98 protein-coding genes, 1 tRNA gene, 1 other RNA gene and 2 other annotated features (2 of these 102 only partly in view) are annotated in these 115,343 nt (G+C 36.5%); of the genes, 82 read left to right on the top strand and 18 right to left on the bottom strand.

Features of this window, described 5'->3' with window-relative positions; all coding sequences use genetic code 11:
- Nucleotides 1–852 carry the 3' portion of an FUSC family protein gene (locus IGL37_RS09100; RefSeq protein WP_033917884.1) on the top strand. The gene continues 261 nt to the left of window position 1, outside the view, so 852 of the gene's 1,113 nt are visible here — the last part of the coding sequence; its start codon lies beyond the left edge, outside the window; it ends in the stop codon at nucleotides 850–852.
- A gap of 43 nt (nucleotides 853–895) precedes the next feature.
- Here the strand turns inward: IGL37_RS09100 and IGL37_RS09095 are convergent, their stop codons facing one another.
- Both IGL37_RS09095 and gloA2 read right to left on the bottom strand, forming a co-directional pair.
- Entirely contained in the window at nucleotides 896–1,378 is a 483-nt protein-coding gene (locus tag IGL37_RS09095; RefSeq protein ID WP_002356863.1) for an SRPBCC family protein, read from the bottom strand.
- A gap of 21 nt (nucleotides 1,379–1,399) precedes the next feature.
- Nucleotides 1,400–1,780, bottom strand: a complete 381-nt coding sequence (gene gloA2, locus IGL37_RS09090; protein ID WP_002356864.1) for an SMU1112c/YaeR family gloxylase I-like metalloprotein — start codon at nucleotides 1,778–1,780, stop codon at nucleotides 1,400–1,402.
- A gap of 211 nt (nucleotides 1,781–1,991) precedes the next feature.
- Here gloA2 and treP point away from each other — a divergent pair, with 211 nt between their 5' ends.
- Both treP and IGL37_RS09080 read left to right on the top strand, forming a co-directional pair.
- A complete protein-coding gene (gene treP, locus IGL37_RS09085) occupies nucleotides 1,992–3,458 on the top strand; it encodes a PTS system trehalose-specific EIIBC component (RefSeq protein WP_002383776.1) in 1,467 nt (488 codons plus the stop codon).
- Between the two features lie 127 nt (nucleotides 3,459–3,585).
- Nucleotides 3,586–4,590 carry a nucleoid-associated protein gene (locus IGL37_RS09080; protein WP_002356866.1) on the top strand — a complete coding sequence of 335 codons (1,005 nt, stop codon included), beginning with the start codon at nucleotides 3,586–3,588 and terminating at the stop codon, nucleotides 4,588–4,590.
- Nucleotides 4,591–4,628: 38 nt separating this feature from the next.
- Here IGL37_RS09080 and IGL37_RS09075 read toward each other — a convergent pair whose 3' ends face one another.
- Entirely contained in the window at nucleotides 4,629–4,982 is a 354-nt protein-coding gene (locus IGL37_RS09075) for a YxeA family protein (protein ID WP_002387247.1), read from the bottom strand.
- Nucleotides 4,983–5,180: 198 nt separating this feature from the next.
- On the opposite strand from IGL37_RS09075, the gene IGL37_RS09070 reads away from it, so the two are divergent.
- Both IGL37_RS09070 and IGL37_RS09065 read left to right on the top strand, forming a co-directional pair.
- The gene (locus tag IGL37_RS09070) at nucleotides 5,181–5,885 is read left to right on the top strand and encodes a zinc metallopeptidase (protein WP_002384290.1); all 705 of its coding nucleotides are present in this window, start codon (nucleotides 5,181–5,183) and stop codon (nucleotides 5,883–5,885) included.
- An 83-nt stretch (nucleotides 5,886–5,968) separates the two neighbouring features.
- Entirely contained in the window at nucleotides 5,969–6,307 is a 339-nt protein-coding gene (locus tag IGL37_RS09065) for a hypothetical protein (RefSeq protein WP_002356871.1), read from the top strand.
- Between the two features lie 26 nt (nucleotides 6,308–6,333).
- Here the strand turns inward: IGL37_RS09065 and IGL37_RS09060 are convergent, their stop codons facing one another.
- Nucleotides 6,334–7,179 carry a PhzF family phenazine biosynthesis protein gene (locus tag IGL37_RS09060; RefSeq protein WP_010710597.1) on the bottom strand — a complete coding sequence of 282 codons (846 nt, stop codon included), beginning with the start codon at nucleotides 7,177–7,179 and terminating at the stop codon, nucleotides 6,334–6,336.
- Between the two features lie 56 nt (nucleotides 7,180–7,235).
- A complete protein-coding gene (locus tag IGL37_RS09055) occupies nucleotides 7,236–8,087 on the bottom strand; it encodes a PucR family transcriptional regulator (protein WP_002383772.1) in 852 nt (283 codons plus the stop codon).
- Between the two features lie 77 nt (nucleotides 8,088–8,164).
- Here IGL37_RS09055 and tadA point away from each other — a divergent pair, with 77 nt between their 5' ends.
- Nucleotides 8,165–8,686 (top strand): tRNA adenosine(34) deaminase TadA, encoded by a 522-nt coding sequence (tadA, locus tag IGL37_RS09050; RefSeq protein WP_002362126.1) that lies wholly within the window; start codon nucleotides 8,165–8,167, stop codon nucleotides 8,684–8,686.
- Between the two features lie 39 nt (nucleotides 8,687–8,725).
- Nucleotides 8,726–8,812, top strand: an RNA gene (gene ffs, locus IGL37_RS09045) — signal recognition particle sRNA small type.
- Between the two features lie 91 nt (nucleotides 8,813–8,903).
- On the opposite strand, the gene IGL37_RS09040 is transcribed toward ffs, so the two are convergent.
- Nucleotides 8,904–9,284 carry a PH domain-containing protein gene (locus IGL37_RS09040; RefSeq protein ID WP_002356881.1) on the bottom strand — a complete coding sequence of 127 codons (381 nt, stop codon included), beginning with the start codon at nucleotides 9,282–9,284 and terminating at the stop codon, nucleotides 8,904–8,906.
- A gap of 259 nt (nucleotides 9,285–9,543) precedes the next feature.
- Nucleotides 9,544–10,782, bottom strand: coding sequence for an aminopeptidase (locus tag IGL37_RS09035; RefSeq protein WP_002356882.1), 1,239 nt, complete (start codon nucleotides 10,780–10,782; stop codon nucleotides 9,544–9,546).
- 250 nt (nucleotides 10,783–11,032) lie between these two features.
- Here IGL37_RS09035 and IGL37_RS09030 point away from each other — a divergent pair, with 250 nt between their 5' ends.
- Together IGL37_RS09030 and IGL37_RS09025 are read left to right on the top strand one after the other, a co-directional pair.
- Nucleotides 11,033–11,605, top strand: coding sequence for a TetR/AcrR family transcriptional regulator (locus tag IGL37_RS09030; protein WP_002356883.1), 573 nt, complete (start codon nucleotides 11,033–11,035; stop codon nucleotides 11,603–11,605).
- Between the two features lie 157 nt (nucleotides 11,606–11,762).
- The gene (locus IGL37_RS09025; protein WP_002356884.1) at nucleotides 11,763–12,236 is read left to right on the top strand and encodes a TspO/MBR family protein; all 474 of its coding nucleotides are present in this window, start codon (nucleotides 11,763–11,765) and stop codon (nucleotides 12,234–12,236) included.
- A 73-nt stretch (nucleotides 12,237–12,309) separates the two neighbouring features.
- Here the strand turns inward: IGL37_RS09025 and IGL37_RS09020 are convergent, their stop codons facing one another.
- The gene (locus IGL37_RS09020) at nucleotides 12,310–12,753 is read right to left on the bottom strand and encodes a flavodoxin (RefSeq protein ID WP_002356885.1); all 444 of its coding nucleotides are present in this window, start codon (nucleotides 12,751–12,753) and stop codon (nucleotides 12,310–12,312) included.
- Nucleotides 12,754–12,927: 174 nt separating this feature from the next.
- Here IGL37_RS09020 and map point away from each other — a divergent pair, with 174 nt between their 5' ends.
- From map to IGL37_RS08955, 13 genes are all read left to right on the top strand, one after another.
- On the top strand, nucleotides 12,928–13,692 hold the full coding sequence (map, locus tag IGL37_RS09015) for a type I methionyl aminopeptidase (protein WP_033917885.1): 765 nt from the start codon (nucleotides 12,928–12,930) through the stop codon (nucleotides 13,690–13,692).
- 15 nt (nucleotides 13,693–13,707) lie between these two features.
- Complete coding sequence (locus tag IGL37_RS09010) at nucleotides 13,708–14,616, top strand: YihY/virulence factor BrkB family protein (RefSeq protein WP_002383768.1); 909 nt, start codon at nucleotides 13,708–13,710, stop codon at nucleotides 14,614–14,616.
- Nucleotides 14,617–14,726: 110 nt separating this feature from the next.
- Complete coding sequence (locus tag IGL37_RS09005) at nucleotides 14,727–15,863, top strand: MraY family glycosyltransferase (RefSeq protein WP_002366956.1); 1,137 nt, start codon at nucleotides 14,727–14,729, stop codon at nucleotides 15,861–15,863.
- 121 nt (nucleotides 15,864–15,984) lie between these two features.
- Entirely contained in the window at nucleotides 15,985–16,773 is a 789-nt protein-coding gene (locus tag IGL37_RS09000; RefSeq protein WP_080296895.1) for a glycosyltransferase family 2 protein, read from the top strand.
- Nucleotides 16,773–17,600, top strand: coding sequence for a glycosyltransferase (locus tag IGL37_RS08995; protein WP_002370382.1), 828 nt, complete (start codon nucleotides 16,773–16,775; stop codon nucleotides 17,598–17,600). Before IGL37_RS09000 ends, IGL37_RS08995 begins: the two co-directional genes overlap by 1 nt.
- A 3-nt stretch (nucleotides 17,601–17,603) precedes the next feature.
- The gene (locus IGL37_RS08990; protein WP_002362119.1) at nucleotides 17,604–18,317 is read left to right on the top strand and encodes a glycosyltransferase family 2 protein; all 714 of its coding nucleotides are present in this window, start codon (nucleotides 17,604–17,606) and stop codon (nucleotides 18,315–18,317) included.
- A 121-nt stretch (nucleotides 18,318–18,438) separates the two neighbouring features.
- Complete coding sequence (gene rfbA / locus IGL37_RS08985; RefSeq protein WP_002364387.1) at nucleotides 18,439–19,305, top strand: glucose-1-phosphate thymidylyltransferase RfbA; 867 nt, start codon at nucleotides 18,439–18,441, stop codon at nucleotides 19,303–19,305.
- A 12-nt stretch (nucleotides 19,306–19,317) separates the two neighbouring features.
- Nucleotides 19,318–19,890, top strand: coding sequence for a dTDP-4-dehydrorhamnose 3,5-epimerase (gene rfbC, locus IGL37_RS08980; protein WP_002356893.1), 573 nt, complete (start codon nucleotides 19,318–19,320; stop codon nucleotides 19,888–19,890).
- A 24-nt stretch (nucleotides 19,891–19,914) separates the two neighbouring features.
- Nucleotides 19,915–20,943, top strand: coding sequence for a dTDP-glucose 4,6-dehydratase (gene rfbB / locus IGL37_RS08975; protein ID WP_002359895.1), 1,029 nt, complete (start codon nucleotides 19,915–19,917; stop codon nucleotides 20,941–20,943).
- Nucleotides 20,944–21,035: 92 nt separating this feature from the next.
- On the top strand, nucleotides 21,036–21,878 hold the full coding sequence (gene rfbD / locus IGL37_RS08970) for a dTDP-4-dehydrorhamnose reductase (protein WP_002362114.1): 843 nt from the start codon (nucleotides 21,036–21,038) through the stop codon (nucleotides 21,876–21,878).
- A gap of 58 nt (nucleotides 21,879–21,936) precedes the next feature.
- Entirely contained in the window at nucleotides 21,937–22,662 is a 726-nt protein-coding gene (locus tag IGL37_RS08965) for a glycosyltransferase family 2 protein (RefSeq protein ID WP_002366952.1), read from the top strand.
- Nucleotides 22,662–23,027 carry a DUF2304 domain-containing protein gene (locus tag IGL37_RS08960; protein ID WP_002359899.1) on the top strand — a complete coding sequence of 122 codons (366 nt, stop codon included), beginning with the start codon at nucleotides 22,662–22,664 and terminating at the stop codon, nucleotides 23,025–23,027. The genes IGL37_RS08965 and IGL37_RS08960 overlap by 1 nt, the downstream gene beginning before the upstream one ends.
- Nucleotides 23,020–24,057 (top strand): acyltransferase family protein, encoded by a 1,038-nt coding sequence (locus IGL37_RS08955; protein WP_002379613.1) that lies wholly within the window; start codon nucleotides 23,020–23,022, stop codon nucleotides 24,055–24,057. The genes IGL37_RS08960 and IGL37_RS08955 overlap by 8 nt, the downstream gene beginning before the upstream one ends.
- Nucleotides 24,058–24,103: 46 nt before the next feature.
- Here IGL37_RS08955 and IGL37_RS08950 read toward each other — a convergent pair whose 3' ends face one another.
- Nucleotides 24,104–24,445: an EamA family transporter gene (locus tag IGL37_RS08950; protein WP_002356899.1), complete on the bottom strand. Its 342-nt coding sequence runs from the start codon at nucleotides 24,443–24,445 to the stop codon at nucleotides 24,104–24,106.
- 247 nt (nucleotides 24,446–24,692) lie between these two features.
- On the opposite strand from IGL37_RS08950, the gene IGL37_RS08945 reads away from it, so the two are divergent.
- The 34 genes from IGL37_RS08945 (at nucleotide 24,693) to IGL37_RS08780 (ending at nucleotide 72,980) form a co-directional block, all read left to right on the top strand.
- On the top strand, nucleotides 24,693–25,487 hold the full coding sequence (locus tag IGL37_RS08945; protein ID WP_002356900.1) for an ABC transporter permease: 795 nt from the start codon (nucleotides 24,693–24,695) through the stop codon (nucleotides 25,485–25,487).
- 12 nt (nucleotides 25,488–25,499) lie between these two features.
- Nucleotides 25,500–26,717: an ABC transporter ATP-binding protein gene (locus IGL37_RS08940; protein ID WP_033598744.1), complete on the top strand. Its 1,218-nt coding sequence runs from the start codon at nucleotides 25,500–25,502 to the stop codon at nucleotides 26,715–26,717.
- Complete coding sequence (locus IGL37_RS08935; protein ID WP_016627589.1) at nucleotides 26,707–29,850, top strand: glycosyltransferase; 3,144 nt, start codon at nucleotides 26,707–26,709, stop codon at nucleotides 29,848–29,850. Before IGL37_RS08940 ends, IGL37_RS08935 begins: the two co-directional genes overlap by 11 nt.
- An 11-nt stretch (nucleotides 29,851–29,861) precedes the next feature.
- On the top strand, nucleotides 29,862–32,003 hold the full coding sequence (locus IGL37_RS08930) for a glycosyltransferase family 2 protein (RefSeq protein WP_010709669.1): 2,142 nt from the start codon (nucleotides 29,862–29,864) through the stop codon (nucleotides 32,001–32,003).
- Nucleotides 32,004–34,007, top strand: a complete 2,004-nt coding sequence (locus IGL37_RS08925; RefSeq protein WP_174088284.1) for a DUF7657 domain-containing protein — start codon at nucleotides 32,004–32,006, stop codon at nucleotides 34,005–34,007.
- A gap of 28 nt (nucleotides 34,008–34,035) precedes the next feature.
- On the top strand, nucleotides 34,036–35,337 hold the full coding sequence (locus IGL37_RS08920; RefSeq protein WP_002378510.1) for an EpaQ family protein: 1,302 nt from the start codon (nucleotides 34,036–34,038) through the stop codon (nucleotides 35,335–35,337).
- 105 nt (nucleotides 35,338–35,442) lie between these two features.
- Nucleotides 35,443–36,840: a sugar transferase gene (locus IGL37_RS08915; RefSeq protein ID WP_002356909.1), complete on the top strand. Its 1,398-nt coding sequence runs from the start codon at nucleotides 35,443–35,445 to the stop codon at nucleotides 36,838–36,840.
- Between the two features lie 134 nt (nucleotides 36,841–36,974).
- Nucleotides 36,975–37,733, top strand: a complete 759-nt coding sequence (locus IGL37_RS08910) for a glycosyltransferase family 2 protein (RefSeq protein WP_002356910.1) — start codon at nucleotides 36,975–36,977, stop codon at nucleotides 37,731–37,733.
- 15 nt (nucleotides 37,734–37,748) lie between these two features.
- Nucleotides 37,749–38,597: a LicD family protein gene (locus tag IGL37_RS08905; protein WP_033917888.1), complete on the top strand. Its 849-nt coding sequence runs from the start codon at nucleotides 37,749–37,751 to the stop codon at nucleotides 38,595–38,597.
- Between the two features lie 242 nt (nucleotides 38,598–38,839).
- Entirely contained in the window at nucleotides 38,840–41,521 is a 2,682-nt protein-coding gene (locus tag IGL37_RS08900) for a DUF5776 domain-containing protein (protein ID WP_033917889.1), read from the top strand.
- A 461-nt stretch (nucleotides 41,522–41,982) separates the two neighbouring features.
- Nucleotides 41,983–42,687, top strand: coding sequence for an IspD/TarI family cytidylyltransferase (locus IGL37_RS08895; protein ID WP_002378508.1), 705 nt, complete (start codon nucleotides 41,983–41,985; stop codon nucleotides 42,685–42,687).
- Between the two features lie 13 nt (nucleotides 42,688–42,700).
- Nucleotides 42,701–43,759 (top strand): NAD-dependent epimerase/dehydratase family protein, encoded by a 1,059-nt coding sequence (locus IGL37_RS08890; protein WP_002378507.1) that lies wholly within the window; start codon nucleotides 42,701–42,703, stop codon nucleotides 43,757–43,759.
- Between the two features lies 1 nt (nucleotide 43,760).
- A complete protein-coding gene (locus tag IGL37_RS08885; RefSeq protein ID WP_010708829.1) occupies nucleotides 43,761–44,741 on the top strand; it encodes a glycosyltransferase family 2 protein in 981 nt (326 codons plus the stop codon).
- A gap of 32 nt (nucleotides 44,742–44,773) precedes the next feature.
- Nucleotides 44,774–46,180 (top strand): O-antigen ligase family protein, encoded by a 1,407-nt coding sequence (locus tag IGL37_RS08880; RefSeq protein WP_223302463.1) that lies wholly within the window; start codon nucleotides 44,774–44,776, stop codon nucleotides 46,178–46,180.
- Nucleotide 46,181: 1 nt separating this feature from the next.
- Complete coding sequence (locus tag IGL37_RS08875) at nucleotides 46,182–47,399, top strand: CDP-glycerol glycerophosphotransferase family protein (RefSeq protein WP_010709665.1); 1,218 nt, start codon at nucleotides 46,182–46,184, stop codon at nucleotides 47,397–47,399.
- Nucleotides 47,400–47,474: 75 nt separating this feature from the next.
- A complete protein-coding gene (locus IGL37_RS08870; protein WP_430598776.1) occupies nucleotides 47,475–48,890 on the top strand; it encodes a lipopolysaccharide biosynthesis protein in 1,416 nt (471 codons plus the stop codon).
- A 40-nt stretch (nucleotides 48,891–48,930) separates the two neighbouring features.
- Entirely contained in the window at nucleotides 48,931–49,896 is a 966-nt protein-coding gene (locus IGL37_RS08865) for a GDP-mannose 4,6-dehydratase (RefSeq protein ID WP_025193537.1), read from the top strand.
- Nucleotides 49,893–51,704, top strand: a complete 1,812-nt coding sequence (locus IGL37_RS08860; RefSeq protein WP_010709663.1) for a DUF3329 domain-containing protein — start codon at nucleotides 49,893–49,895, stop codon at nucleotides 51,702–51,704. Before IGL37_RS08865 ends, IGL37_RS08860 begins: the two co-directional genes overlap by 4 nt.
- A 108-nt stretch (nucleotides 51,705–51,812) precedes the next feature.
- Entirely contained in the window at nucleotides 51,813–52,559 is a 747-nt protein-coding gene (locus IGL37_RS08855) for a glycerophosphodiester phosphodiesterase (RefSeq protein ID WP_033917890.1), read from the top strand.
- Nucleotides 52,560–53,489 carry a tRNA (adenosine(37)-N6)-dimethylallyltransferase MiaA gene (gene miaA, locus IGL37_RS08850; RefSeq protein WP_002362093.1) on the top strand — a complete coding sequence of 310 codons (930 nt, stop codon included), beginning with the start codon at nucleotides 52,560–52,562 and terminating at the stop codon, nucleotides 53,487–53,489.
- Nucleotides 53,490–53,492: 3 nt separating this feature from the next.
- Nucleotides 53,493–54,734, top strand: coding sequence for a GTPase HflX (gene hflX / locus IGL37_RS08845; protein ID WP_002362092.1), 1,242 nt, complete (start codon nucleotides 53,493–53,495; stop codon nucleotides 54,732–54,734).
- A 202-nt stretch (nucleotides 54,735–54,936) separates the two neighbouring features.
- Entirely contained in the window at nucleotides 54,937–55,320 is a 384-nt protein-coding gene (locus tag IGL37_RS08840; RefSeq protein ID WP_002388239.1) for a MerR family transcriptional regulator, read from the top strand.
- Between the two features lie 42 nt (nucleotides 55,321–55,362).
- Nucleotides 55,363–56,703 carry a type I glutamate--ammonia ligase gene (gene glnA / locus IGL37_RS08835; protein WP_002356929.1) on the top strand — a complete coding sequence of 447 codons (1,341 nt, stop codon included), beginning with the start codon at nucleotides 55,363–55,365 and terminating at the stop codon, nucleotides 56,701–56,703.
- Between the two features lie 258 nt (nucleotides 56,704–56,961).
- Nucleotides 56,962–60,693, top strand: a complete 3,732-nt coding sequence (nifJ, locus tag IGL37_RS08830; protein ID WP_033917891.1) for a pyruvate:ferredoxin (flavodoxin) oxidoreductase — start codon at nucleotides 56,962–56,964, stop codon at nucleotides 60,691–60,693.
- A gap of 196 nt (nucleotides 60,694–60,889) precedes the next feature.
- Nucleotides 60,890–61,774, top strand: coding sequence for a diadenylate cyclase CdaA (cdaA, locus tag IGL37_RS08825; RefSeq protein ID WP_002389035.1), 885 nt, complete (start codon nucleotides 60,890–60,892; stop codon nucleotides 61,772–61,774).
- Nucleotides 61,771–62,934, top strand: a complete 1,164-nt coding sequence (locus tag IGL37_RS08820; RefSeq protein WP_002380508.1) for a CdaR family protein — start codon at nucleotides 61,771–61,773, stop codon at nucleotides 62,932–62,934. Before cdaA ends, IGL37_RS08820 begins: the two co-directional genes overlap by 4 nt.
- Nucleotides 62,927–64,282: a phosphoglucosamine mutase gene (gene glmM, locus IGL37_RS08815; protein WP_002356936.1), complete on the top strand. Its 1,356-nt coding sequence runs from the start codon at nucleotides 62,927–62,929 to the stop codon at nucleotides 64,280–64,282. The genes IGL37_RS08820 and glmM overlap by 8 nt, the downstream gene beginning before the upstream one ends.
- A gap of 229 nt (nucleotides 64,283–64,511) precedes the next feature.
- Complete coding sequence (locus IGL37_RS08810) at nucleotides 64,512–65,063, top strand: ECF-type riboflavin transporter substrate-binding protein (protein ID WP_002356937.1); 552 nt, start codon at nucleotides 64,512–64,514, stop codon at nucleotides 65,061–65,063.
- 100 nt (nucleotides 65,064–65,163) lie between these two features.
- Nucleotides 65,164–66,870 (top strand): ABC transporter ATP-binding protein, encoded by a 1,707-nt coding sequence (locus IGL37_RS08805; protein WP_002396597.1) that lies wholly within the window; start codon nucleotides 65,164–65,166, stop codon nucleotides 66,868–66,870.
- Nucleotides 66,867–67,700 (top strand): energy-coupling factor transporter transmembrane component T family protein, encoded by an 834-nt coding sequence (locus IGL37_RS08800; protein ID WP_002356939.1) that lies wholly within the window; start codon nucleotides 66,867–66,869, stop codon nucleotides 67,698–67,700. The genes IGL37_RS08805 and IGL37_RS08800 overlap by 4 nt, the downstream gene beginning before the upstream one ends.
- A gap of 443 nt (nucleotides 67,701–68,143) precedes the next feature.
- On the top strand, nucleotides 68,144–69,952 hold the full coding sequence (gene glmS, locus IGL37_RS08795; RefSeq protein WP_033917892.1) for a glutamine--fructose-6-phosphate transaminase (isomerizing): 1,809 nt from the start codon (nucleotides 68,144–68,146) through the stop codon (nucleotides 69,950–69,952).
- 310 nt (nucleotides 69,953–70,262) lie between these two features.
- Nucleotides 70,263–71,501 carry an aminoacyltransferase gene (locus IGL37_RS08790; RefSeq protein WP_033918011.1) on the top strand — a complete coding sequence of 413 codons (1,239 nt, stop codon included), beginning with the start codon at nucleotides 70,263–70,265 and terminating at the stop codon, nucleotides 71,499–71,501.
- Between the two features lie 47 nt (nucleotides 71,502–71,548).
- Nucleotides 71,549–71,839, top strand: coding sequence for a hypothetical protein (locus tag IGL37_RS08785; RefSeq protein WP_002356942.1), 291 nt, complete (start codon nucleotides 71,549–71,551; stop codon nucleotides 71,837–71,839).
- A 175-nt stretch (nucleotides 71,840–72,014) separates the two neighbouring features.
- On the top strand, nucleotides 72,015–72,980 hold the full coding sequence (locus IGL37_RS08780) for a hypothetical protein (RefSeq protein WP_033917893.1): 966 nt from the start codon (nucleotides 72,015–72,017) through the stop codon (nucleotides 72,978–72,980).
- An 87-nt stretch (nucleotides 72,981–73,067) separates the two neighbouring features.
- On the opposite strand, the gene IGL37_RS08775 is transcribed toward IGL37_RS08780, so the two are convergent.
- The 3 genes from IGL37_RS08775 to IGL37_RS08765 all read right to left on the bottom strand — a co-directional run bounded on the left by IGL37_RS08775 (nucleotide 73,068) and on the right by IGL37_RS08765 (nucleotide 75,181).
- Entirely contained in the window at nucleotides 73,068–73,247 is a 180-nt protein-coding gene (locus IGL37_RS08775) for a hypothetical protein (protein WP_002384325.1), read from the bottom strand.
- 213 nt (nucleotides 73,248–73,460) lie between these two features.
- Nucleotides 73,461–74,951, bottom strand: coding sequence for a glucosyltransferase domain-containing protein (locus IGL37_RS08770; protein WP_033626656.1), 1,491 nt, complete (start codon nucleotides 74,949–74,951; stop codon nucleotides 73,461–73,463).
- 157 nt (nucleotides 74,952–75,108) lie between these two features.
- Nucleotides 75,109–75,181 (bottom strand) — tRNA-Thr (locus IGL37_RS08765).
- Between the two features lie 263 nt (nucleotides 75,182–75,444).
- Nucleotides 75,445–75,690: a binding site (T-box leader), on the top strand.
- Between the two features lie 363 nt (nucleotides 75,691–76,053).
- Nucleotides 76,054–76,304, top strand: a binding site (T-box leader).
- Between the two features lie 85 nt (nucleotides 76,305–76,389).
- On the opposite strand from IGL37_RS08765, the gene IGL37_RS08760 reads away from it, so the two are divergent.
- From IGL37_RS08760 to IGL37_RS08740, 5 genes are all read left to right on the top strand, one after another.
- Nucleotides 76,390–77,460 carry a methionine ABC transporter ATP-binding protein gene (locus tag IGL37_RS08760; protein ID WP_033917894.1) on the top strand — a complete coding sequence of 357 codons (1,071 nt, stop codon included), beginning with the start codon at nucleotides 76,390–76,392 and terminating at the stop codon, nucleotides 77,458–77,460.
- An 18-nt stretch (nucleotides 77,461–77,478) separates the two neighbouring features.
- A complete protein-coding gene (locus tag IGL37_RS08755) occupies nucleotides 77,479–78,159 on the top strand; it encodes a methionine ABC transporter permease (RefSeq protein ID WP_002359998.1) in 681 nt (226 codons plus the stop codon).
- Nucleotides 78,160–78,178: 19 nt separating this feature from the next.
- Nucleotides 78,179–79,012 (top strand): MetQ/NlpA family ABC transporter substrate-binding protein, encoded by an 834-nt coding sequence (locus IGL37_RS08750; RefSeq protein WP_002366917.1) that lies wholly within the window; start codon nucleotides 78,179–78,181, stop codon nucleotides 79,010–79,012.
- 14 nt (nucleotides 79,013–79,026) lie between these two features.
- Nucleotides 79,027–80,220 (top strand): amidohydrolase, encoded by a 1,194-nt coding sequence (locus tag IGL37_RS08745; protein ID WP_033917895.1) that lies wholly within the window; start codon nucleotides 79,027–79,029, stop codon nucleotides 80,218–80,220.
- Nucleotides 80,221–80,589: 369 nt separating this feature from the next.
- Complete coding sequence (locus IGL37_RS08740) at nucleotides 80,590–82,128, top strand: ABC-F family ATP-binding cassette domain-containing protein (protein WP_002362078.1); 1,539 nt, start codon at nucleotides 80,590–80,592, stop codon at nucleotides 82,126–82,128.
- Nucleotides 82,129–82,182: 54 nt separating this feature from the next.
- Here the strand turns inward: IGL37_RS08740 and IGL37_RS08735 are convergent, their stop codons facing one another.
- From IGL37_RS08735 to IGL37_RS08725, 3 genes are read right to left on the bottom strand one after another with little or no spacing between them, the layout of a single operon-like run.
- Nucleotides 82,183–83,109 (bottom strand): metal ABC transporter substrate-binding protein, encoded by a 927-nt coding sequence (locus IGL37_RS08735; protein ID WP_002356954.1) that lies wholly within the window; start codon nucleotides 83,107–83,109, stop codon nucleotides 82,183–82,185.
- Nucleotides 83,096–83,965 carry a metal ABC transporter permease gene (locus tag IGL37_RS08730; RefSeq protein ID WP_002364373.1) on the bottom strand — a complete coding sequence of 290 codons (870 nt, stop codon included), beginning with the start codon at nucleotides 83,963–83,965 and terminating at the stop codon, nucleotides 83,096–83,098. Before IGL37_RS08730 ends, IGL37_RS08735 begins: the two co-directional genes overlap by 14 nt.
- On the bottom strand, nucleotides 83,962–84,711 hold the full coding sequence (locus IGL37_RS08725; protein WP_002360005.1) for a metal ABC transporter ATP-binding protein: 750 nt from the start codon (nucleotides 84,709–84,711) through the stop codon (nucleotides 83,962–83,964). Before IGL37_RS08725 ends, IGL37_RS08730 begins: the two co-directional genes overlap by 4 nt.
- Nucleotides 84,712–84,923: 212 nt before the next feature.
- On the opposite strand from IGL37_RS08725, the gene IGL37_RS08720 reads away from it, so the two are divergent.
- The 4 genes from IGL37_RS08720 (at nucleotide 84,924) to mnmA (ending at nucleotide 88,962) form a co-directional block, all read left to right on the top strand.
- Nucleotides 84,924–85,898, top strand: coding sequence for a ribose-phosphate diphosphokinase (locus IGL37_RS08720; RefSeq protein ID WP_002360006.1), 975 nt, complete (start codon nucleotides 84,924–84,926; stop codon nucleotides 85,896–85,898).
- Nucleotides 85,899–86,054: 156 nt separating this feature from the next.
- Nucleotides 86,055–87,200, top strand: a complete 1,146-nt coding sequence (locus tag IGL37_RS08715) for a cysteine desulfurase family protein (protein ID WP_002360007.1) — start codon at nucleotides 86,055–86,057, stop codon at nucleotides 87,198–87,200.
- Between the two features lie 67 nt (nucleotides 87,201–87,267).
- On the top strand, nucleotides 87,268–87,612 hold the full coding sequence (locus IGL37_RS08710) for a DUF1831 domain-containing protein (RefSeq protein WP_002356959.1): 345 nt from the start codon (nucleotides 87,268–87,270) through the stop codon (nucleotides 87,610–87,612).
- A gap of 225 nt (nucleotides 87,613–87,837) precedes the next feature.
- Nucleotides 87,838–88,962, top strand: a complete 1,125-nt coding sequence (gene mnmA / locus IGL37_RS08705) for a tRNA 2-thiouridine(34) synthase MnmA (RefSeq protein WP_002356960.1) — start codon at nucleotides 87,838–87,840, stop codon at nucleotides 88,960–88,962.
- A 179-nt stretch (nucleotides 88,963–89,141) separates the two neighbouring features.
- Here the strand turns inward: mnmA and IGL37_RS08700 are convergent, their stop codons facing one another.
- Together IGL37_RS08700 and IGL37_RS08695 are read right to left on the bottom strand one after the other, a co-directional pair.
- Nucleotides 89,142–90,380: a multidrug efflux MFS transporter gene (locus IGL37_RS08700; RefSeq protein WP_002362074.1), complete on the bottom strand. Its 1,239-nt coding sequence runs from the start codon at nucleotides 90,378–90,380 to the stop codon at nucleotides 89,142–89,144.
- Between the two features lie 16 nt (nucleotides 90,381–90,396).
- Nucleotides 90,397–90,912, bottom strand: coding sequence for a YbhB/YbcL family Raf kinase inhibitor-like protein (locus IGL37_RS08695; RefSeq protein WP_033917896.1), 516 nt, complete (start codon nucleotides 90,910–90,912; stop codon nucleotides 90,397–90,399).
- Nucleotides 90,913–91,044: 132 nt separating this feature from the next.
- Between IGL37_RS08695 and IGL37_RS08690 the strand changes: the two genes are divergently transcribed.
- From IGL37_RS08690 to cydC, 8 genes are all read left to right on the top strand, one after another.
- Nucleotides 91,045–91,614, top strand: coding sequence for a TetR/AcrR family transcriptional regulator (locus tag IGL37_RS08690; protein WP_002356965.1), 570 nt, complete (start codon nucleotides 91,045–91,047; stop codon nucleotides 91,612–91,614).
- A 97-nt stretch (nucleotides 91,615–91,711) separates the two neighbouring features.
- Nucleotides 91,712–92,077 carry a DUF1033 family protein gene (locus IGL37_RS08685; RefSeq protein WP_002356966.1) on the top strand — a complete coding sequence of 122 codons (366 nt, stop codon included), beginning with the start codon at nucleotides 91,712–91,714 and terminating at the stop codon, nucleotides 92,075–92,077.
- Between the two features lie 130 nt (nucleotides 92,078–92,207).
- Entirely contained in the window at nucleotides 92,208–94,289 is a 2,082-nt protein-coding gene (locus IGL37_RS08680) for a DNA topoisomerase III (RefSeq protein WP_002362072.1), read from the top strand.
- Between the two features lie 84 nt (nucleotides 94,290–94,373).
- The gene (locus tag IGL37_RS08675; RefSeq protein ID WP_002409797.1) at nucleotides 94,374–95,237 is read left to right on the top strand and encodes an AraC family transcriptional regulator; all 864 of its coding nucleotides are present in this window, start codon (nucleotides 94,374–94,376) and stop codon (nucleotides 95,235–95,237) included.
- A gap of 863 nt (nucleotides 95,238–96,100) precedes the next feature.
- A complete protein-coding gene (locus IGL37_RS08670) occupies nucleotides 96,101–97,519 on the top strand; it encodes a cytochrome ubiquinol oxidase subunit I (protein ID WP_002356974.1) in 1,419 nt (472 codons plus the stop codon).
- On the top strand, nucleotides 97,516–98,529 hold the full coding sequence (cydB, locus tag IGL37_RS08665; protein ID WP_430598773.1) for a cytochrome d ubiquinol oxidase subunit II: 1,014 nt from the start codon (nucleotides 97,516–97,518) through the stop codon (nucleotides 98,527–98,529). Before IGL37_RS08670 ends, cydB begins: the two co-directional genes overlap by 4 nt.
- 4 nt (nucleotides 98,530–98,533) lie before the next feature.
- The gene (cydD, locus tag IGL37_RS08660; RefSeq protein WP_002364369.1) at nucleotides 98,534–100,267 is read left to right on the top strand and encodes a thiol reductant ABC exporter subunit CydD; all 1,734 of its coding nucleotides are present in this window, start codon (nucleotides 98,534–98,536) and stop codon (nucleotides 100,265–100,267) included.
- Nucleotides 100,264–102,030, top strand: coding sequence for a thiol reductant ABC exporter subunit CydC (gene cydC, locus IGL37_RS08655; protein ID WP_002364246.1), 1,767 nt, complete (start codon nucleotides 100,264–100,266; stop codon nucleotides 102,028–102,030). Before cydD ends, cydC begins: the two co-directional genes overlap by 4 nt.
- A gap of 79 nt (nucleotides 102,031–102,109) precedes the next feature.
- On the opposite strand, the gene IGL37_RS08650 is transcribed toward cydC, so the two are convergent.
- Nucleotides 102,110–103,090, bottom strand: a complete 981-nt coding sequence (locus tag IGL37_RS08650; RefSeq protein ID WP_002360015.1) for a polyprenyl synthetase family protein — start codon at nucleotides 103,088–103,090, stop codon at nucleotides 102,110–102,112.
- Between the two features lie 121 nt (nucleotides 103,091–103,211).
- Here IGL37_RS08650 and IGL37_RS08645 point away from each other — a divergent pair, with 121 nt between their 5' ends.
- The 9 genes from IGL37_RS08645 to comGA all read left to right on the top strand — a co-directional run.
- Nucleotides 103,212–104,117, top strand: a complete 906-nt coding sequence (locus tag IGL37_RS08645) for a prenyltransferase (protein ID WP_002360016.1) — start codon at nucleotides 103,212–103,214, stop codon at nucleotides 104,115–104,117.
- 28 nt (nucleotides 104,118–104,145) lie between these two features.
- Nucleotides 104,146–105,357, top strand: coding sequence for an NAD(P)/FAD-dependent oxidoreductase (locus IGL37_RS08640; RefSeq protein WP_002378475.1), 1,212 nt, complete (start codon nucleotides 104,146–104,148; stop codon nucleotides 105,355–105,357).
- 313 nt (nucleotides 105,358–105,670) lie between these two features.
- Complete coding sequence (locus IGL37_RS08635; protein ID WP_002378474.1) at nucleotides 105,671–108,094, top strand: DNA translocase FtsK; 2,424 nt, start codon at nucleotides 105,671–105,673, stop codon at nucleotides 108,092–108,094.
- A gap of 130 nt (nucleotides 108,095–108,224) precedes the next feature.
- Nucleotides 108,225–108,926 carry a GntR family transcriptional regulator gene (locus tag IGL37_RS08630; protein ID WP_002364244.1) on the top strand — a complete coding sequence of 234 codons (702 nt, stop codon included), beginning with the start codon at nucleotides 108,225–108,227 and terminating at the stop codon, nucleotides 108,924–108,926.
- Nucleotides 108,927–109,043: 117 nt separating this feature from the next.
- Nucleotides 109,044–109,793 (top strand): ABC transporter ATP-binding protein, encoded by a 750-nt coding sequence (locus tag IGL37_RS08625; RefSeq protein WP_002381711.1) that lies wholly within the window; start codon nucleotides 109,044–109,046, stop codon nucleotides 109,791–109,793.
- The gene (locus IGL37_RS08620; protein ID WP_002401809.1) at nucleotides 109,783–111,612 is read left to right on the top strand and encodes an ABC transporter permease; all 1,830 of its coding nucleotides are present in this window, start codon (nucleotides 109,783–109,785) and stop codon (nucleotides 111,610–111,612) included. The genes IGL37_RS08625 and IGL37_RS08620 overlap by 11 nt, the downstream gene beginning before the upstream one ends.
- Nucleotides 111,613–111,737: 125 nt before the next feature.
- The gene (gene rlmN, locus IGL37_RS08615; RefSeq protein WP_002378471.1) at nucleotides 111,738–112,811 is read left to right on the top strand and encodes a 23S rRNA (adenine(2503)-C(2))-methyltransferase RlmN; all 1,074 of its coding nucleotides are present in this window, start codon (nucleotides 111,738–111,740) and stop codon (nucleotides 112,809–112,811) included.
- Nucleotides 112,812–113,100: 289 nt separating this feature from the next.
- Nucleotides 113,101–114,429, top strand: a complete 1,329-nt coding sequence (locus tag IGL37_RS08610; protein WP_002360022.1) for an APC family permease — start codon at nucleotides 113,101–113,103, stop codon at nucleotides 114,427–114,429.
- 240 nt (nucleotides 114,430–114,669) lie between these two features.
- Nucleotides 114,670–115,343: the 5' portion of a competence type IV pilus ATPase ComGA gene (gene comGA / locus IGL37_RS08605; protein WP_002364362.1), read on the top strand. Its footprint extends 295 nt past the window's final position; the window shows 674 of its 969 coding nt (coding positions 1–674); the start codon lies at nucleotides 114,670–114,672; its stop codon lies off the right edge, out of view.

Raw genomic sequence — 115,343 nt, 5'->3', positions numbered from 1 at the left:
TTTAGCTGGTCTATTATTTTAAATAGTAGTGTGACATTTTTAATTGTTTATTTATTTTATTCATCTGCGACACCGATGCGGTATCATAGTTATTTGATGATGTTTACGTTTTGTCAGTTAATCCAGGTTAAAGGAAATACATTTTTGATGCAATCTCAAGTTGTGACCTTTTTAATTGGTCTTTTTTTATTGGCTTTAACACTAAACGCTTGGTGGCAAACAGGATTAAGTCAGCTAACCAGCTTAAAGAGTAGAGGCCATGTTCGCTTTTTTAAAAGCATTCAATTAAATATGAAGCAACAAAAATTGGCGGTTATTAATTTCTGGCACGACTTACAACAGACTTTTTTTGGGATCACAAGTTTCAAACAATTTTTAGAAAGTCCTGACGAAAGGGTGCAACGATTTCGTTTAGCTATTCGTATGAGTTTCACCATTACGCTGAGTTTTATTTTAATGTGGAGTGTAGGAGGCATTAAAATAATTTGGATTCCGATGAATGTTTTTCTACTCTTGCATCCAGTGAAAGCAGAAATGAACACGCGTATTAAGACACGTTTTTGGGGGACTCTTTTAGGATGTTTCCTTAGTCTGTTTGTTGTCAATTGGCTTCAATTGCCACTGACACACCTCGTTGTTTCTAGTTTGATTGGCATTTTTGTTTATGCCCTAAAACCAGGAACCGTGTTACAAGTGACAATGGCAACGATTTTTGGGTTATGTTTGGCAACAATTAGTTTACGAGGGATGTATGCCGCAGAGTTGCGGGTCTCTTTTGTATTATTGGCAATTTTTGTTGTTTGCTTAATTGATTTAGGTTTATTTGTTTATCAGCGTATCTTGCGTTTTTAAAAAGTGTGGCACAGAGGGTTATTTACCCGTTGTGCCACACTTTTTAATTTTCTAAATTCGTTAATTTTTCCAAGTAATGATTTTCTATTTGCGGAAAATCTATTTTTTCTGGTGCTGCATCAGGGGTTTCAACTACTTGCTTCAAGCGGTTGAGAACAATTGACCAACCAGCGATATCTTTATGGCGAGGTGTTGTAAAATTTTCTGGGAGAGATTCTGAAAAGACTAACAGGGTCTGATGAGGTGCTTGTTCTTTTAAGTCAAAATAGATGATACCAGTATCCCAAGTCACGCCCAGATATTTTTCCTCTGCATAATCAGTGAAAGGCATTGTTTCTTCAAAATCGGGCAGAATAAACCGCCAAAACCCGTTAACACCTAATTCACCAATTTCTAATTCTGGAAACCATTGTTTTAGCTTGTCTGTCTCAGTTAAGTAGCGCCAAATCGTTTGAGGGCTGGCTGAAATTGCCCGTTCTGTACCAAAATAAATCGTCTGGTTTTCTAAGCGAAAGGTATCTTTCATGTTGTTTCTCTCCTTTATTTATTATTCGTGAAGTTCTAAAGGTAGTCCATCTGGATCAAAAAAGAAGGTCATTTTTTCACCCGTAAAATCATCTACTCGTAGCGGTTCTGTTTCAATTCCTTGCTCATTTAAAAAAGCAATCACTTCTTCAATATGTTCAACTTTAAAAGCTAAATGACGTAATCCTAAAGCTTCAGGATAAGAGGGGCGAGCGGGAAATTGATCAGAAATGAAAATTTCTAATTCTTGGCTGCCTAATTTTAAATCTAATTTAATATCGTTTTTTTCGGGACGATGATTTTCGCGAAGAACTTCAAAGCCCAGCTTTTCGACATAAAAATTTTTAGTTGCTTGATAATTTGAGGCATTGATTGCCACATGATGAATTTCTTTAAAAAACATTTTTCATACTCCTTTTCGTTTTTTCCCTCTGTAGTATAGCAATAAAGAAGCAGCTAAAAAAGCGTTCTGTTTGACTCTTTAAGAAAAGACAAGGGAATTTCAAAAAAATAAAATTATTTTTTTGAAAGAAAGCGCTTGCCAAAAAAAGAATAATCAAGTATGATGTATATACAACTTAATTGTATATACAAGTTTGAGAGGAGAATGTAAAATGGGTAAGTTTCAAAGCGATGCACAACAGTTGTTGAAAGCAGTAGGAGGCAAAGAAAATATTTCAGCTGTTTCTCATTGTGCAACTCGAATGCGTTTTGTATTAAAAGATCCAAAAAAAGCGGATGTACCTGTGATTGAAGATATTCCTTCTGTAAAAGGAACCTTTACAAATGCTGGACAGTTTCAAGTAATTATTGGGAATGAAGTCCCACAATTTTATAATGATTTTTCTGCAATTTCCGGTTTAGAAGGGGTTTCAAAAGAAGAAGGGAAAGCAGCTGCCAAAAGTAATTTGAGTCCTGTTCAACGAGTTGTTTCTGTTTTAGCTGAGATTTTTACACCATTGATTCCTGCACTTGTTATCGGGGGATTGATTTTAGGGTTCCGCAATATTTTGGAAGGGGTTCCATTTGGCTTTCTTGATGGTCAAACAATCGTGGAAGTTTCTCAATTTTGGAATGGAGTCAATTCATTCTTATGGTTAATCGGCGAAGCAATTTTCCACTTCTTGCCAGTTGGGATTACGTGGAGTATTACGAAGAAAATGGGAACCACACAAATTTTGGGGATTGTCCTAGGGATTACATTAGTCTCACCACAACTTCTGAATGCTTATTCAGTTGCGACGACTAAAGCAGCAGAAATTCCTTTCTGGGATTTTGGGTTTGCTCAAGTTAACATGATTGGTTATCAAGCGCAAGTTATCCCAGCTATGTTAGCCGGCTTCTTGCTTGCCTATCTTGAAATTTTCTTTAGAAAAGTGATTCCTCAAGCAATTTCAATGATTTTTGTCCCATTGTTTGCTTTAGTACCAACAGTATTGGCTGCACATGTCATTTTAGGACCAATCGGTTGGACGATTGGTAGTTGGGTTTCTGATATCGTAAACGCAGGATTAACGTCAACATTTAATTGGTTATTTGGCGCCGTCTTTGGCTTTATGTACGCACCATTAGTCATCACTGGGTTGCATCATATGAGTAATGCGATTGATTTACAGTTGATTGCTGACTTTCAGTCAACCAACTTATGGCCAATGATTGCTCTATCAAATATTGCACAAGGTTCAGCGGTTTTAGCAGTTATCTTTATGCATCGTGGAAACAAAAAAGAAGAACAAGTTTCGATTCCAGCGATGATTTCTTGTTACTTAGGTGTGACTGAACCAGCGATGTTTGGGATCAACTTAAAATATGTTTATCCATTTGTTGCGGGCATGATTGGTTCGGCAATGGCAGGAATGTTTGCCACTTTAATGGGCGTTCGTGCTACAAGTATCGGCGTCGGTGGCTTGCCAGGAATTTTATCTATTGTGCCACAATATTACTTGCCATTTTTAGGCGCAATGGTGATTGCCATTATCGTACCAATGGGCTTAACTTATATTTTCAGAAAGAAAGGCATTTTTAATAAAGTCGATCCAGTTGATGAAGCAACAGGGATGTTATACAGCGAAGAAGGGTAATCGCTTTTTGAAGTAAAGAAGAATTCGTAGACATTTGTCTACGAATTCTTCTTCTTTTTATAGAAACTATTGGCTTTTTTCTCTCTTTCAGTTAGACTAAAAAGGTTGAGAAAAGGAGAGCGTAAAAATGGATATTTATTTAAAAAAAGCAATTTTACACATTATTGATCGAGAAACTGGGACGCCGGTTTTTTCTGAAAAGGAACTAGATTTAACCACTGAGTATATTCGAACGTATTTAACTGCAAAAATTTCAAAACTTTCGACTGCACAAACAAAGACTGGAACATTGGCGGAAAATAGTTCCTTTGTTGACACGTTACGTGGGATTCCTAGTGATTTTGTGAAGAAAAGCCAAGAAGTTACCCAACATTGGTATGATGTTTATTCAGGAAGCGAAGATGCGCCTAGTGCTGATATTTTGTTCATTTTATATGAATTAGATACGGTGTTACATGTCGCAATGATTAAATTAAACTATAAAGAAAGTTACACGCATTACGTCGACTATGAAGAAGAATCCGTTTATAACAAACTGATTATCAATCGAGCAATTTTGTCTTCAAAATCACAAAAACCAGATGAAGGGATTACGGTTGACTTAGATACATTAGCGTTTGAATTACTAGAGAAAAGATATGAATTTTCAGGAGAAAAAATCTGGTATTTCTCTGAAAAAGTGATTGAGACGCAAGCGGCACCTTCCATGGAAGAAAATATCAAAGAAATTAAAAAAGCAGTCAAACGTATTGGAAAGAAATTTAACGAAGATGAGTTTGAACTAATGGCTTCTGTAAAAGAAGCGGTATATGATAGCATTGAGGAAACGGGAACGATTGACAATGAGCAAATTGCTGAGCAAGTGTTTAAAGAAAATGTATCAGCTAAATTAGCTTACCAAGAAGAAGTGAATGAGTCGAAGTTTGTCGACAAAACACCGCCAGTCAGAGAATCTCGCGAAATTTCTGAAAAGAAATTTGGCAAACAAAAGTTAAAAATGGATAACGGTATTGAATTAATTGTTCCGTTAGATGTTTACCGCAATGGCGATTTAATTGAATTTGTTAATAATCCAGATGGCACAGTGTCCATTATGCTAAAAAATATCGAAAAAATTAGTAATCAATTATAAAGAAAAAACCGTTGGTCGCTTGCCAACGGTTTTTTTCTTTATTTTAATTTTTCTAAAGCTTTTTCAGGGACTTCTTTTTCTGTCACTTCATTCCAGCTGATCACGCCTTTACGGGGATTAACTTTCAATTTTAGATAGGCTTTCATACGCAAAGGTTGATCACGGGATTCGTTTAATTCCACGGTTTTTTCTTCACCGTTTTTATTAAACGCAGGTTGTTGATAGTAATAAATGGTCATTGCTTCACCAGAATTTGTTTTTTCATCTTTCTTTTCACCAGATGTTGTGATTTGTGTATAATAGGCTTCTCCACCGTAATAGTAATTATAAACGCCCCAGCTACCACCGGCTAAAATGACTATGGGAATTAATATTTTTAGTAATGTTTTCATTTTCCTCACCTCAAGGAATAGTATGCCTTTTTTTTAGGAAATTTGCCATATTTTTTTCCGTTAATTGAGTGACAATTTTGTTAGTTTCGGCACTTTCTTGAAAAATTCATCATTTTTTTAAACAAAAGACAACGTTTGTCGCTCCCTTTTTTTCACTATCATGCTACAATAAAGAAAAAAAGATGGAGGTAGAGGACAATGATGCCCTTTTATTTTGGAATCGATCCAACCTATATATTGGTAATTATCGGAATTGCGATTTCTGGTGCGGCCTCCGCATATGTTAACAGTACCTTTCGTAAATATGATCAAGTACGAAGCAGTAAACATGTTACAGGCACGCAGGCAGCACAATATATTTTACAAAAAGAACAAATTAATGATGTTGGAGTTCAGCAAATTGCTGGTGATTTAACTGACAATTATAATTCTGGAAACAAAATGTTGAGCTTATCCGAAGCCACTGCTCAATCGACATCGGTCGCGGCTATTGGCGTGGCAGCTCATGAATGCGGACATGCGGTACAAGATCATACGAACTATGTGCCTTTACGTCTTCGTGCAGCTATTGTTCCAGTTGCCAACATCGGTTCAACCATTTCCTTTCCACTAATTTTGATTGGTGTTTTATTTAGTTGGAATCAAACATTAATCAACATTGGAATTTTGGCTTTTTCATTAGCCTTGATTTTTCAATTGGTGACTTTACCGGTGGAGTTTAATGCGTCTAGACGTGCATTAAGTATTCTTTCTGAAGGTGGGTTATTAACAGAAGAAGAAGTCCCAATGGCCAGAAAAGTTCTTTTTGCAGCTGCACTTACCTACGTAGCAGCGGCGCTTTCGACCTTTTTACAACTTTTACGTTTGGTTATTTTATTTGGTGGCAATAACCGACGAGACTAAGTGCTAGTAAAGGTCTTTCTATTACGCATAAAAGTAATAATATGTTATGATTAAAGTAGAAAATAACAGAGGAGCTGAAGGAAATGAAAGCATCAACAAAAATTGGTATCGGTTTAAGCATTGCTGCAGTTGCAAGTGTCTCTGTTGCAGTCATCGCTTCTGAAAAAATTATTAAGAAGGTATCTCATGTTTCCAATCGTTATAAAGTTAAAAAGTTTGTAGACGATAAATTTGATGGAAACCAAAAATTATTATCGATTGTCGATGATTTATCCGATGATGAATTAGATTCTGTTTTAAATGTTGTGGATCGTGTGAAAGATGGCGGTTCAAAATTAGCTGAATATGGCGAAAAAGTTAAAGACAATACAGATTCTTTAAAAGAACGCTTTTTCACATTTATTGAAGATGCAATGAAGTAAAAAAGATGGCCTAGGCCATCTTTTTTTTATAAAAATAATTCTTTTGTTTCAACATAATAGCCTCTGCCACCAACTAGAACTTGATCAATTGTCTTTTGGGATGTAGTGTTCAAACGCACTAAGACTTCTGAAGGAGCGTTTAAGGTATAACCTTGGGCAAAGGTGTAATTGGTTTTTTGTAAAATTTGGTGATGGTACAGATAACAAGCTAACGCACCATTTGATGTACCAGTAGCGGCTTCTTCATCGATGTCATAAAGAGGTGCAAAATTCCTACAAATGATATTTTCTTCAGACAAAGCAAAAAGATGCATCCCAATAACTCCATACTTTTGACTAAGTAACTTAATTTTTTCAAAGTTTGGTTGTAAATCCTGTAATAATTGCGCATTTTTAATGGGAACCAAAATATCTTTTAGGCCCGTTGACACAATCTGGATAGGAAAAGCAGTTGCCACTGCGTTTAAATCAAAGCAGCCGCTCAATTCTTCTAAAGTGAGCGTATCATAAAAAGTTGGGACAGTTTGTTCCATAAATAGTTGTTCACCGTTAGCCGTGATTGCGAGCAAACCGCTGTTCGTTTCGATTGTATATTCTGTTTGCAATAATTTATTTAAGTGCTTCATAATGGTGAAAGCGCCAATTGTCGCGTGGCCACATAAGTCGACTTCTTCTTTTGGTGTAAAATATTCAAGGCGGAAATCAGCAATCTTTGAGTCTGAAATAAAAGCAGTTTCTGCAAATCCTAGTTCTTTGGCGATGGCCATTTTTTGGGTTCTCGTTAAGGGCTGTGTCATAAAAACAACGCCTGCTTTGTTGCCACCTTCGTGGTTTTTACTAAATGCACTAGCGACATATGCGGTAATTTTCATTGGAACGCCTACTTTCTAATTGGGAATAAAAAACATACGAGTAAAAAATGGACGTGCTACTTTCTTAATAACAAATAACAAAAGATTAAATCATCCATTTTTTTTAAAGATAAGCCAGTTTGTTCAAAAAACTTTTCCAAACGATAGTGTAAAGTATTTCGATGCATAAATAAATCTTTTGCAGTGGAGCTGATATTGCCTTGATTTTTCCACAAAGCGCTGATGATTGGCTGAATATCGGTGTCTTTATTTAATAAACGACGATAATACTCAACAAGTACATTTTGGCTCATAGCTTCCTTGGTAAAATAGTGGAGGGCGACATCGGTTAAACTAAAAACAGTCGTCCGACTAGAGGAATTAAGTTCTTCTGAAAAAATACGTTGTTCTTCATGGAAACAACGCCGGAGAATGTCTTCAGAGGAATAAAAATTGCCAACAAATACAGCACTAGTGCAATCAAAGTCTGTATCTAATGTTAAAAAGATCCCTTGAATTTCTTCTTGTTGAAAGGTATTTTTTGACTGTTCTTCAACTAAAATATACATATTATTACTTGGACTGAAACAATCAACTGTATCTGGAAACATCTTTGTTAAATTAAATTGCCATTCAGCTTGTAATTCTTTTGTGACATTCGTTTGAATTTGCAACATACGAAAGGTCCCTTCGGCAGGTAATTTTGCCTGTTGAAATAAGTAACTGAACCAAGGATGGTTACCAGTAATTGTTGGGTTTTCAGAAATCGGGAAAAGCGCTTCCAACAAATGCTGTTCTTTAATACTTAAGAAAGCTTTATTCACAATGAAAAATTGGTCGTCAACAGGAATTGAATAGGTGGCTTCGGAACCAATTGTTTTTGATAAATAGCCTTTGGGATAAAGCTGAGATAAATTTTCAATAATCATAGACACACCTCACTGATTTATTGTACCATGAAGCAAGACAGAAGTTTAGTGGGAAAAAGCCGAAAGGTGGAAATTAATTGGGAAAAAAAGAAACAACGTTAACACAAGAAGAAAAAGAATTTTTTATGCGAGAAGCCATTGCAGAAGCGAAAAAAGCAGAAGGTTTGGCTGAGGTGCCTATTGGAGCTGTGATAGTTCGGCAAGGGGAAATTATTGGCCGCGGGCATAATCTGAGAGAAGCACGGCAAGAAGCAACGGCGCATGCAGAAATGTATGCAATCCAGGAAGCGTGTCGTGGGATAGAAAATTGGCGTCTAGAAGAAACCCAATTATTTGTAACTTTAGAACCTTGTCCAATGTGTAGTGGGGCGATGCTTTTGGCACGAATTCCAGAAGTTTATTATGGCGCAACCGATCCTAAAGCAGGCACTGCTGGGACTTTGATGAATTTATTAGAAGATGAACGCTTCAATCATGTGGCCTATGTCGAAGCAGGCGTTTTAGAAGAAGAGTGTCGCTTATTGCTAGTTCAGTTCTTTAAAAAGTTACGGGCAAAGAAAAAAGAAGAGAAACTTTTAAAAAATCAAAAGAAAGACTAGTCAAAAGAATAAAAATACGTTATACTAGGTTTTGCCGAAAGGCTAGGACAATGGCGGGCTAGTGAATTGTGTCAGATCCGGAAGGAAGCAGCACTAAGCAAGTGCCGCCATGTGTCTGATTGAATAAGGAACGTATCAAGGCTGAGAAGCCTTTTTTATTTTATCTAAAATTAAAAAGACAGGAAAGTTGGTCGCTTTCCTGTCTTTTTTTGTGGATTCAAGATAATACAGCAGCTGCTAAAGCTTGTTGAATAGCAACAATATCTTTATCTTTTCTAAATTGAAGACTTACTGAAGGTAACTCAGCACTTGAAATCCATATCTTTAGTTCTGCATCTAGGTCGAAATGTCCACTAGTTTCAACAGAAAAGCGTGAAATAGATTTGTAGGGAATCGATTTATAATCAACTTTTTTACCTGTAATTCCTTGTTTATCGACTAAAATTAAGCGTTTATCTGTAAAGACAATTAAATCTCTTACTAAAGTGAAGGCCATATCTACTTTTTCGTTAGGGATTAAAACATCCCGTAATTCTTTTTCAGCTGTTTCATTGTTATTTTGTGTTGCATTCCCTAATAATCCATCAAATAATCCCATGTTAATTCTCCAATTCTACTTTTTTGAAAAAAATTCTTTTATTTAAAAGTAAACTTATATCGTGTAAAAGAATCCGCTTTCAATTTAATTATAACGTTAAAGGTCCTTCGAATGCAATTGATTTTTTAGCATAAGAAAGTGAGGCCTAAATCGCTGCAACTTAGGCCTCACTTTCTAAATTTTAAAAGAACCTACTGAATAAAAGCAGTTTCTTCTTATTTCTTGGAGCTAAAAACTTTGGTTTCAACATTTGGTAGGACTATGCCCAATCGCCGTTTCTAAAAACTGGAACAATCGTCCCGTCTTCCTTAATGCCGTCAATATTCATTTTGTCAGATCCTACCATAAAGTCCACATGTGTTTGGCTACGATTTAAACCAGCTTCAGCTAATTCTTCTTCGCTCATCTCCGTGCCACCTTGTAAGTTGAAGGCATAGGCCGAACCAAAGGCTAAATGATTAGAGGCATTTTCATCAAACAATGTATTATAAAAAATCAAACCGGATTGTGAAATTGGTGAAGGGTCAGGTACTAAAGCAACTTCCCCTAGGTGTTTGGCACCTTCATCAATAGCTAAGAGATTTTTCAATGCTTCTTCGCCTTGTTCAGCTGAGAAGTCAACAACTTTTCCATCTTTAAATGTAAATTTCATTCCCGAAATGATTGTGCCAGCATAACTTAGTGGTTTTGTACTAGAAACATAACCATCAACGCGGCGACTATCTGGGGCGGTGAAAACTTCTTCTGTTGGCATATTAGCCATGAATTCTTCCCCACGAGCGTTATAACTACCAGCGCCTTCCCATAAATGGTTTTTAGGCAAACCAATCGTTAAATCTGTCCCAGGAGCTGTGTAGTGTAAAGCAGTAAATTGTTGTTCGTTTAATTCAGCCGCTTTTTCTTGTAATTTTTTATCATGGATATTCCAAGCAATGACTGGGTTTTCTTCATAAATTCGTGTTGTTTTGAAAATTTCATTCCAAAGTGCATCAACTTGTTCTTCACTTGTTGCTAATTCTGGAAAGACTTTAGCTGCCCAGCCTTCACTAGCAGCAGCTACAACAGTCCAACTTACTTTGTTGGCTTGCGTTGCTTTTCGTAGGTTGACCAATGCTTTCCCATTAGCCGCTTGGAAAGCTGCTACACGTTGTGCATCCACGCCAGCTAATGCATCAGGATTAGAAGAAACCACGCTAATTCGGCTTGCGCCTTTGGCAATCCAATCATCGGTTTGATCAATTTTATATTGAGGAACATTTTCAATACGATCAGTTGCAGCATGAGCTAAAAATTCACGTTGAATGGTTTCGTCGCTCCATTGAACAATTACTTCGGCCGCGCCTAAGCGATAAGCTTCTTCCGTAATTAAGCGGGCAAGGGGCGCTTGATCGACACTGATTTGTAAAACAACCGTATGATTGTCCTGAACATTGACACCCGTTTCAGCAATTAAACGTGCATATTTCTTTAGATTTTCATTAAAATTCTCTAAGGTCATTCGTGATTCCTCCTTCAATTTGATGGGTAATGACTGCTCATATCATAACACGGAAGAGCGGGGAACTCAACGAAATAAAGCCTTTATCAACTGTTATTTTAAGTTGGGGTAAAAGTTGTCGTGCTCCCGCTCAGTGAACTTTTGTACAAAGAGTTGTTCTAATTTTGCATAATAGAAAAATCGTGTTACAATAACCATAAGCATTTATTTGGAAGCGTTGTATATGAATGAATAAAGGGGATAGGGAATTATGGCAAGAAAAAAAACCATTACGAAAGAGCAGATTTTAACAGCTGCCTATGAAGTAGTCGCCACTGAAGGATTTTCGAAGTTCACTGCACGTAATATTGCTAATAAAATGAAATGTTCCACCCAACCGATTTATTTGGAATTTAAAAACATGGATGATTTACGCGATGCTTTATTCCAAAAAATTCATAAATACTTAGCGAAAGAAGTATTTCCAGTAAAACATACCGGGAATACAATTGTTGATTTGGCTTTAAACTATATTCATTTTGCGACAAGTGAAAGTAAGTTATACCGTGCGCTTTATTTAGAAGAATATGGTGGCGGCAAAAAAATGCAAGAATTCTCTTATCACTATTTTACTGAAGCGGTAAAAGCTGATCCTGAGTATGCTAATTTAAACGATGTTCAAATTGACTCTTTACACATGGGGACATGGGTGGTCGCTACTGGTGTGGCTGCATTGATGACTTCTGGAATTATCCATCCTTCAGAAGAACAAATCATTCATTTAATGAAAGATAGTATTGAAGCAATTCTTGAACGAGATGAACCAATTGATATTGACCTATAAAAATTAAAAAAAGTGTAACCTCATGCTGATAACTTCTGTGAGGTTACAGCAAAAGACTGTTTCTTAAAAGAACGGTCTTTTTTTGTTAAGTGTATTAATGGTAGATTATTCGCAACCATGCTACAGTAAAGAAGAGAAATAGAAAGGGGCAAAAAACATGAACCGAGTGAAAGATAAGCGTTTATGGCTAAGTATTGTAGGAATTACCGGACTAGGGCTCTTGTCGGGCTTATTTTCAGTAAATGCGAGAGAATATTATCAAGCGTTGAGATTACCAAGTTTTGCTCCGCCAGGCTGGTTATTTGGACCAGTGTGGTTGGTGTTGTATATTTTTATGGGCATTACTTTTTATTTCATCTTAGTTCATCCAAATAAACAACAGAAAAAACGGATGATTACGCTATTTATTTTACAATTTATTGCGAACTTTTTCTGGACATTTTTCTTTTTTTCTTTACAAAATAATTTATTATCTGTGATTGATATCTCATTGTTATGGCTATTATTAATAGTTCAACAGTGGGACTACTTGCGTTATAAATTAATAACGCGTGGCTGGTTGATGATTCCTTATATTCTTTGGGTTACTTTTGCGGCAGCATTAAATTACAGTATTTTATTTTTAAATTAGGAATATCAAAACACCAGAGAAAAATGGGAACTAGCCATTTTTTTCTGGTGTTTTTTTATTTATTTCAACGTAGTTATTCTGCGGCAGTTGCTAATTTTTTCGCAAATTCTTCTAAACGTTGGATGTCGTCTTCTTCAGCGGCTAAATCAACTTTAACGCTGTCGGCGCCTTTTTTTGCCCCAATTTGAGTAAAGACTGCTTCGAAGTCGTCCACCGATTTACAAAAATCATCATAAAACGTGTCTCCTGAACCACAAACGCCGAAGATTTTTCCTGATAAATCAATCTCTTGTAAGTCTTCATAAAAGTCGACAATTTCATCAGGTAAATCGCCATCGCCATACGTATATGTAGCTACTACACAGATATCGGCCTCTTCAAAATCAGCGGCATCGACTTGCGTACACTCATCAATTTCGACCTCTAATTCTAAATCTTCAAATGCTTCTGCAACAATGTCGGCAATTTCTTCTGTATTCCCAGTCATGCTTGCATACACAATTTTAGCTAACGTCATAAACTTTCTTCCCCCTCATACAATTCTGTCACTTATTATAGCAGATGCGCATTTCTTATAAAAGACTAGCGAGTGCTTTTATTAAGGGACTTTTTGAAAATTGGTGTTTGAACAATCTTTTTTGCAAAAAATGTGATAAAATAATTTGAATGAAACAAGTTTAGGAGAGATAGTATGATTACATTAAAATCACCACGAGAAATTGAAATGATGGATGAATCAGGGGAATTATTAGCGGATGTTCACCGTCATTTACGGACGTTTATTAAACCTGGCATTACAAGCTGGGATATTGAAGTATTTGTGAGAGACTTTATTGAAAGTCATGGTGGCGTGGCGGCTCAAATTGGCTATGAAGGTTACAAATATGCTACCTGTTGTAGTATCAACGACGAAATTTGCCACGGATTTCCTCGTAAAAAAGTATTAAAAGATGGCGACCTAATCAAAGTAGATATGTGTGTCGACTTAAAGGGCGCAATCTCTGATTCATGCTGGTCTTATGTCGTGGGTGAATCAACACCTGAAATTGATCGCTTGATGGAAGTAACCAAAAAAGCGCTATATCTTGGGATTGAACAAGCACAAGTAGGAAATAGAATTGGCGATATTGGTCATGCAATTCAAACGTATGTAGAAGGAGAAGGCTACGGGGTAGTTCGCGACTTTGTAGGTCATGGCATTGGCCCAACTATTCATGAAAGTCCAATGATCCCTCATTATGGTGAAGCAGGTAAAGGACTACGTTTAAAAGAGGGAATGGTTATTACCATTGAGCCAATGGTTAACACAGGAACTTGGCGCATGAAAATGGACCCAAATGGTTGGACTGCTTATACTGAAGATGGCGGTCTAAGTTGTCAATATGAACATTCATTAGCGATTACGAAAGAAGGTCCAAGAATCTTAACGTCACAAGGCGAAGAAATGACTTATTAATAAGGAGAGTGTGTGATGAAGTTTCTCGACAACATCAAAAAGAATCAATCTTTGATGCGTTTTATTGAGACAACGCAAAGTCACATGGTCACAGCCGAAATAGGCAACAGCTCAGTGGTTGTTGCCTATTATTTATTACTCTCGCTGTTTCCATTACTGATTGCGGTAGGTAATGTCTTACCTTATTTAAGAATCGACCCTAATTCTGTGTTGCCTTATATTGCAGAGGCGATTCCGAAAGATGTTTATAAGAACTTAGAACCAGCGATTCGTTCACTACTGACTCAACGTTCAGGCGGGTTGCTTTCTGTTTCCGCTTTAGCAGCATTTTGGAGTGCCAGTCAAAGTATTAATGCACTACAAAACGCGATGAATAAAGCTTTTGGTGTCGAACAAAGGAAAAATTTTATTCTCGTAAGAGTGGTCTCATTTTTAGTTATTTTGTTATTTATGGTAGCGATTGTTGGTGTAGTAGTAATTTTAGGTCTGGGTCAGTACATTATTGAATTACTGCAACCAATTTTCCATTACTCAACGTCTGTGATCGATACTTTCCAAGCGTTAAAATGGCCGTTAACGACCGTTGTTTTATTAGTGATTATGTGTTTGATTTATGCGGTCGTTCCTAATCGGAAATTATCGTTACGTTCTATTTTGCCAGGGGCTATTTTTTCGACAGTCGGTTGGATGCTATTATCACAAATTTTTGGTTTGTACGTAAAATATTTTAGTTCTAGAATCGCAAGTTATCAAATCATCGGGAGTTTTATCATCTTGATGTTATGGTTGAATTTTGCTGCCACGATTATTATTTTAGGAGCAATTGTCAACGCTGTCGTCGATGAATACTTATCTGGAGATAAAGAAAAAAAACAACCAAGTTTTGAACAACGCTTGTTTAGATGGTTTAAAAAGAAAAAATAAATGGATTTCTTTAAAAAAGTCTAAACCGTTGCCAGAACACATGTTTCAGCTTGTAAATGCTTCAGTTTACGGTATAATATACCCTGAACGAGAAGAAAGTGGGTTCGACTATGTCACTATTTATTTATGAAGTTTTGATACGTTTATTTATGACATTTATCTTATCTTTGCTATTAACACCACTTGTTAAGCTTCTAGCGTTTCGGATTGGCGCCTACGATGCACCAGGAGAGCGACGAATCAATACCAAAAATATGCCTACAGCAGGAGGACTTGCAATCTACATTGCTTTTGCTAGTTCATGTTTATTGATTTTTCGTTCGATTATCCCACAAGATTATATTTGGCCGATTATTTTGGCTGGTGGAATGGTTGTTTTGACAGGCCTCATTGATGATATTAAAGAGATTACTCCAATGAAAAAAACAATCGGTATTTTGTTAGCAGCATTAGTTATTTATTTTGTTGCTGGAATTCGGATAGATTTTGTGACGTTGCCAGTTGTTGGAATGATTGATTTGCGCTGGTTTAGTTTACCACTAACTTTATTGTGGATTTTAGCGATTACGAATGCAGTAAATTTAATTGATGGTTTGGATGGTTTAGCATCAGGCGTATCCATTATTGGATTAACCACGATTGGTATTACAGGGTATTTTTTCCTACATGCTAAAACGGTCTATATTCCAATTGTTATTTTTATTTTAGTTGCGAGCATTGCGGGATTTTTCCCATACAATTTTTATCCAGCTAAAATATTTCTAGGAGATACCGGGGCGTTATTCCTCGGGTTTATGATTGCAGTAATGTCGTTACAGGGCTTAAAAAATGCTACGTTTATCACGGTAATTACGCCAATGGTGATTTTAGGTGTGCCAATTACGGATACGGTTTATGCAATTATTCGACGGCTATTGAACAAGAAGCCCATTTCCTCAGCAGATAAAATGCATTTGCATCACCGCTTGTTATCTTTAGGTTTTACCCATAAAGGGGCGGTCATGACTATTTATGCATTAGCGTTAGTTTTTTCCTTTGTCTCTTTATTGTTCAGCTATTCAAGTACAGTAGCATCAATTTTATTAATTGTCTTTTGTTTAATTGGCTTAGAACTATTCATTGAACTAATCGGTCTAGTTGGCGAAGGACATCAACCGTTGATGTATTTGTTACGGATTTTAGGGAATCGTGAATATCGTCAGGAGCAAATGAAAAAGCGACTTGGCAAGCATTCTAAGAGAAAGTAAAGAAATCTTTAGGTTGCTTTGCGAGAGCGTAAACCTATGATATAATTCCATTAAACTTAAAAAAGTATATGTGTGAAACATATGCTTTTTTTTTAAGACGATGTTTCAGTAGTAAGGAGAAATGAGCATGCAAGAAATGGTAACAATCTCGATTGTCACTTATAATAGTCGTTACATTTTTAATGTACTAGACCAATTAAAAGCCGAACTGGGTACTGATAGTATCTATGATATTCATATCTATGACAATCATTCTGAAACAGCGTATCTTGAAAAATTAGCAACATATGAACCATTTATTACTATCCATCGCGCTGAAGAAAATCAAGGGTTTGGTCATGGTCATAATCAAGTGTTATTCAATGCTTCGACAAAGTATGCAATTATTTTTAATCCCGATGTTTTGGTTACTAAAGACGTGCTTGATCGTCTATTAGACCGTATCAAAATAGATAAGAACATTGCAGTCGTTAGCCCTAAAGTGCTAAATGAAGATGGCACGACGCAATATTTAGTTCGTCAAAAATTAGATGTTTTCGATTATATATTACGTTTTATTCCCTTTCAATTTGTAAAGAAAATTTTTGATAAACGTTTGAGTATTTATGAATGTCGCGATTTGTCGGATACAGAAACAACGGATATTAAAATGGGCTCAGGCTGTTTTATGTTGATTGATCGTGAAAAATTCGTTGAAATTGGTGGGTTCGATGAACGTTTCTTCATGTACTTTGAAGACAACGATTTATGTTTACGTTTTGGCAAAGCAGGCTATCGGATTCTCTATACGCCTTTTGAAACGGTTGTTCACATGTATGAAAAGGGCGCCCATAAAAGTCGAAAATTGTTTAAAATCTTTATGCAATCAATGGGGAAATTTTTTAACAAATGGGGCTGGAGGTTCTTTTAATGAGTCAAAGATTAGCGGTAGTCATCGTCTTATATCAAATGAAAATGGCTGATACGCCGAATTATTTGTTATTAAAAGAAGTGGTAGATCACCCCGAATTGCACTTATTTATTTATGACAACAGCCCACTTCCTCAAGAAGATGCATTATTTTTACAACAAAATGTTACTTATCGACATAATCCTGATAATCCAGGACTAGCGACCGCTTATAATGAAGCGATTGCTTTTAGTCAAACGAATCAATGTGAATTATTGTTGCTCCTTGACCAAGACACAGAAGTGCCAGCTTCTTATTTTGATACGTTGATCATCATGCCGTTAGATCCGACTGTGGCAGTCTATGTTCCAATTGTAGAAGCAAATGGACAACAAATTTCGCCAGTTTATAGTGATCAATATGTTGGACTTAAAGGAGCAAAGCCAACAGCAGGGATAGCCAACCAACCGTTGATGGCTATCAATTCTGGTACAGTCATTACGGCAGAAACACTGCGCTGGTTGGAAGGATTTTCGGAAGAATTTCCTTTGGACTATTTAGACCATTGGTTCTTTTATCAATTGAATCAAGCCAATAAAAAGATTGAAGTCTTACCAATCCACCTAAAACAAGAATTGTCTGTTTTAGATTATCGTACAATGAGTCCTCAACGTTATCGCTCTATTATTGAAGCAGAAACGTTATTTTATCGTCGATATGATCAAGAAAAGTTTTCCCATCATCGACGCCATTTATTTTTACGCAGTAGTAAGCAATTTTTAACTGTCAAAAATCGCCAAATTTGGCGGCAAACATTGGCAGAATTTCTCAAGTTAATGAAAGGATAATCTATGATCTCAGTTTGTATTGCGACATATAATGGAGAAAAATATCTCGCGGAACAATTAGATAGTATTCTTTTACAAGTCAGTGAAGAAGATGAACTAATTATTTCAGATGATGGTTCTACTGATCATACGTTGGAAATTTTGAGAACGTATGCAGCGAATTATCCCCAAATTCAATTGTTACAAGGTCCAGGGCAAGGAGTGATTGCTAATTTTGCATTTGCGCTTACGCATACGAAAGGCGAAGTAATATTTTTAGCAGATCAAGATGACGTTTGGTTGCCAAATAAAGTAACGACAGTGACAGAATATTTTGAAACGCACCCTGACATCCAAGTGGTTATTAGTGACTTGAAAATTGTTGATGCGGATTTACAAGTTACCAATCCCTCTTATTTTAAGTTTCGAAAAGTCAAACCAGGGTTTTGGCGAAATGCGATAAAAAGTGGCTATATTGGGGCAGGTATGGCCTTTCGTCAAGAGATGAAAAACGTCATTTTACCCATTCCGCCAGAAGTTCCTATGCACGATATGTGGATTGGCTTATTAGCTGCACGGAAAAAGCAAACGGGCCTCATTAAAGAACCATTAGTGCTTTACCGAAGACATGGAGCGAATGTCAGCCCTATTATTACCAAAACAAGTTTCCAACAAAAATTAAATTGGCGTGTGAATTTATTAAAAGCTTTACATCAGCGTTTAAAGGAACAACGCTAAACTTTTACAGATTTGTAAAATTTACGTAAAAAACATGACAAACCCTATGCTTAATGCGATAATAGGGAAGGATATTTGGTTTTATAGAAACTAAAAATAGAAGTATTTAAGGAGATTGTTCATGAAAGGAATTATTTTAGCAGGCGGAAGCGGGACACGCTTATATCCGTTAACAAAAGCAACATCAAAACAATTAATGCCAATTTACGACAAACCAATGATTTATTACCCAATGTCAACGTTAATGTTGGCGGGAATTAATGAAATTTTGATTATCTCTACACCAGAAGATACACCACGTTTTGAAAGCTTATTCGGCGATGGCCATGATTTAGGCATTCATATCGAATACGCGGTACAAGAAAGCCCAGATGGTTTGGCGCAAGCATTTATTATTGGTGAAGAATTTATTGGTGATGACAGTGTCTGCTTAGTTTTAGGGGACAATATTTATTATGGTGGCGGCTTATCAAAAATGTTGCAACGAGCGGCTTCTAAAGAGTCAGGGGCAACAGTCTTTGGTTACCATGTAAATGATCCAGAGCGTTTCGGCGTGGTAGAATTTGATGAAGAGATGCGGGCGCTTTCTATTGAAGAAAAACCAGCACAACCGAAGTCAAATTACGCAGTGACAGGTTTGTATTTTTACGACAATGAAGTGGTTGAAATTGCAAAAGGGATCAAACCGTCAGAACGTGGGGAATTAGAAATAACAGACGTTAATAAAGTCTACCTTGAAAAAAATAAACTTTCTGTTGAGGTAATGGGCCGTGGCTTTGCTTGGTTAGATACAGGCACACACGAATCCTTATTAGAAGCGTCAACATTTATTGAAACAATTGAAAAACGTCAAAATTTAAAAGTCGCTTGTTTGGAAGAAATTGCTTATCGAATGGGCTATATTACAAAAGAACAATTGGTAGAATTGGCACAACCATTGAAGAAAAATGGCTACGGCCAATACTTGCTACGTTTAGCAGCAGAATAGGAGCGAAGAAACGTGAAAGTTATTGATACAAAATTACAAGATGTCAAAATTATCGAAATGGATGTTTTCGGTGATCATCGTGGCTTTTTTACAGAAAGTTATTCCAAAGCTAAATTTGCAGAACATGGATTAGACTTTGATTTTGTCCAAGATAATCATTCATTATCAACAGAAGCAGGTGTCTTGCGTGGATTGCATTTTCAAAAAGGCGAAGCTGCGCAAACAAAACTAATTCGCGTTGTAACAGGTGCGGTATTAGATGTGATTGTTGATATTCGTAAAGGGAGTCCAACCTATGGCCAATGGGAAGGCTACATTTTATCAGAACATAATCACCGTCAGCTTTTAGTACCAAAAGGTTTTGCTCATGGTTTTGTCACTTTGACACCGAACGTGAACTTTATGTACAAATGTGACAATTACTACAATGCGGCAGCAGACGGCGGTATTGCTTTTAACGATCCAGCGTTAGCTATTGATTGGCCAATTGCGCCAGAAAAAGCGATTACGTCAGAAAAGGATCAAAAACATCCAACCTTAAAAGAATTTGAAGCGGAAAATCCGTTTATCTATGGCGAAATTTAAGAAAAAAGTAGGAGAGTTTCAATTATGAAAAAAATCATCGTAACAGGTGGAGCTGGTTTTATCGGCTCAAATTTTGTTCATTATGTTGTAAAGAATCATCCAGAAGTTCATGTAACTGTATTAGATAAATTAACGTATGCAGGAAATGAAAAAAATCTTGAAGGTCTACCAAGTGATCGCGTGGAATTAGTCGTAGGAGATATCGCTGATGCTGAATTAGTTAATCGTTTAGTCGCTGAAACAGATGCGGTCGTTCACTATGCTGCTGAATCGCATAACGACAACTCATTAAACGACCCATTCCCATTTGTACAAACCAATCTGATTGGGACGTACACATTGATCGAAGCTTGCCGTAAAAACAATGTTCGTTACCACCATGTATCGACTGATGAAGTTTATGGCGATTTACCTTTAAGAGAAGATTTACCAGGACATGGAGAAGGCGAAGGGGAAAAATTCACTGCCGAAACGCCTTACAATCCTTCAAGCCCTTATTCTTCAACAAAAGCAGGATCTGACTTGTTAGTCAAAGCGTGGGTTCGTTCTTTCAACTTACAAGCAACAATTTCAAACTGTTCAAATAACTATGGTCCATATCAACATATTGAAAAATTTATTCCTCGTCAAATTACCAATGTCTTAAGCGGTATTACACCAAAACTTTATGGTGCTGGTAAAAATGTTCGTGACTGGATTCATACAAACGACCATTCTTCGGCTGTTTGGGCAATTTTAACAAAAGGGCAAATTGGCGAAACATATTTAATCGGAGCCGATGGTGAAGAAGACAATAAAACAGTGATGGAATTAATTTTAGAATTAATGGGACAACCTGTTGATGCCTATGAGCATGTCAACGATCGTGCAGGACATGACTTACGTTATGCGATTGATTCAACCAGATTACGCGAAGAATTAGGTTGGGAACCAGAATTCACGAATTTCCGTGAAGGCTTGGCAGAAACAATCAAGTGGTATACAGAAAATGAAGACTGGTGGCGTGCAGATAAAGAAGCTGTTGAAGCAAAATATGCACAAAATGGTCAGTAATTTTTTCTGACATGTGAGATAACAGTCGAAAGGCGATGGCAAAGTACAAAAGCTACTTTGCCCTGCCTTTTTTTCAAGAAGGAGCGAAAATAATGATTTTAATTACTGGTGGAAATGGCCAATTGGGCACAGAATTACGTCACCTATTAGACGAACAAGGAATTGAGTATGTTTCAACGGATTCCACAGAATTAGATATTACTGATGCGGATAGTACGTTGGCAAAAGTGAAAGAAATTCAACCAAACGTCATTTATCATTGTGCTGCTTATACAGCTGTTGATAAAGCAGAAGACGAAGGCAAGGAATTAGATGAAAAAGTGAATGTAGATGGCACACGTCATGTTGCAGAAGCTGCTAAAGCAGTGGGGGCGACACTTGTTTACGTAAGTACAGATTATATTTTTGATGGAACTAAAAAAGAAGGCGTCTATGCGATTGATGATCAACCGAATCCTTTAAATGAGTATGGTCGGACGAAGTTATTAGGTGAACAAGCGGTACAAGAAATCCTGGACGACTATTATATTATTCGAACATCATGGGTATTTGGTCAATACGGTCATAACTTTGTCTTTACCATGCAAAAATTAGCGGAAACAAGAGACCAACTAACGGTAGTGGACGATCAGTTTGGCCGCCCAACTTGGACAAGAACGTTAGCCGAATTTATGGCATTTGTTATTGCAGAAAAAGCGCCATTTGGTGTTTATCATTTGTCTAATGAAAACAGCTGTAGCTGGTATCAGTTTGCTAAAGAAATTTTAAAAGATACTGAAGTGGAAGTACTGCCAGTGGATTCAACTCAATTTCCACAAAAGGCGCAAAGACCACAATATTCTGTCATGGATTTAAGTAAAACAGAAGCGTTAGGCTTTAAAATTCCTACTTGGCAAGAAGCCTTAGCACAAATGTTAGAAAATGTTCAACAATAAATTGTTTTGTGTAAGTGAGGGGTTTTGTTAGAGAAAAAGTGGAAAGGTGTTTCTCTTTATGAAGGTACTTTTAATCATTCCTGCTTACAATGAGGAAGAAAACATTTTGCGGACGATTGCTTCCATTGAAACATTTAAACAGGAAGTTACGCATTTTCAACATGAATTGGATTATGTGGTAATTAATGATGGCTCGACAGATGGAACCAAACAAATTTTAGAAGCCAACCAAATTAATGCCATTCATTTAGTGTTGAATTTAGGTATTGGCGGGGCGGTACAGACCGGCTATAAATATGCCTTAGAAAATGAGTATGATGTTGCGGTTCAGTTTGATGGTGATGGTCAACATGATATCAATAGTTTACCTATTTTACTGGAACCATTAGCAGAGGGTAAATGTGATTTTTCGATTGGCTCTCGTTTCATTCCTGGAAACGAAGCGGCTTTTCAAAGTACGAAAATGCGCCGTTTTGGTATTCGTTTGTTATCTTTTTGCATTCGAATGGCTTCTGGTAAAACAATTTATGATGTGACTTCAGGGTATCGAGCAGGAAATCGGAAAGTGATTGCTTTTTTTGCAAAGCGTTATCCGACAAATTATCCTGAGCCAGAATCGATTGTTCACTTAATTAAAAAACGTTTTGTGATTGTTGAAAGACCTGTCAATATGATGGAACGGCTTGGTGGTGTTTCTTCGATTCGTGCCTTGGCTTCTGTGAAGTATATGCTGGAAGTCGGCTCAGCAATTCTGATTGCTGCCTTTATGAAGGAGGGAGATTAATGCTACCAACCGTGTTATGGCTAGCTTTATTTTTATTTGCAATTGGCTTTTTCTTATACATTATTCGAGGAATTAATAAAAATATTTTTCTCCTAAAAAATGCTTTGATTTGGTTATTAATCTCAATTGTCTTAATTATTTTTGCTATTTTCCCGCATGTGGCAGAATGGTTAGCAATGGCCTTTGGGTTTGAAACAACATCAAACTTCTTATTATCAGCTGCGGTGATTGTCCTTTTAATCATGGAAATTAAAAATTCTGTGTTGATTTCAAAACACGAAAATCGCATTAAAACATTATTGCAAGAATTATCTATCATGAAATCTGAAGAAAAATGGGAGAATAGAGAGGGGAAAAATGACTAAAAACAATGATGTATTGGATGCCTTCAAATTTATTGCTGCATTAAGTGTAGTTGGAATTCATACCTTTCCCTCTAAATCTATTTTGGGTAGTGATTTGAAAATATTAGCCCGCTTTTCTGTTCCGTTTTTTTTCATAGTATCTGGATATTTTTTGTTTAAAAAAATTTCTTTTAGAGAAAAAGAAAAAGATAAAAAAATACTATTCAATTATATAAAAAGAATCTTAAAAGTATATCTTTCGTGGTTGATCTTTTACATTCCCTTCTTTATCGTATCTATTATGAATTTTGTTAAAGGGGAAATGGATTTAAGAGGAAAAATATCATTTATACTGAGCATATTATTAGGCTATGTCCCCAGAATAGGTGTTTCTTGGTATTTAATCGCATTAGTAATGAGTGTATTTATTATTTATTACATCCGAAGTTATTTTGGTGAGAAAGTATTATTAACAATTGGAATTGTTAGCTTTCTGATAGGAGTATTTACTTCTACTTATGGTAAGTGGTACTTTGACATTGAATGGATTAAACAAGTGCCTTTTTATGGTTCTATATCTTTTTCGATGATTTCTACGATTTGTTATGTGATTATAGGCTATTTTTTAGCAAACTATGTATTTGAAAAACCTTTAAATAATTTATTCTTAGTTTTAGGTATTGTTATTTTTTCTTATGTAGGACTAAAGGAAGTGAAATTTGCGCAACAATTAGGTGTTTTTTATGATGCACAAAATTATTTTACGTTACCAATAGTTGCTGTGTTAGTGGTTATTTTAAGTTTTAATTTAGAAAATATACGTATTCCTGGAAGTGACTTTTTAAGAAAATCTAGTATTATTATTTATTTAGCGCAAAATCCGATAAAATATTTACTATTTTATGCAGCTAGTCAATTAGGGATTCAAAAGTTAACGTACGATAACTTTAAAACATATGTTGTACAAGTTTTTTTGTTAATTGTTTTTAGTTATATTATCATTAAATTAAGTGAACTGAGACAGTTTTATTGGCTTAAAAATCTATATTAAATAAAACAACAAAGACCTTAAGTTGGAGTTTAAGGTCTTTGTTGTTTTATTTAAGATTCATAATCACAATGCCGACAATAATAACCACAGCACCAATAAGGGCATTCGTTGTGATTGTCTCTTTTAGAATAAGATTTGAAGCAATTAAAATAGCGATGTTTGTACAGGCAACGCCTAAAGGAACAATGTAAGAAACATCGGAACGACTAATAATTAACATCCATAAAATAAAACTAATTAAATAACAAAATAAACCCAATAAAGATATAAGTGAGATATTCATTGAAAAGATTGTTTGTTGGAGTTGGATGTTCAAACTGCTAGAACCTAGTTTAAATAAGACCAGACCAGCAGAAGACAGAAATACGTAAATAATAAAAAGAACCATAATTTCCCTTCTCTCAAAAATAGTTTCCGTGCAAAAAAATGCAAGACCTCCATTATTGTAGCATAATCTCCTAAAAATTGGACAAGATTTTTTAATATAGCGAAATCAGTTAAATTTTTCTTTATAAAAAGGGGTCTACTATTGAAAAGCTAGGCGTTTATCGATAAAATAGAAATGTTGTTTAAAATGGCATTTTTGTATCCAAAAATTTTAGATAAAAATAGTTTATTACGGAAGGAATAAGTATATGTTTAAAGAAACATTTTCAATTTTCAAGAATATTTTTCAGAACAAAAAATTGTTATTACAATTTTCATTTAATGATTTTAAGGCCAAGTATGCTGGTTCAGCACTAGGAATTGTCTGGGCGTTTTTAACGCCATTAGTAACTGTTTTGACGTATTGGTTTGTCTTTTCTGTAGGCCTTCGTTCTAGAGCTGGCGACAATATGCCATTCATTGTCTATTTAGTAACAGGGATGGTACCTTGGTTCTTCTTTTCAGATTCGTTATTATCAGCCACGAATGTGTTTCGTGAATATAGTTATTTAGTTAAAAAAGTCGTGTTTAATGTACAAATTTTACCAACATCTAAAATTTTATCGAACTTGTACACCCACTTGTTTTTCATTCTAATTGGTTTTGTAATTACTACAGCTAACGGTTATTACCCAAGTCTGTACAGTTTGCAATTAATTTACTACTTAGCTTGTTTATTAGTCTTTTTAACAGCAATTACGTGGATTACTGCTTCAACACAACCATTTTTACCTGATATTATGCAATTTATCAATATCATTATGCAAACAGTTATGTGGACATTACCAATTTTATGGCAACCAACTGGAATGATTGCGACAATCTTAAAAATCAATCCATTATATTATATTGTTCAAGGATACCGCGAATCTTATTTAGGCGGTGCATGGTTCTGGGAACATTGGCAATATAGCTTATATTTCTGGGGAGTTACTATTGTTTTACTATTAATTGGCTCAACCGTGTTTAGACGCTTAAAACCACATTTTTCAGATGTATTATAAGGAGAGAACGACATGTCAGAATATGCAATCGATATCCAACATATTACCAAAACATACAACATGTATAAAAAGCCGTCCGATCGGTTTAAAGAAGCGCTTAGTCCAACCAAAAAATCCTACCACGATTTGTTTTATGCGTTAGACGATGTCACGATGCAAATTAAAAAAGGCGAGATGATTGGCTTTGTCGGCGAAAATGGTTCTGGAAAATCAACCATGTTAAAAATTATTACAGGAGTATTAACGCCAACCTCCGGGTCCATGGTGATTAATGGGAAAATTTCAGCGTTGCTTGAATTAGGTTCAGGTTTTAACCCTGAATATTCAGGATATGAAAATATTTTCTTAAATGGAATGGTCTTGGGTTTTTCCCGAGAAGAGATGGAAGAGCGTGTCCAAGATGTCATTGATTTTGCTGACATCGGCGATCATTTGTATCAACCAGTTAAAACGTACTCTAGTGGTATGTTTGTCCGCTTGGCTTTTGCGGTAGCTATTAACGTGGATCCTGATATTTTAATTGTCGATGAAGCGTTGGCTGTCGGGGATTTAGAGTTTCAATTAAAATGTATGGAAAAATTTACGGAAATTAAAAATTCTGGTAAAACAATTTTATTTGTTTCTCACGATGTAAACTCCATCCGCCGTTTTTGTGATAGAACTTTTTGGTTGCAACACGGGAAAGTCGTTGAATATGGAGATACGATGGACGTGACGACCAACTACGAAAACTTTTTGAAAAAGAAATCAATTAAAACGGTTGACCGCGAAGCAACCGTGAAAGATGAAACCCCAACGCCAGATATTATTGAAGTGGATCATGCGGAACTTTTAAACGCGGATTATGAACCATTAGAAATGGTAACGCAAGATGAAAAAGTAATTGTAAAAATTGAATATACTGTCAAAAACGACCAAATTAAGAAGCCTGTTTGTGGGGTCGCTATTCGAACAGTGGACAATCATTATGTCTGTGGCTTAAATACGTTGTTAGATGGCGTGCAAATTCCTTGGAAAAAAGGACGGAATGTTTTTTATTTAGAATATGAAAAAATGTCATTATTAACAGGTGAATATTATTTTGATATTGCTTTCTTTGAGGAACATGCAACAGTCCCATTAGTCTACAAAACAAAATACGTGACGATGTTTATTACCGGTCGTTATGCCGGAGAAGGAATTGTCATCTTAGATCATAAATGGAAGGATACGACAAAAGATGAAGTATGATTTTGAAATGGAAACAGACGAGAGTACCAGTGTTGGGAAAATCGTAGCACAAATCAAAGAAAATAGTGATGTCTTGGAATTTGGTCCAGGTAATGGGCGAATGACTAGCTATTTGATGGAAGAAAAAAAGTGCCAGGTCTCAATTGTTGAATTAGACAAAGAACTTTATGATCATGTCAGTCAATTTTCAACAGATGCCTTTTATGGCAATATTGATGAAAATGATTGGGTCGAATACTTTGCTGGTAAGACGTTTGATTATATCGTTTTTGCAGATGTGTTGGAACATTTAATGAATCCTCAAAGCGCCTTAGCAAAAGTCAAACCGTTTTTAAAACCAGGCGGTCAAATCTTAATCACTTTCCCTAATTTGGCGCATAATTCTGTCTTAATTGATTTATTTAATAATCGTTTAACGTGGAATGAAACTGGGCTGTTGGATGCTACGCATAAATCATTCTATTTACAAGAAGGATTTGAAAAAGTTTTTGCAGAAGTTGGTTTATACATTGCCAAAGAAGATTTTACATTTAATCAAGTTGGCTACAACGAAATTCCTACGACGTATGAAGCGTTACCTGTAGAAGTACAAGCAGCTTTTAAAGCGCGTCCCTTTGGCGAAGTGTATCAGTACTTTTTTGCCTTGACTGCTGAACCAGTAGAACAGCCAGAGCGAGTGACACCAGTAAATTCATACAATGAAAAAAACGTTCATATTTTAATTAATTGCGGCGAAGAAAAAGAGACTGAGTTGGATCAACCAGTTGATTTACAAAAACCTGAAACAAAACAGTTCCAACTGAAGATACCAGAAGACGTCCAACTGATAAAATTATTCCCAAGTTTAACGGGGGCAATTATTAAATTATCCATGACGATAGACGGCGAGACAGTCCCAGTCGCAGCCACGAATGCTTTTCTGGTACAAGAGAATATCTATTATTTCTTAGATACGCAAGTACCTGTAATCGAAGTAACCGATGCACAAATGGCAGGCAAAGACCTGACAGTAGACATTGATTATTTCTTTGAAGGCAACTATTCAGAACGTGAAAATACCTTTATTCATGCACTGTTAGATGAAAGAAATCAATTTTTAGAAGAAATGAATAAACAGACGGAGACTGCCCCTATGCCTACTGGAAAATATAAACGAATCACGTTAACTAAATTTGATAAAATGATTAATTTAACCATCGATGATATTGCTCGCGATGTAGAAAATAACGTTTCTGTTATCAGAGGGTGGGCGTATGACAAACAAACAAATTATCCGCTAAGATTCAGCATTGCAGAAGCTAGTGAATCAGTCACTTATACGGTGGAAACAGAATACCGTCGTGATGTTATTGATATGTTTGAATTAGAAGGCGATCAAGATTATGGTTTTGTCATTACGATTAAAGATCCAGAAGATTTACCAGCCTACACGCTAAACATTGACACAAAATCAGGCCAGAAGGTTCAATACGTGGTGGAGCGTCCAAACATGGTTCAACCAGGCACAAAATTTGATCGAGCATGGCGTTCGATTCAGACACGTGGTTTGATGGGCTCAGTGAAGTGGTACTTTAAACGACAAGAAAAAGCAGAAGCCCCTGTTGACGTGGAGGCAGTTTTAGCGGAAATTAAAACGTTCCAATTTCAGCCTAAAATTTCTGTCGCTGTGCCTGTTTATAATGTCGAAGAAAAATGGCTTGCAGCGTGCGTTTCTTCTTTACAAAATCAGTACTATGAAAATTGGGAGTTATGTTTAGCAGATGATGCATCGCCAAGCGAACATATTAAGCCCATGCTAGAAAAATATAAAGAACTAGATCAACGAATCAAAGTTATTTATCGCGAAGAAAACGGACATATTTCAGAAGCAACTAACTCAGCTTTGTCAATTGCTACTGGCGATTTTGTTGGTTTCATGGATAACGATGATGAATTAGCGCCACAAGCATTATATGAAGTGGTCAAAGCTTTAAACACAGACCCAACGATTGATTTTCTTTATACTGATGAAGATAAAATTACAGAAAATGGTCGTCGCTTCAACGCGTTTTACAAATCGGACTGGAATCCAGAACTGATTTTAAACCATAATTACATTACACACTTTGTTGTTGTGAAACGTGATTTATTAGAAAAAGTAGGCGGATTGAACTCAGCATATAACGGCGCTCAAGACTATGATTTCGTATTACGAGCAACGGAACAAGCAACGAAAATCAAGCATATTCCTGGTATGATGTATCATTGGCGTGCCATTGAATCATCGACTGCTCTAAACCCTGAAAGCAAAGGTTACGCCTATGTAGCTGGTCAAAAAGCGGTCCAAGCGGCAACGGAACGCCGTGGCTTAAAAGCACAAGTAGAGATTGCCGAATTTTATGGTTCCTATAAAATTAACTATCTTTATGATCATGTGCCGATGGTATCATTGATTATTACGAATGATACAGAGAATATGAGTAGTTACTTACGTCAATTATTAGAAAAAACTGCCTATACAAATTATGAAATTCTATTGCCTGAACGCTTCGAGAATCAAATAAATATCCAAAATGACCGTCTTCGTTATGTTTCAACAGAAACTCGTCATGGCATGATTCAAGCTGCTAAGGGAGAATATGTGGCTTTATTAAATGCTGGATTGGTACCAACGAAAAATGATTGGTTAAAAGAGTTAATGAACATTGGTCAACAAGAGACCTCTGGTTTAGTGACTGGCCGCGTAGTTGACGCACGCTATCGCGTGGAAACGGTGGGAGTATCAGTTGATACAGACAAAGGTCGATTACTTTATCCTGAAAAAGGCACCCCTGGTAAAAGCTTAGGTTACTATTACAGAATTGCTTTACCAAGAAATATTCAAGCAGCAACTGAAGACTGCTTACTATTCAACAAACAACTTTACCTAAATTTAGAAGGAATTAACGAAAACTTAGGAAAAGAGTGGATGGGTGTCGATTTATCGTTACAATTTGCTAGCGCTGGTAAACGAAATGTATATGTGTCCTATGCAATTTTGAAAGCAGACGAAAAAATGCAAAACCATGATAAAAAAGGATCTTATAAAGAACTTGCGGAAAAATGGACCGCGGAAGCTTTAGTTGATCCCTACCGAAACCCGAAACATCTATAAGGAGAATGCACATGAATGAAGACATTAAGGTGATCTTTGATAGTATCTATCGCGACAAAACAACAAATAATTTAACCATTACAGGTTGGGCGTTGGATACAATCACTAAAGAAAGCCCAACTTTCACAATTAATAATGAAAACCAAGTGTCCGCTTATAACATTCAGCGCGTTTTACGTGAAGATGTTAATCAAATTTATCAAACAGAGCCTGCGATTGAAGCTGGCTTTGTTGTTACACTTGAAGGAATTAAACAAAAAAAAGTACTCCCTTTTCATTTTCAATCATCAGCACATGTTGTAACGGTGGATTTTCCCTTGAATAAAAAATATCCAGTGATTCCAGGGACAGAAGATAAAGTGACTCGTCTTTGGATAAAAGCCAAAAAAGGATTTAAGTATATGGCTAAAAATGGTATTTCTCATACCATTCAACGAGCGAAAATTGAGAAACTGAGAAATCAAGCTTCGTATCCTAACTGGTTAGCTAGAAATGAAGTACTAGACATAGAAGCGATGACACAAGAAATCGCAACATTTCATTACCAACCTAAAATTTCCATTGCGATGCCAGTGTATAATGTTGAAGAAAAATGGCTTCGGTTGTGCATTGATTCTATTTTGAATCAAGTCTATACTAATTGGGAATTATGTATGGCCGATGACGCCTCAACAGATCCCAATGTCAAAAAGATTTTAACAGAGTACCAACAATTGGATGAGCGAATTCGGGTCGTCTTTCGTGAACAAAATGGTCATATTTCCGAAGCGACCAACTCTGCTTTAGCGATTGCTACAGGAGAATTTGTCGCCTTACTAGACAACGATGATGAATTAGCAATCAATGCTTTTTATGAAGTGGTTAAAGTGCTGAATGAAAACCCAGAACTGGACTTAATTTATAGTGATGAAGATAAGATTGACATGGATGGAAATCGTTCTGATCCAGCCTTTAAACCAGATTGGTCACCTGATTTACTTTTAGGAACGAATTACATTTCGCATTTAGGCGTGTATCGTCGGAGTATTCTAGAAGAAATTGGCGGCTTTCGAAAAGGTTACGAAGGTTCTCAAGACTACGATTTAGTCTTAAGATTTACTGAAAAAACGACAAAAGAACGCATCAAACATATTCCAAAAGTTCTTTACTATTGGCGGATGCTGCCAACCTCAACAGCAGTGGATCAAGGCTCCAAAGGTTATGCTTTTGAAGCGGGGCTAAGAGCCGTGCAAGATGCGCTCGTTCGTCGAGGAATTAATGGTCATGCAACGCATGGGGCGGCGAATGGCTTATACGATGTTTATTATGACATTGAATCTGAAAAGTTAGTCTCAATTATTATTCCAACTAAAAATGGCTATAAAGACGTACAACGTTGTGTTTCATCGATTATTGAAAAAACAACCTACCAAAATTACGAGATTATTATGGCTGATAATGGAAGTACAGATCCAAAAATGCACGAATTATATGCAGAATTTGAACAACAATTACCTGGTCGCTTTTTCGTTGAATCAATCGATATTCCATTCAATTTCTCAACTATTAACAATCGTGCAGCGAAAAAAGCGCACGGAGAGTATCTATTATTTTTAAATAATGATACCGAAGTGATTACAGAGAATTGGTTAACCTTGATGGTTTCATTTGCTCAGCAAGAACGGATTGGCTGTGTAGGTGCGAAATTATTGTATCCAAATAATACGGTCCAACACGCAGGCGTTATTTTAGGATTAGGTGGTGTTGCTGGACATGGTCATTATGGTTATCCCCATGGTGACTTAGGCTATTTTGGTCGGTTAGCTATTAATGTTAATTATTCAGCAGTAACTGCCGCATGCTTACTTATGAAAAAAGCAGATTTTGATGCAGTTGGTGGTTTTGAAGAAGCGTTTACTGTAGCTTTCAATGATGTTGATTTATGCCTGAAAGTCCAAGCTTTAGGACGTGACAACGTCTGGCTTCATGAAGCAGAGCTTTATCATTTTGAATCTCAAACTCGTGGATATGATGATAAAGGCAAAAAGAAAAAACGTTTTGAACAAGAAAAAGTGATGATGGAAGAAAAATGGGGACCTTTAATTGAAAATGATCCATTTTATAATCCTAATCTGACAAGGGATATTCCCAACTTTTCATTACGAATTGACTAGATGCAATTGCGGATGACGAAATGGAGCGAAAAGATGGAACAACAACTAACTACAAGAAAAGAAAAACAACCATTACGCAACCAAGCTGAGCAGAGCGCTCGCTTGGTTGATCATTTGTTACGCTGGCGCTATCTGCTAGCGGCAGTCATTTTTATTTTACTGGTAGCCTTTAAAGTCCATGGTAGTTCATTAAACATGTGGGATGCGTATGTTTCTGAATATGCAGATGGTCAAAAAAGTTCATTAATTGCTGGTGAACCAAGAGGTGTTCGCTCGGATGAATGGCTCGTTCAAACCCCATTTAGCCTCTCACAAACACAAACAGGTTTGAAAACACATAATGATGTGATTACGTTAAATGGGCAAGACATGGTGGTAGGCTATAATTCACCAGCGTGGAATTTGGCCACGTTAGCGAAACCTTTTACGTGGGGCTATGTACTATTAGGCAAAGAATATGGCTTATCATGGTATTGGAATCTTAAATTAATTGGCTTAATTTTATTTTCTTTTGAAATTGGCTTGATCGTCACACGGCGGAATAAATATTTAGCTTTGTTAGCAAGTGTTTGGATTCCGTTTTCTTCGGCCCTTCAATGGTGGTTTGTCTCGCCAGTTGGAGATTTAGTATTTTTTGGCTTAGGTTTTTTAGTGGGAATTTATAATTATTTCTATTATCATAGTAGTGTTCGACGTCGTGTCATTTGTGCGATAACGGCTGTTATTATGGCCTCAGGATTTGTTTTAGTTATTTATCCTGCGTTACAAGTACCACTTGGTTATTTGATTTTATTATTTTTAATTTTATTCTTTTTAGAATTTCGTAAAAAAATTAAGTTGGATAAGTGGGATGGGGTCCTGATAGGTGGGGCACTCTTGATGACGGCGATTATTGTTGGCGGATCGCTATATGGCTCATTGGATTCCTTAAAAGCAGTAATGGATACCGCTTATCCAGGAAAACGGGTAAGTTTAGGTGGCGATATGCCTAAACGCGATATTTTGTTATTTTTAACAAATTGGAAAATGCCGTTTCAAGATGTTCCATATTCCAATAATTCGGAAATCAGTAGTTTTTATCAATTATTTTTTGTTATTTTGCCGCTCTCACCATTTATTTTTTATAAAAAAATCAAAGAAAACATTTACGGTTTTGTCTTATTCGTGTATTGTTTATTTAACTTAGTTTGGATGAGCGTGCAATTTCCAACAATTTTTGCTAAGTTGACATTGTGGTCTTATGTGCCAGAACAACGGGCGATGTTATCCTTCGGGTTTGCCGCTGTGTTGTTAAGTTTATGGTTCATCGATTATTTATGGAATCGCCAAGCAAAAATTCCAATGATGGTCTGGTTAGGGGCGCTAGGATTAAATGTTGTTCTGTATTTCTTTGTTTTATATACGGGCAATTTACGGTTATACGTTACACGAATGGACATCATTGGTGTCTTAGTTGTCGCTACCGTTTTAATTGTTGCTTTATTTAAACGTTGGCGCACGTTATTTGTCCTTGTCTTATTAGGAATCATTATGGTTTCTGGTGCCTTTGTTAATCCAATTTCTCGAGGCGTTTCTGCTGTCTATGGTAAAAAATTAGCGGTAGAAGTGGAAGAAATTAACAAAAAAGACCCCAACCAATTGTGGGTGGGCGAACGCTTGATGTATGGCTATTTGCCAATGTTAGGTGTGCATACATTTAACGGTGTTGCTTTTACACCTGACTTAGAGGCTTGGAAACCATTAGATCCAAAAGGAAAAGACACATTTATTTATAATCGCTATGCGCACATCAATGTTGAAGTAGGAAATCAGGCCCCTGTTTTAGAGTTGATGCAAAAAGATGCGATTATTGCTCGTTTATCTCCAGAAAAATTAAAAGAATATGGGATTAAATATGCGGTCGTTTATAAACCATTAGAACCGTTAGACACACCAACGATTCATTTTGAAAAATTATATGGACCTGATCAGAACGGGGCATATATTTATCGAATAAACGACTAGTGATTCATTCATGGAATGAGGTTTGAATATGGGAAAAGTATTGAATAGAATCGGTCGACTTATTTTATTAGTAACAATGATCGGCTCGTATACGATGTGGGTCGTAGGAATTGATGCGCCAGTCACAAAATATATGTATGCCAATAGTTCAATTTTATTATTAATAGCAGTAATACTTGTACTGCTATTAAATTGTACGAAATTAAAATTTATTGACTGGCTAACCGTTGCGTTGGCGTTAGCCACCTGGCTCTTGTTTCACTTTACGGAATCAATCCGTCATAGCACAATGCAAACAGATACAATGATTCCTTTAATTATTTTGTTGGTCCTTTGTTTTAAAGTTTGTGTCTTTGACCGTGTGGATCAAACGCTTTTATTAATTGTCTCTTTAGTTGCTTTGAGTGCGACTTTGTATCGGATGTCCGTGGAGTTGCCTCAGTTGATTCCAGCAGACGAAATTTTTAAAGAATCAAATAAACTAGAAAGTATTTGGATTAATACCAATACGATTGGTGCAACGTTGATGTTTTCAACAATGATGGCCAGTAGTTTGATCAAAGCATATAGAAATAAGGTTTTTAACCTGCTGCTTTTACCTGTATACATTGGTGGTGTTTTAGGTACATGGGTCAGTCAATCCAAAACCTCTTTTGCCATTTTAGTTGGTTTTATTCTGGTGGATAATCTTTTACCAAAACGTTTCTTGCAACGTTCGAAAGTTTGGCTATTTGGTTTTGTCGGAGTAGCTGCATTGGGACCATTGTTATTTTACTTATGTGCGGAATCGGATACTGTTGATTTATTTACAGGAAGAGAACGAATTTGGCATGAGTTTTTTGCTAAATGGTTATCTGATCCTCAACATATTAAAGTCGGTATGGAGCCTTTTGTGGCCTCATGGAAACCGCTGGGGACACATAATGCTTTTCTATTTACGTTAAGTAATTTTGGTGTCATTGGCTATCTGATTTTATTTGGTTTTTTAGTCAGTATGATTTTATTGATTGGTTTCCGCAAAAAAACATTGGATCGTTTGCAAGTTAGTTTACTTTTAGGCTTCCTTTTAATCTGGATTCATTCATTTATGGAAGATATTTTATTAGCGCCTCATTGGATGCCGATAGTTTATAGTTTCCTTGGGCTAGCCTTCTACTTCCGGCCAGAGAAAAAACGAGGAAGACATGAAAGACCAACGACACCTAAAAGAAGAAAACGAGTGAAACAAACAAGTCCTGTTAGCAATGAAGAGCGCCCGATAGCACCTGTTGACGAAGAGGGCTGGGACCAACCTGAAGAATTAAGTCGTGTCCAAAGACATCGCAGATAATTTTCATCCTATAGAACTTTCTTGTCCGCTGACATTATGGTAATATAGGGGTTGCATGTTATTACAAATAATGTAATTACTGGAAGTGAAGAGAGGAAGTTTTTAATGACATCAAAAAGTGAATGGAGTAATGCAAGACGGATTGTAATTATTTTAGCAGACGTTTTGCTCTATAATTTATCAATCATCTTAGGGTTTATGGTGAAATTTGGCCGAGAAATTCCTTCATTTAACTTTGTGGCTTATGAAAAATCTGCAATTTACATTTCAATCTTTTTTATCTTTTTGAATTTGTTGTTAGGTGCGTATATTTTTTATAATCGCAAAATTAGTGACATCATTTTTGTCACGGTGATTGGTCAAATTTTAATGACTTTAACGATTATGATTGTGACATTTGCCGGACGTTGGTTTACGTTCCCGCGTTCTGTTTTAGGATATTCCTTTATAATCGGAATTATTGTTCTAAGTCTTTGGCGAATTCTTGTTTATTATCTTTACTTAAAGGTCAGCAATGAGCGAAAAGTTGTTTTACTAGGTAAAGAAAATCAAGTCATGCGGTCAATTCAAAACTTTATGTCTGATAAAAATAACAAGCATAAAGTAACGAGCGTTGTTGTCAGCAATTACTATGAAAACTTAAAAAAAATTATCGATGAAATCGATATTGTTTATATTTCAAGTAATGTTGATGAGAACGAAAAAGTAAAATTGTATCAATTAATTGTCAAACACAAGAAAAAAATCTTTTTAGATACAAGTTTTGAAAATCTAATTATGTTAAAACCAAACATGATGAACTTTGAAGATGAAAGTATTATCGAAGTCTCAAATTTTGAAATTCAACCAGAAGAGAATTTTATTAAACGTTTATTCGATATTTTAGTCTCTGTTTGCCTATTTGTGATTACCTCACCCTTAATGCTTATTGCAGCGATTTTAGTCAAAGCAACCTCACCGGGACCAGTGATTTACAAACAAACTCGGATTACATTAGATCAACGTGAGTTCTCGATTTTAAAATTTAGAACGATGTCGGCAACAGCGGAAGCAAAATCAGGTCCAGTGTTATCTACAAGTAATGACAGTCGCGTCACTACAGTTGGTAAATACTTGCGCGCTTTACGTATTGATGAGTTGCCACAACTAATCAATGTTATTCGCGGGGATATGTCCATTGTCGGACCACGTCCTGAACGACCATTCTTTGTTGATCAATTTAATCAGGAAAACCCGAATTACTATTTACGTCACAATGTACGTGCGGGGATTACTGGCTATGCCCAAGTTTATGGGAAGTATGCTTCTGACTACAATAGTAAATTGAACTTTGATTTACTGTACATCAAGAATTATTCATTACTATTGGATATGAAAATTCTGCTTCAAACCATCAAAATTCTCTTTGATAAAGTATCATCAAGAGGATTGGATGAGTCTGAAGAACGTGAAGAATTGACGATGGATTATTGTAAAGAGAATGCTATTAGAATTTACCGTTAAAAGTTTGAGACATAAGTTATTTAAGCTTATGTCTCAAACTTTTTTTGGAAACAAGGAACGTTGAAATAATAAAAGAGCTATGCGATAATATAAACTGTTACATTCTTACATAAAATACAACGAGGAGTGAACAAATGGAAACAGCACTTGTTTCAATTATTATGCCCATGTACAATGCTGGCAAATTTTTATCAAAATCTATTGAAAGCGTTCTGGAACAAACCTACCAGAATTGGGAATTATTACTCATTGATGATGGAAGTAAAGATGATTCTATTGATATTGCACTTGCCTTTATGGAAAAAGATTCAAGAATCTTTTTACTGAAAAATGAACAAAACATGGGCATTGCAAAGACTAGAAATAAAGGAATTGAAGCTTCAAAGGGACAATATATTGCCTTTTTAGATAGTGATGATTTATGGCTTCCTAATAAATTAGAAGTTCAAATCAAGTGGATGGAAGAAAAAAAACTTTTATTTACATGTAGTTCTTATTTTGTATGTAATGAAAATGGCAACATTACTCATGAGCGTAATTTTAGTGAAGGACCACAAACCTATCAAGATCTTTTAAAAACAAATACTATCGGCTGCTTAACGGTCGTAGTCGAATCTAATCTGCTTAAACGCCATTTAATGCCGGATTTAAAACATGAAGACTATGCTACTTGGTTAAACATTTTGAAAGAAATAAATACGGTCTATTTTATTAACGAAAAATTAGCCATTTATCGTAAGCTAACCACCTCTACATCTTCTAACAAATGGAATACAATCAGTTGGGTTTGGAAAATTTTGCGCCAAAATGAACAATTTTCAGTTATTAAAAGTTCATTCTACTTAATGCGTTTTTTATTCTATACAACATTTAAATATGCAAAGAATGAATAGGGAGGAAAAGGAAAAGTGGAACAAACAACACAGACGCAATTAGTAGAAATTCAACAAGTCGTTTTACGCATGTCAAAATATTTTGTGGCTTTTTGTGAAGAACATAATCTAACCTGTTATTTTTGTGGAGGCGGTTGTATTGGAGCAATCCGCAGTCAAGGTTTTATTCCATGGGATGATGACTTAGATTTCTTTATGCCAAGACCAGATTATGAAAAATTAAAAGTGCTTTGGCCTAAACATGCGGATACAGAACGTTATCCATTGTTAGTTGCTTCAAAAACTTATAATGATCATAATTCATTTATGACAATTAGGGATGCACAGACAACGTTTATTAAAACCTATCAAGATGGATTAGCGATTCCTCATGGTATTCCTATCGATATTTTTCCTTTAGATGGTGCGCCAAAAGGAAATTTTCAAAGGAAGAAACAAAAAATTTGGGCATTAATTTATGCTTTATTCTGTTCACAAGTGGTACCAGAAAAACATGGTGGCATTTTAGCAACGGGGAGTCGGGTATTATTGAATATCTTTCCATCGAAAAAGGTTCGCTATCATATTTGGCGCTTTGCTGAAAAAAGAATGACTAAGTATTCCTTCGGCTCCACTCCTTATGTTACAGAATTATGTGTCGGACCACGCTACATGGGTAATATTTATCATTTGGAAGATTTTAAATCTGCTATTTTTGTTCCGTTTGAAGATACAAAAATGCCAATACCAGTGGGCTACAAGCGCTACTTAACACAGGTTTTTGGGGATTATATGCAATTGCCACCAGAGGAAGATCGCCAACCCCATCATGAAGCGCTAATTGTTGATACTAAAAAATCGTACACAGAATATCTTAAAAAATAAATAAAAGATGAAAACAATCGATTAAAGATCTGTTTTCATCTTTTTACCATTTAAAAGTAAAAAATTGATATAGGAATGTTAAAAAAGCGTAATTGAATTTGAAATAAAGGTATGAGATAATAATTGGTGTTAGTTTTAAAATGTGAAAACAATTAGTTGAAGGTTATAGGATACACATTTTCGAGAGCGAATGGCAAGTGTTTAAGAAAGATACATATTATTAAATATATAAGGAGAGTTTCATGAAAAAAATCATTTCAGGTATGTTAATTTGTACCGTATTATTAAATAGTTTTAGTGTGATTGCATCTGGAGAAGAGCTTGTAAAAACAGAAACAACGGGGGAGACTGGCTTGGTCACTCAAGCTACGTCAGAAACAACGACTAATTCAACGGAGGATACATCTTCTGTTACAGAAGAAAATACCTCTGAAAGAGATAGTTCTACTTCAAGCACAAAAGAAGAGTCTCTTGATTCTTCAACAAATAGTACAACGGAAGAACATTCTTCTGTTTCAGAAACAAACACAACAGATAGTAAAACAGAAGCCTCACAAAGCTCTGAAGTAGAAAAAAAGACCATTGACCAAGATGAAGCGGATTATCAAGAAGCAGCACGTGAAGGAACGAACCATAAAAAAGGAACATATGCTATGAAAAATGGCATTTCTTCTAGGGTAGCGCGAGCAACAGTTGCGAACGTCTATGCGAATGATCCTAATTTGCCTGGCAAGAATTTTATTGACGTTTCTAGTTGGAATGGAGACATTTCAGTAGCTGAATATCAAAAAATTAAAAGCTATGGTGTAACAGGTGTCTCGGTTAAATTGACAGAAGGAACTTGGTATGTTAATCCATATGCTGCGGGCCAAATTAGAAATGCCAAAGCTGCGGGCTTAAAAGTTTCAGCATATCACTATAGTATGTATGTCTCTGCTGCGACAGCACAAGATGAAGCAAGATATTTTGCTCAGGCGGCGGCTAACTCTGGCTTAGATAAAAATACCATAATGTTTAATGATGCGGAAGATCCAACGCTTACAAACAATGGGCGAAACGCCCATGCTAATTCTGTTGCGTTTAACAAGCAATTAAAGGCACTAGGGTATAAAAATGATGCGTTGTATGTTGGCAAATGGTGGTTAACAAATGGCTATATCGACACCTCCGCCTTCGGAAGAGACAGAGTATGGGTAGCGCAATATCCATATACTCCAGATAGTTCCATGCAGTGGAATAATGACCATGGTGCTTGGCAATGGTCTTCGCAAATGTATTTCCCTGGTTTAGCTAATTATGAAGGGCGTCCGTTTGATATTTCCATGACCTATAGTAATTTTTTAAATATGGGTAATAGTAGTGGGCCCGACTTAAGTAAGTATTACACAACTAATCCAGGTCGAGTGATCATGAAAAATGACGATACTTTTTACCAAGATGTGGCGTTTAGAACTCCTAGTTGGCGAGTTAAAAAAAATACACTAGTTACCATTAAGGGGATTGAATATAGTTCAGCAGGAATTCCTAGATTGGTTACAGATCAAGGTTATTTAACAGCAAATAAAGGTTATGTATTAGCAGCACAAAGCAATATTGATTTGTATTTTACGACAAATCCTAAAAAAGTTCGTTTGAAAAGCGATGATTATTTCTATGCTGATCCAGAATTTAAGCAAAGGTTGTCTAAGGTTTCGAAGGGAACAATAGTAGAAGTTGAAGATTTAGCTTATACTCAAAGCGGTATATTTCGATTGAAAACAGCGAAAGGATATTTGACTGCAAATAAAAATATAGTTGAACAATATAAAGGGTTAGAAGATATTTACTACACATCTAATCCTGGGCAAGTAATTACCAGAAACGAAGATACCTATTACAAAGATGTAGAATTCAAGACAAAAGCAAATAAAGTAACTGCAGGCAGTGTTTTAAAAGTAACTGCTATTGAGAAAACAAAATCAGGAATTCCTAGATTGAAGACGGCAAATGGGTATTATTTCACGGCTAACAAGAACTATGTAGTAGCTACTGGATCTTGGATTGCCAACTATCATACGGTTAATCCAGGGCAAATTATTATGAAAAATAGTGATAATTTTTATGGGGATCCAGACTTCTTATATAAAGGATCGGCTGTTTCCAAGGGAAGTTTAGTTCCTGTTGTGGGAATCGAATACCGTGAAAATCAAGTTCCTCGTTTGATTACCCAAAATGGTTATTTAACAGCGAATAAAAGTTATGCCCAAAAAGTTGTACCAAATATCAAAGATTATCTATATGATTATCCAGAGTATGTAGTTATGAAAACAAATGATTATTATTATCAAGATGTAAATTTCAGTAAAAAAGGTGAGTCTGTTTCCAAAGATACATTAATCAAAGTTTTAAGTGTTGATTATACTGAAAACGGATTGCCTAGATTAAAGACTGCAAAAGGCTATATAACTGCTAACAAAACATATGTTACAAAATTGGTATCAAATTCAGATAATTACTTTACTGAAAACCCGCACCAAATTATTATGCGAGTGTCAGATAAACTATATACTGATGTAGAGTTTAGTAATGCTAGCAGAACCTTATCCTCTGGGACTGTCGTTCCAGTTAAGGGCATTGAGTATTCCTCTAATGGTGTTCCTCGCTTGAAGACAGAAGAAGGCTATCTTACTGCAAATAAAAACTATGTGACAGCTGCTGGAAATACCAATAACAATTACTTTGTTACTAATCCAAAAAAAGTTAAGCTCTTAATTGATGATAGCTTCTACAATAATGTTGAGTTTACTAAAAAAGGACAGGCCGTTAAGAAGAATACGATTGTTGAAGTTGAAGCAATCGAATATACGAATAATGGTATACCAAGGTTAAAGACGAACCAAGGGTATTTAACTGCTAATAAGTGGTATGTAGCAAAAGTAGGTTAAGCTCTCCGTCAATAAACAGCCTAATTAATTAAAGTAAAGAGAATATTTGAAGGGTTAACTATATATTGACATCTTTGTTGAACTTATTTTTATACGAGTTCGACAAAGGTGTTTTTTTATAGAGAAAAAGATTTTATTGGTCAAAAATTTTCGCTATTTATAAAGGGGCTAAAAGTGTTGTTAAAATTGATGAAAAGCATAACAATCATCTTTTTATTCAATCAATATCTAAATAAAAAAAGAAATACGATAAAGCCTAAGACTATTAAAATATATAAAATAAAACACCGCCAATATTTACAGTTCGATTAAGGTCTACGATAAATTATTGAAACTTACTGATAGTTATGAGAAAATGTAAAAGATTGAATGCAGTTTTGGCTGTGTTGATGAATATATAAGTTAAACAAAATTGAAATAAAACTAGTTGTTGACTAGTTAGAGAAAGGATTTTGTATCAAATGATTACAGCTTTAATTATTGCCGGTGGGGTCGGTAAACGAATGGGGCAGGAGATTCCTAAACAATTTATTATGGTAGAGGAAAAGCCAATCATTATTTACACATTGGAATCTTTTCAAAAGCATCCACTCATTGATCGAATCTTAGTTGTGTGTAAAAAAGGTTGGGAACAAACACTAGATGCCTATGCAAAAGAGTACCATATTGACAAATTACAATGGATTATCCCAGGGGGAAATTCTGGTCAAGAATCAATTAACAATGGGGTTAATTTCTTAAAAGAACATTCAAACCCAGAAGATACTATTGTTATCCATGACGGAATTCGTCCATTAGTTGATGAATTAGTTTTATCTGATGTAATTGTTAAGTGTCAAGAATACGGCAATGCAGTGACTTCGTTGCCATATAATGAACAAATTTTTGTAAAAGAAACTGAGGAAACAACTCGACAATATATTAATCGTGAAACATTACGTCGCGTGTCAACGCCACAAGCCTATAAATTTGAAAAATTAACTTGGGCTTACGAAAAAGCATTCCGTGAGAATATTGGTATTTCTGAATCGTCATATACGAATACTATGATGGTGGATTTAGGCGAAACATTGTATTTTGCTTTAGGCTCAGATAAAAACATTAAGTTAACCACACAAGATGACTTACAGTTATTTAAAGGCTTCTTGAAAATGAAAGAAGAGTAGTGGAGGGGATACCATGTTATTTACAGACGATAATTATTTATCAGACGTTGAACGAGTTTTAGAGAAGACACCAGATTGGACGAAAGTAACTAATAAATCTGTTTTTATAACTGGTGCTTCAGGCATGATTGGGACCTTTTTAATTGATGTGCTTATGTACCAAAATAAAACGAGAAATGCGAATATTTCGATCTGGGCGATGGGACGAACATTGTCGCGTTTAGAAGAGCGATTTACTAGTTATCTAGAAGATCCGTTATTCCATATAGTTATCGGAGATGTCACAGAAGAAATTCAGATAGCAGAAGCTTGTGACTATGTGTTGCATTGTGCTAGTAATACACATCCTAAATCATATGCCAGTGATCCAATTGGAACGATTATGACCAATATTGCTGGTACGCAGCATATTTTAGATTATGCGGTCAAAGCGAATAGTGAAAAAGTGTTATTTTTATCAACTGTTGAAATCTATGGAGAAAATCGTGGAGATCTTGATAAATTTACGGAAGACTATTGCGGCTATATTGACTGTAACACGCTACGGGCCGGTTATCCCGAAGGAAAAAGAGCAAGTGAATCATTATGTCAAGCCTATATTCAGAAATATGGTATTGATGTTGTTATTCCAAGAATTAGTCGTACTTTCGGGCCTACGATGTTACTTTCGGATAGTAAAGCTTCTTCTCAATTTATTATGAATGCAGTCCATAAAGAAAACATTGTGTTAAAAAGTGCAGGGACCCAACTATATTCTTATGCATATGTTGCAGATATTGTATCTGCTCTTCTGTTTTTATTAGTTAAAGGGCAAAAAGGGGAAGCTTACAATGTTTCAAACGAACATTGCGATATTACGTTACGTACTTTTGCGGAAACATTAGCCAATGTGGCTGGAACAAAAGTGATTCATGGAGAAGCCACCGCCCAAGAAAAACAAGGGTTTTCTAAAGCAACAAAAGCACTACTAGACAATCAAAAAATCTATGCATTAGGTTGGCGGCCACTGTACGACAGTATGGAAGAACCATTAAAACATACAATTAAAATTTTAGAAGGTAGCGGAAATTGATATGCCCAAAATTAGTATTATTGTTCCTGTATACAATGTAGAAAAATATTTAGAAAAATGTGTACGCTCTATTTTAGCTCAAACGTTTACTGACTTTGAATTAATTCTGGTGGACGATGGCTCTCCAGACAGTTCTGGAGCAATGTGTGATCAGTTTGCTGAACAAGATCAACGGGTAAAAGTTATCCATAAAGAAAATGGTGGACTAAGCGATGCTCGCAATGCTGGAATTGAGATAGCGACAGGTGAGTATTTAGGTTTCGTAGATAGTGATGATTACATTGCGGATGATATGTATGAAACGTTGTATAATCAGATAGTAACTTATGAAGCAGAATTAGCTACTGTTGGGATGATTGATGTTTATGAAAACAGAGAATCTCGACTAACGGATAAAAAAGAGATAAAAATTTTGTCTCAAAATGAGGCAATTCAAGCAGTTCTTGATAGTACAGATGTATATGCTTATGCTGTTAATAAGCTATATAAAAAAGAACTTTTCAATAAAGTTAGATATCCAAAAGGAAAAATTGTGGAAGATGCATTTATCATTATAGAATTACTTTTACAATGCCAAAAAATTGTTACGAATACAGAACAAAAATACTATTACTATCGTAGAGCTGATAGTATTACTGGTTTGTCTTTTTCGGAGAAAAATTTTGATGTTATTGAAGCATGGGAACACAATGGAGTTTTAGTAGACAACAGTTATCCTGAACTAGCTGAGTCTGTTCATAGAAGGATTTGCTGGGCATATTTTGATGTCCTAGATAAGATGGCAATTAGTAATGAAAAGAATTTTAATGAGCAGAGAGAATCAATAAAGAGATTCTTATACTCAAATTTCACTTTCGTGATGAAAAATCACGTGTTCACTAAAGGTCGCAAATTATCAATGCTAGCATTAAGAGTCAATGATTCTTGTTACAATGCATTAGCAAAATTTAAATATAATCATTTAACTAAAAAAAATGATTAAACAATAGATACGTCAGGAGAAGAATGAATTTTATGGATACAAAAGAAAGCTATTTTCTTCAAAAAGGGAAAGATATTTTTATTATTGGTTTATTTTTGCTATTAATGGCTAGAGCTGTAGGAGCCTATAGTTTATTGCCTTCTAAAATTGATAATGTATTATTTTCAATGCTAGCTCTTTTCGGAGCCATTGTCTTAGCTGCTGATTTTTTCACAAGGATATTGAAAAAAAATCGTTGGACGTATGATCCATTGCTTCTTTTCTTCATGGTTATTATGCTTATATCCAGTATTGTCAATATAAAATATGGTATTTTTGGGAATTTAAAATTTATCATTTGGGAAGCTTTGTATTTCTTTATTATTTATGACAACGGAATTAGTGCAAGTAAGAAAAATACTGATACCTTATTATCAATAATAAGTAGTTTATTAATTACAGTATGGACAATGTTGGTAATTGTATCACTTGGGATGTTTCTAACACAGTATCATTATTCTATTCAGTTAAGTCGAGTGAATCCATTAAGGATAGGAATGTTAGAAGGAAGACTGTTCGGTGTCTTTTCAGATCCTAATTATGCTTCTGTCATGTGTGTCGTTACAATTTTTTTAAGTTTATATTATCTATTTAGCAAAAAATATACTAACAAGTGGTTACTATCGGGAATTATTTTGTCAATCTTTTTAAATGTGAGTTATATTATTTTGTCTGGTTCTAGAAATGGACTGATCACTTTATTAATGACGACATTTGTTTTTGTTTTCTTTGGGATGTATCAATACCAAATGAAAAAAGAAGTTAATCTATTTATTTCTGTATTGATTTCTATTTTTAGCGGCTTGGTAGTCATTGGAGCTGTATATTTAATAACAAAATTAATTAAAGCAGGTTGGTCTTATTTTCCACAGTTTTTTGACAAGAAAGAAGTATCTGGAAAGCTTGAAGGAAGAGTTGACTTGACCAGACCAGATGTTGCTAAGAGTACTGATGTTTCAAACTTGCGTTTTACAATATGGAAAAGTGCTATAGAGATATTTCAATCAAGTTGGTTATTCGGAACTTCACCGAAAAACATGATTGCTTACGCACAAGATATTTTACCTAATACGTATATTGCTCAACGAAATTTTTCAGTCCATAATGCTTATTTAAATACTTTAGCATCTACAGGAATTTTAGGAGGAATTACTTTTGTAGTATTTCTTTTAGGTAAAGTTGTTAGAGTAATAAAGTATTTATTTAAACCGATTACTAATTTCTTGTCTAGCAGAATTTTTTATTGTATTTGTGGTGTGTTCGCTCTAGCTTTTTCAGGCTTTTTCCATAATGAAATGATTTTGGTAAATATCTCAGGTGCCTTTTTATTCTGGTTTTTACTAGGTAAAATTTTAGGTGATTTTGATGAAGTAAATAAGATTGAAGACAAGAGGGAATAGTATGATTAATCAAGTTGAGTCAAAGCTATCTAGACTATTGTTTGTTTTCAAAAGTCTTTTTCTTAGAGTAGGAAGGTATGCAGTATTTTATTGCTGCTATCCTTTTTTGCTAATGAGACCAATTAATAAAAATAAAATAGTTGTCTCAAGTTACTTTGGAAAAGGATATGGAGATAACCCTAAATATATTTGTGAATATCTTTTATCAAAGCGTAGTGATTTAGAAATAGTCTGGTTATGTAAACCTGAAGTGCTGAAAACACAAGCTAATCTATTTCCAAAAGAAATTAGATTGGTGAAAAACAAATCTGTAAAAGCATTGATAGAACTCTTTACTGCAAAAATTTGGATAGATAACTCTAGAAAAAGTTTTTATCCGCCAAAAAGAAAAAATCAATTTTATTTGCAAACGTGGCATGCTGGTTTTGGATTAAAGAGAATTGAAAATAATGCTGCTGAAAAATTAAAACCAAGATATGTAAAATTAGCAAAAAAAGATTCTAAAATGTGTGATTTACTGGTATTTGAAAGTTCTAGTTTATTTAAAGATATTGGAAAGATGTTCTGGTATGATGGAGAAATATTCAGAGAGGGAGTTCCTAGAAATGACATTATCGTAAACAATGATCCAGCAATTATAAAAAAAGTATACAACTACTACGATTTATCAATGAAAAAACGTATTATATTATACGCGCCAACGTTCAGAGCGGGACAATTAGTGGAAGTTAATGCTTTATTTTTAGAAGAAATAAGAAAAACATTTTCAGAGAAGTTTAAAGAAGAATATGTGCTATTTGTTCGCCTGCATCCAAATGATACGGAAAATAAGGAATTGATATTAGGAAACCTGAAGAATCCTAATATTATTGATGCATCAAGCTATAATGATATGCAAGAGTTATTATGTGCAACGGATACGCTCGTAACAGATTATTCATCTACTATTGGTGAGGCTTTAGTTTCTAATAAGAAGTGTTTTATTTATGCTTATGATTATGAAAAATATAAAAAAAATCGTGGGTTAGTAATGGACTTAATAGATTTGCCGTTCCCAGTAACGTTTAATCAAGGTGGATTTATTGAAAGTGTCAAAACTTTCAACATGGATGATTATCTAACGAAAGTGACAGCGTTTAAAGATAGATTAGGTATTTCAGAATCTGGTCATGCAAGTCAATCATTGGGTGATCGATTATTGGAAGAGATGTCCAAGTAATAATATATGAGGTATAGTAAAAAATGATATATTTAAAAAGTTTAAATTCATTCCGAAAGGTCGTAGAGTACCGTTATGAGTAAATATAAAAAATTAGTAGGAAATTCATTTATATTTGCAGTGGGGAACCTAGGAAGTAAATTAATCTCTTTTGTTTTAGTACCATTGTACACTTACTATTTAACGACAAAAGAATATGGTCAAGTAGATTTAGTAACAACAACAGTTAGTTTAATGATTCCAATTGTTTCTGGTGGCATTTCTGTTGCAGTTTTGCGATTCGCTTTAGACAAGGAAGTAGATAAAAAATCTGTTGTTACTAATGCTACAGTTATTGCATTAATAGGAATTTTGCTGACTGCCGTATGCTATCCGTTGTTGGCAGCGACAAAGGCTTTTGACAAAATTTTATTGGCATTTTTGTTTTTATTGGCATTTCAAGTATTTACTCAAATTATTGCACAATTTGCTCGAGGTAATGGTCAAGTACGCGTATTTGCTTTTAATGGAATGATTAAAACTTTAGCGATTGGCTTGCTAAATATTTATTTTCTAGTTGTTTTAAAAATGGGACTAAATGGGTACTTGATTTCGCTTATTTTAGCTGAAATAGTTTCATTAATTTACTTGACTATAACGACTCCATATTTCAAGGATTTTTCTGTTAAGTTAATCAGTAAATCGTTCATGAAAGAAATGCTATGGTTTTCTATTCCGACAATTCCTAATGATGTATTATGGTGGTTTGTTAATAGTGCTAGCCGTTACTTTATCCTTTATTTCTTAGGGGTTAGTGCTAATGGTATTTATGCCGTTGCAAATAAAATACCTTCAATTATTTCGATGATGCAGTCTGTATTTTCTCAAGCTTGGCAAATCTCTTTAGTTGATGAACGAGATTCTGAAACACGAGGAGAATTTCATGCAAATATATTCAAGTATTATAGTTTTCTTCTGTTTCTTACGGCATCTTCAATTATGGTTATTTTAAAATGGTTATTAGCTAATTTAGTGCAGAGTTCATATTTTATTAGTTGGCAAGTTACCCCGTTTCTACTAGTTTCCGCTATCTATTCCGGATTCATTGGTTTCTATGGTCAGTTTTATATTGCCGAGAAAAAGACAAAAGGATTAATGAATACTTCAATTGTTTCAGGTGTTTTAAGTATCATTTTAAATTATATTTTTATCTCTCTTTTTGGGTTGATAGGTGTTGGTTTGGCTTCGATGATTAGCTTGTTTGTGGGGTGGATGATTCGAATTTATGATACAAGTAAGTTTATTACTGTAAAAATAAACTTTATGAATTTAATTGCTAATCATGTTGTTTTAAGTGTTCAAATTTTATTAATTTTCTTATTTAATGGATCAGTATTAATGGTTTTACAGGCCGTTTGTTTGTTTATTTTATTAGTTGTGAATTTAGAAATAGTCAAAGGTTTGTTTGAAACAATTAAAAAATTTATGTACTCTAAAAAGAAAAAAGATTAATAGTTAATTTATAAATGTTTGATTGAAAGTGGGGAGTAAAGTGGAAACATTCCTAATCACAGGCGGCGCCGGCTTTATCGGCTCAACCTTAGCAAATTATTATAGTAAAGACAATCAAGTTGTGGTCATTGATGATTTATCAATGGGCCAAACTGAAAATTTAAACGCATCTGAAAATATCACGTTTATTGAAGGTAGCGTGACTGATCAACAATTAATGGAAAAAGTACTGCGAGAGTATCAGTTCGATTACATTTTTCACTTAGCCGCGATTGCTAGCGTAGCAGATTCAGTAGCGCGTCCAGTGGAAACACACCAAGTGAATTTTGAGAGTGTGTTACAATTACTGGAATTAATTCGGAAATACCAGAAAGATTTAAAACGTTTGGTGTTTGCTTCTTCTGCAGCGGTTTACGGCGATGAGCCAACTTTACCAAAACAGGAAGAATCAGTAATTCGTCCATTAACACCTTATGCGGTGGATAAATTTGCTTCTGAAAAATATGTGTTAAACTATTGTCATTTATATGATGTTCCAACAAGCGCTGTTCGCTTCTTTAACGTTTATGGGCCAAACCAAAATCCTAATTCACCTTATTCTGGCGTTATTTCGATTGTGATGGACTCTTACAAACGCTTATTAGCCAATCAAGAAGTGACATTCAATATCTTTGGTGATGGAAAACAATCTCGTGATTTTGTCTTTGTTGAGGACGTGGTTCAAGCGTTGAATCTTGTCGCTCATTCTGACCAATCACTTGGGGAAGTATATAATGTCGGAACAGGGAAAGCAACCGATTTAAATGAGTTAATATCTTCTTTAAATGATATTATGAAAGTCACTTTGCCAGTTGAATACAAAGAAGCACGAGCTGGGGACATCAAAGATTCCTTAGCGGATATATCTAAATTACGTACCATTGGTTATGAACCGAAATATAGTATTCAATCTGGTTTGGATAAATATGTTAATTATGAATTAAAAGCGGAAGGTAAGCAGAGATGAAAGTTAAATTAAATAAAAAGAAGATATTTATATGCTCAATTATTATTACATTTTTGGTGATGCTTACTTTAAATAATTTAACACCATTACTTGCAGATGACTACGAATACCTTTATAAAACGAAAAGTTGGATGACAATACTGATAGATGAATACAATCAATACATGACATGGACCGGACGTTCAGTGGTCCATATAATTGCAAGAATATTTTTATTGTTACCAAAAGGAATTTTTAATGTTTTTAACGCTTTGGCATACACAATAGTAACATATTTAGTTTATAGACTTACTTTACAAAAGCAAGATGAAAAGTATAATTCATTTAGATTTATTATTATTCAAGTGCTATTTTGGTTGTTTACCCCAGCCTTTGGAGAAGTGTTTTTGTGGGAGACAGGCTCAGCTAATTATCTTTGGGGAAGTTTAATTATTCTTTCGTTCCTTTATGTGTATCATAGAGAAATCATTGAAGAACACGTCTTTACGAAAACAAAATTAATGATTTTTTTGATGTTTGCTTTAGGAATTTTGGCTGGTTGGTGTAATGAAAATACCTCTGGAGGAGCTTTGCTTATCGTTTTAGGGTATCTTGGCTGGCAGTTTTATACAAAACGAAAGCTTTCTTTATGGATGTTCACGGGTGTTGCTGGTAATGCTATAGGTTTGGCGTTAATGGCTTTAGCACCAGGAAATAAGATTCGCGCTACTTATTTTGCTAGAAGTACTTGGTCTTTACCAAGAAAGGCCATGACAGGAATCATTACAATATTTGAACAAATGAAAGAAAATTTATCATTATTTTTAGTTATACTGATTTTGTTGCTTGTTTTATATACTTATATTAGTCAAGATAAAAAAAGAGTATACCTAAGTGTTGTTTATTTTGTTTCTGGAATGGCTACTATGCTAGTTTTAGCCATCTCTCCAACGGCATTAACTTATGGACGTTCATACTATGGGGCTGTATTATTCTTGATTATCGCTTTTTCTATGTCACTGCCAAATTATAAAGTAAATATCAGGTTTTCTCCAATTTACAGTGTTTTGTATGTGATTTTGGCATGTACATTCTTCATGAACGTAATGGTTGGTGTAAGTGATATATTCTTGTCAAAATTGGATTTGACAAAACAATATAGTTATTTAGTTGAGCAAGAGAAAAAAGGAAATATCAATCCTGTGTTTCCAGATATATCATATAGTAATACAACAAAATATTCAGCTTATTCTAATCATTTATCGCATGTAAAAACTAATTCAGATGCACAAGTTAATCGTTCTGTTGCAAAATATTATGGCTTGGAGTCTGTGCGAAGTGTTTCAGAAAAAGATTGGGACAATATATATAGAAATGGAAACCCAGAGTTGATGAATATTTTTAATCTTAATGATTATTTACAAAAATTAATTGATACGCAATATACTATTTTATTAAGTGGTTATGGTAATCAAGTCTATCTTTCACAAGCGGAAGAGTCGCTTTTAAAAGACTTGGGGCTAGGCGTAAAATTCGAAGGTAACAATGCATGGACTTTAAGTGCAGTGATTTCAAAAGACAATAAAACAGTTGAAACAAATGCAGAATTATCGAGACTATCTGGTAAATTTGAAGCTTTAAATTATGATGTATTCTCAAGTTATACTAATTATGAAAATCAAACATTCGCTTCTGTAAAAATAAATGATACAGAAATGTCTAGAAATAAAAAAGGTTTGAACTTTGTGATTATTGATAATAATACTAACAAAGTTATTGATTCGGTAAATTTTGATATTACAGAAAAAAATGCTCCAGGAATGCGTTAGTTGTTATATATTAAAAAGAAGCCACTCATTTGTGAGAGGCTTCTTTTTTCTACATTATTTGAACCCACCTCACTCCAATGGTACAATAAACAAGATTGGAGTGAGAGCATGACAGATATTATTGCACATCGAGGAAGTAAAGGCACCCATCCTGAAAATACGTGTATTGCTTTCAGAGAGGCTGTTCGTGTTGGTGCTGAAGGAATTGAATTAGATGTTCACCTTTCTAAAGATGGTTATTTAATCGTTATGCACGATGAAACGGTGGATCGTACGACAGATGGTCATGGTGAAATCCAACAGTTAACATTAAACGAATTAAAACAACTAGATGCTGGAAGCTGGTTTCAGAAAAATCCTTCTGTTCAATGTGTTCCAACATTGGAAGATGTTTTAAATTGTCTTGAAGAAGAACAATTCAATGGTTTTTTGAATATTGAACTTAAAACGGATATTATCCATTATGAAGGAATTGAGAAAAAAGTCGTCCAACAAATGAAGCAAAAAAACTGGCCGTTTCGTTATTTATATTCCAGTTTTTATTTTCCAAGTTTAGTTAAATTAAAAAAAGCTGATCCTAAGACAGAAATTGCCTTTATTTATGAATCTGCAGAGGATTTAAGTCAAGCGGGACCGGCATTCGCGCTTGTCGATAGTTTACATCCAAAAATGTCTTGGGTGTTGGCTCATGAAAAAGAACTTATCGCAATTGGCAAACCGCTGCGGCCGTGGACTGTTAATCGGATGGAAGAAATGGAAAATTGTTTTCAGCTAAAATTGGCAGGCGTTCATACAGATTTTCCTGAGGAAGCAAAATTTGCTCGTCAAAATTGGCAAGAAGAAGGAGAAACATAATTGGAGAAAGTATTAGTTATTGTAGGACCCACTGCGGTGGGGAAAACAGCATTAAGTATTGCTTTAGCAAAAAAATTTAATGGTGAAATTATTAGCGGTGACTCCATGCAAGTTTATCGCTCGTTAGACATTGGCACCGCTAAAGTCACAGAAACAGAAAAAGAAGGAATTCCTCACTATTTAATTGATTGCCGTGAAGTCAGCGAAACATATTCTGCCGCTGATTTTCAGAAAGAGGGTCGTCAAAAAATCAAAGAAATTACTGAAAAAGGGAAACTACCAATTATCGTTGGAGGAACAGGTTTGTATATTCAATCACTCCTTTATGATTTTCAACTAGGAAGTCGTGAGATAGATGACTCGCCTGAAATTAGAGAAACGTATAATTTATTTGCGGAAGAAAAAGGGAATCAAGCCTTATGGCAGTTATTACAACAAAAGGATCCTCTAGCGGCTGACAGCATCCATTTTAATAATCGCAAAAAAGTCATTCGTGCGTTAGAGGTCTTTGATAAAACCGGTTATAGTATTTTGACCCCGAAGGAAAAACCAGCTCGTCTCTATGATTATTATTTATTAGGTTTGGAAACAGATCGCGCTTTATTGTATGAGCGTATTAATCAGCGGGTGGATCAAATGATGACAGAAGGACTGTTGGAAGAAGCAAAACAGATGTTTCAGCAACCACATGCACAAGCAGCTCAAGGTATTGGCTATAAAGAATTTTTCCCGTATTTTTCCGGTGAACAATCATTAGAGATGGCGGTTGAAACAGTCAAACAGCAATCGCGGCGATATGCCAAACGTCAATTGACTTGGTTTAGAAATCGAATGGCTGCGCATTGGTGGGATTTGGTTCAGCAGCCAACAGATTTGCCCAAGTTGGAAAAAGAAGTAGCGGAATGGCTACAACAGAAGGAGAGTGAGTAGGCGATGACCACTCATGAAAAAGTGATTCTAGTAGGAGTTGAGACGGAAAAAAATTATCAGACATTTTCTGCATCAATGGAAGAACTGGCGAATTTAACGGAAACCGCTAATGGAGAAGTGGTGTTTGTTTTAACGCAAAAACGACCACAAGTTGATCGACAAACCGTAATCGGTAAGGGGAAATTGGAAGAATTAATTCAATTAACAGATGCCTATGAAGCGGATCTTGTGATTTTTAATCATGAGCTCACACCGCGTCAAAATCAACTGTTATCTGAAGCGTTAGCTGTGCGAGTAATTGATCGTGTACAATTAATTTTGGATATCTTTGCTTTGCGTGCGCGCTCCAAAGAAGGAAAGTTACAAGTTGAATTAGCACAATTGGATTATTTATTGCCTCGCTTGGCTGGGCAAGGAAAACAGTTGTCACGACTTGGAGGAGGTATTGGGACACGCGGGCCTGGTGAAACGAAATTAGAGTCGGACCGCCGACACATTCGGAATAAAATCTTAGGCATCCGTCGTGAGTTAAAAGAAGTCACTGCTCATCGTGAACGAAGCCGCCAGAAAAGACAAAATTCAGAACTATTTCAAATTGGCTTGATTGGTTATACCAATGCTGGCAAATCAACCATTCTCAACATGTTGACAACAGCAGGAACTTATTCAGAGGATCAATTGTTTGCAACGTTAGATCCTTTAACTAAAAAATGGCAATTGCCTCAAGGCATGGAAGTTACTCTGACAGATACGGTTGGCTTCATTCAAGATTTACCAACACAGCTGATTGAAGCCTTTCAGTCGACATTGGAAGAAAGCCGGACGATGGATTTACTGCTCCATGTGGTGGATGCAAGTGCGCCAGATCGGTTACAACATGAACGCACAGTTCAAACATTGATGAAAGAATTAGCGTTGGAAAATATTCCGTGCTTGACGGTTTATAATAAAAGAGATCAAGTGGACAGCAAAGAATTTGTCCCAACCTTATTTCCCAATGTATTGATCTCAACTAAAATTTCTGAAGATAAAGAACGACTGGTTCAAGCTATCCGTGCCCAAATGATGGAATTACTCGAGCCTTATCAATTAGAAATTAGCCCAACTGATGGACAACTATTAAGTGAACTTCGCCGGATGACACTAATGATTTCAGAAGAATATGCTGAAAATGAAAATCGGTATATCGTGAAAGGCTTTGCGAAAAAAGAGTCTAAATGGTTGGCTGAATCCGAAAAAGAATAAAAAATGGTAAGTTGATTAGAAATGATTTGTAAAAACAAATCATTTCTATTTTTTTGGTTAGCAGGAGAAAATCAGCCATGAAAAGATGGGGAAGTCCATATTTATCAGGTTTTTTGTTTTATGTCAGAAAATCTAACATAAGTTCTTGACAATTTGTCATTCTATTGTTATTCTAAGAAATAACTAAGAGAGGAGGATGGAGATGAGAGAAAAAGAGTTACGCCGTTCCATGTCTGTTTTTCCAATTGGTACAGTTATGAAACTAACGGATTTGACCGCTCGACAAATTCGCTACTATGAAGAACAGGGATTGATTCATCCAGAACGTAGTGAGGGCAACCGACGCATGTATTCTTTAAATGATATTGATGTTTTGTTAGAAATTAAAGATTATTTATCTGATGGATTGAACATGGCAGGGATTAAGCGTGTGTATGAAATGAAATTAGAGGAACAAAAAAACACCGCCGAGGCAACTCGTCCGTTAACCGATGCAGATGTTCGTCAGATTTTATACGACGAAATCCTTTCGCAAGGAGGACTTACTCAGCAAAATCCGTTCCAATCGAATGTACCAAGGCTTTAACGTTTCAGCAGCCAATAAAAATGAAGGATGGGGATCAGACCGATGACAAGAAAAGCCAAAACGGCAGAAGAGATTAAACATATTGCAGAAGAGGAAAACGTACGTTTTTTACGACTAATGTTTACCGACATTATGGGAACAATTAAAAATGTTGAAGTTCCTGTGAGTCAGCTAGATAAAGTATTAGATAATAAAATGATGTTTGATGGGTCATCCATCGAAGGATTCGTTCGTATCGAAGAAAGTGACATGTATTTATACCCTGATCTATCTACATGGATGATTTTTCCGTGGGAAAGCGACCATGGAAAAGTTGCGCGCTTAATTTGTGATATTTACAATCCTGATGGTACCCCTTTTGCCGGAGATCCCCGCGGTAATTTAAAACGCGCCTTAGCAGATATGAAAGAATTAGGCTTTACTTCTTTTAACTTAGGACCAGAACCAGAATTTTTCCTATTTAAATTAGATGAGAATGGTGAAATTACCACTGATTTGAATGATAAAGGTGGCTATTTTGATTTTGCGCCAACCGATTTAGGTGAAAATTGTCGCCGTGATATTGTTTTAGAGTTAGAAAGTTTAGGCTTTGAAGTGGAAGCTTCGCATCATGAAGTAGCACCTGGTCAACATGAAATTGACTTTAAATATGCTGATGTAGTTGATGCTTGTGACAATATTCAAACATTCAAATTAGTTGTGAAAACTATTGCGCGCAAACATGGCTTGCATGCAACATTTATGCCAAAACCTTTGTTTGGAATTAATGGTTCTGGCATGCACTGCAATATGTCATTATTTAATGAAGAAGGTAATGTTTTTTATGACGAGTCAGGAGAGATGGGCTTAAGCCAAACTGCGTATCATTTCTTAGGTGGTTTATTAAAACATGCCCGTGCCTATACTGCGGTATGTAACCCAACAGTGAACTCTTATAAACGCTTGGTCCCAGGTTATGAAGCACCTGTTTATGTAGCTTGGAGCGGCAGAAATCGTTCACCACTCATTCGAGTTCCTGAATCTCGTGGTTTATCGACTCGTTTAGAGTTACGTTCTGTCGATCCTTCAGCGAATCCGTATTTAACAATGGCTGTCTTATTACAAGCAGGTTTGGATGGTATTCGTAATGAACTTACACCACCGCCAGCAGTTGATCGTAACATTTATGTGATGAATGAGGAAGAACGTCAACATGCACAAATTGAAGATTTGCCATCAACCTTACACAATGCCATCAAAGAATTACGTAAAGATCAAGTAATGATTGATGCATTAGGTCGTCATATTTTTGCCAATTTTGTAGAAGCGAAACGAATGGAATGGGCAGCCTTCCGTCAAACCGTTTCTGAATGGGAAAGAGAACAATATTTGGAGTTGTACTAAAAGCCGTTACTTTTAATAATCTTAATGTTTAGAAAGAGGAAGATAAGTCGAAACGCTTATCTTCCTCTTTCGTTCTTTAGTTTGTGAATGAATAGATAATTTCTATTTCACAAAATAAAGTAATTTTAATTCAGTGAAATAGTTTGTTTATAGGGGATAAAGTGGTTTTTCTCTCAATTTCTCTTTTATTTTTAAGCAAAAAAATTGACAAAATCTTTCATAATTTGTGAAATTCCGCTATAATAAACAAGAATATGCGTGCAACTATTCTATTTTTTAGATATAAAGGATGAGAAAAACATGCGAAAAATGAAAACAATGGACGGGAATGCTGCAGCAGCTTATATTTCCTATGCTTTTACAGAATTAGCAGCCATTTATCCAATAACACCAAGTTCAACAATGGCTGAGCTTGTTGATCAGTGGTCGGCCGAAGGTAAGAAAAATATCTTTGGTCAACCTGTGAAAGTAGTCGAAATGCAATCGGAAGCTGGTGCTGCTGGCGTGGTCCATGGCTCTTTAAAAACAGGCGCGCTTACCACGACCTATACGGCTTCACAAGGGTTACTTTTAATGATTCCTAATATGTACAAAATAGCTGGAGAACTATTACCATCTGTTTTTCATGTGGCGAGCCGAGCTTTAACCACGAATGCTTTAAATATTTTTGGTGATCAAGGAGACGTAATGGCCGCGCGCCAAACAGGCTTTGCTATGTTGTCAGAAAGCAGTGTGCAAGAAGTGATGGATTTGGCACCAGTGGCTCACTTAGCTTCGATTGAAGCGAGTGTTCCATTTATGAACTTTTTTGATGGCTTTAGAACAAGTCATGAAATTCAAAAAGTGGCAGTTCTTGACTATGAAGAATTAGCACCCTTAGTAAACCAAGAGAAATTAGCCGAATTTCGTCGTCGGAGCATGAATCCGAATCACCCTTCCGTTAGTGGAATGAACCAAAATCCAGATATTCACTTTCAACAACGAGAAACAATAAATCCTTATTATGAAAAATTACCTGGTATTGTTCAAAAATATATGACAGAAATTAACCGGTTACGGGGAACCAATTATGATTTGGTGACGTATTATGGCGCAGAAGATGCAGAAGAAGTGATCGTCACGATGGGTTCAGTTGCACAAACAATTGAACAGACGGTTGATTATTTACAAGAACAAGGAAGAAAAGTTGGCTTCCTTAATGTCCATCTTTATCGACCATTTCCAGTTGAAACATTTCTTGAAAAAATACCACAATCAGTTAAAGCAATTGCTGTCTTGGATCGGACGAAAGAGCCCGGTGCTGGTGGTGAACCGTTATTATTGGATGTCCAAAGTGCGATGTATGAAACGGATATTCGCCCAACGATTATTGGTGGGCGCTATGGTTTAGGTTCTAAAGATGTATTGCCAAATCAAATTGTTGCGGTTTTTGATGAATTAATGAAAGAACGTTCTGCCATGAAGAAGCGTTTTACAATTGGGATTGATGATGATTTAACTTATACTTCATTAGAAGTTGGCAAACCACTTGATTTGACGAATCCGAAAACCTATCAAGCTAAATTTTGGGGCTTTGGTTCTGATGGGACAGTAGGGGCGAACAAGTCAGCAATTAAGATTATCGGTGATCATACAGACAAGTATGCTCAAGGCTTTTTCTATTATGATTCAAAAAAATCAGGCGGGTTGACCGTTTCTCATTTACGTTTTGGCGAGACGCCTATTCGTTCAACGTACCTCATTGAACATTCTGATTTTGTGGCTTGTCATACAGCCGCTTATTTGCATACCTATGATTTAGTAAAAGGGTTAAAAAAAGGTGGTACTTTCCTCTTAAATACCATTTGGAATGATGAACAACTAGCACGATTTTTACCCAATCAATTAAAACGGTATCTAGCTGAAAATGAGATTCAGTTTTATACAATCAATGCAGTGAAATTAGCTAGTGAAGTCGGACTAGGCGGGCGAATTAATACCGCGATGGAAACAGCTTTCTTCAAATTAGCGCAAATTATGCCTTTTGAGCAAGTGTTGCCAATTTTAAAAGAAGAAGCACTGAAAAGTTATGGTCATAAGTCCATGAAAGTTGTCGAAAAAAATATTCAAGCAATCGATAAGACCGTTGAATTGTTGCATCAGGTACCTGTTCCAGCAGAGTGGAGAACGCTTGAAGTTCAACCGCGAAAACGTTCAGAAAATGTTAGTGATTTTGTTCATGAAATTGTTGAACCGATTAATCGTCAAGAAGGGAATGCGTTATCTGTTGCGACACTAGCGAAAAATGGGATGACAGATGGGCGGATGCCTTTGGGAACTGCGGCAGTTGAAAAACGTGGAGTTGCATTAGAAGTACCTGAGTGGATTAGCAATCGATGTACTATGTGTAATGAGTGTGCCTTTGTATGTCCCCATGCGGCGATACGACCATTCTTAGCCGATGAAGAAGAAATGACTGAAGCGCCAGAAGGATTCATTGTGCGTGATTTACGTGGTGCCGACGGCTTGAAGTATCGTATCCAAGTCTCAGTCAAAGATTGTACTGGCTGTGGTCTTTGTGTTGAAGCCTGTCCAGCTAAAGGGAAAGCTTTAGTAATGAAACCTTATGAAGAAGAAAAAGAGCAGGCTATGAACTGGGCGTTTGCTATGACGTTACGTCAAAAGGAAAACCCAGCAAAACCGAATACTGTTTTAGGTTCGCAATTTAATAAACCTTTATTAGAGTTTTCTGGTGCTTGTTCTGGTTGCGGCGAAACGCCTTATGTTAAATTATTGACGCAAATGTTTGGTGACCGAATGCTGATTGCTAATGCAACAGGTTGCTCATCGATTTGGGGTGCTGCAGCGGGTGTGACACCTTACACTACGAATGAACAAGGACAAGGTCCAGCTTGGTCAAATTCTCTTTTAGAGGATAATGCCGAGTTTGGTTACGGCATGTTGTTAGCAACGCAAGCGCGTCGCGAACGTTTAGCTAGTAAAATGACCAAAGCTTTTTCTGTAGCCAGTGATTCTTTACGTTTATTGATGGAAGATTGGATAGCACATCTGTCCGAAAGTGAAGGTACGCAACAACGTGCAGCTAAATTACGTGCAGCTTTGCTTGAAGAAAAAACGAATCAACCTTTATTGGAAGCAATTTATGACGATCAAGATCTTTTTGTTAAACCAAGTCAGTGGATGATTGGTGGAGACGGCTGGGCTTACGATATTGGCTACGGCGGTATTGACCACGTGTTAGCTAGTGGCGCGGATGTAAATATGTTAGTTCTAGATAATGAAGTCTATTCCAATACAGGTGGCCAAACTTCCAAAGCAACTCCGGCATCAGCGATTGCGAAATTTGCTGCCAGTGGGAAGTATGCCTCTAAAAAAGATTTAGGGATGATGGCAATGACTTATGAAAATGTCTATGTCGCTCAAATTGCCTCAGGTGCAAACCAAATGCAGACGATTAAAGCTTTTGAAGAAGCAGAAAAATTCCCTGGACCATCAATTATTATTGCTTATACACCATGTATTACACATGGTTTAGCAGGTGGGATGAGTCAAACGTTGAAAGAAGCGAAAGACGCGGTTCATTCAGGTTACTGGTCTTTATATCGCTATAATCCATTATTGCGAGAAAAAGGCAAAGAACCAATGATATTGGATTTCAAAAAACCAGATTTTTCATTAATGAAAGAGTTTATGCGCCAACAAGTTCGCTTTGCGTCCTTAGAATCCAGTCAACCAGATACAGCGGAATTGTTATTTAATAAAACAATTAATGATGCTAAGAGACGGTTCTATAATTATGCTCGTTTAGCTGGTCAAGAAGAAAAAATTCGAGCAAAACTAGAAAAACAAAGTGAACCAGAAATAACTGCGCCAGAGAACGAGAAGCCACGAGTGAAAAAAGAACGCGTAGTTGATCCGGAAGCGGAAGCAAGAAGGGATGCCCGTCGCGCTGAACGAGCAGCCAAGAGAAAACAACGTGGGCAAGATTAAATAGAAATCAAAAAAACGTGTCTGAGCTTTTTGCTTAGACACGTTTTTTAGTTAGAAATGCGATTTTTTGATGAAAAATTTCAAGTTATTTGAAAAAGTTCCTAAATTTTTTTGATGTTTCCGCTTGCGTTCTGTGATGAAAGAAAATAATGTGGTATACTTGTTAGGAAATCTTGAGAGAGAAGTGAGGGGTATGATGTCGTTTCAATTGAATCAATTATTAGATTTGAATTATTGGCAGCAAGTCATCTCAACGGATTTCTTATCTAAGGATTTTGTTATCAATATCATAGATATCCTAGTCGTATGGTACCTCGTTTACAAATTAATCATGCTTGTTCGTGGAACAAAAGCAGTCCAACTATTAAAAGGTGTCGCTGTTTTTATCATTATCCGCATTCTAAGTGAGATAATTGGTCTACATACATTATCTTGGTTAATGAATCAAGTCATCATGTATGGTGTAATCGCAGCGGTTGTTATTTTTCAACCAGAAGTGCGAAGAGGGCTGGAACATCTAGGGAGAAGTTCGTTTTTCCGCCCGAATAAAGGTGCGCAACAAGAAGATGAGCGTATTATTCAGGCCTTTGACAAAGCCATTCAGTACATGTCAAAACGGAAAATTGGTGCTTTGATAACCATTGAACGCAATACCGGTTTAGATGAATACATTGAGACAGGTATTGATTTGGATGCCGATATTACTGGTGAATTACTGATTAATATTTTCATTCCAAATACACCACTACATGATGGTGCAGTGATTATCAAAAATGAAAAAATTGCTGTTGCTAGTGCGTATTTACCGCTATCAGAAAGCAATTTAATTCCAAAAGAATTTGGAACGCGCCATAGAGCCGCAGTCGGTATCAGTGAAGTCAGTGACGCCATTACGATTGTTGTTTCTGAAGAAACTGGTGACGTTAGTTTGACATTGAACAATGAATTAATTCCTGGTCTAACGCAAGAAGAGTATTTAACAATTTTGCGTAAGGAGTTAATTTCGGAATCATCGGAAGATAAAAAAAGTGCTTTGCAGCATTTTATCGATGATGTAACAAAGGGGGTTAAACGCAAATGAGAAAAGCCTCCCAAAAAAGCTGGTTTAATGGTTTGCTTTCATTGCTGTTTGCATTGTTGTTATTTTTTAATGCCAATGCAACAGGCAATAATCCCTCCAATTCAGGTTCAAGCCAAACGTATAGTGAGACATTGAATAATATTCCTGTCCAAGTCCAATACGATAAAGACAAATATTATGTCTCTGGATTTGAAGAGAGTGTAAATGTTCATTTACGTAGTGCGAACCGCATTCAATTAAACATGGAATCAAATGCTGACACACGAAATTTCCAAGTGGTCGCAGACTTAACCAAATTGCCATTAGGAACTTCGGAAGTGCCTTTGACAGTTCGGGGACTAAGTTCTGCTGTTACAGCTGAAATTGAACCGAAAACAGTGACTGTAACGATTGAAAAGAGAGTAACAAAAAAATTCGATGTAGAAGCACAACTTTCTGATAACATTGAAAAAGAAGGCTACAAAGTAAAAAATATTTCTGTAGATCCAAAAACTGTAGAAGTAACAACTGGAGAAGAAACAGCGAAAGCAATTGAGAAAGTGATTGCGCCAGTCTCAAGTGCCAAACAAACAATTGATACGATTAAACAAACGGTAAATGTTCAAGCGCTAGATGCTAAAGGTCAAGTCCTAAGTATCGAAAATCCAGCACCACAAGTCAAAGTAACAGTAGGCTTAACCGCGCCAACGAAAGATGTACCACTGAATGTTAGTATGACAGGTACGCCACCTGCTGGGATCGCTCATTACAATTATAGTTTATCAACGTACCAAGTTAGGGTCAGTGGCCCGCAATCAATTTTAGATACGCTAGAATCAATTGAGGTACCGGTAGATATTTCTGATATTCGCAAAGAAACAAAACAATCAGTGACTATTCCCGTTAATGGAGAATACGTAGTTACACCAGATGAGGTTGACGTTTCTTTGAGCCCCGTGTACAATCAACAACAGTCATCAAATACAAATGAAACTTCAGAGGAACCTGCAAGTTCAACAACGGTTGGCTCAGGTAGCCAAGCAGTACAACCAAGTACATCCAGTCAAGTAGAATCAAATACTTCTGAAACAACAAGTGAGGGATCAACAGTAGAAAGTACAACTGCTGGTTCAACTGAAAATACAGAGAATCAAGTGACTAAGGAGAATCAAAATGGGTAAATATTTTGGAACAGATGGTGTAAGAGGAATTGCAAATAAGGAGTTAACACCTGAATTAGCTTTTAAATTAGGGCGTTACGGTGGTTATGTGTTGAGTCAACATGAAGATAGTTCAAGAAAACCTCGTGTTCTCGTAGGCCGCGATACACGTATTTCAGGTGAGATGTTGGAACAAGCATTGATTGCTGGGTTATTATCAGTCGGGATTGAAGTTTTCCAATTAGGGGTGATTTCAACACCTGGTGTAGCATATCTTACTCGTTTACAAAAAGCATCCGCTGGCGTAATGATTTCAGCTTCACATAATCCTGCGGAAGACAATGGGATTAAGTTTTTTGGGGCAGACGGCTTCAAATTAGTAGACGATCAAGAAGCAGAAATTGAAGCATTGTTAGACGCAGAAGAAGACACCTTACCAAGACCTTCTGCTGAAGGCTTAGGCTCATTAGATGAATTTCCAGAAGGCTTACTAAAATATTCACAATTTTTAGTTCAAAGTATTCCTGGCGATTTAGCAGATATGACTGTTTGTTTAGATGCGGCCAACGGAGCAACTGCAACAGCAGTCAATCGTGTCTTCGCGGATTTAGAGACAGATTTCTATACAATGGGAACAAGTCCTAATGGATTGAATATCAATGATGGTGTGGGTTCCACTCATCCTGAAGCTTTGGCAGAAATGGTTGTTGAAAAAGGCGCCGATGCTGGTTTGGCTTTCGATGGCGACGGCGATAGAATTATTGCAGTCGATGAATTAGGACGAATTATCGATGGTGATAAAATCATGTATATTTGTGCTAAGTATTTAGCTGAGAAAAAACGTTTGAAAAAAGATACAATCGTTACAACGGTGATGAGTAATCTAGGTTTCCATAAAGCTGTAGAAGAAATTGGCTTAAAAGATGTGGTAACGCAAGTGGGTGATCGTTATGTTGTAGAAGAAATGCGTAAAAATGATTACAATTTTGGTGGCGAACAATCTGGTCACATGATCTTTTTAGATTACAACACAACAGGTGATGGCATGCTTTCAGGGATTCAATTGTTGAATGTTATGAAGCAAACGGGCAAAAAATTATCTGAATTAGCGGATGAAGTGACGATTTATCCACAAAAATTAGTCAATATTCGTGTCACAGATAAAAATGGTGCAATGGAAGTTCCGGCAATCAAAGCAGTTGTCGAACAAGCAGAAGCAGAAATGAATGGCGAAGGTCGTATTTTAGTTCGTCCTTCTGGAACAGAACCATTGTTACGTGTGATGGCCGAAGCGCCAACACAAGAAAAAGTTGATTATTACGTTGATAAAATTGCTGAAGTAGTACGTGCAGAAATCGGCGTTGAATAAGAACAAATTAGAAACCAGACACTTAATGCTAGCTTGCGTTAAGTGTCTGATTTCTTTGTTGGAAATCAAAAAAAGAAAATAGCTAATAAGCTCCGTCTATCATTGACATAGAGCGGTTAAAAGGGTACTATTTTAGAAGTAAGATGCACCGCGTATCTTCTTTTTTTATTTGATAAAATCAAGAAGGGAGCGGCTGTAAATCAATGGAGTTATAGAATGGAGGAGCGAAATGAAAGAAAAAATGTCCGTCAAGACAATTGTAGCAATTGGAATTGGCTCTGCAGTTTTTGTTATTTTAGGTCGATTCGTTGTAATTCCAACTGGGATTCCTAATACGAACTTAGAAACGTCGTATCCATTTCTTGCTTTAATGTCAGTTGTTTTTGGACCAGTAGCTGGAGGGCTAATTGGTTTGATTGGTCACACATTAAAAGATTTTACCACGTATGGTAGCGCTTGGTGGAGCTGGATTATTTGTTCAGGAATTATTGGTATTATTTTTGGCTTCGCTGGTCGTAAAATGGATCTTCAACATGGTGAATTTACAACAAATGACATGGTGCGTTTCAATATTTTCCAAGCGTTTGGTAATATCGTCGTTTGGGGCTTAATCGCGCCTAGCTTGGATATTTTGATTTATAGTGAACCGGCAAGTAAAGTATTTACACAAGGCGTATTCGCGACTGTTTCAAATATTGTCGCTGTGGGGATTATTGGAACATTGTTGATGAAAGCTTATGCATCAACAAGAACAAAGAAAGGCAGTTTATCAAAAGATTAAGAAACTGTCGAAATAATTTAAATGGTTAAGGGTCTGCCCTAGTAATTACTTTGCTAATGCTCAGACCCTTTCTTTTATGGAGAAACTGAGGTGAGGCCGAATGAAAAAACCAATCATTACTTTTAATAATTTTTCCTTTCAATATCATAGCCAATCTGAACCGACATTAAAGGGGATTCAATTAACCATCTATGAAGGAGAAAAGGTTTTAATCGTTGGGCCTAGTGGTAGTGGCAAATCAACATTGGCGCAATGTATCAACGGGTTAATTCCCAATATTTATGAAGGTGAGATTCAAGGAACAGCTACGGTTGCTGGTGAAAATATCCAAGAAACAAGTCTATTTGATTTGTCTTTTGATGTAGGAACTGTTTTGCAAGATACCGATGGGCAGTTTATCGGCTTAACGGTTGCTGAGGATATTGCTTTTGCTTTAGAAAACGATGCAGTTGAACAAGCAGAAATGAAAAAAGCGGTTCAGAAATGGTCTGAGATTGTTGAGCTGAATCAGTTATTGCAACACCGTCCACAAGATTTGTCAGGTGGTCAAAAACAACGTGTATCTATGGCGGGCGTTCTAATTAACCAATCAAAAATTTTACTTTTTGATGAACCTTTGGCTAATCTTGACCCACGAGCGGGACAAGAAACAATGACTTTGATTGACACCATTCAACAAGAAACAAAAGCGACTGTTTTAATAATAGAACATCGCTTAGAGGACGTTCTTTGCGAATCAGTTGATCGAATTATTGTCATGAATGAGGGCACAATTATTTCTGATACAACGCCAGATGAATTGTTACGTCAAGATACGTTGACCCAACAAGGGATTCGTGAACCTTTGTACGTTACAGCCATGAAATATGCTGGGATTGATTTAACACAAGTTAGTCATTTAGACAAATTAGCCGAAGTATCAGGCGAAACGGTTTTGCCTAAAATGACACAGTGGTCTGTCCAACCTAGTTCAGTTAGTGCAGTCAAAGGAGCTGAACTATTACGTTTGGAACAAGTGTCCTATCAATATGATCGTCACGGTGAAAAAGTGTTAGATGACTTCTCAGTAACTATTCATCATGGAGAAATGATCAGCATTGTAGGAAAAAATGGTGCCGGGAAGTCTACACTTTCTAAAATAATTTGCGGGTTCATCACGCCTCAATCGGGCAAGATTTTATGGGAAGGACAGGATTTTTCCAATTATTCAATCAAAGAACGTGCAGATAAAATTGGTTATGTGATGCAAAATCCCAATCAAATGATTTCTAAAAAAATGATTTTTGAAGAAGTAGCTTTAGGATTAGTTTTACGAGATGTGCCACAAGCAGAAATTGAGGAACGTGTGACGAATATTTTACATATTTGTGGGCTGTATCCCTTCCGGAACTGGCCGATTTCTGCGTTGAGTTTTGGGCAGAAAAAACGGGTAACTATTGCATCAATCTTAGTTTTAGAACCTGAATTATTAATTTTAGATGAACCAACAGCTGGACAAGATTTTAAACATTATACAGAAATGATGACATTTTTAGAAGAATTGAACCGCTTAGGTGTGACTATTTTAATGATCACTCACGATATGCACTTAATGTTGGAATATACAACACGTGCGTTAGTAGTTTGTGATGGACGTTTACTAGCAGATGCGACTCCAGTTGCTGTTTTAACAGATGAAAAATTAATTCAAGCAGCTTCTTTAAAAGAAACAAGCTTGTTTACCTTTGCTAAAGCGTTAGGCTTGGAAAATCCCTTGCTATTTACGGAAAAATTTGTTGCTTACGATCGTGAGGTGCGTTTTGGATGAGTGAACGACAAATGTTAGGCTATCATCCTGATTCAACCTGGATTCATCGCTTAAATGGCACAAGCAAATTAGTCTTTTTAATCGTTGTCTCTGTGGCTTGTATGACCACGTATGATACTCGTTATCTGTTAGGAATGTCTGTGGTTTCGCTTGTTTTGTTAAAATTATCAAATATTAAATGGCATCAAATATCTTTTGTTATTAAATTTATTGCTATTTTTTCTTTGTTAAATATCTTAACGGTTTACCTTTTTGCACCTGAATATGGGGTTGATTTATATCAATCACGTACCGTTATTTGGGAAGGAATCGGACGGTTTACTTTGACACAAGAAGAATTATTTTATGAATTTAATTTAGTTTTAAAATATTTCTGTACGATTCCGTTGGCATTAATCTTTTTATTAACAACAAATCCTAGTGAATTTGCCTCCAGCTTGAATCGAATTGGTGTGAGTTATCGGATTAGTTATGCAGTAGCGCTGGCTATTCGTTATATTCCCGATATCCAAGAAGATTTTTTTAATATTTCTTTAGCACAACAAGCGCGAGGCTATGAGATGTCTAAAAAGGGACGGTTAGGCCAACGAATCAAAGGCGTAGCACAAATCGTTTTACCCTTAATCCTATCTAGTTTAGATCGAATTGAAACTGTGAGTACCGCTATGGAATTAAGGCGTTTTGGTCAAAAGAAAAATCGAACGTGGTATGCGCAACAACCTTTTCATCTGCGTGATTTTTCGGTAATGATACTTGCCTTATGCTTATTAGGAATCAGTTTCTGGTTGTTCCATGTGAATGGTGGCCGGTTTTATAATCCATTCCAATAAATAACAAATTGATAAGGTTCTATAAATAGAACGGATATTTTTTTATTATTAAGAATCTAGTACTTTCGCTTACTATGAGTGTACTAGATTCTTTTTTTTACAACTTTAAAGAACTAGACCAATTTTCGGTTTTTAGATTTTTGTTGACAATTACCTACTTTTAATTGTATGATTGTTTATGTTTCTACGGAATATATTTACAAAGGAGGTATATAGACCAATATCGGATAGCGCCAGACCTGAACGTTCAGGTGACGAGGAGAGAGCTTATCGAAGATTCGGCGGGTGGCTCTAGGGACTGCACTCTACAGATAACAAAGAAAAACTAATTGTGAAGTTAGAACAAAGCGGTTATCACGCAGGTAGAAACATATAATGGGATTTGCTAGTTAAACAGGACCTAGTAAATACAGAATTTCAATTGGAAAGTAGGAATTAGCATTATGTGTGGAATTGTCGGAATGATTGGAAAAGAAAATGTCACGGAAAGTTTGATTCAAGGATTAACAAAATTGGAATATAGAGGTTATGATTCTGCTGGGATTTGTGTGAATGATCAAAGCCAACAGCCCCATGTAGTTAAGGCAGTTGGGGGCATTGCCGATTTAGCAGCAAAATTAACGCCAGAAATCGATGGAACAGTTGGTATTGGTCATACTCGTTGGGCCACTCATGGCGAACCAACTGTCGCCAATGCACATCCCCATGTTTCAAGCGATCAACGCTTTGCATTAGTGCATAATGGTGTCATTGAAAACTTTGAAGAATTAAAAGAACAATTTTTAAGTGGTGCTCACTTAATTGGTGATACAGATACTGAAATCGTCGTTCAATTAATTGCTCATTTTGCTGAAAATGGTTTTTCAACAAAAGATGCTTTTAAAGCGGCTTTAGCCGAAATTAAAGGTTCATACGCTTTTGCATTAATGGATAAAATGGACCCCAATACTATCTATGTAGCGAAAAATAAAAGCCCGTTACTTATCGGTCTAGGTGAAGGCTTTAATGTTATTTGTAGTGATGCGATGGCGATGATTAAAGAAACCAATCAATTTGTTGAGATTGTTGATGGTGAGATTGTAACTGTTACAGCGGACAAAGTAGTAATCGAAACGCCAGAAGGACAAGTAATCAACCGAGAACCTTTTGAAGCGCAATTAGATTTAAATGACATTGAAAAAGGAACATATCCGTTTTATATGCTCAAAGAAATTGATGAACAACCTGCAGTGATGCGCAAAATTGTTCAAGCGTATACTCAAGGTGAAAAAGTGACTTTAGATGAGGTGTTACTGGAAAAAATTAATCAATGTGACCGAATTTACATTATTGCTTGTGGGACAAGTTATAATGCAGGTTGGGTCGGAAAATCTTTAATTGAAACGATTGCCAGTATTCCTGTGGAAGTTCATTTATCAAGCGAATTTGGCTACAACATGCCTATTTTATCTGAAAAACCGTTCTTCATTTTCTTAAGTCAAAGTGGTGAAACGGCAGATAGTCGCCAAGTACTGGTACAGGTTAATGAATTAGGGCATCCATCACTTACATTAACAAATGTTGCTGGCTCAACATTATCACGTGAAGCGGACGATACCTTGTTATTACACGCTGGACCAGAAATTGCTGTCGCTTCCACCAAAGCTTATACTGCTCAAATCGCTGTCTTAGCTATTTTAGCAAAAGCAATTGGCGAAGAACGCCAAACATTAGCAGCCGTCTCATTTGATGTGGCTCACGAATTGAGCGTGGTAGCAGCTGTCATGGAAACCTTGATTGATGAAAAACAACAAATGAAAGCCTTGGTGGAAGATTATCTGACGTATACTCGAAATGCCTTCTATATCGGGCGAGGAGTCGACTATTATGTGTCGATGGAAGCGGCCTTGAAGTTGAAAGAAATTTCCTACATTCAAGCAGAAGGCTTTGCGGCAGGTGAATTGAAGCATGGAACGATTGCCTTAATTGAAGAAGGAACACCTGTGATTGGGATTGTGACAGATGCCAAAGTCGCAGCCCATACAAGAGGCAATTTAAAGGAAGTCGAAAGTCGTGGAGCAAGAAATATTGTGATTGCCTTGGAATCCTTGGCAAAACCACAGGACCAACTGATTATTCCAGATGTTCATCCGTTACTTTCTGCCTTAGTTAGCATTGTTCCAGGTCAATTATTAGCGTACTATGCAACCTTACAAAGAGGCTACGATGTTGATAAACCAAGGAACTTAGCCAAAAGTGTAACTGTTGAGTAAATCAAGAACCTGAGAGAAAGATGTTCAACGGGTTTTCATGAGTTTTAATATCTGAGACAAAAATCATTTTAGATTTTTGTCTCAGATATTTTTTATAAAAGAAAGATATTCAGTCAAAAATGAAAGATTCCAAAGAAATTCTTTTTTTCCGTTGAAAACTGTTTGCATTTTAGCAAAATTAGATATAATTAATAAGAACCGAAAAATAAGAATTAGCCAGTGAGGTAACTTTGTTTGAAAGAAAGCAAAAAGTAGGTTAAGCTGAAAAGTGCTAATTTATTTAACAAAAAAAGATTGTGAGTTGTTTGATATGGATCAGTTTAGTACATTAACTGAACAAGAATTTACTACCTTTGCAATGACACATCCTGCAGGTAACTTTTTAGAAACACCCGAAATGAAACATTTATTGGAACGACGTGGCTGGCATTGTGAATACGTTGGCGTCAAACGAGAAGGGCAACTAATTGCTGCGTGTATCCTAAGCAAGAAAAAAGTCAAAATTGGTTATGCTTTCGACATTGACGGCGGAATTTTGATGGATTATACAGATAAAAAATGTGTAGAAGCCTTTTTCACAGGCTTAAAAAAATATGTGAAAAAAAATGATGGCCTTTATTTAACCTTTACTCCAAATAAACAAATTTGTTTACGTGATTTTAATGGCGGTGAAGTTGAAAAGGTCAATCAAGAAACATTTGACTATTTCACATCAATTGGTTTTAAACACCAAGGGTTTGATGTGCACAATTTTGATGGCGCGCCACGTTGGCTGTTTGTCAAAGATATGGCTGGATTAACAGAAGAAGATCTTTGGAAATCTTATGGAAAAGATGCTAAATATGACATCAAGAAAACATGGGAATATGGAGTAACAACCCGAGAACTTCGTTACGAAGAGTTACCTCTCTTTAAGAAATTAACGGAAGAAACAAGTGCACGACGTAATTTTGAAGATAAGGATTTAGCTTATTACCAAGCTGTTTATGAAGAGTTTGGCGAACGAGCGAAATTTATGGTGGCGGAACTAAACTTTGCTACTTATTTAGAAAATCTTCATGAGAAATTACGCAAATTACAAGAGACGCTCAACGAAGTCAATGAAGCGTTAATTGCCAATCCTAAAAGCCGTAAAAAAAATAACCAGAAACGTGAATTTGAAGATGAAGTTCGTACCGTGCGCAAACGGATTGACGAAGCTAAAGAAATGAAAACATCAGATGAACCTGAAATTTTAGCAGGCGCCTTATTCATTGTTCATCCACAAGAAGTTGTTTACTTGTTTAGTGGTACGTATGAAAAATATAAACAATACTATGCACCGTATTTAATTCAACATAAAATGTTAACTTACACAGTAGAAAATAACATTCCCAAATATAATTTTTATGGCGTTGACGGTGTCTTTGATGGAAGTGATGGGGTTCTTAAATTCAAACAATCCTTTGGTGGTCATGTCGAAGAATTAATGGGCAATTTCCAATGGAAAGCCAAACCAATGAAATATGCCTTATATCACGCATTAAAAACAATTAAAGAAAAAGTCTAAAATTAAAACCCAATCCTAAAAAAGGAATGGCAAAGTGAGGCGTTTAAATGGAAAATCAAGTCGAGGTTATGACGTATGCACAGTTAAAAGAAATTATGCAGGTGTTAGAAGCAAACGAAGCGATTACAGAAGATACAAAAGTCTTTATTGATACAGGCTGGGATAGCGTGCAAGAAGTAGCACCAGATGCAGTCAGTATTGAAAAAGTTGCTAAATTCACAGTAGCAGATGTTTTAACAAACGAAAGTTTTGCTGGGTATAGTTTAGAGGAAAAGGCGGAGAAGATGAACGCTGAGGGCGACCTAGAAACGGCAATTATTATTCGTAATCTTTACTAAAAAAGTCCGTTTGAATAGTTAAAATCGAGGTCGGGACAGAACCGTTTAGCTCCTAGCAACGCGTAGTGTTGGTTCTGTTCCCGCCGGTTATCAGGTTTTGAGCCTGGAGCAAAAATCCAAAGTGATTTTTGTCCCAGGCTCATCTGCTTTAAATAAGAAATAAAGGAGATTAGATATGAGTACCATTCATGAATTTCCCAAAAACTATGAACGTTTTATTGCGAAAGGAGAAGAAGCACTTGTAGAACATAATCAGATCGCCGCTTTAGAAAATTTTCAACAAGCCTATCAGCTACAACAAACGCCGCCAGTAAACCAAAAAATTGTCCAATTATTGTTGGAAATGGATGAAGCTGACGAAGCACTAGCATTGGCAGAAGCGTTCCAAGATTCTTATTTTGAGAACCTCGAAACAGCGGCAATTTATATGCAAATTTATAGTCAAAGTCGTCGCTTTATTGAAGGGTATATTTTATTGAAGCAATTACTTCAAACTAAAAAAATAACGCTAGCACAACAAAAAACGTTAGAACAGCAATTAATGCAAGTGGAAGAGGCGTATCAACAATTAGAAACGCAGCAAATTCAAGCAATTAAAAGGAACTTGTTAGTAAGCGATCAATTGCCCGTTTATCAACAATTAGCGAACATTAAAACCAGTTTATATTTGCCTAAACCAGTATTTGTGGAAGTCGCAAAAGATTTAGTTATGAACCAAGCACTTAGTTATTTTGCTCGGGAATGGTTTATTGAAGAATTAGCACTGTTGCAATTTTCAGAACCACTGACTTTTCTTTGGTATGACAATCAGCCTCAGACAGTCTTACTAGAAGGAAAAACTGGACCGTTAAATACGCCGATCTATTCCGAAATTTGTACTGAACTTAGGAATCGTTTAGAAAATGATGATCCAATTATGCTGCAGCATTTGGAAGAAGAAATTCGATTGCATCTTACCTATTTGTATCCATTAGCAGAGACGGTTATTTCAGATCCAACTATCTGGGTCTTGGGTTATTTGGCAACCTACTATCCTGAATATATTGAAAAAGAATTGACTGAAGTAAAAGGTCATCAAATCGCTGCTGTTCAAAAAGTTCAACAGCCGATACGAACGGCTTTTACACAAATAATGCTTTAAAAAATGGCACGTCCTAAAAACGAGGACGTGCCATTTTTTCGGTTTCAGAAATTTGCTGAATCTGCTCTAATTGCTTTTCTTGACTGATTATTGCGGATAATAGAAAAAAGCAAGACAGAAATAAGTAAAAAGGATTCCTTGAATCAAGCAAATCACAACGAACAATGGCGTTGCTCCTGGAAAAGAATCAGAAATCCGTGTAATTAAAAATTCAACTAACCATAAAATCATTGAAAATAAAAATAATTTTTTCTGATGAGTTCTCATAGTCCGCAACAACCTTTCTGGTGATTTTCACTTCTCTATCATAACATAGAAAACGAGCTGTTTTTTCTCAAAAATTTTGTTACTTCATAAGAAAAATGGGAAATAAGCAAGTTTCAGGAAGTACTAAATGTACCCGGAAAGAATACTTAATCCATCTTAATCAAACCATACAGTCACGTTTATTGCAAAAGAAGTGTTTTTGGATGGAACAAATTATTTCATAAACACAAATATTTCTTTGTTGTTTGTATAAATGTCATAAAAGTGATTACTTACTACTTTTTGATTTTTAGACATATCAGTATCGGTCAGTGGTGCCATCTCTACTCCTAAATTCGATGAAGTATTGAACCAAACGTAATTAGGGAAATATAGACCGTCATTTGGTGGCACAATTTTTGAAAGAATTGGGTAGTTTCGACTTGTATTAGCATAAACAGTTGAATTTTTGAAAAACGTATTTAAATAAACTTTTTTTCGTTCGTTTGTTACAACATTTTTTAAATCATCTGTTAAAACAGCTGCTTGGCGATTGAATGCTTCTTTTTGATAGTTTAATGTGGAAGAATACACCAAAACAAACGATAAAATATAATAAGATAACAAGCTGGCCACAAGTAACGAAGTTAGATAAATTGCTTTCACTTGTCGATTGTTAAATAAACTTAACATGCTGATTGTAACGAAAACAGCAAATCCGTAAATATAGCGAGGCGCATCACCTGCGATATTTCTTGAATAGACAATAAAAATGCCAAAACTTAAGAGAGAAGCAAGTCCTAAATACAAGATACAATAAAGGAAACTTAAGCCTAAGTTGATTTTGCTATTTGATAGATGACTAATAAAAAATAAAACAAGCAGTAGGAGCAGTAATAAAAACCATAAACGATTACTCTGGTTCAATAGCTCTGAAAAATAATGGTAACTATTTTGATAAGCCACACTGGGAATATCGTGCAAACTTGGTAAGGCCTGACTGCCCCCAATGTTGTTTGTTGCGGAAGGTACAAATTTTAACTCGATAAGGTAGCTGACTATAGAAAGTAGATAAGCGATAGCAGCAAGTGCGACTTTTTTACAAAGAGCAATGAAATTTTCTCCAGCAAGTAACTGCTTGAAAGTAAGGAATAAGACGATAACTATATAAATTCCTGACGAGGCTTGGTAAGTATTAAACATAACAAACAGTGAAAAAACAGAAACCAAGAAAAACGTAAAAGAATTACGCTGCCACCAATAAAAAGGAAGAAACGAACAAAAAATACTCAATGCCATATAGGGACTATCAAACCTGAAACTAAGACATTGAAGGAACCAAGGATTGAGGCCAATTAAAGTAGCTACTAAAGAGGAACCCCAGCTAATTTTTTGGTCATTGATGATATAAATAGCCAGTATGCTTGTGAGAGATAAGATAAGACCTGTTAGAATCGGTGTGGTCAAGCCCAGATCTGTCAAATGACGACTTCCTTGAACAAACCATGAGAGAAATTCACTGCCCCAACGTGCGTAAGTCGTACCAAAATCTGTCATTCCAGCGACTTGGCGAGCATTATCATCTAAGTAAGGGAAATTGATAATGCCGATGGATAAAACTGCCACTTGATAAATTAAAATGATCAATAGAAGATAGGCTTTATTTTCAATACACCAATTCTTTAAATCAAATTTTTTTGATTCTGTAGGTAATTGTTTCATCATTGTACTCCACTCCAATAATTATTTAACAATTAAAATATACCATAACGAGTGGAATGAAGAAATTGCTTTTGTTATTTTCTCATCTTGACAGAACACTAAGGGTAGGCAAAACAAAAAAATCCCAACTCTTTATTAAAGAGTTGGGATTTTACCAAAAAGCCACCTGCCGGGCTTGAACCGGCGACCCCCACCTTACCATGGTGGTGCTCTACCAACTGAGCTAAGGCGGCACTTTCAAAGGCTAAACTAACTCGAGGATTGCAACGAAGTGAAACCCATAGAGTTCACTTTCAAAGGCTACACTGCGACGAGTAATCGCCAAAGTTCCTTTTGAAAAATCGTACAAATCTCGTGCACAAGAAATAGAATAACGTATAGACGAAAGTTTGTCAATTGCTCTTTCGTAAAAAAAGAAAAATGATTTTTTTCTAAGAAAAACTGTTGACAATCTCTTTTTTCTCTAGTAAAGTGTAAATCAACATCACAGATAACTATTCATTCGTTGAAGAGAAGAGTAAATTTTGATGACCTTCAAAAGAGAGTCCTGATTGGTGAAAAGGGACAAGGTTCAGAAAAGTTGAAGATGGCCTCTGAGAATAAATTGCTGATAAGTAAGCAATTTCGGCTAAGCACCCGTTACCATGTGCACCAAGTTAATAAAGACTTGGATAAGAGATGAGATATAAAGAATCAGTTATATTTCGAAAAAAGGTGGTACCGCGAATCATTCGCCCTTTACTAGCAAAACGCTAGTGAAGGGCTTTTTGCTGTGAATCACTACGACTGGCGCGAAGCGACAGAGTAGATGATGAACAGTACAAGATGACCGAAGGGCAAGTTGTGTCATTTGCACGAATCACTACGACTGGCGCGAAGCGACAGAGTAGATGATGAACAGTACAAGGTGACCGAAGGGCAAGTTGTATCATTTGCACGAATCACTACGACTGGCGCGAAACGACAGAGTAGATGCTGTCTGCGGTTACTCGACGCAGGATGGCCTTTGTAAGTGATGAACAGTACAAGCTGTTCGAAGAGAACATTAACTCTAGTCTGTTTAATTTTGAAAACAGATGAAAATCAGTTTAGAATGAATAGAAATAAAAAAGCAGTGATATAGTAAGTACAAGACTTGATTTGTCTAACAGAGAGCCTAGGTAGCTGAGAATAGGTGACAAAGACGTTTTGGAAAATGGCTATTGAGCAAGCGCTCCGAGTGTTAAACACAAGGCGGCGACGGGGGCTCCCGTTATCGAGCTAGGGTATCGAACATGTTGTTCCGTACTTGAAAAGGGAATTTGTGTGAGCAAATTCTGAACATGAGGTGGTAACACGCAAAAAAGCGTCCTCAACGATACAACTTGAGTTGTGTCGTTGAGGATGCTTTTTTCTTTTTTGTGAAAAAATGCAGGTTGGTAAGAATGAAGGGGGATAAAGAATGATTGAACTAAAAAATATCAGTGTGACATTTCAACAAAAAAAACAAGAAATTCAGGCTGTCCAAGATGTGTCTTTGACAATTGATAAAGGGGATATCTACGGAATTGTTGGTTATTCCGGTGCTGGAAAAAGTACGCTAGTACGGGTAATTAATTTATTGCAACGACCAACAGAGGGCACCGTTATTATTAACAAAGAAAATATTTTAACTTTTTCTAAAAAGGAATTACGACAACAACGAAAAAAGATTGGAATGATTTTTCAACATTTTAATTTGATGAAAGAGCGGACTATATTTAGTAATATCGATTTTTCATTAAAATATTCTGGGCTAAGTAAAAGTGAACGGCGTCAAAAAATCAGCCATTTATTAGAGCTAGTTGGACTAAGTGAAAAACGGGACGCTTACCCCAGTCAACTATCAGGAGGGCAAAAACAGCGGGTTGCGATTGCCCGCGCTTTAGCAAATGATCCTGAAATTTTACTTTGTGATGAAGCGACGAGTGCGTTAGATCCAAAAACAACGGGACAGATTTTAGCTTTGTTAAAAAAGTTAAATCAAGAACTGAACTTGACGATTGTCTTAATCACCCATGAAATGCAAGTGGTTAAAGAAATTTGTAATAAAGTCGCGGTGATGGAAAATGGCTGCGTTGTCGAATCAAACGATATTGTTTCGATTTTTAGTCAACCCCAACAACCTTTAACCAAAGATTTTATTCGGACAGCAACTCATATTGACCAAGCATTAACCACGATTCTTGAACATCCTAAATTAGCTGATTTAGATAAAAATCAAGAATTAATTGAATTTTCTTATGTGGGAGATCAAACGAATGAGCCATTAATTGCACAATTGTATAGCCAATATCAGGTGTATACGAATATCCTTTACGGCAATGTCGAAATTGTTCAAAACGTTCCTATTGGCCATTTAATTGTGGTGCTTTCTGGTGATGAGGCCCAGCGTCAACAAGCCCTTACTTATTTAGCGAAACAAGGCGTGCGAACCAATGTTTTGAAAACCTATCAGCAAACGAAGCAAAAGCAGAATTTACAGGTGATTTAAAAAAGGAGTGAACTGAGAATGTATCAATTATTTGAGAAATATTTTCCGAATGTTGTCCAATTAAAACAAGAGTTTCTTCAAAGTACATGGGAAACATTATACATGGTTTTTTGGACAGCATTGATTGCTGGCGTGTTAGGAGTCTTGTTGGGTGTCGTGCTTGTTAGTACTGGCCCCAGTGGTGTTTTGAAAAATCCACCCCTGTATAGCGTCTTAGAAAAAATTATTAATGTTTGTCGTTCTATTCCTTTCATCATTATGCTCGCACTGATTCAACCATTAACACGAATTTTGGCAGGAACGACAATTGGTACAACCGCAGCGTTAGTCCCATTAGTTATTGGCGTAATTCCGTTCTTCGCGCGCCAAATTGAAAATGCGTTATTAGAAGTGGATCCTGGCGTTATTGAAGCGGCAGAAGCCATGGGGACGAGTCCCTTAGGGATTATTTTTCGGGTTTATTTAATTGAAGGGTTACCAAGTATTATTCGTGTTTCAGCAGTGACAATTATTAATTTGATTGGATTAACAGCCATGGCAGGAGCGATTGGAGCCGGTGGTCTGGGCAACTTAGCGATTACTCGAGGATACAATCGGTTTCAAACCGATGTGACATTTATGGCCACGTTAATTATTTTAATTATGGTATTTATCAGTCAAGCCATTAGTAATCAATTAATCAAAAAAACATCACATTAGAAAAAGGAGAACTGACAAAATGAAAAAATTTAGTAAATTAATTGGACTTATTGGGGTATTAGCTTTTACGATTGCAGGTTGTGCATCGGGGTCTGCGAAGGATACTAAGACAGAAACCGTTAAACTAGGGGTTGTAGGAACAAAAAATGATGAATGGGAATCGGTCAAAGACCGTTTGAAAAAGAAAAATATTGATCTACAATTGGTAGAATTTACAGACTATACACAACCAAACGCAGCATTAGCAGAAAAAGAAATTGATTTAAATGCCTTTCAGCATCAAATCTTTTTAGACAATTACAATAAAGAACATGGGACGAAATTAGTATCAATTGGCAATACAGTCAATGCACCATTGGGAATTTACGCTAATAAATTGAAAGATATCACGAAAATTAAAGACGGCGGAGAAATTGCTATTCCTAATGACCCAACGAATGGCGGGCGGGCGTTAATTTTATTACAAACTGCAGGACTGATAAAAGTAGATCCTGCGAAACAGCAACTACCGACTGTCAGTGATATTACTGAAAATAAACGCCAATTGAAAATAACTGAATTAGATGCTACGCAAACAGCGCGCGCTTTACAAGATGTCGATGCTTCAGTGATTAATAGCGGCATGGCTGTCGATGCTGGGTATACACCAGATAAAGATGCTATTTTCTTAGAACCTGTAAACGAAAAAGCGAAACCTTATGTGAACATTGTCGTGGCCCGAGAAGAAGATCAAGAGAATAAACTTTATCAAAAAGTTGTAGAAGAATATCAACAAGAAGAAACGAAAAAGGTCATTGCAGAAACATCAAAAGGCGCCAATGTTCCAGCCTGGGAAACATTTGGTAAAAAATAAAGGAGGCATTTATAATGAGTACAACAACGATTCAAACAATCCAAGAAGCTATTGCTACAGAAAAGGAATGGATAATCCATTTAAGACGTCATTTTCATCAATACCCTGAAGCAAGTTTAAAAGAATATGAAACGATTAAGCGAATTAAAGAAGAACTACTAGCCTTAGCTATTCCTTTTGTAGAAGTAGGGGAAACGGGTGTTTTAGCAACCATTGAAGGAGGTCTTGGCGCTGGCAAAACGATTTTGTTACGTGCAGATATTGATGCGTTGGAATTGCCAGATGCAACAGGTGCTGCCTATGCTTCTAAAAATCCAGGACTCAATCATGCTTGTGGACACGATGGTCATGCGGCAGCATTGCTAGGTGCAGCTAAAGTGCTCAAAAAACATCAGGATACCTTTTCAGGAACGATTAAACTGGCCTTCCAGCCAGCTGAAGAAATTGGTGCAGGCGCTCGACAATTTGTGGAAGGAAATTATTTAGAAGCAATCGACCAAGTGTTTGGGATTCATTTAGATTCCAGTGTGCCGGTCGGAAAATTAGTCGCTACCAAAGGCGCCACCAACGCCTCTTGTGATATTTTTAAAATTGAAGTCAGTGGTCAAAGTAGTCACGTCGCCCAACCACAGAATGGCCGAGATGCTGTTTTAGCAGCGGCCAGTATCGTTGTGGAATTACAAAAAATTGTAGCGCGCGAGATTGATCCTTTAGATTCTGTCGTAGTAGGAATTGGCGTTTTACAAGCAGGAACACGCTATAATATTGTAGCAAACCAGGCAACCATTAAAGGTACTGTTCGAACATTTAGTCAGGAAACGCGCCAATTTGTTTTACAACGAGTCGAAGAAATTGCCCATGAAATTGCCCAGTCTCATCGCACAGAAATTGCTGATTTTTCTGTTTATGCGGCAGCGAATCCATTAATTAATGAAGAACAAGCAACCAACCGTGCACAGCAGGTAGCCAGTGAAATTGTTGGTTTTGAAAATGTTGTGACCGATCATCCTAAAAGTTTAGGGGCGGATGATTTTGCTGATTACTTAGCGGTAATTCCTGGTATCTATGGACGGGTCGGTTCACGAAACCCTGAAAATCCTGCTACTCATTTTGGACACCATCATGAACAATTTGATATTGATGAACGTGCCTTACTTTTAGCAGCAGAGTACCACGTACGCTATGCATTAAACTATTTGTCAGAATAATAGGGATAGGGAGCCGACAAAATGATTGTTTGTGGGCTCCTTTCGTTATAAACCAACGTGGCTTGCTTTCTTGTCATTCTATGGTAGAATACAAGCATAAGAAAGGTGATTCACATGTTTTTTGTTTTAACTGATAAATTAACAAGAAAAGTAGCTCCCGATAGTTTAAGAACAGATGAAGCACTGTTGTGGAGCCGAGCAATTAATTTCTTCATCGCTTGATAGCACATTTTTTGACTAGAAAAGCTAGTCTTATTTGAGTGTACGTACAAGCGGTTGTCGGGATTTCTGTCAGGATGGACGACGTGCAGACGTGGTTCTTTTTTTGTTGTCCCAAAATAATCAGTTAACAAGAAAGAAGTGACGAAAATGAGTATTTTAACTATTGAACATTTAACGCATCGATTTGGCGAAAAGGTCTTGTATGAAGAGGCTTCATTGCAAGTGAATAAAGGAGATCATTTAGGCTTAACTGGCCAAAATGGGGTCGGCAAATCCACCTTAATTAAAATTTTAACGGGGGAAGTATTGCCAGACGAAGGAACGATTCAGTGGCAAAAAAATTGCAAGATTGGGTACTTGGATCAGCATGTTTCTGTAGAACAATCACTAACGATGGTTGATTTTTTGAAACAAGCCTTTCAAGAACTTTTTGATAAAGAAGCGAAACTGACAAAACTTTATGAAGAATACAGTCAAACGGCTTCGGAAAAACTTTTAGAACAAGCAGGCAAATTACAAACAGATTTAGATGAAAGTAATTTTTACCAAATTGACACGATTATTCAGGATTTAGCCAATGGGTTAGGACTACAAGCAATTGGTTTGGATAAAAAGTTAGGGGAGCTAAGCGGTGGTCAACGTTCAAAAGTGATTTTAGCAAAATTATTGTTAGAGGCCCCTGATGTGTTACTTTTAGATGAACCCACCAACTATTTAGATGATACACATATTCAATGGCTTGTTCGCTATCTGAATAATTTTGAAGGAAGCTTTCTATTAGTCTCCCATGATTATCAATTTTTAAATGAAGTGACGAATTGCATCGCAGACATTGAGTTTGGCAAGTTAACCAAATATACTGGAAATGTAGAAAAATCTTTTGCACAAAAAGAGCAGAATAAACAAACCTATTTGAAACAGTATCAGGCCCAACAAGAAAAAATTGAAAAAATGGAAGCCTATATTCGTAAATACAAAGCTGGAAATCGAGCAACGATGGCTAAAAGTCGACAAAAACAATTGGACCGGTTGGAACGATTGACTCCGCCAGGTTCCTTGACTAAGCCAGCGATTGAATTTCCTTATCAAGGGTTAGTTGCAACGCAAGCACTAACGACCCAGAAGTTAGTTGTCGGCTATCGGGAACCTTTGTTAGAACCGTTAGATTTAATGGTTCATGTCGGTGAAAAAGTCGCATTGAAAGGCTTTAATGGGATTGGCAAATCAACATTAATTAAAACGTTGACGAAAGTGATTCCTTCATTAGATGGAGAATTTCATTATCCGCTGAATACCAAAATTGCTTATTTTACCCAAGACTTGGCGTGGCCTAATGAGCAGTTAACGCCGCTAGACTATTTATCAGATCGTTTTCCAGATACAACGATTAAAGAGCGAAGAAGTCATTTGGCTAGAGCAGGTTTACCAGATAAGTTAGCAATGCAGTCGCTAGCCCTGTTAAGTGGTGGTGAGCAAACAAAAGTAAAACTAGCGGAACTAATGATGCAAACAAGTAATTTGTTATTTTTAGATGAGCCAACCAATCATATTGATGAAGCGGCCAAAAAAAGTTTACAAGAAGCAATTCACGTTTACCCAGGAACGGTTTTTCTGGTTTCCCATGAAGCAGATTTTTATGAGGAAATTGTGGATCGAGTAATTGATATTGAGGAATTAGTTAAATAAAGAAGAAAGAACCAAGTTGAGGGGGAGTCAACTTGGTTCTTTCTTCTTTATTATTTATTTACTCATTAAGCCATCATGGATTTTTGTTAAATTCCAGTTCATCATGCTGTAGTACGTATCGCCTTCTGTTCCTTCTTTGGCAAGAGAGTCTGTGAAAAGTGTATCGTAAATTGGTCGTTTCACTTCTTTTGAGACCCGTTCCATACTACGTTTATCGACACTGGTTTCAACAAATAACACAGGTGCTTTTGATTTCTTAATGGTATCAATAATCGTGGTCATTTGTTCAGGTGTTCCTTGACTTTCTGTGTTAATTTCCCAAATATAAGCGGCATTTAAATCATAAGCTTTGGAGAAATATTTAAAGGCACCTTCACTTGTAACTAATAATTTTTTATCATCAGGAATATCAGCAAATTTAGCTTTGGCTTCCTCATGTAGTTTGCTAAGTTTTTCGGTATAATTTTTCGCGTTTTCTGTATAGAAATCTTTATTTTTTGGATCTTTTTCTACTAACACGTCACGAATGTTTTCTACATATTTGATGCCATTTTCAATGTCTAACCAAGCATGCGGATCTTCTGTTTGTTCTTGACCGGCACTTGTTAAATATTGTGGCGTAACATTTTTGCTTGTAGAAAAGTAATCTTTATTCTCAACTTTTTTGGCCGTTTTCATTAATTTGTTAAACCAGCCATTTCCGCCTGTTTCTAAGTTCAAGCCGTTAAAGAATAAAATGTCCGCTTCAGAAGCTTTCGCAATGTCTTCTGGTAACGGTTCATATTCGTGAGGGTCTGTCCCAATTGGCACAATACTATGCAGCTCAATTTTGTCTTGCCCAACATTTTTCACTAAATCAGATAGGATCGAGTTCGTTGTCACAATTGCTAATTTTTCTTTCTTTTCAGCGGCTTGATTCCCGCAAGCAGCTAACGTTAACCCTGCTAAAAGTGTTAAAAAAAATAAACTAAATTTTTTCATTCGTTGATTCCTCCATTTCTTTCTCACGGTTTACAAATACTAGGCCTTTCTTTGGTGAGAAAAAGAAAGCCAATAAAAAGAATAAGGCGGCGGTTAAAACAATCGTCGCACCAGAAGCTAAGTTATAAGAATAACTAAAGAATAGGCCAATCACTGAACTTAAAATCCCAAAAGTAGAGGCTAAGCCAATCATTGTCGGTAAGTGATTTGTTAATAGATAAGCTGTTGCCGCTGGCGTAATCAGCATGGCAATGACTAAAATAGTTCCGACGGTTTGCAAAGAAGAAACAGCGACTAATGTTAGTAAAAACATCAATGCATAGTGGAAAAATTGAATATTTAAACCATAGGCCTGAGCCATTGTGGGATCAAAAGAAGTGAGTTGCAACTCTTTATAAAACAATGCCACAAAAATCAAAACAATCACGCCGACGACACAAGTAATTAAAATATCGGTATCTGCGACCGCTAATACATTTCCAAACAGAATATGATATAAATCGGTGGAACTTTTTGCAAAAGAGATAAAAATAATCCCTAAAGCAAAAAAAGAACTAAAGACAACACCAATGGCAGTATCATTTTTTAGTGGACTTTTTTGGGTAATAAAGCCAATCGATAATGCAGCTAATAAGCCAAAAATAGAAGCGCCAAAAATATAATTGAAACCAAACATATAAGAAACAGCGACCCCTGGTAAAACAGCATGTGAAATCGCATCACCCATCAAAGACATCCCACGTAAAATAATGAATGAACCAATTACCCCTGAAATGAGTCCGACAATTATAGACGTCAAAAGGGCATTTTGTAAAAATTGATAACGGAATAAACCATCAATAAATGCAGCAATCATTTTGCAACCCCCTGTATTAATAAATCACCTAACAAATCACCGTATGCTTCTTGGAGCGTTTCTGCAGTAAATGTTTGTTCAACAGGACCCGCAGCAATTAGCCGGTTTTTCAAAACGATTAATTCATCAAAATAGTGGGACACTTTGTGCAAATCATGGTGAACAATGATAATCATTTTACCTTGATTTTTTAATGATTTAAGAATATCCATAATCACTTTTTCACTAGACATATCAATGCCGACGAAAGGTTCATCTAAAAAAATCACCTCAGCACCTTGGGCCAAAACACGGGCGATAAACACACGTTGTAATTGGCCACCAGAAAGTTCGCCAATCTGGCGTTGCGCATAGTCTTCTAATTGCACCATTTTTAATGCAGCCATGGCTGCTTGCTTTTCTTTCTTTCCTGGGCGTTTTAATAGTCCCAAGTTTGGATAGGTTCCTAGCAAGACCGTTTCAAAAACGCTAATTGGGAAACTAAGATCCAAGGCGCTACGTTGTTCTACATAGGCAATGGTTGTTTTTTGTTGGTCAATCGCTTGATTATTTAACAAAACATCACGTTCCTTTGTTTTAATCAAGCCTAATAACCCTTTAATAAATGTTGACTTTCCAGCACCATTTGGTCCGATAATTCCAGTAATTTTACCGGAGGGAATAGTAACGTGGATATTATTTAAAGCGGTCCGTCCTTGATATTGAACGGTTAACGCTTGAACAGCTAAGTTAAAGCTTTTTCTCATGAAATTCCTCCTTTTTAGGTTTGCCTTAAAATCAGTATAAGGGATAGTTTAAGAAAATGCAAATAATTTTTAGGCGCACCTAAATACAAGCGCTTTTTTCACAAAGAAAACCGTTTCTTTCAATAAATTAAGGAGGATCCCATGATTTTTATGACAAAAAATGGTAGAATATGAATGAAAACGACTATTATTTTATATTGACGGAGGATATCATGACCGAAAACTATCAAGATGACACCTTACGCATCTTCAGTTTAAATGCAAATCGACCACTTGCTGAAAAAATCGCAGCATCAGTAGGAACAGAATTAGGAAAAAGCACCGTGCGCCAATTTAGTGATGGCGAAATTCAAATTAATATTGAAGAAAGTATTCGTGGCGATCATGTCTACATCATCCAAGCAACGAATGCCCCTGTAAATGATCATTTGATGGAATTGCTTATTTTAATTGATGCATTAAAACGTGCTAGCGCAAAAACAATTAATGTTATTTTGCCTTACTATGGTTATGCTCGCCAAGACCGCACAGCGAAACCAAGAGAACCCATTACTGCGAAATTAGTTGCTAATATGTTAGTAGAGGCAGGCGCAACACGTTTGTTAACATTAGACTTGCATACTGTTCAAGTCCAAGGATTTTTTGATATCCCAGTAGATAATTTATTTACAATGCCTTTGTTCGCTCATTATTATCGTCAACAAGCATTAGTAGGGGAAGAAATTGTGATTGTTTCGCCTAAAAACAGTGGCGTTCAACGCGCACGTAGTTTATCGGAGTACTTAGATGCGACCTTAGCAATTGTAGACCATGAAGAGATTGATGGGGTGCGCCAAGAAGGTTACGTTATTGGGAATGTCGCTGGGAAAAAATGTATTCTTGTTGATGACATTTTGAATACTGGTCAAACGTTAGCCACAGCGGCGGAAGTTTTAATGAAAAATGGTGCGCAAGAAGTGTATGCTTGCGCCTCGCATGGTTTGTTATCAGAAGGCGCAAAAGCAACCTTAGAAAATGCGCCGATTAAGGAAATTAGTATTACTGACTCTGTTTATACGACAGCAGACCACCAACCATCAACCTTGAATATTATTTCTTGCGCTGAGTTAATGGGGGAAGCGTTACTTCGTATTCATGAAAATAAACCAATGAGTCCATTATTCCGTTTAGAACCAAAAGGAGAATAAGTGATTCCTTAAACTAGAAATAGGTCTAACAACTTTAATAGTGTTGGGCCTATTTTTCTTATCTCTTTTATAAATAGAAGAGAAAGTATTCTGATTTTGTGTTTTAAGCTTTTTATGCTAGAATAACGCCAGAACATAAGGAAAGGGACGAGTCATTTGGAACCCATTTATTTAGATCATGCGGCAACAACGCCGCTTCATCCAACGGTCATTCAAGCGATGACTGAGAATATGCAAACGACTTTTGGCAATCCATCAAGTATTCATCAGTTTGGACGAAAGGCACACGGTCTTCTGGAAGAAGTGCGTCAAACGATTGCCGAGAGCTTACAAGCCAAACCCCACGAAATTATTTTTAATAGTGGTGGTACAGAAGGGGATAACACAGCCATCTTGGCAGTTGCTTTTTCTCGTCAAAAGGAAGGAAAACATATTATTACTACGGCAATTGAACATCCCGCTGTGTTACGAACGATGGAATACTTAGAAACGTTAGGCTTTGAAGTGACTTACTTGCCTGTGAATGAAAATGGTCAGATTTCAATGGATCAATTCAAAAAGTCTTTACGCGAAGAAACGATCTTGGTTTCAATGATGTATGGCAATAATGAAATTGGAAATCGATTACCAATTGCTGAAGTTGGTGCAATTCTTAAAAATCATTCGGCGATTTTTCATACAGATGCCGTCCAAGCTTATGGAAGTGAAGTCATTTTACCTCATGAATTAGGGATCGACTTATTAAGTATTTCCGCTCATAAAATCAATGGTCCAAAAGGCGTAGGTTTTTTATTTAAAAGCGATGCAATCCAATTACCACCTCTTTTACATGGTGGGGAACAAGAAGAAAAACGACGTGCGGGCACGGAAAACTTAGCTGGAATTATTGGCATGGGTACTGCCGTTTCATTACTAACTTCTGCAGAAAAGCAAGCAAGAAAAACAGCCTATCAAAGTTTTCAAACGATTATTTTAAAAGCGTTAGAAGAAGCCAATATTGATTTTTCAATTAATGGTGAACCAACGAATCGTTTAGCGCATGTCTTAAATCTTCATTTAAAAGGAATTCCCAGTGATTTGCTCTTAATGCATTTGGACTTAAGAGGTATTGCGATTTCAACAGGCTCGGCTTGTACAGCGGGAACTGTGGATCCTTCGCACGTGTTGACAGCGATGTATGGAGAAAATTCCTCAGCTATTAAAGAATCAATCCGGATTAGTTTTGGCTACGGGAACACACCAGAAGAAATTGCGACTTTTTCTGAAGTACTAGTTGCAGTGATTCAACAATTGAAAAAATAATCTGATTGCGGCAGCTACAGGTTTTCGCTATAATGAAGATAACAATGAAAATAACGAGGTGGAACCCATGGCATTTACAACAACGGCTGCTGTTGAAGGCTCAACAGTTTTTTACAAAGTACATCCTAGTGCAAAACGCTATACATTAAAAGATAACGGCTTTACTGAAACAAAATCAGGGAACTTTCAATTGATTCGTTCCTTAGATCCAACGCCTCAGAGAAATGAAGGCTTCAAATTGAAAATTACGATCACTGCTGATCTAAAAGAGTTGAAAATGTCCATTACAACGGCAAATGGTTTAAAACCAATGAATATTTTCAAGAATGAACAACATGAAATGAGTAAAGAAAAATACTTTTTCTTAATGGATGGCTTAATTAGCCGTGGTGTATTAGAGAAAGTAGAATAATTTAGAGAAACCTGAAGAAACAAGTGAAAGTAGCTTGTTCCTTCAGGTTTTCTGTTTATTTGAAAGCAACAGCTTGTTGGCTGTGTCTTTGTTCCAAGTATTTTCTCATTATACGCCCGGCTTGCTTTACTTATTTCAAAAAAATAGTATAATGAAAAGCACTGAAAAGTTACGACCTTCAAATCGTGGATGATTTCAGAATCTAATTGAAATGATGGTGATAAAATGGCAGATAACAGCAAAACGCGTGTCGTGGTAGGCATGAGTGGCGGTGTCGATTCATCTGTCACAGCGTTGCTTTTAAAAGAGCAAGGCTATGATGTAATTGGGATCTTTATGAAAAATTGGGACGATACAGACGAAAATGGTGTCTGTACCGCAACTGAGGATTATAAAGATGTCGCAAAAGTAGCGGATCAAATTGGGATTCCGTATTATTCGGTCAATTTTGAAAAAGAATATTGGGACCGTGTGTTTGAATATTTTTTAGCAGAATATCGGTTAGGACGGACACCAAATCCAGATGTCATGTGTAATAAAGAAATTAAATTTAAAGCATTCCTAGATTATGCTATGCAACTAGGCGCTGACTATGTTGCAACTGGCCACTATGCGCAAGTAGAAACGGATGAAAATGGCGTAGTGCATATGTTACGTGGAATTGATAATAATAAAGACCAAACCTATTTTTTAAGCCAATTATCACAAGCCCAATTGGCAAAAACAATGTTTCCATTGGGTGGCATGGAAAAATCAGAAGTTCGTGCAATTGCTGACCGTGCTGGATTAGCCACAGCCAAGAAAAAAGACTCAACGGGCGTTTGTTTTATTGGTGAAAAGAATTTCAAAGAATTTTTGAGTAATTATTTACCAGCTAAAAAAGGCAACATGGTGACAGAAGATGGCGAAATCAAAGGACAACATGATGGTCTTATGTATTATACTATCGGTCAACGCCAAGGCTTAGGAATTGGTGGCGGCGGTAAAACACAAGAACCATGGTTTGTGATTGGGAAAGATTTAACTACCAATACATTATATGTAGGACAAGGATTTCACCATGAAAAACTATATGCAACACATTTAGAAGCTAGTGAGGTTCATTTTACTGTTGATACACCAATGCCAAAAGAGTTTGACTGTACGGCTAAATTCCGTTATCGTCAAGCAGATATCCCAGTGCATGTTTCCTTATCTGAAGATGGCACAAAAGCAACCGTTACGTTTAAGGAACCAGCCCGCGCAGTCACTCCAGGTCAAGCTGTTGTTTTTTATGATGGAATGGAATGCTTAGGGGGCGGCTTAATTGATCGCGCCTACCAAGATGAAAAAGAACTACAATACGTCTAAAAAGTTTCACGAGTTGTGAAACAAAAAGCGTATAGTTAACCAAAAGAAAAGCGGATATGCTGGTCATAAAACCAGTAAATATCAGCTTTTCTTTTTTGTTTTATATGCCTATTTTTTTTAAAATAAGAAAAAGAGAAAAATTAAAAATTCAAATTGTGGATAACTTTTCTGTGTATAACTTAGTCATCATTTTTCTCTTTTTTTAATTCGGCGGTGCTTCGACGAACCCATAGAAGGTTAAGGAGAACCAGACAAGAAGTGGAAATAAAGACCCCACGATAACCGAAAGCGGCAGATACGCTTGAACCAATCATAGGACCAATCACATTTCCTGTCGCTTGGAAAGATTGATTGTAACTGAAAATACGACCTGCAGCGTCACTTGGGGAATAACGAGTGATCAACGTTTGAACAGCTGGTAGTAAACAGGCATCGGAAATCCCAACTAAGAAACGAAGCATGGCAAGCTGCCAGACATTTTGAACAAAGGCCATTGGTAGGTAAACGAAAATGGCTAAAATTAAGCCAATTGTCAAGATGCGTTCACTGCCAATACGATCGCCTAATCGGCCGAAACGAGGGGCGGCTATTAACGTTGCAATCCCTGGAATAGAAGCAATGACTCCGCTAATTAAGGTGACATTTCCGTGACCACCCAACAATTGTTGAATATATAAACTGATGATGGGACTAATTGAATTATTGGAAGCTTGAATGATTAATGTCGTAATAAACATTCCAAGAATCACGTGGGGATGTTCTAGTTTTTTTAAAATTTGTTTCCCAGATGCGGCTTGATTTTTTTCAATTGGCACAAACTCTTCATGGACAAAGACGAGACTCAAAACAAAAACGAGTAATAAAATCGTACCAGTAATGAAAAAGGTTGGCCGATAACCGAAAATAGACGCAGTGACACCGCCCAAAAGAGGACCAAGCAACGTGCCGGTAACAGAACCAGTTGCTAAAGTACCAAGCACTTGACCGCTTTTTTCCTTAGGTGTGCCTGTAGCAACTAACGCAGTCGCATTACTGATATAACCAGAAAAAACACCTTGTAATAAGCGTAAGCCAATCAATTGATAAACACTTGTGACTGCGCCCATTAAACTAATGACGATAGCCATCCCTAATGAAGCGCGTAATAACATTAACTTGCGTCCTTTTCGGTCGGCTAAACGGCCCCACCAAGGTGAAACAATGGTTGTGACTAAAAAAGTGGAAGAGAACGTGATTCCGCTCCAAAAATTCAATTGTTGGTGGGTAAAAGTACCTAATGTGTTGATATAAAGAGGCATGAATGGCATCACTAAGCTAAAGCCAATACCAGCCATAAATGTGCCAAACCATAAAACAAGCAGATTTTTTTCCCAAGGTTGTCTTGGACGGAAAATTTTACTTTTAATTAATTCATACATTCTATTTCCTCACTTTCTAGTAAAGAAATTCAAATTTGGCTTTGGCGAGTCGTTGATCATTCAATGCTTGATGCAATTCATTCGCAAAAAAGCCTTCTTTTAAATTTAGTGGATTTTTTGTAGCGTACACATATAACGTATAGGTGTGCACACCAGAGCGAGGGCTTAACCCCAGATAACGTTCGGTTAACTCAGGTAACGTTTCAGTGGCAAGCGCAGGAATCATCTGTTTCCCCAAAGGAGAAGCAAGACTATTTTTTCCTTGAATGGTAGGCTTGAGTGCTGTTCGACTAAAGTCTTCAGGAATCTCATTGGTTACAGGAACATTGGCAGCTAACCAATGAATAAAAGGGAAACCGATTAGAGGAATCGTGTCATAATCAACTAATTCCCAGGATAAATAGCGGGCTTCTTTAGGAATGGCCGCTAAAGAAATAGGAAAAGATAAAATAGGACGTTCGTGTAATAAAAATTCTGCACTGGTTCGTTTGCCATAACGATCGACCAAATGAGAACGGTTGGTAATATGCATGCCAAACAGCCTTCTTTCAAAAATAATGTTTACAAATTATTATTATAAACTATAATTTATAGTTTAAAAAGAGTCAATAGATATGATAAACTAATACTTGTCCAAAATTTAAGAATTGGAGGCGTCAGAAAGATGGCAAAAAAACGGAATTTAACGAAAGCCAAAATCCTTGAAAGTGCCCGCAATCTAGCGGAAGAATTGGGCGTTCAACAATTAACCTTTCAAAATTTAGCCGTTGATTTAGGCATCAAGTATCCTTCACTCTATAATCACTTTAAAAATATTGCTGAAGTAAAAAATGCTCTAGTGGACTTGTTAATTCAAGAATTAAATGATGCATTGCGAAGAGCCTTAGTGGGTAAGAGTGGCGCAGAAGCAATTCGGATATATGCTGAAACGTACCAACAATTTGCTTTTGAAAATTCTGCAGTCTATGAATTACTTATCAGTGTGCCGAAAACGCAAAACCAACAATTAATTGAAGGCATCCATGAAACTAATCAAATTATCTTACAACTTTTAGCTTTTTATCCATTTAATAATGAAGAACGACTGCACAAAAGTCGAGAACTACGTAGCTTAATCCATGGTTATATTACCTTACGTTTTTTAGGTTATTTTCAACGCGAAGAAGCCACGCCGGAAGAAAGTTATCGTCGCATGATTGAAGATTTTATTGCTTCTTTAGAAGTGGCAGGATAAAATAAATTTCAAAAATTTCTCAGTCCGAAACCAAATCCTTGCAACTTTTTCAGAAAGTGACTATGATACCTACAGTAGCAAAAAAAGGAGCGGTTCAATGTATCAAGTAATTACAATGTATGGCGACAATGAACCTTGGTGGTTTTTTGATGATTGGCAAGAGGACATTGTTCAAGAAAAAACCTTCGATAACTTGACCGATGCAGAGACATATTATGTGGAAGTTTGGCAAAAACTTTCTCAGAATTATACATACGTCAACACAAAGCCTAACTATTTAACGGCTTTCTGGAATGATGGGGAAGAACGCTGGTGTGAAGAATGCGATGAAGATTTACAACAATACTTCGGTTTAGCATTACTAGAAAATCATCATGCGGTTACTTTTGAAAATAAAGCTGAGTTTACCACAATATCCAATCATTTTGGCAAAACAAAATTCTGCAAACGGAAAGTTATTTGAAACGCATGAGTTTAAAGAAAAACCTCAGGGAATTTTCTTTAAACTCTTTTTCTATTCTCGGAATTTAGAGAAAATCGAGCTAATATTTGGTATAATACGAAAAGATAGCACTCAAAAAGGAGCGAAACTAGTGGTTGCAAAACAATTAATTATTGCTGAAAAACCTAGCGTAGCAAAAGATTTAAGCCGCGTTTTAGGAGCAAATCAAAAAAATAAGAATTATTATGAAGGACCCAACGTGATTGTCACATGGGCTTTAGGCCATCTCTTAGGACTAAAAATGCCAGAAGATTTAAACAAAGAATGGCAAACGTGGCAAATGGAAACTTTACCGATGATTCCTAAGAATTTAGGGATTAAACCGTTACCGAAAACGGGACATCAATTAAAAGCGATTAAACAATTAGCCAATCGTAAAGATGTTTCTGAAGCCGTGATTGCCACCGATGCTGGTCGTGAAGGTGAATTAGTGGCCCGCTGGATTTTAGAATATGTCCGTTTTAACAAACCAGTCAAACGCTTATGGATTTCATCTCAAACAGACAAAGCCATTAAAGACGGGTTTAAGAAAATTCGCCCAGCGAAAGACTACGATAATTTGTATTACTCTGCCTTGGCGCGCGCAAAAGCTGACTGGTTAGTGGGTCTAAACGTCACACGGGCCTTGACAGTGAAATATCAAGATAACTTATCCGCAGGTCGTGTTCAAACACCCACTTTAGCAATGGTACGCCAACAAGAAAAAACGATTGAACAATTTAAGCCTCAAACTTATTTTACTATCTCGTTATCTGTTGAATCAGAAAAAGCAAAGATGACCCAAAAAAATCCATACGCTTTGAAAGAACGGCAGGAAGCAGAACAATTAGTCAAAGAACTCTCAAAACAAAAGGGCTTAGTTACCGATATCCAAGAAAAAGTTAAAACAGAAAATGCGCCGTTACCATATGATTTAACCGAAATCCAGCGTGAAGCCAACCAGCGATTCCAATTTTCTGCAAAGAAAACGTTGTCTCTTGTACAAAGTTTATACGAAACCCATAAAATTGTTTCCTATCCTCGAACTGACAGCAAATATCTAACAACGGATATGAAAGGAACGATGAAAGAACGACTTCAAGCCATTGCTGATTTTTCACCAGAAGTGAAAGGCTACCTTAAAAATGGGGCCGTTGTTAAACAACAAAAAGTTTTCCAAAATGCAAAAGTCACGGATCACCATGGGTTGATTCCAACTGAACAACGTCCTCGTTATGAAAAGCTAAGTAATGATGAACAAAAAATCTATCAAATGATTGTTCAACGATTCTTAGGTTTGTTTGCTGAGCCAAATCAAACCAAACAAACAAAAGTTACAGTCGCTTTTGGAAAAGAAACATTTGTCTTTCATCAAAATAAAGTAGTTGTTGCTGGCTGGAAAACAACAGCCGAACAGCCGCTATCCACTGTCCAATGGCAAAAAGGCATGACCGTTGCGCCAAACTTTACCATTAACAAAGAATTAACGTCGCCGCCAAAACCATTAACCGAAGGAACGTTGTTAGGAAAAATGGAGAAACACAGTTTAGGCACACCGGCAACGCGAGCTGAAATCATTGAAAAACTGATTAAATCAGAATTGATGGAACGAACCAATAGCGGTTTAAGTGTCTCTGCCAAAGGAAAGCAACTATTAGACTTGGTGAATCCATCACTTGTGACACCTGAACTAACGGAAAAATGGGAAAAGTCGCTCGAAGCAATCGCTTCGGGTCAACAAAAGAGTCAACTTTTCTTAAAGGATATTGAAGAGGATACGAAAAAATTAGTCCGTGAAATTAAACAAAGCGAGAAAAAATATCAAGATTTTTCCATTACGCAAAAAAAATGTCCAGATTGTGGCTCAAACTTACGGGAAAAAAATACGAAAGATGGGAAGATTTACGTTTGTACAAACCAAGAATGTTCTTATCGTCGGCGAAAAGATCCTAAAGTATCCAATCACCGTTGCCCACAATGCCATAAAAAAATGGTCATCATAGAAGGAAAAAATGGTCGTTCTTTCAAATGTAAATTCTGTTCGATTACTGAAAAAATTCCCGATAAAAAAGAACGAAAACAAAAAATGACTAAACATGAAGAACGTCGTTTGATGAAAAAATATTCACAACCAGACGAACCAGAAGAAAGTGCTTTAGCGCAGGCCTTAAAAGCCGCTATGAATCAAGAGTAACGACTTGACGAATGTTGGCTCTAAATAATCAAGTCATCCTTGTTGGTCTTTAGTAAACTTTCAAATAGAAAGAGAGGGACACGGATGCTCGCAAATTTAAATCAAGCAATGGATTATATTGAAGAACATTTAACGGAAGAAGTATCCTTCGATGAATTGGCAAAAAAGACAGGGATTTCTGTTTACCATTTTAAACGAACTTTTTCGTTTATTGCGGGGATGAGTCTGGCTGAGTATATTAAAAAGAGACGTTTGGCGGAAGCAAATTTAGCATTACTTGCTGGTGAAAAAGTGACAGATGTAGCTTTTAAATATGGTTATCAAAGTATTGAAGGATTCTCAAGAGCTTTTCGCGATTGGACAGGACAAGCCCCTTCTGAAGTAATGAAAACACAAATCCAAAAAACGTTCCCTAAATTCTCTTTCTATATTGATATTAAAGGAGGACAATCAATGGATGTTAAATTGATTGAAAAACCAGCGTTTCAAATAGTCGGAGTTAGTCAGAAGGTTCCCTTGCAGTATCAAGGGGAAAATCAAGCAATCATGGAATTAGCACAGCGCATTACACCACAACAACGAGCGGAAATGCATACATTTGATGATGTATATCCTCATCAAGTAGTAAATGCTTCTTTTGACTTTCAAGAGGGACGAACAACAGAGGGTGGAGAAATGACACACATGATTGGCTTTGCCACTTCGCAAGAAAATACCTATGAAGATTTGGAGCAACTAAGCGTACCTGCTCATACATGGGCGGTTTTTCCAAATGAAGGTCCTTTCCCTCAAACTTTACAAGAAACCTGGGCAAGGATATTCTCTGAATGGTTGCCTTCATCTGGTTACCAAGTCGTTGCAGCACCAGAAATTTCGTTTACGCAATATCAAGGACCAGCAGAAGCTAAGTATAGTGAAATCTGGCTCGCTGTTACAGCTACTAAATAAAGAAAACCCACCATTGAAAAATGGTGGGTTTTTCCGCCAAGAAGGAGAAAGTTTGGTATAATAAACGTGAAGAAAAAATTCAGACCTTCTAAACTGAAATCTAGCTATGGATAAGTGATGCGAATACGGAATCATGGAGAAAAAATAATTCTCCGAGGTTTTAGAGTCATGTTGTTTAGAATGGTACCAAAACGAACCTCCGCTCTTCTTATTGATACGTTTTGTTTTAGAGTCATGTTGTTTAGAATGGTACCAAAACTGTGATATAAACGGCGTTAGCCCATGATACGTTTTAGAGTCATGTTGTTTAGAATGGTACCAAAACTGGGTTGACTAAAGAGCCGTCAAAAGTTTTGTTTTAGAGTCATGTTGTTTAGAATGGTACCAAAACTCAAGAAATTGCATTAAGTTCAAAAAATTTGTTTTAGAGCCATGTTGTTAAAAAACAAACTATCACCACAAGCAATCCGTAATTTTCATCACAAGATTAGAATTTTTATCATCAAAGACGAGCTGCTTCGATTTTCGAAAACTAATCAAGTGATAAGTCAAAATGTTGATAGATTGAGATTAGTTCTTCCTTTTTTTAGGAAGGGCTTTTTTTATTGATAGAAGAAAGGGAAGAAATCTTGGGAGCACCTAAAAAAATTGTGAGAAATGCTTCTGTATTGTTTGGTTTCTGCCTCAGAAAGTTGTATACTTAGATTGGAATTATTCTATATTACATGCATTTTCACACTTTTTGGAAAAGTTCACTTGAATTTTCTTTTAGTTTCGTAGATAAAAGGAGTCATCGCTAATGGAAATGAACAATTCAGGTAAGCTTGTTTCTTTGTGTGGAGGCAAATCAGGGAGGAAATAATATGTTTGATATTGTAACATTGGCGAGAATCCAATTTGCGATGACAACAGTTTTCCACTTTTTCTTCGTACCGTTTTCAATAGGATTAGCACTTGTTGTAGCAATTATGGAAACAATGTACGTTGTGAAAAAAGAGGAACGTTATCGTAAAATGGCCAAGTTTTGGGGAAATATATTCCTATTAAGCTTCGCTGTTGGGGTTGTAACCGGGATTATTCAAGAATTTCAGTTTGGGATGAACTGGTCTGATTATTCTCGATTCGTCGGAGATATTTTTGGGGCACCGTTGGCGGTAGAAGCGCTCTTAGCTTTCTTCTTAGAGTCAACATTCTTAGGTTTATGGATCTTTACTTGGGATAAAATGAATCCGAAAGTTCACGTAACCTTTATCTGGTTAGTCGTATTCGGTTCAATGATGTCTGCTTTCTGGATTTTAGTTGCGAATAGTTTTATGCAACATCCAGTAGGTTATGTCATCAATAATGGCCGTGCTGAAATGGTGGATTTTGTAGCTGTCATCAGCAATCCAAAAGTTTGGTATGAATTTTCACACGTTATCATGGGCGCCTTTACATTGGGCGGCATGGCAGTAGCTGGTATGGCTGCTTTCCAATTGTTGAAAAAACGGGATATTTCATTCCACAAAGCATCTATGCGCATTGGCTTATGGGTTACTTTGTTCGGTTCAATCGGCGTTTTATTAGCTGGCGACTTGCAAATGAAAGCTCTAATTGAAGGACAACCAATGAAATTTGCGGCGATGGAGGGGGCCTATGAAGACTCTGATGATCCTGCTGCTTGGACATTGATTGCTTGGGCAGATGAACGGGAACATAAACAAGTTTTTGGTATCGATATTCCATATATGCTAAGTATTTTATCGTATAACAAATTATCAGGTTCGGTTGATGGAATGGATACAGTCAACAAGCGCTTGGTAGAAAAATATGGGGATGATAAAAATTATTATCCACCAGTTAACACTTTATTCTGGAGCTTCCGTATCATGGCTGGTTTTGGTGCCTTAATGTTATTGGTTGCTGCCTTAGGACTATTCTTTACAAGGAAGAAAAAACCATCGCTGTACGAGAAGAAATGGATGCTGTGGATTGTTGCTTTATGTACGTTCGCACCATTCCTTGCCAATACAACAGGTTGGTTAGTCACTGAATTAGGTCGTTATCCGTGGACTGTCTATGGATTATTTACGATTGAACAAAGTGTTTCACCAAATGTATCGGTTGCTTCATTAATTACGTCAAATGTCATTTATTTCTTATTATTTGCTGGTTTAGGTAGTGTCATGGTTTACTTGGTCATTTTAGAATTACGTAAAGGACCGGACTATGAAGCGAAAAAATTAGCGAAAGAAAATGAACCAGCGTTGGATCCATTTGATAAGGGGGTATTTGGCGAATGAGTACACTACAATTATTATGGTTTGTCCTTATCGGCGTCTTGTTCTCAGGTTTCTTCTTCTTAGAAGGATTTGACTTTGGTGTTGGAATGGCCGTTCAAACGTTGGCACACAATGACGACGAAAAAGATCAAGTCGTTGCAACAATTGGACCTGTTTGGGACGGAAACGAAGTTTGGCTATTAACAGCGGGCGGCGCAATGTTTGCCTCTTTCCCATATTGGTATGCTTCATTATTTAGTGGCTACTATTTAATTCTATTTACGATTTTATTTGGCTTAATTATTCGCGGAGTTTCCTTTGAATTCCGCCATAACATGCCGGAAGGTAAACGTCGTCGGATGTGGAACTGGACACTATCAATTGGTAGTTTCCTTGTACCGTTCTTCTTTGGTATTTTGTTTATCAGCTTAGTCCAAGGGATGCCTTTAGATGCAAACGGCAATATGCATGCGCAATTTACGGATTATTTTAATCTGTTTTCAATTGTTGGTGGAGTAGCCTTAACATTACTTTGCTACTTACACGGTATGAACTATATTGCTTTAAAAACAGAAGGCCCAATTCGCGAACGTGCTCGAAATTATGCAGAAATCTTATACGGCGTTTTATATGTCGGTTTAGTTGTTTTTGCAGTGTTGATGTACTTCAAAACGGACTTTTATGAAAAGAACTTTGCGGTCACTTTAATTTTAACGTTAGCAATTGTGGTCTTAACGGTCATTGCTAATGTTGGGGTGTTTAAACGCAAAGAGATGTTAGCTTTTCTAGCGAGTGGTTTAACATTAGTTGTACTAGTTGCTCTCTTGTTCAGTGGCTTGTTCCCACGTGTTATGATTGGTAGTGAAGGTTTTGATTTGTTGATTAAAGATGCAACAAGCACACCATATACACTAAAAATTATGACGTGGATTTCTTTAAGCATTTTACCATTCGTGTTAGCTTATACTGCTTGGTCCTATTATATTTTCAGAAAACGTATTTCACAGACAGTCGTACCAGAGGGGTATTAAATCTATGATTGATAAAGACATCTTACAGATGCCTAAAATCAAAAAAATTCTTGTCTTGCTTGCAGGTTTTTCTTTCCTGCAAGCAGTCTTTATAATTGGGCAAGCTTTTTTTCTTTCAAAAGCCATTGTCGGCCTTTGGAGTGGCGGGCATCTTAACCAACAACTACAGAGTATTTTACTCTTTTTTATTTTTTATCTTGGTCGACATGTTATTACGTATTTTCGTGAGAGAATGCTCGATACATTTAGTTATGAACGCTCGAAAGAATTACGCGAACAATTATTAACTAAAATTTTCCGTTTGGGGCCAAATGTTGTTCAAAAAAATGGGACTGGAAATATGGTTACCATGGCTTTAGAAGGCATTAGTCAAACCGAAAATTATTTACAATTGATTTTGACAAAAATGATGAATATGATGATTATTCCTTGGATTATTTTGGCCTTTGTTTTTACACAAGATATTCGTTCAGGCGTAACATTGCTGATTGTTTTTCCGATTATTATTATTTTTATGATTGTGTTAGGTTATGCAGCACAAAGTAAAGCGGACAAGCAATATGCGGCGTTTCAAATGCTTTCCAATCATTTTATTGATTCCTTACGAGGAATTGACACGCTGAAACTGTTTGGGTTGAGTAAAAAATATGCTGGGAGTATTTACCATACAAGTGAACGATTCAGAAAAGCGACCATGAGTACATTGAAAATTGCTATTTTATCAACCTTTGCGTTAGACTTTTTTACGACATTATCGGTAGCTGTTGTGGCAGTTTTTCTTGGATTAAGTTTATTAAACGGCACGATTTTATTATTTCCTGCCTTGGTTACTTTAATTTTAGCACCCGAGTTCTTTTTACCGATTCGTGATTTTTCAAGTGATTATCACGCAACCTTAGATGGAAAAAACTCTTTTCAAGCGATCCAAGCGGTATTAGCATTGCCAGAAGCAGAACAGACCGATGTGCTCACGTTAGATGATTGGCATCAAGAAAGTCAGTTGTCAGTCACAGCGTTAAATTTTTCCTATGAAGATGCAACGCAAGAAGCGATTCAATCGTTGCAATTCTCTGTTGATGGTCGCAAAAAGATTGGAATTATTGGGGCGAGTGGTTCTGGTAAGTCAACGTTAATTAATTTATTAAGTGGCTTTTTATTGCCAACAGAAGAAACGAGTCAATTGGCGATAAACGGTCAGACGATTCCACATTTTTTACAAAAAGACTGGCAAAAGCAAATCCTTTATATTCCGCAAGCGCCATATATTTTCCAGGATACTTTGGCAAACAATATTCGCTTTTATACACCTGAAGCAACAGATGAGGCGATTCAGCAAGCGATTCAGTTAGTTGGCTTAGACGAGCTGGTTAAAGATCTTCCCGAAGGAATTCATACCTTGATTGGGGAAAGTGGTCGAATGTTAAGTGGGGGACAAGCGCAACGAGTAGCGTTGGCCCGCGCCTTTGTCGATCAAAAACGCCACGTCTTGCTGTTTGATGAGCCGACAGCGCATTTGGATATTGAAACAGAAGTTGAAATGAAAGAGCGCATGTTGCCATTAATGAACAATCATCTTGTCTTCTTTGCGACACATCGTCTGCATTGGATGGAAGAAATGGATTACATTTTAGTGATGGAAAAAGGTCAATTAGTGGAACAAGGAACGCTAGCAGAGTTGATTGAAAAAGATGGCTACTATGTTCAATTAATGAAGCAAATGAGAGGAGGACGCCAATGATGGAAAAACAGCCGACAACGAAAGACGTTTGGAAAAACGATCAATGGGTTCGTCCTTTCTTAAAACGCTATAAAAAAACCTTGTATTTTGCCTTACTTTTAGGCTTCTTGACGTTCTTTAGCGCAGGGGCATTAATGTTTACGTCTGGTTACTTAATCAGTCGTGCGGCTTCCTTACCAGAGAATATTTTATTAATTTATATTCCCATTGTTTTAACAAGAGCATTTGGGATTGGCCGTCCTGTTTTTCGTTATGTGGAGCGTCTAACGAGTCATAACTGGGTGTTAAAAATGACCTCTGATCTGCGCTTGAAACTTTATAATGTACTAGAAAAAGATGCGATTTTCTTTAAGACAAAATATCGCACTGGGGATATCTTAGGTTTGCTTTCGGAGGATATTAATCATATCCAAAACTTGTATTTACGAACGATTTTCCCAACCGTTATTGCTTGGATTTTGTATATCTTTTTAGTGATTGCGTTAGGTTTCTTTTCTTGGTGGTTTGCTTTATGCATGTTACTGATGTTAGGAGTGGTTGTTTTTCTATTACCACTTGTTTCAGTTCTAGTGAATGGTGCGCGTCAAGAAAAACATAAATATGCCAAAAATGAGTTATATCAAACACTAACCGACAATATTCTAGGTGTGTCTGATTGGGTATTTAGTCAACGAGGCTCTGAATTCGTTGCTCGTTATGAAACAGATGAAGCAAACGTTCGTGCATTAGATGAAAAAATGAAGCAATTTAACCGTGGCCGAGACTTTGTTTTACAACTTCTGTTTGGTGTGATTGCGATTGCTGTCTTAGCTTGGACTAGTGTGCGGTTTCCAGGTAATCATGGGGGTGCAGCCAATTGGATTGGTGCCTTTGTTTTAACCGTTTTTCCGTTAATTGATGCTTTTGCTCCGCTACCTGCTGCAGCACAGGAAACAACGATTTATAAGGATTCCATTCGTCGTTTTAATGAGCTTCCTGAAGGGGAAGATGACTCAACAGAAGCGCCTGTTCAGCCAAATGGCACCAGTTTATCGATAGAACATTTGTCTTTTGCATATGAAAATCAAGAGAAAAAGGTATTAAATGACTTATCGTTAACAATTCCTGAAAAACAAAAATTAGCGATTTTAGGGCGCAGTGGTTCCGGAAAGAGTACGTTGGCTTCGCTCATTCGTGGTGATTTACGGCCTACTTCGGGAGAAATCCTTTTAGGAAATATCCCAACTGAGGCATTTGGTGAGACGATGACTGAATATATTGGGGTTATGCATCAAGCACCGTACCTATTTCGAACAACCATTTTAAATAATATTCGGATTGGTAGAGAAGAAGCAAGCGAAGCAGAAGTTTGGGCGGTTTTAGAAAAAGTTGGCTTAAAAGAAATGGTTGCCCAATTACCAGAAGGTTTACAAACAATGGTGGATGAAGCAGGTTTGCGTTTTTCTGGTGGCGAACGACATCGCTTGGCACTAGCGCGGATTCTTTTGCAAGATACACCGATTGTGTTATTAGACGAACCAACTACTGGTTTAGATCCAATTACAGAACAGCAATTGCTGGAAACCTTTTTTGAGGCATTAAAAGATAAAACCGTCATCTGGATTACCCACCATTTGCAAGGCGTAACTTTGATGGATCAAGTGATCTTTATTGAAGATGGCCAATTAGAGATGAGTGGTACGCCAGAAGAATTACTTGCAACCAATGCGCATTATCAAAAACTTTACCGAATTGATCGTGGCATTAGTTCTTTCGAGGAATAAAAAAACGACTGGTTGTTGATTAAAGCAAACAATCAGTCGTTTTTCTATTTCAATTAATGGCAATTCTTCCATAAAACGTTTAAAATGAACGATGTAATAAGAGCTCAGTTAAGGAAAGTAAGGTTTCTTTTGCTGTGCCATCAGGCAATTGTTGAATATCAGTGATTGCTTTGTTGGTTACTTTTTTAGCAAAAGCTTGTGCTTCTGTAACGCCATGATAGTCGTTGACTAGCGCCGCAACTTCAGCTGCCTCTTCTAAGGTAATGGCGCGTCCTTTATCCAAATAAGGGCTGAATACGTCAGGTGCTGCTTGATAAGCGAAGAGAAGGGGTAACGTATAAACACCTTGTGACAAGTCTTCTAAAGCGGGCTTTTTCAAGGTTTCCGTGTCGGCAGTATAATCTAAAATATCGTCATAGACTTGAAAAGCAATGCCAATATGACGGCCAATTCGTTTAGCTAAACGTTGGACTTCTTTTGAACTATGACCGAAATAGGCCCCTTCAAGACAGCTTAGTGAAAAAAGTTCGGCTGTTTTGCCGTTGACACTTCTTAAATAAGCAGGAATCGACATGCGGCGGTCAAATCGATGACTCATTTGATCGAGTTCACCAAGTAATAACCGTTTCATTCCTTGTGCATTGATTTTCATAAATTCAGAGCCATTCATGGCATCTGCAATCAAAGTAAAGAATTCAGTGAATAGTAAATCACCTGTGTAAACAGCCACGTCTTTACCATATTGTGATTGAATAGTCACAGCGCCTCGGCGCAATGGAGAATCGTCAATAATGTCATCGTGAATCAACGTAGCCATATGTAGGATTTCCAAAGATGCAGCTATTTTTAATAATTGTTGTTTCTCTTGTTTTTCTTCATCACCCAGTTGAGCAAAAAGAAAGAAAAAAGCGGGGCGTAATAATTTGCCGCCAGAACGAGCCAAAGTTACTAAGGCTTCTTCAATGTCTTCGTTGCGTGTATGCAACGTTTGTTCAATTAATTCACATGTTTCCGTTAAAGAACGTTCAACGTCAGGAAACGACTTCCAAAATGTGTTCATAAATATACTACGATCCTTTCAGTGGTTCAATACTATTTGATTGTATACGAATTGGCGACAGAAATACAGTAATTAAGTTTTAAAAGTAACAAAGTTTGTAAAAAAGTAGCGGAGGGATAGTTTGAATCGAGAAATATTTTTTGAATTAGTAGAATTAAAAGCAAAAACAGCGAGTGTTTTGCCATTTTTGTTAGGAATTTGTTTTAGTTGGTACCAATATGGGCGGCTCCATGTTGGTTATGTTTTAATTTTTTTCATTGCGATGTTTATTTTTAATATGGCGGTCGATATTTTAGATAATTATAATGATTACCATCATGCCACAGAAGTTCATGATTATAAGGAAAAAACGAATATTATCGGTCGAGAAAATTTGTCTTTGCCATTAATACGCAAAATGATTTTTTGGATGATTCTCGTTTCTGCTTTAATGGGGATTGGGTTGTCATTTATTGTTGGCTGGCCGTTATTAATTATGGGTCTTTATTGTTACTTAATTGGTATTTTTTATTCATCAGGACCGAAACCTTTGTCCAGTCTACCATTAGGGGAAGTTTTCTCAGGATTTACAATGGGGTTCATGATTACCCTTATTTGTGTCTACATTAATACGTTTGAAGTTTTCAATTGGTCAGCAGCTAATTTATGGGGGATTTTCTTAGTCGCTTTACCTAATACTTGTTACATTGCTAACTTAATGTTAGCAAATAATATCTGTGACTTAGAGGAAGATGAAAATAACAAGAGATATACATTAGTTCATTACCTTGGCAAAGCAAGTTCTTTGAAATTATTCGTCGGATTAAATACAATAGCAATGTTAGCCATTTTGTTAGCTGTCGGGTTAGGATTAACCCCGCCAACAATGTTACTCATGCTTTTAACTTTACCTTTTGTACGGAAACAAACCCAAGCCTTACTGAAGGAACAAGTGAAGAGTAAAACATTTGTTTGTGCTGTGAAGATCTTAGCTGTGGGAGCAACTGCACAAGTGCTATTTTTTGCCATAGGTTTGTGGTGGCTGTAAATTTTTTATAGAGTGGAAGGGAATCAAAATGAATAAGAAACATGTTGTTATTTTAGGTGCTGGTTACGCAGGCTTAAAAACATTACGCGAATTACAAAAAGGCGCCAAAGACGTCGAAATTACTTTAGTGGATCGTAATAACTATCACTACGAAGCAACGGACTTGCATGAAGTTGCTGCTGGAACACAACCAGCTGAAAAAATCACATACAATATTATGGATGTTGTCGATGAAAAAATGACCACCTTTATCCAAGGAACAGTTCAAACAATTGATGCTGCAACACAAACAGTTGCTTTAGAAGATGGCCAAACAATCAATTATGATTACTTAGTTGTTTCTCTTGGGTTTGAATCAGAATCATTTGGTATCCCTGGTGTGCAAGAACATGCTCTACAAATGGTAGATGTGAAAACGGCTTTAAACGTGTATGAACATATCCAAGAACAAATGCGTCAATACAAAGCAACTCAAAACGAAGAATTCTTAAAAATTGTTGTCTGCGGAGCAGGCTTTACAGGGATTGAATTATTAGGTTCTCTTGTTGAAAATAAACCAAAATTTGCTGAAATCGCAGGTGTCTCAGCAGATCAAATCCAAATTTATTGTGTCGAAGCAGTTACTCGCCTATTGCCGATGTTTAACGAAAAACTTGCGAACTATGGTGTGCAATTATTAAAAGATTCAGCTATTCATTTATTATTAGGTAAACCGATTAAAGAAATCAAACCAGGCGCAGTTGTTTATCAAGATAACGAAGCAGGCGACTTGGCAGAACTTTCTGCTAAAACAATTATTTGGACAACGGGTGTTAGTGGAAGCCACGTTGTAGGCGATTCTGGATTTGAAGCTCGTCGTGGTCGTGTCATGGTTCAACCAGATTTAACAGATGCGAACCATAGCAACGTCTATATTATTGGTGACTGCTCAGCAGTGATGGATACAGAAACCAATCGACCTTACCCAACAACAGCACAAATCGCCTTGAAGATGGGCGCTCATGCTGCTAAAAATATTCAAGCACAATTGAAAGGGGAAGCAACTAAACCTTTCAGCTTTAAATCACAAGGTTCTGTTTGTTCTGTCGGAAATACACGTGCTTTAGGAATCGTTGGTAAAACAGACATTAAAGGATACCCAGCTTCATTCATGAAAAAAATTATCATGAACAAAGCGCTCTTTGAAACAGGTGGTACCAAAGAAATGATGGCTAAAGGTCGTTTCGACTTATACCATTAAGAATCAGCAAAATAAGAAATAATGAGGTCGGGACAGAACCGTTTAGCTCCGAGAAATAAGAAGAAATTTCCGAAAATTGCTCTTTAATTTTTGGAGAATTTCGGCTTATTTCCGAAGGAGTTGGTTCTGTTCCCGCCGTTTATCAGTTTTTGAGCGTGGAGCAAAAATCCAAAGTGATTTTTGTCCCACGCTCATTTTTCTTAAATGAAAGTTTTTAAAAAATTTCCATGATTTTTCAAGTAAAATGAGGTGGGCACTTTTGTTCGATTCCATTTTTATGTATAATGAGAAGTGATGGAAAGAGGGAAGTTAAATGGCACAAAAAAGAGCAACAAATAAGAAAAAAAGTACGACAAAGAAAAAGACCAAAAAACAACAGCAACAACAAGAACGTTTAAATTATATGTTTCTTGGCCTGATTTTTATTTTATTCGGTGTCTTTGGACTCTTTCGCTTAGGGTTTTTAGGCACGTTATTAGCGAATTGTTTACGCTTAGTTGTAGGTAATACCTTTCCATTTGCAGCGATTTTACTAATCCTGTATGGCTTATTAGTCATGATTTATGGGAAAGATTTTCCGTTAAAAAGAGGGCGCCCTATTTTTGGGGCTGTTCTGATTTATATTAGTGTTTTGTTATTTTTCCATGCCTTTATGTTTCGAAATGTTAGTGGCAGTCAACCAGATATTTTAGGTAACACTTGGGAGTTTTTGCAAAGCGATCTAAAAGCCAACCAAGTGACGCAAAACGTAGGGGGCGGTATGATTGGCGCGCTGCTTTATCAAGGAACGTACTTTTTGGTGGCACAATTTGGCAGCTATTTAATTGCTACATTGCTACTGTTAGCGGGTATTTTCTTGATGAGTATGTGGGATTTTCAGCAAATTGTTGATCATTTCCAAAGTATTCAAGATCGCCTAAGTCATGTTTCGGCAAAATCACAGGCGCGACAAGAAGAAAAAGAGACGAAGCGAGCAGCGAAGAAAGAAGCCAAAGCTGCAGAACGCCAAGCAAAAATTGAAGCCGCTGCCCAACAAAAATTACAAGAGCGGGAACGCATGGAACAAGCGGCAGCCGAGCGCTTAACAAAAACACCTGTTGAAACCCACCAACCAATGGTGGAAGAACCGGCCGCACCAACGCCTGTTCAAATTGATTCGTTTCAACAGCAAAATCAGGCGATGCCTGTACCACCAATTGCAGCAACAAAACCGCAACGAGAGCAGGAAGAAGAGGCGGCAGATGAAGCTGGTGTTCTCGAATTTGAAATTTCTGAAGAAGCGGAAGATCGTGATTATCAACTACCACCAACTGATTTGTTAGATACAATTCAAGCAACGGATCAAAGTGGTGAATATGAAAAAATCGAAAAAAATATTGGCGTCTTAGAACAAACCTTCAAGAGTTTTGGTGTTGATGCTAAAGTAGTCAAAGCTAGTTTAGGACCATCTGTCACAAAATTTGAAGTTCAACCCGCTGTTGGGGTAAAAGTTAGCAAAATTGTTAACTTGACGGATGACATTGCTTTAGCGCTTGCGGCCAAAGACGTTCGTATGGAGGCTCCGATTCCTGGGAAATCACTAATCGGGATTGAAGTTCCTAATAGTGCAATTAGTACAGTATCCTTTAGAGATATTGTTGAGGCACAACCAAGTCATCCAGATAAACTATTAGAAGTACCTTTAGGTCGAGATATTTCAGGGATGGTTCAAACTGCGGATCTATCAAAAATGCCGCATTTATTAATTGCGGGATCGACAGGGAGTGGGAAATCGGTTGCTATCAATGGCATCATCACAGGTATTTTGATGCAAGCGAAACCTCATGAAGTAAAATTAATGATGATTGACCCGAAAATGGTGGAATTGAATGTGTATAACGGGATTCCTCATTTATTAACGCCAGTGGTTACTAATCCGAGAAAAGCAGCACAAGCCCTGCAAAAAGTAGTTCAAGAAATGGAATTTCGTTATGAAAAATTTGCAGCAACAGGCGTCCGAAATATCACTGGTTACAATCAACTAATTCAACAGAAAAATGCGGAAGATGGCGAAAATCGTCCAATTCTACCATTTATTGTTGTCATTGTTGATGAGTTAGCTGATTTAATGATGGTGGCAAGTAACGAAGTAGAAGATGCGATTATCCGTTTAGCCCAAATGGCACGGGCAGCAGGTATTCATATGATTTTAGCGACACAACGGCCAAGTGTGGATGTCATTACAGGAATCATCAAAGCAAATGTCCCTTCTCGAATGGCTTTTGCGGTCTCAAGTGGGACAGACTCGCGTACCATTATTGATACCAACGGGGCGGAGAAACTATTAGGTCGAGGCGATATGCTCTTCTTACCAATGGGAGAAAATAAACCAATTCGTATCCAAGGGGCCTTTATCTCTGATCAAGAAGTCGAACGAGTGGTTGCGTTTGTAACGGACCAACAAGAAGCTGAATATCAAGAAAGCATGATGCCAACAGATGAACCGACCACTTCAGGCGGTGGCGAAGCTCCTCAAGATGAGTTGTTTGAAGAAGCGAAAAACTTGGTGGTTGAAATGCAAACAGCTAGTATTTCATTGCTACAAAGACGTTTTAGAATTGGCTATAATCGTGCGGCTCGCTTAGTAGATGAATTGGAAGCACACGGAGTTATTGGACCATCAGAAGGTAGCAAACCAAGAAAAGTCTTTCTACAAGCGGAATCAGAAGAGGCAGCACCTGAGACGCCAGAACAATAAACAAAAAGAACAAAAATAGATAAATTTATCTATTTTTGTTCTTTTTTTATAATTTCAGCAAAGCATCATGTTATAATCATCATTTTCTGGTAAAATAGAAAGGAATAGTGCGGTTGGGAGGGAGCGTATCATGAGAAGAAAGAGCGTGCTTTATTTAGAAGTAGCAGATCAGATTAAAGAAGATATTTTGAGTGGCAAGTATCCAGTAGGAACGTTTTTACCAACAGAAACAGAATTGGAAGAGCTGTTTAACGTTAGTAAAATTACGATTCGGCGGGCAATCGAAATGTTAGCAACGGAAGAATTTGTTGAGAAAAAAAGTGGCCGAGGCACAACTGTGTTAAGCAATCGTCCCTATAATAAACTATCAAAAGCAGGGACATTCACTGAATTTTTGAATGAATCAGGTCAGAAAGTAACTAAAAAAGTTTTACAAGTTGAAAACTTGACGTTGTCAAAAGAGATGCCGGCTTATCAATTTTTAGGAGAAGAAGTGGTTCACCTTTCACGGTTATATCTAATCGATGAACAACCCTATATTTATTTTAATTACTATTTGCCAGCTGCCATGAAAGACGTATCATTGACTGAATACAAAGAAGAATCCTTGTATCGTTTGATGGATCGACATGCCATTGAAATTTATAAATTTGAAGACCGTTTTGAAGTTGCAACTTTGACAGAAGCAGAGCAAAAGATGTTGCAAACAACTGAAACAACGGGCTTAAAAAGAATTCGGCGTTCGTTAAGCCCAACAGGTCGTTGCGTAGAATATTCAGAAGCTATTTATAATACGAAGATTCATCCTTATGTGATTGAATATGAAGCATAACTTTTAAAAGAATAACAGTGCACTTACAGTAATGTAAGTTCATTGTTATTCTTTTCTATTGTCGTTTTTTTTCGTTTTCGATACACTAAATGAGTGAGAAGAATAGGAGTGGAAAATATGTTAGAAGTACAAAATTTGAAAAAAGTTTACGGAAACGAAATTAAATATGAAGCTTTAAAAGGGATTAATTTAACTGTCCAAGATGGTGAATTTATTGGTATTATGGGACCTTCTGGAAGTGGGAAAAGTACACTTTTAAATTTATTGGCAACAATCGATAGTCCAACAGACGGTGAAATACTTTTAAATGGAAAAAATCCAAACAATTTGAATCAAGAACAAATTGCTAAATTCCGTCGCACAGAATTAGGATTTGTTTTTCAAAGCTTTAATTTAATGCCAACATTAACTGTTGAAGAAAATATTATTTTGCCATTGACGCTTGATGGAGAAAAAGTCTCTGTAATGAAACGACAATTAGCAGAATTAAGTGAGCGTTTAGGTATCAATCATCTGTTGAAAAAACGAATTGCAGAAATTTCTGGTGGACAAGCACAGCGTGTCGCCGTTGCGCGGGCAATGATTCATCATCCGCAATTATTATTGGCTGATGAACCAACAGGAAACTTAGATACGAAATCATCTAAGGATGTGATGGGCTTGTTACAACAATTAAACGAAGAAGAAGCGGCGACTATTTTAATGGTGACCCATGATCCGCTAGCCGCAAGTTATTGCAAGCGCATCGTCTTTATTAAAGATGGTGAATTAATTGATGAAATTGTCCAAAATGGCAATCAAAAAGAGTTCTACGATTTAATCATGGTGAAACTGGCTGAGATTGAAGGTGTCGATAATGAATTTTAATCAGTTTGTTATAAGAAACACGATTCGAAATAAGCATTTATACTTGGCTTATTTCCTAAGTACAATGTTTTCTGTGATGATCTTTTTTACGTTCACTGGTTTTGTCTTTCACCCAGCCTTAGCTAATGGTTTAAATCCTAAAGCACAAATGGGAATGACGGCTGCGGCTATTATAATCTATGGTTTCTCTTTCTTATTCGTTTTATACTCGATGGATGTCTTTATCCAATCTCGGAAAAAAGAGTTTGGAACCTTGATGATTCAAGGGATGAGTCCAAAACAGTTAAAGAAAATGATTTTTATTGAAAACTTAGTGATTGGTTTCTTTGCTACAATTTTTGGTAGCATTTTAGGTGTTGGATTTTCACAGTTTATTTTATGGATTAGCAATTTATTGATGCATCTAGGTTTAGGTTTTTATTTGCCAGTGATGCCGTTTATCATTACTGTCATTTCATTTGCGGTCTTGTTCTTAGTAATTTCTTTCTTTATTCAATTCCGCTTGCCAAAAGCGACACTTCAAGAGCTATTAAAAGCAGGGGAAATGGGTAAAGGTGAAATCAAAAGCTCTAAAGTTAAATCTTTCTTAGCCGTGTTGCTTTTAGTTGTCGGTTATGGAATTGCTTTAGTTGCTAAGGGACAGTTAGTTTTAATGGTGATGTTCCCAGTGATTTTCTTAGTTATTTTAGGGACAAAATTCTTATTTGACCAATTGAGTGTTTCTGTCATTGAACGTTTAAAACGGAAACCAAAAATCTTTTGGAAAAAAACCAATATGGTCGTTTTATCAGATTTAGCATTCCGCATGAAAGATAATGCACGTTCGTTCTTCTTGGTTTCGGTGATATCAACGGTTGCTTTTGCTGCCATTGGAACGTTATACGGCGTGAATGAGATGATTTTTAAAGGAATAAGTTCTGTACCGTACGAACTGACATTGTCTGATTCGACCAACCCAGAAAATCAAGAAATGAAACAATTTGCGACAAAAACATTCCAAGAAAAAAATATTCAGTTTGATCAGATTGATTACACAATGTACAAAACAAGTGCCGGTATCCAATTAATCAAAACATCTGAATATAATAAACTCGCAAAATTTATAGATGAACCAACTTTAACAGGTGAGAAAGTAGTTAATTTATCACAAAAAGATGCTCCTTCTGCTGCATCAGTAGATGTCAAATCTGTTCAATTGGCAAATGATCAAGTTTTAAACATTGATAAAACAGAAGAAACCAATGTATTACCGACTTTTGGCGGTGTGGTTGTTATCCCAGATAGTACCTCAACAGATGGAATCAAAGCGGAAACAGAAACAATTTGGCAACCAAAAGAAGGCACAGATAAAGAAACCTTAATTGATGCTGAAAATATTATTGGTGAAAAATACCCAATGTTACTAGGAACCGCGGCTACAGTTGCAGGTATTACGCAATTTTATACGCCAGTTCTTTTTGTCGGACTATTTATCGGTATCGTGTTCTTTGTTTCGGCGGGTAGTTTCTTATACTTCCGTTTATATAGTGATATGAATACGGACGTTGAAAAATTCAAGATGATTTACAAACTTGGCTTGACGAAAAAAGAATTGAAGAAAATGATTTACCAACAAGTAGGTATTTTATTCTTTACACCGATTGTTGTTTCATTTATTCATGGAGCTGTTGCTTTGAAAGCAATGTATGCCGTGTTAGATCAGCCAATGCAATTAGCTGGCTGGCAAGTTTTAGGCGTTTTCTTATTGATTCAGGTCGTTTACTATTTAATTGCCAGAACGTTCTACTTCAAAAAAGTTTATCACTTAGTGAAAGATTAATTATAAAAAATCGTTAAGTATGCACGCTTAACGATTTTTTTTTGAGGCTCTTCGTGATATTGCATTCAAAGTGAGAATACGTTATAGTTATGAAGCGAATGTAATAGCAGAAATGAGGAAAAGAAATGCAGAAAGAATCCATTTATGGACTGACGAGAGAACAGCTTGTGGACTGGTTTTTAGCCCATGGCGAGAAGAAATTTCGCGCAACACAAGTGTGGGAATGGTTGTATACAAAACGTGTTGCTTCATTTAGTGAAATGTCGAACATTTCTAAATCGTTGATGACTTTATTAGAAGAAAATTTTTCATTAAATCCATTAAAACAAGTCATTGTGCAAGAAGCGCAAGATGGTACCGTGAAGTATTTATTTGAATTACCAGATAAAAATATGATTGAAACAGTCTTGATGCGTCAAGAATATGGATTATCTGTTTGTGTGACCACTCAAGTTGGCTGCAATATTGGGTGTACATTTTGTGCTAGTGGGCTATTAAAAAAACAAAGAGATTTAACTGCTGGCGAGATTGTTGCCCAAATTATGTGGGTGCAACATTATTTCGATGAACGTGGGTTGGATGAACGTGTTAGCCATGTCGTTGTGATGGGAATTGGTGAACCATTTGATAATTATGCCAATGTCATGAACTTTTTACGAACGATTAATGATGATAAAGGCTTGGCTATTGGTGCCCGCCATATTACAGTTTCAACAAGTGGTTTAGTGCCAAAAATTCGTGAATTTGCAGACAGTGGACTACAAGTAAACTTAGCAATCTCATTACATGCTCCTAACAACGAAGTTCGTACATCAATTATGCGGATTAATCGTAGTTTTCCAATTGAAAAATTAATGGCAGCAATTGATGAATACATTCAAAAAACCAACCGACGTGTTACATTTGAATATATTATGTTGAGTCAAGTGAACGACCGACCAGAACATGCTCAACAATTAGCAGATTTACTACGGAATAAGAAAAAACTTTCTTATGTTAATCTGATTCCGTATAACCCAGTGAGTGAACACGATCAATATAGCAGAAGCTCTAAAGAAGCGGTTTTAAAATTTTATGATGTACTCAAAAAGAATGGCATCAATTGTGTTATTCGTAAAGAACACGGAACAGATATTGATGCGGCTTGCGGACAATTACGCAGCAAACAAATGAAAAAAGAAAAAGTCAAAAACCAATAACGTAGTTAAAATCGGATCAGAAAGGTTTCTTTTTGATCCGATTTTTCGTTTATTTAATAAAAAATCGTCGGTTTTTCAATTCTTGTTTATAAACAAAAGATGAATGCTCTAAAACTTTTATGACAAATTTTCTTTTTGTGGTTTTCAAACTTGAAATTCTAAAAGAAATAGCTATACTGAAAAGAGATCGTCACAGAATTTTTCATGAAAACAGCTATTATTTTCGTTATCTTTTCAAGAAAGTGAAATTTTGTTACGCTTGTTTAGTTTAAATGAAATGAGGGAGTCTATGGAGAAAAAGCAATTAAAAAGAGAGATAACAACGTTTGGTGCGTTATCCACGGTAATGGGTACGGTGATTGGCGCTGGTGTTTTCTTTAAAGCTGCGAGTGTCGTTGGACACGCACAGTCAGCTAGTTTAGCTATTTTTGCTTGGGTGTTAGGTGGTGCCTTAACCATTTGTGCAGGATTAACCAGCGCCGAACTTGCTACAGCAATCCCTGAAACAGGTGGCGCAGTGAAGTATATTGAATATACATATGGTAAATTAGCTGGTTTTCTTTTAGGGTGGGCACAAAGTATCATTTATTATCCTGCCAACATTTCGGCGTTATCCATTATTTTTAGTACACAACTAATCAATTTGTTTCATTTATCGGCAAATTTATTGATTCCAATTGCCATTCTTGCGGGAACTAGTATCACCGTAATTAATTTATTAGGAACAAAAATTGCTTCTTTGGTCCAATCCACGACATTGGTAGTAAAACTGATTCCAATTGCCTTGATTTCTTTAGTAGGATTATTTACTCCCGGACAGGTAGCTGTTTCACTTTTTCCTGTTGAAACAACAGCGAATACTGGCTTTTTAGTTGCTTTTAGTGGCGCCTTAGTCGCCACCATGTTTGCTTATGATGGCTGGCTAGGTGTGGGTAACGTGGCTGGTGAAATGAAGCGACCAGAAAGAGATTTGCCTAAAGCCATTATTTTTGGTTTGTTATTGATTACTTTAATTTATGCCTTAATTAATTTTGTGTTTCTAAAAACATTACCAATTGAGCAAATCGCTGGGAATTTGAATGCAGCTTCGGATGCTTCTGTGGCTATTTTTGGACCAATTGGTGGCAAAATCGTAACTATTGGGATTTTAATCTCTGTATATGGTGCGTTAAACGGCTACACAATGACAGGGATTCGGATTCCTTATGCCTTAGCCTTAGATAATCTGATGCCTTTTAGTCGTCAGTTTCAAAAGTTGTCTAAACGCTTTGTTGTTCCTTATGTTGCTGGAATTTTCCAGTTAGCTGTAGCCATTATCATGATGTTTTTCGGGACCTTCGATTTATTGACGGATATGTTAGTTTTTGTTATGTGGCTGTTTAATCTATTAATTTTCTTAGCCGTTTTTATTTTAAGAAAACGAGAACCTGAATTAAAACGACCGTATAAAGTTCCTGGCTATCCAATTATTCCAATTATCGCAAGTCTAGGTGGTATCTTCATCTTGGTTACAACAAGTATTACACAGCCTATTCTTGCATTGATTGGTATAGGGATTACGCTTCTAGGAATTCCAGTTTATTTAGTTAATAAACAAAAAACGAAGCCAAAAACGTAAACGATCCGATCTGATTCTGATAGTTTTTCTCAAAAATTTTGTGATTCAGAGAAATTTTTGAAAACTAAACGCAAGATTTTTTTAGTATAATATTAAGTGTCTAGGAGTTCCACTATTTTGGGGAAGATAGATGGACAGCGCAAACTTCAAAAAAAGAACCTTCATCTTATTGGTGAAGGTTCTTTTTTTTGCTGAAATCATAAAATAAATGCGTAGTTTATTAGTGAGAGGAGGAAATGAATGACTGAAAATGTAAAAAAATTAGCTCATCAATTAATTGAATGGGGCGTCCTTCATGGGGCGCAAGACGTTTATTTTTTACCCAATGATACCGAAATAGCCATCTCTTTTCGGACAGGGATGCAACGGACACTTTACACACAAGTTTCCGCAGAAATAGGCGAAAAGTTAATTTTCCACTTTAAATTTATAGGCGGCATGGATGTCGGAGAAAGACGAAAAGCACAATTAGGCGCGACAACTTATCTAATTGGCGAGACGAAGCAACGCTTGCGTTTATCATCTGTGGGAGATTTTCAGAATCGAGAGAGCTTGGTAATTCGTTTTTTGCACCGATTTGGTGAACAAGCTGAACATTTTTTCTTTCCCCACCAGCTGAATGAAATTGAAGCATCTTGTCAGAAACGAGGACTTTATTTATTCAGTGGACCAGTTGGTTCTGGGAAAACAACAACCATGTATCGTGTGGCTAAACAAAGAAGTGGCGAACAACAAGTGATAGCGATTGAGGATCCTGTTGAAATTGAGGAAAAGCAGTTTTTACAGTTGCAAACAAATGAAAAAATTCAGTTAACGTACGAAGCCTTGATAAAAGTTTGCTTACGCCATCATCCTGATATTTTGATTATTGGTGAAATTCGTGATGGCGAGACGGCTCAAGCAGTTATTCGAGC

It is taken from the genome of Enterococcus sp. AZ119 (assembly GCF_050546175.1).
Classification (GTDB): domain Bacteria; phylum Bacillota; class Bacilli; order Lactobacillales; family Enterococcaceae; genus Enterococcus; species Enterococcus faecalis.
The sequence above is the reverse complement of the archived record's forward strand: the minus strand, read 5'-3'. Positions and strand labels throughout refer to the sequence as shown.

Excerpts from the sequence above, each read along its gene's own strand:
- IGL37_RS08675 (WP_002409797.1), top strand. The coding sequence starts at position 94,374 with ATGCTCGCAAATTTAAATCAAGCAATGGATTATATTGAAGAACATTTA.
- IGL37_RS08670 (WP_002356974.1), top strand. The coding sequence starts at position 96,101 with ATGTTTGATATTGTAACATTGGCGAGAATCCAATTTGCGATGACAACA.
- IGL37_RS08910 (WP_002356910.1), top strand. The coding sequence starts at position 36,975 with ATGGAAACAGCACTTGTTTCAATTATTATGCCCATGTACAATGCTGGC.
- IGL37_RS09060 (WP_010710597.1), bottom strand. The coding sequence starts at position 7,179 with ATGAAAATTACCGCATATGTCGCTAGTGCATTTAGTAAAAACCACGAA.
- IGL37_RS09010 (WP_002383768.1), top strand. The coding sequence starts at position 13,708 with ATGAAGTTTCTCGACAACATCAAAAAGAATCAATCTTTGATGCGTTTT.
- IGL37_RS08930 (WP_010709669.1), top strand. The coding sequence starts at position 29,862 with ATGAATGAAGACATTAAGGTGATCTTTGATAGTATCTATCGCGACAAA.
- map (WP_033917885.1), top strand. The coding sequence starts at position 12,928 with ATGATTACATTAAAATCACCACGAGAAATTGAAATGATGGATGAATCA.
- cydB (WP_430598773.1), top strand. The coding sequence starts at position 97,516 with ATGAGTACACTACAATTATTATGGTTTGTCCTTATCGGCGTCTTGTTC.
- IGL37_RS09055 (WP_002383772.1), bottom strand. The coding sequence starts at position 8,087 with ATGATTATTGAAAATTTATCTCAGCTTTATCCCAAAGGCTATTTATCA.
- rfbA (WP_002364387.1), top strand. The coding sequence starts at position 18,439 with ATGAAAGGAATTATTTTAGCAGGCGGAAGCGGGACACGCTTATATCCG.
- IGL37_RS08720 (WP_002360006.1), top strand. The coding sequence starts at position 84,924 with ATGACCGAAAACTATCAAGATGACACCTTACGCATCTTCAGTTTAAAT.
- IGL37_RS08620 (WP_002401809.1), top strand. The coding sequence starts at position 109,783 with ATGAATTTTAATCAGTTTGTTATAAGAAACACGATTCGAAATAAGCAT.
- IGL37_RS08860 (WP_010709663.1), top strand. The coding sequence starts at position 49,893 with ATGAAAGTTAAATTAAATAAAAAGAAGATATTTATATGCTCAATTATT.
- IGL37_RS08960 (WP_002359899.1), top strand. The coding sequence starts at position 22,662 with ATGCTACCAACCGTGTTATGGCTAGCTTTATTTTTATTTGCAATTGGC.
- IGL37_RS08940 (WP_033598744.1), top strand. The coding sequence starts at position 25,500 with ATGTCAGAATATGCAATCGATATCCAACATATTACCAAAACATACAAC.
- IGL37_RS09020 (WP_002356885.1), bottom strand. The coding sequence starts at position 12,753 with ATGACGTTAGCTAAAATTGTGTATGCAAGCATGACTGGGAATACAGAA.
- IGL37_RS08775 (WP_002384325.1), bottom strand. The coding sequence starts at position 73,247 with ATGAGAACTCATCAGAAAAAATTATTTTTATTTTCAATGATTTTATGG.
- hflX (WP_002362092.1), top strand. The coding sequence starts at position 53,493 with ATGACCACTCATGAAAAAGTGATTCTAGTAGGAGTTGAGACGGAAAAA.
- IGL37_RS08925 (WP_174088284.1), top strand. The coding sequence starts at position 32,004 with ATGCAATTGCGGATGACGAAATGGAGCGAAAAGATGGAACAACAACTA.
- IGL37_RS08610 (WP_002360022.1), top strand. The coding sequence starts at position 113,101 with ATGGAGAAAAAGCAATTAAAAAGAGAGATAACAACGTTTGGTGCGTTA.
- IGL37_RS08810 (WP_002356937.1), top strand. The coding sequence starts at position 64,512 with ATGAAAGAAAAAATGTCCGTCAAGACAATTGTAGCAATTGGAATTGGC.
- IGL37_RS08740 (WP_002362078.1), top strand. The coding sequence starts at position 80,590 with ATGAGTATTTTAACTATTGAACATTTAACGCATCGATTTGGCGAAAAG.
- IGL37_RS08700 (WP_002362074.1), bottom strand. The coding sequence starts at position 90,380 with ATGTATGAATTAATTAAAAGTAAAATTTTCCGTCCAAGACAACCTTGG.
- IGL37_RS08780 (WP_033917893.1), top strand. The coding sequence starts at position 72,015 with ATGAGTACCATTCATGAATTTCCCAAAAACTATGAACGTTTTATTGCG.
- IGL37_RS09080 (WP_002356866.1), top strand. The coding sequence starts at position 3,586 with ATGGATATTTATTTAAAAAAAGCAATTTTACACATTATTGATCGAGAA.
- IGL37_RS09025 (WP_002356884.1), top strand. The coding sequence starts at position 11,763 with ATGAACCGAGTGAAAGATAAGCGTTTATGGCTAAGTATTGTAGGAATT.
- IGL37_RS09040 (WP_002356881.1), bottom strand. The coding sequence starts at position 9,284 with ATGGGATTATTTGATGGATTATTAGGGAATGCAACACAAAATAACAAT.
- IGL37_RS08855 (WP_033917890.1), top strand. The coding sequence starts at position 51,813 with ATGACAGATATTATTGCACATCGAGGAAGTAAAGGCACCCATCCTGAA.
- IGL37_RS09095 (WP_002356863.1), bottom strand. The coding sequence starts at position 1,378 with ATGAAAGATACCTTTCGCTTAGAAAACCAGACGATTTATTTTGGTACA.
- IGL37_RS08635 (WP_002378474.1), top strand. The coding sequence starts at position 105,671 with ATGGCACAAAAAAGAGCAACAAATAAGAAAAAAAGTACGACAAAGAAA.
- glmS (WP_033917892.1), top strand. The coding sequence starts at position 68,144 with ATGTGTGGAATTGTCGGAATGATTGGAAAAGAAAATGTCACGGAAAGT.
- IGL37_RS08695 (WP_033917896.1), bottom strand. The coding sequence starts at position 90,912 with ATGCATATTACCAACCGTTCTCATTTGGTCGATCGTTATGGCAAACGA.
- IGL37_RS08760 (WP_033917894.1), top strand. The coding sequence starts at position 76,390 with ATGATTGAACTAAAAAATATCAGTGTGACATTTCAACAAAAAAAACAA.
- IGL37_RS09005 (WP_002366956.1), top strand. The coding sequence starts at position 14,727 with ATGTCACTATTTATTTATGAAGTTTTGATACGTTTATTTATGACATTT.
- IGL37_RS08895 (WP_002378508.1), top strand. The coding sequence starts at position 41,983 with ATGATTACAGCTTTAATTATTGCCGGTGGGGTCGGTAAACGAATGGGG.
- rfbB (WP_002359895.1), top strand. The coding sequence starts at position 19,915 with ATGAAAAAAATCATCGTAACAGGTGGAGCTGGTTTTATCGGCTCAAAT.
- IGL37_RS09070 (WP_002384290.1), top strand. The coding sequence starts at position 5,181 with ATGATGCCCTTTTATTTTGGAATCGATCCAACCTATATATTGGTAATT.
- gloA2 (WP_002356864.1), bottom strand. The coding sequence starts at position 1,780 with ATGTTTTTTAAAGAAATTCATCATGTGGCAATCAATGCCTCAAATTAT.
- IGL37_RS08735 (WP_002356954.1), bottom strand. The coding sequence starts at position 83,109 with ATGAAAAAATTTAGTTTATTTTTTTTAACACTTTTAGCAGGGTTAACG.
- IGL37_RS09035 (WP_002356882.1), bottom strand. The coding sequence starts at position 10,782 with ATGACCTTAGAGAATTTTAATGAAAATCTAAAGAAATATGCACGTTTA.
- IGL37_RS08920 (WP_002378510.1), top strand. The coding sequence starts at position 34,036 with ATGGGAAAAGTATTGAATAGAATCGGTCGACTTATTTTATTAGTAACA.
- rfbD (WP_002362114.1), top strand. The coding sequence starts at position 21,036 with ATGATTTTAATTACTGGTGGAAATGGCCAATTGGGCACAGAATTACGT.
- IGL37_RS08790 (WP_033918011.1), top strand. The coding sequence starts at position 70,263 with ATGGATCAGTTTAGTACATTAACTGAACAAGAATTTACTACCTTTGCA.
- IGL37_RS08625 (WP_002381711.1), top strand. The coding sequence starts at position 109,044 with ATGTTAGAAGTACAAAATTTGAAAAAAGTTTACGGAAACGAAATTAAA.
- IGL37_RS08805 (WP_002396597.1), top strand. The coding sequence starts at position 65,164 with ATGAAAAAACCAATCATTACTTTTAATAATTTTTCCTTTCAATATCAT.
- IGL37_RS08935 (WP_016627589.1), top strand. The coding sequence starts at position 26,707 with ATGAAGTATGATTTTGAAATGGAAACAGACGAGAGTACCAGTGTTGGG.
- IGL37_RS08870 (WP_430598776.1), top strand. The coding sequence starts at position 47,475 with ATGAGTAAATATAAAAAATTAGTAGGAAATTCATTTATATTTGCAGTG.
- cdaA (WP_002389035.1), top strand. The coding sequence starts at position 60,890 with ATGTCGTTTCAATTGAATCAATTATTAGATTTGAATTATTGGCAGCAA.
- IGL37_RS08885 (WP_010708829.1), top strand. The coding sequence starts at position 43,761 with ATGCCCAAAATTAGTATTATTGTTCCTGTATACAATGTAGAAAAATAT.
- cydD (WP_002364369.1), top strand. The coding sequence starts at position 98,534 with ATGATTGATAAAGACATCTTACAGATGCCTAAAATCAAAAAAATTCTT.
- mnmA (WP_002356960.1), top strand. The coding sequence starts at position 87,838 with ATGGCAGATAACAGCAAAACGCGTGTCGTGGTAGGCATGAGTGGCGGT.
- IGL37_RS08950 (WP_002356899.1), bottom strand. The coding sequence starts at position 24,445 with ATGGTTCTTTTTATTATTTACGTATTTCTGTCTTCTGCTGGTCTGGTC.
- IGL37_RS08690 (WP_002356965.1), top strand. The coding sequence starts at position 91,045 with ATGGCAAAAAAACGGAATTTAACGAAAGCCAAAATCCTTGAAAGTGCC.
- IGL37_RS08685 (WP_002356966.1), top strand. The coding sequence starts at position 91,712 with ATGTATCAAGTAATTACAATGTATGGCGACAATGAACCTTGGTGGTTT.
- IGL37_RS08745 (WP_033917895.1), top strand. The coding sequence starts at position 79,027 with ATGAGTACAACAACGATTCAAACAATCCAAGAAGCTATTGCTACAGAA.
- IGL37_RS08955 (WP_002379613.1), top strand. The coding sequence starts at position 23,020 with ATGACTAAAAACAATGATGTATTGGATGCCTTCAAATTTATTGCTGCA.
- IGL37_RS08880 (WP_223302463.1), top strand. The coding sequence starts at position 44,774 with ATGGATACAAAAGAAAGCTATTTTCTTCAAAAAGGGAAAGATATTTTT.
- IGL37_RS08990 (WP_002362119.1), top strand. The coding sequence starts at position 17,604 with ATGATCTCAGTTTGTATTGCGACATATAATGGAGAAAAATATCTCGCG.
- IGL37_RS08725 (WP_002360005.1), bottom strand. The coding sequence starts at position 84,711 with ATGAGAAAAAGCTTTAACTTAGCTGTTCAAGCGTTAACCGTTCAATAT.
- treP (WP_002383776.1), top strand. The coding sequence starts at position 1,992 with ATGGGTAAGTTTCAAAGCGATGCACAACAGTTGTTGAAAGCAGTAGGA.
- rlmN (WP_002378471.1), top strand. The coding sequence starts at position 111,738 with ATGCAGAAAGAATCCATTTATGGACTGACGAGAGAACAGCTTGTGGAC.
- IGL37_RS08945 (WP_002356900.1), top strand. The coding sequence starts at position 24,693 with ATGTTTAAAGAAACATTTTCAATTTTCAAGAATATTTTTCAGAACAAA.
- IGL37_RS09030 (WP_002356883.1), top strand. The coding sequence starts at position 11,033 with ATGGCAAGAAAAAAAACCATTACGAAAGAGCAGATTTTAACAGCTGCC.
- IGL37_RS08965 (WP_002366952.1), top strand. The coding sequence starts at position 21,937 with ATGAAGGTACTTTTAATCATTCCTGCTTACAATGAGGAAGAAAACATT.
- IGL37_RS08820 (WP_002380508.1), top strand. The coding sequence starts at position 61,771 with ATGAGAAAAGCCTCCCAAAAAAGCTGGTTTAATGGTTTGCTTTCATTG.
- IGL37_RS08755 (WP_002359998.1), top strand. The coding sequence starts at position 77,479 with ATGTATCAATTATTTGAGAAATATTTTCCGAATGTTGTCCAATTAAAA.
- IGL37_RS08730 (WP_002364373.1), bottom strand. The coding sequence starts at position 83,965 with ATGATTGCTGCATTTATTGATGGTTTATTCCGTTATCAATTTTTACAA.
- IGL37_RS08800 (WP_002356939.1), top strand. The coding sequence starts at position 66,867 with ATGAGTGAACGACAAATGTTAGGCTATCATCCTGATTCAACCTGGATT.
- IGL37_RS08640 (WP_002378475.1), top strand. The coding sequence starts at position 104,146 with ATGAATAAGAAACATGTTGTTATTTTAGGTGCTGGTTACGCAGGCTTA.
- glmM (WP_002356936.1), top strand. The coding sequence starts at position 62,927 with ATGGGTAAATATTTTGGAACAGATGGTGTAAGAGGAATTGCAAATAAG.
- IGL37_RS08875 (WP_010709665.1), top strand. The coding sequence starts at position 46,182 with ATGATTAATCAAGTTGAGTCAAAGCTATCTAGACTATTGTTTGTTTTC.
- IGL37_RS08840 (WP_002388239.1), top strand. The coding sequence starts at position 54,937 with ATGAGAGAAAAAGAGTTACGCCGTTCCATGTCTGTTTTTCCAATTGGT.
- IGL37_RS08770 (WP_033626656.1), bottom strand. The coding sequence starts at position 74,951 with ATGATGAAACAATTACCTACAGAATCAAAAAAATTTGATTTAAAGAAT.
- IGL37_RS08650 (WP_002360015.1), bottom strand. The coding sequence starts at position 103,090 with ATGAACACATTTTGGAAGTCGTTTCCTGACGTTGAACGTTCTTTAACG.
- IGL37_RS08750 (WP_002366917.1), top strand. The coding sequence starts at position 78,179 with ATGAAAAAATTTAGTAAATTAATTGGACTTATTGGGGTATTAGCTTTT.
- IGL37_RS08710 (WP_002356959.1), top strand. The coding sequence starts at position 87,268 with ATGGCATTTACAACAACGGCTGCTGTTGAAGGCTCAACAGTTTTTTAC.
- IGL37_RS09000 (WP_080296895.1), top strand. The coding sequence starts at position 15,985 with ATGAGCATGCAAGAAATGGTAACAATCTCGATTGTCACTTATAATAGT.
- IGL37_RS08785 (WP_002356942.1), top strand. The coding sequence starts at position 71,549 with ATGGAAAATCAAGTCGAGGTTATGACGTATGCACAGTTAAAAGAAATT.
- IGL37_RS09065 (WP_002356871.1), top strand. The coding sequence starts at position 5,969 with ATGAAAGCATCAACAAAAATTGGTATCGGTTTAAGCATTGCTGCAGTT.
- IGL37_RS09075 (WP_002387247.1), bottom strand. The coding sequence starts at position 4,982 with ATGAAAACATTACTAAAAATATTAATTCCCATAGTCATTTTAGCCGGT.
- glnA (WP_002356929.1), top strand. The coding sequence starts at position 55,363 with ATGACAAGAAAAGCCAAAACGGCAGAAGAGATTAAACATATTGCAGAA.
- cydC (WP_002364246.1), top strand. The coding sequence starts at position 100,264 with ATGATGGAAAAACAGCCGACAACGAAAGACGTTTGGAAAAACGATCAA.
- IGL37_RS08900 (WP_033917889.1), top strand. The coding sequence starts at position 38,840 with ATGAAAAAAATCATTTCAGGTATGTTAATTTGTACCGTATTATTAAAT.
- IGL37_RS08630 (WP_002364244.1), top strand. The coding sequence starts at position 108,225 with ATGAGAAGAAAGAGCGTGCTTTATTTAGAAGTAGCAGATCAGATTAAA.
- IGL37_RS08915 (WP_002356909.1), top strand. The coding sequence starts at position 35,443 with ATGACATCAAAAAGTGAATGGAGTAATGCAAGACGGATTGTAATTATT.
- IGL37_RS08890 (WP_002378507.1), top strand. The coding sequence starts at position 42,701 with ATGTTATTTACAGACGATAATTATTTATCAGACGTTGAACGAGTTTTA.
- IGL37_RS08995 (WP_002370382.1), top strand. The coding sequence starts at position 16,773 with ATGAGTCAAAGATTAGCGGTAGTCATCGTCTTATATCAAATGAAAATG.